The organism is Phenylobacterium montanum (assembly GCF_018135625.1).
In the GTDB taxonomy this organism is placed as follows: Bacteria; Pseudomonadota; Alphaproteobacteria; order Caulobacterales; family Caulobacteraceae; genus Poindextera; species Poindextera montana.
The window spans coordinates 1,892,501-2,002,848 of the sequence record NZ_CP073078.1; the positions used below are offsets into that span (position 1 = coordinate 1,892,501).

The window sequence follows — 110,348 nt, forward strand, 5'->3', positions numbered from 1 at the left end:
GAATGCAGCAGCGCGGCCGCGGCGGCCATGGTTTCGTCTGGCGACGCGGTGAAGACAAGGTCGCCCTTGTCCTTCAAGATCTGGGATACCAGCACTGGCGTTCCTCCCACCTTTGCCGTTGGACGGGAAGCCTCCCTCAGAACCGCTGTATTGGCAATTCCCTATGCCGTGATCAGTTCCGGCCCATCAGGCGGAGCATCGGCCCGAGCAGAAGAAGGCCGGCGAAGTACCCGCCGAGATGGGCTTCCCAGGCCATGGGCGCCCCGCCCGATCCCGGCGCCCAGCCGACGAAAACCAGGCCGAAGATGACGTTGATGATGATCCAGGACAGCGCCATGGACACCACCGGCCGGCTGCGGAACGGCGCCAGATCCCACCCGCCGCTCATCAGCCGCGAGGTCGCGCCCATAAAGCCGGCGAAGGCGCCGGAAGCGCCGACGGCCGCCGCCTCATCGTTCCAGTGCGCTGCGACGAAGGCGAGCCCGGAAATGGCGCCGCACAGAAGATAGAAGGCGAAGAAGCCGGCGACGCCCTTGAGATCGACGCCCATACGGCGCGCGACCGGGCTGGCGAAGGCCAGGCCAAAGCCCGCATTGACCAGGGCGTGGGCCCAGCCGCCATGCAGGAACAGCGAGGTGAACAGCACCTCGTACCGGCCCGCCCGCACGGCCTGGGCGCTTAGCACGTGGCCCTCGACCCATCCGGCCGGGACGAGATGCGCCTGGGCGAAATAGGCGACAAGAATTGCGCCGATCAGGGCGAGGACCGGCCAGGGGGCCTGAAACACCGGCTCTCTGGCTTCACTGGTCAATCCATCCTCCCTGAGCATCGCATCCTGGGCGTCGCATCGCGCGACGGCCCACAACCTTAGGCGCTGCGAATCGCCGACTTCCAACACCGCTTAACCAAATCGCGACACCTTCAACGTTAAGGCTGAGGCGGGATTTACGCATTTGCAGACGATCTAGGCGAACGGCGGCCGGCCTGGAAGTGGGAGCGAGGATTCGAATGGCGACCTTGGACATCGGGCGCGCCGTCCTGGCGTTGATCGCCCTGGCCGCGCCGTCGGCCGGGCTGGCCCAGACCATGTCGACCAATTCCGCGACCTTCAACGCCGGCTGGAACCGCACCACCGGTTCGGAGAACCGCGCCGTCGATCCCAGCATGGCCGACGCCAACGGCAACCTGGTCGTGGTCAACGGCCTGATCCAGGGCGGGTCCTCGTCCAGCGCGTTCTCCAATGCCGGCGGCGCGGCGACGGCCTTCGCCGGGGTCGGCGGATCGGCGTCGGCCTCAGCGTCCGCCTCGGCCATCGGCAACAACCTGAACGTGGTCGTGCAGGGGAACAACAACACCGTGGTCGTCAATTCGACCCAGACCAATACCGGGAACGTCACCGCGACGACCTCGGCCAACGGAAACCCGTGACCGCCATGTCCGCCGCTCCTTTCCGTTTGTCGCTGCTGAGCCGGGCCAAGCTGCCGGCGGTCGTCACCGCCTGCGCCATGGGGCTTTCGGCCTGCGTCTCGCCGGTGGCCGGCCCGGGCGGGCGCTATGCCGCGCCGATCGGCGACGCGCCGGTGACCTCCAACCCGACCCCCTATTCCGCCGCCCTGGTTTGCCTGGGCCAATACGCCCGGGCCAACCACAGGAATTCGCCGCGCATCGCGGTCGGGCGGATCAGCGACTACACCGGCAAGGAAGAGAGCGACGGTTCGGGTCGCAAGCTGACCCAGGGCGCCTCGCTGATGGCCATCTCGGCCCTGGCCAAGTCGGGCGCCAACCTCGTCGAGCGCTACGACACCAGCGTCTCCGAGCTGGAGCTGAAATACGCCAACAACAAGCTGATCACCGACGCGGCCCAGCCGCCGCCGGGCGCGCCAACCGGGCCGAACGACTATCGCCGGATCATGGCCGGTCAGGTGCCGGGCTCCGACTATTACCTCGTGGGCGGGATCACCGAGCTGAACTTCAATATCCGCTCTTCCGGCCTGGACGCCCAGGGCGGGCGGGTGACGACCACCGGCATCAAGGCCGAGCTGACCGGCCAGCTGTTCGTGATGAACATCGGCCTGGATCTCAGACTGGTCGACACCCGCACCCTGCAGGTGGTGGACGTGATCAGCTATCAGAAGCAGATCATCGGCCGCCAGGTGGGCGTGGGCGTGTTCGACGTGCTGGGCGGCAATGTCTACAACGTCTCGGCCGGCGAAGGCGCCCTGGAGCCGATCCAGCTGGGCGTGCGCTCGGTGATCGAGCGGGCGGTGCTGGAGATGATGTCCAACCTCTACGGCGCCCCCGGCCCCGAGGTCTGCCTGCAGAACGGCGATCCCCTGGAAGGGCGGACCACCGGCGTCACCGGCGGCTATATCCCGGCCTACAACAACCTGGACCAGAACAATGCGCAGACCCGCGAAGATCCTCGTCGCTGGGATCACGCTCATGATTCCGATGCTGCCCCCGCTGAGCGGAGTCGCTACTAGCCAGAGCACGCTGGACAATGTCCAGGCTCAGTCCGGTGCAGTCGTTTCCGGCCAGACGCTGAACGTCGTCGACGTCTCGAATTCCACGGTCGGCACGACCACGGCCACCGGCAACGCCGTCTCCGGCGCGGTCGAGACCGGCAGCCTGGCGGTGCAGTCCAGCCAGAGCCTGACAGCCCCGGTCAGCGCCACCACGACCCTGAACGTGACCACCAACGCCGGGGCCCAGACCTCGATCGCGACCGCAGCCACCGGCAATACCGGCGATGTGGGCAGCTATGGCGGCGGCGCCCTGACGGGGACCGTCACGCAGACGATCGGCGCGGGCGGCTCGGTCACCGGCCTGAACGTGATCAACGCCACCAACGCCCAGACCGGCGCAATCTCGGCCAGCGTGCAGGCGATCGGCAACAGCCAGGGGATCGCGGTCAGCGACACCAGCGCGACCATGAGCGTGAACCAGGCCAACGCCGGGGCGACCATGGCCACCGGCGGCGTCAGCCTGATGTACACGCCTGGCGCGGCGGTCTCGAGTGCGACCTCGGTCTCCAACAACATCACCGGGACCGGTACGGGAAACGCCAGCCAGACCCTGACCTTGAGCCAGACCGCTTCGGGCGGGTCGACCGCCGAGCAGGACGCCTATCTGGGCAATGGCCAGTCGATCACCGGGGCGGCGACCGCCACCGGCAACAACACCTCGGTCAGCAACACCAATGGCGGGCTGAGCGTGGTCGAAACCCAGTCGAACACCGGCTATGTGCAGGCCCAGGCCCAGGTCTCGGGCTACGAGTTCGGCTCGGGGGAGGCCGACGCCTATGCGGTCGGCAATTCGGCCCTGGTCGGCAACTACGGGCCGAGCCTGAGCCTGACCAGCACCCAGAACAACACCGGAAACGGCGCCTCGGCAGTCGCCAGCTACAGCGGCGCCAACGGCTACGACGCCTATTCCAGCGCCACGGTGATGGGCAATGCGGTGACCGGCTTCGCCTGCTCGGACTGCAACGGGACCCTGGCGGTGACCAACAGCCAGACCAACAGCGTGGCCCTGAGCGCGACCAGCCAGATCGACGTCGCCGCCTCGAACCGCTCGGTGACGGGAACCGCCACGGCGGTGGGCAACAACGCCACCTTCTATGTCAGCAAGCCAAGCCACTAGATCATGTCGAATTCGACATGATCGACACCGATAAGTGGGAGCGGGTTGCGTGCGGAAAACCGCTTCGCACTTTTCCTCAACCCGCTCCGAGCTTGGCCTGTACTGCGGCCCGCGCCCGATCGACGCGCTGTCGCCTCGGCCTAGATTTGGCCTTGTCCGCGCCTTAAGGGCGTGAACAACGTCACCGCCCCAGTATCCATACGGACCCAGGTTCCCTTCATGATCCGACCCTCGCGCGCCGCCCTTCTGGCGAGCTGCGCCCTGGCCCTCTCGGCCTGCGGCACCTTCCATCACAAGCCGCCGCCGGCCCAGGCGAACGCCAGCGCCGGCGCGGAACGGCCCGCCGGATCGCATCACCTGTTCGCCAAACGCGGCGCGAAGGGCGCCGTTCCTGCGGCCAAGGCCCTCCGCGGCGCCGCGCCCGACAATGTGTGGGCCCAGACCTATGCCGGCCTGCCGCCAGACCCGGACATGCGTTTCGGGACCCTGCCCAACGGCCTGCGCTACGTGGTGATGAAGAACGCCACGCCGGGCGGGCAATCCTCGCTGCGCCTGCGCATCGGCGCCGGCTCGCTGGAGGAGAACGACCAGCAGCAGGGCCTGGCGCACCTTCTGGAGCACATGGCCTTCAACGGCTCGACCCACGTGCCGGCCGGCGAGATGATCAAGATCCTGGAGCGGCACGGCCTGGCCTTCGGCGCCGACACCAACGCCTACACCTCGCAGGAAGAGACGGTCTACAAGCTGGACCTGCCCAAGTCGGACGCCGACACGGTCGACACCAGCCTGATGCTGCTGCGCGAGATCGGTGGCGAGCTGACCCTGGACCAGGGGGTGATGGACAATGAAAAGGGCGTGGTGCTGTCCGAGGAGCGGCTGCGCGACACCCCCGGCTATCGCCTGCTGAAGGAGAGCTTCGGCCAGACGCTGAAGGGCCAGTTGGTGGCGGACCGCTTCCCGATCGGCAAGGTCGAGGCGATCAAGGCCGCGACCCACAACCTTCTGGCCGACTATTACCGCCGCTGGTACCGCCCGGAGAACGCAGTGGTGGTGGCGGTCGGCGACTTCGACGCCGACGCCATGGAAGCCCAGATCAAGGCCAAGTTCGGCGACTGGCGGGGCGTCGGCCCGGCCGGGACCCGTCCGAACCTGGGCGCGCCGGAAAAGCGCGGGCCGGAAACGAAACTGGTCGCCCTGCCCGGCGCCACGCCCCTGGTGCAGCTGGCCTGGACCGCGCCGGTCGATCCGAGCCTGGACAGCGCCGCGCGCCGTCGCCGCGACCTGGTGGACAGCCTGGGCCTGGCGGTGCTGAACCGCCGGCTGGACCGGCTGGTGCGCTCGGAGAACCCGCCTTTTGTCGGCGCGGGCGCGGAACGTTCGGAGCTCTATCACTCGGCCAAGGTCACCTCGATCCGCGCCGCCGCCCGGCCGGGCGAATGGAAGGCCGCCCTGGACTCCATGGTCGCCGAGCAGCGGCGGCTGGTGAAGTTCGGCGTCTCCCAAAGCGAGCTGGCGGCCGAGATCGACGGCCAGCGCGCGGTCCTGAAAGCGTCTGCCGAGGGCGCCAAGACCCGCACCACCCCCTCGATCGCCGACGACATCGTCGCCACCCTGAACTCGCCCGAGGTCGAGACCAGCCCGGCCGAGGACTTGGCCCTGTTCGAGGCGGCGGTGAAGACCATCACCCCGGCGGAGGTCAGCGCGGCCATGGCCAAGGCCTTTGGCGGCGACGGCCCCCTGGTGCTGACCAGCGTGACCGAGGCCAAGGACGGGGACCAGAAGGAACTGGCCGACGCCCTGACGGCGGCCGAAAAGGGGCCGGTGAGCGCGCCGGTGCTGCAGGCCGACCTGACCTGGCCCTATTATAGCTTCGGCCCCGTCGGCGAAGTGGCCGAGCAGACCGAGGTCGCCGACCTGGACACGGTGTTCGTGCGCTTCAAGAACGGCGTGCGCCTGACGGTCAAGCCGACCAAGTTCCGCACCGACCAGATCCTGGTGCAGGCGCGGATCGGCCATGGCCTGCTGGACCTGCCGTCCGACCGCACCACGCCGGCCTGGGCCGCGGCCAGCGCCTTTCCCGAAGGCGGCCTGGGCAAGCTGACCGCCGAGGATGTCGACCAGGCCCTGCGCTCGCGCATCGTCGGGCGCAACTTCGCCATCAGCGACAGCGCCTTTGTCGAGGCCGGGGCCACGCGGCCCGAGGACCTGGACGTCCAGCTGCAGCTCTTGGCCGCCCATGTCGCCGATCCGGGCTGGCGGCCGGAGGCCTTCCAGCGAATGAAGAGCGCGGCGCCGACCATACTGGACCAGCTGTCGGCCACGCCGGCCGGGGTGCTGAACCGCGACCTCGGCGGCCTGCTGCATGGCGGCGACAAGCGCTGGGGCTTCCCCGACGCCGCCGCCATCTCCGCCGAGACGCCCAAGGAGCTGCACGACCTTCTGGCCCAGCCCTTGTCCAGCGGCCCGATCGAGATCGTGGTGGTAGGCGACATCACCGTCGACAAGGCGATCGCCGCCGTGGCCTCGACCTTCGGCGCCCTGCCCCAGCGGGCCGACCTGACCGCGCCGAACCCGGCCCCGGTCAGCTTCCCGGCGGCGGACGCCAAGCCGCTGGTGCGCACCCACAAGGGCCGGGCCGACCAGGCGATCGGCTTCATCGCCTGGCCGACCGACGATTTCCTGAGCGACACCCAGCGCGCCCGCACGCTCAGCATCCTGGGCGAGGTGATGCAGCTGCGCGTCACCGACCAGCTGCGCCGGGCCGAAGGCGCCACCTATTCTCCATCGGCGGGCTCGAGCGTTTCGGATGTCTTCCCGCACTACGGCTACCTGTCGGTGCGGGTGGAAATTCCGCCGGCCAAGCTGGACGGCTTCTTCAAGGACGTGGACGCGATCGCAGCGGACCTGAGGACCAAGCCGGTCAGCGCCGACGAATTGGACCGGGCCAAGGGACCGGCGGTGGAATCGCTGCTGAAACGCCGTCAGACCAACGAATACTGGCTGACCGCCCTCGCTGGCGCCCAGTCCGACCCGCGCAAGCTGGCCGCGATCCGCACGTCAGAAGCGCAGCTGTCACGCGTCTCCGCCGCCGACGTGCAGGCCGCCGCCCAGACCTACCTGCTGGACGGCAAGGCCTGGAAGATGGAGGTCAAGCCGGCGGGTGCGATGTAGATCATTGCCCCCACTTTGCGGGCGAGCCTCATGACCAAGTTTGCCAGGTCTTTGATCTGCATGGTCCTCTTGGGTAGCTGGGCGGTCGTGTCCCAGCCAGCCCTGGGGGCCGCTCCTGCGGAACAGGAAGCAAGCTACAATATACCGATCGCGCTCATGGACTTCGGCGAAGATCACATTGTGATTCGCCTGAACAGCTCGACGCTTTGGGAAGGTGATGTCACGGGTAGAACCGAGGCGGAGCAGCAATTTGGCATGTCAAAGTCGATTACCGCTCGTCTTGCGCCTTGCGACAGCCTTTCTGTCAAAGGAAGGCACGTTACGATCGCGCGCAATTTTTGCGTCACCAGCAAGACAAGGGTCGTCCTCGTGGAAGGGGACTGGCGGCCTAAAGGACGCCGGAACCCCTACATAGAAGTCCGAGACCGCCCCCTGACCCTCGATTAGGCGCTCGCCCCTTCACCCCTTCTTTATGCTGATCGGGATCGGCGGGTCGAGGATCTGGCCGGCCATGGCGGGGTTCTTGGCCTTGCCGGGGGTCGGCAGGGCCAGGATCGCCTTGACCACGTCCATGCCCTGGGTCACCTGGCCGAAGGCGGCGTAGCCCTGGTTGTCGCCGGGGGCGCTGGGGTCGGCGTCCAAGAACGACGACGGGCCGATGCAGATGAAGAAGTCGACCCGGGCGGTGTTCAGGGCGCCGCGGGCCATGGACAGGGTCCCATCGACGTGTTTGAGCCCGGTCAGGGTCGTGCTCTCGTGCTTGATCGGCGGGAACAGCTTGGCGGTGTTGGTCGAAAGCCGCCCCTCGATCAGGCCGGTGTCGGGCGCGCCCTCGGTGCGCGAGGCGCGGAAGAAATTGGCCCCGTCGTGATTGCCCGCCGCGGCGTAGCGCAGGAAGTTGGCGCTGGTGAGGGGCGCCTTTTCGCTCTCCAGCTCGACGACGATGGTCCCGTGGCTGGTCTTCAGCGTCACCTGCGGCTTGGCCGTGTCGGCCAGCGCGGGCGCGGCGATCCAGGCCCCCGCCCCGGCCAGAAGGCCCCGCCGCCCGACCCTCAACGCGCCCATGGCTGTCGCTCCCTCGCCGCTTCCTCAAGCCGACTTTCGCGCGACCGGGGGTTTTGGCAAGGGGCGAAGCGCGCGCCTCAACATGAGCCCCTTTTAACGTGCGCCGAGCTCGGCTGCTGGCCTAGCGTCGCCCCCAGAGTGATTTGCAGGGGCTGACATGCAGCGTTTGGTTTCGATGATTTCTATGGCCGCGATCCTGGCGGCGGCGGGCGGTTCCATGGCGGCGACTCCAGACCCGCATGCGGTGTTGGCCGAGGTGGGCCGGATCACCTCGGCCAACGGCATAGACGAGGCCCGGGCTGTGGAGATCGGCGGCGTCCAGCAGTGGATCACCGTGCGCGGCCGCGACCGGCGCAACCCGATCCTTCTGGTGATCCACGGCGGCCCGGCCTCGCCTGAACTGGCCAACCGCTATCTGTTCGAGGCGCCGTGGACCGACTATTTCACTGTGGTCGAGTGGGACCAGCGCGGGTCGGGCAAGACCTATGAGCTGAACGATCCGGCCAAGGTCGCCCCGACGCTCAGCAAGGCGCGGATCGTCCAGGACGCCGAGGAGCTGACCGCCTATCTGCGTAGGACCTATCACCGGCGGAAGATCTTCGTGATGGGCCATTCCTGGGGCACGGTGGTGGGGCTGAGCCTGGCCGAGCGCCGGCCGGACTGGCTGTACGCCTATGTCGGAGTCGGCCAGATCATCAACATGCAGGCAGGCGAGAAGGCCGGCTACGCCCACACCCTGGCGGCGGCGAAGAAGGCCGGCGACCAGGCGGCGATCCAGGAGCTAACCGCCATCGCGCCTTATCCGGACACGGATGGGACCATCGAGCCGGAGAAGATCGGGACGGAGCGCAAGTGGTCGATCCGCTATGGCGGCCTGACCCACGGGCGGACGAGCTTCGACTACTGGGAGAACGCCGAGCGGATCTCGCCGGACTACAGCGAGCAGGATTTCAAGGCGATCGACCAGGGCAGCGGCTTCAGCCTGCCGAAGCTGTTGCCCGACCTGGCCAAGGTCGATTTCGACCCCATGACCCGGGCCGGCTGCCCGATCTTCATCTTCGCCGGCCGCTATGACGAGACCACCCCGTCCGAGCCGGTGCAGGCCTGGTTCCAGCGCCTGCATGCGCCAAAGAAGCGCTTCGTGTGGTTCGAGAACTCGGCCCACATGCTCTATGCCGAAGAGCCCGGGCGGGTGCTGGTGCATCTGGTCGAGGACGTCCGGCCGCTGGCGGTGAAGGCTGGGGATACGGCGCCGAACTGACGTTCCCAGCGCTTCATGGCGCGGGCCGCTTCCCCTATGGTCCTCCCAACCCTCGAGATTCACCCGGAGCAGACCATGAAATCGGCCGCCCGCGCCACAGCCGCCGTCGTCCTTCTCTTGGCCCTGGCGGCCTGCGTCGCCGGATCGAGCGATTCGGCGCACGCCGCCGACAGCGGCTTTCTGGCCCAGTTCTTCCTGGGCTTCTGGCACGGGCTGATCGGGCCGGTGACCATGGTTGTGGAGATCGTCGGCCGGTTCTTCCCGCACCTTCTGCCCTGGAAGGCGCATCTCTACGAGACCAAGGCGGCGGGCGTGGCCTACGACTTCGGCTTCTACATCGGCCTCGTGGGCAGTCCGGTGATCATCTGGTCGCGGCGGCGGTAGGGGCTGGACAAGAAAAAGGCCCCGGCCAGGAGCCGGGGCCAGTTCAAGGGGACGTCATCCGACTGGATCGACGCCCTCGTTGTCTCACAGGTCCCCTGAACGCGCCCTGAACATGCTGGACAGTCAGTAGACGATTCCGCCCACGCCGCCGTCGAGGCTGAGCGAGGAGGCCGCAGAACTTGTGGTCGCCTCTTCGTGGTAGTCGGTGTAGCGCTCGACGGTGATCATGGTCAGGATCTTCACCCCGGCGCCGAAGCGGCGCAGCAGGGAGCGTTCGTTGCAGTCGCGGGCGGGCTTCTGACGCCGGCATTCGACCTTGCCGCCGGGGGCGTGCCACAGGGCCTCGGCCTTGGCGCAGTTGACCGTCTGGCCATGGTCGAAGCTGATCTTGCCGAGATATTCGGCCCAGACGTACTGCATGTGGGTCCCGGCGATGCAGCGATAGAGCTCACCGTCGTAGGAATCCTCGATGTCACGGTCCGGCATGACTTGAGAGGCGGGGTGCGGGATGTCCTTGTCGTCGATGCAGACCGCCTGGATCACCACCTTGGTGATCTTGGTGCGGGTCGCCTCGTAGGCGCTGCGGTGGGCGCCGCCCTCGACGTTCAGGTTGGGGGCCACACTGACCACGCCGGGGCCGACATAGGCGCCCGCGCCGCCGCCGGCGCCGACGACCACCAGCGCCTGGCCGGAAGCCTGGCCAGAGGCCTGGCCCGACGCGCCGGCCGTGGCGGCGACATTGGCCTGGACATTGGCGTTGACCACCACCGAGGCGGCCACATCCACCGTCACGCCTGGGATATAGACGTTGTGGCCCGGCGGCTGGCAGCAGGGATAGCTGGGCGGGGTGGGCGGGGTCGGCGGCTGGCAGCAGGGCGGCGGCGGGGTGCAGCCGCAGCCATTGCCGGCCACCGCGACGCCGGCGCCCATCACAAGCAGCGCAAAGGCGAGCGCGCCGGCGATCCTGCCGAGCATAGATCTGATCTGCGCCGTCATAGCCCTTGCTCTCCTTGGCCGCCGCGCGCCCCGGTCCGGACGGGGGCGTCCCGCGATGGGACGCTGCGGCCTTGGTCCAATTCTTTCTGCAAGCCCCATGCGGTGTTCCACCACCGTGAAAGGCGGGCGTGCATGTTCCATTCAAATACGGAACTGTTGATAGAGTATTGGCGAGCGCGGCGGATCGGGCCGATGGCGCCGGCGCGGGCCTCGGTCGATCCCTCGGAGTTCACGCCGCTCCTACCGCAGATCTTCATTGTTGGCCGCCGTGGCTTCGGCGACTACGGCTTCCGCCTGGCCGGCGCCTTCCTGGCCGACCTGCACGGGCGCGACCTGCGCGAAGAGAACATCCTGAACCTGTGGGAGCCGGAAGACCGGCATCCGCTGCAGATGGCGCTGGAGACCGTGCGGCGCCGGGTCGAGCCGCTGGTGGTCGACGCCGACGCCTGGCCGGAATACGGCCTGCCGGTGCGCATCGAGCTGATGATGGCCCCCCTGACCGGCCTCTCGGGCGATGTGGACCGGATGATCGGCCTCTACCAGCCGCTCAGCCCCACCGCCGTCCTGATGAACCGCAAGGTGCAGAGCCTGTCGATCCGCAACATCCTCTCCGGCGGGCTGGGTGAACCCCTGCCCCACCTGCGCCTGGCGGCGGTGAACGGCCGGCGGATCGCCTGACCACCGGATTCAGGAACCCTCCCCGCCGCCCCGCCGTTAGACTCCCGCAATCACCCAAGATCAAAACGGCGAAACCTTGCCTGGGGCGGCCAAATCGGCCGACCGACCGCAGGGGCGCCGAGGAGATTCCAAGATGATCGGCGAGACGAGATTCAAGATCCTGAAACTGGCCGGGCTTGCGGCGACCGCCGCCCTGGTCTGTGGGCCGTCCATGGCCCAGCAAACCTATTACGACAGCAACGAATACACCGCTCCGGACTACGAGCAGGCCGCGCCGCCGGACGAGACCGCGCCGCCCGAAGAAAGCGCTCCGCCGCCTGCGAGCGCTGCGCCGGACGACATCACCGTCTATGCGCCCAGGACGCGGGAGCGCGACAACGGCGATACGGTGAGCGCTTCGCGCGTGGTCTATGTCGGCGACCTGGACCTCGGCGCGCGGTGGGGCCGGCATGCGGCCAAGGTCCGCATCGAGCAGACGGCGCGGCAGGTCTGCGACCAGCTGGCGGACGACTACCCCAATTCGAGCGACGATAGCGGCGCCTGCGTGCCCGACGCTGTGACCCACGCCATGGTCCAACTGCGCGACATCGCCTACCGTCAGGACGAGACCCCGCCCTGGTAGGCGTTTGCTTGCGGCTGCGCTTGCCCGCCCCCTCGGCGAGGGTATCATGCTGAACTTCTCCGCCGAGTAGTCTTGGGCCTGGAGCCGGAGGCCTCGGCGGTTGGGTCAGGCGCTCGCCGCCACGGGGTGACGCACGCCTGCTCGGGGGCGAGACATGCGGGCGCCGAACCGCCTTCCCCATCGCGCTGTCTGCGGCTGCATCGCCGCGGCGATCCTGCTCGCCGGAGGCGGCTGGGCAGGCGCCGGCCTGGCGCAGACCTCGGACGGGCCGCCAGCGAAGGCGGCCGGGGAGCCCGGCGCCAAGCCACCCTATGTCCCCGGCGCCCTCGCGCCCGCGCTGCAACAGCCTGGCGGCGGCGCGCCTTGGCAGAACCAGCCCGCCGCGGGACCGGCCGGCCCCGCGGACGCCGGCCCGGCGGCTTCGTCGTCGCCCTATCAATCGCCCTGGCCCAAGCCCTGGTGGGACATACCGGGCGCCAAGCCGCCAGCCGACAGCCCGAACGTCGCTGCAAGCGATCCTGCTACCGTCCCCGGCGCGCCGCAGCCGCCAGCCGGTCACAAGCCGCAGCAGCCAATCGAGAAGCCCGGAGCCGCCGACCCGTCAGGGCCAACCAAAGTGACCGTCGGCAAGGCTCCCGAGCCCCCTTCCCGGCCGCCACAGCCGTCATTCGACTGGCGAAGCGCCCTGCTGATGGCGGCCGGCGCCCTGCTCGCCGCGGCGATCGCCGGCTGGTGGGCGCTGCGGCATTGGCTGCGCCTGGCGCCCATGGGCGACGCCGGGCGCCAGGAGATCCGCTTCGTCGCCGCGCCCGGCCTTCACGTCGTGGTCCAGGCCCGGGCCGGCCAGGCCGACACTCGCCTTCACTTCCACGATCCGCAGGTCTCGTCATGAGCAGCGACCCGGTGACCCTGAAATCCTTCTTTTGCGACGACGACGGCAGGCCGGTGTTCGACTGCTGCGATCCCAAGGCCATGGGCGAGGCCCTGGACGAGGCGGCGCACCTGTTGCCCCACGCCCTGCTGGACGAGGCCCGAACCGGCTATGCCCGGACCGTGGAGCAGCTGTTCCAGGTGCGGCTGGAGGACATCCTGATCTCAGGCTGGAGCAGCGTCTCGGCGCTGAAGGAGTGCATCCGCCAGTCGCGCAAGCGGCCGGACGAGACCCTGCCCTTCTATCTCGCCGACCATACACTGACCTCGACCCACCACCCGAGCCTGGACGTCATGCTGGGACCGACCGAGATCGCCCGCCTGCCGTTCGAGATCGACCTGTCGCTGGAGCTGAAGGCGGTCCAGCTGGGCATCCGCGACGGGCGCATCGACAGCCTGGAGAGCGGCCGCTGCAAGGGAAGCGCGGCCTTCGCCGTGGGCGACAAAACGCTGCTGAAGCACGACACGCCCGAGTTCGCCCTGCCGGGCCGGCTCGATTTCCACGACCACCCGGAGGCCAGGGACGCGCCTACACCACGTAATGGCCGCTGACCGACAGGCTGGCGGCGTGGACGCCGAGCAGCTTGATGGTCTCGCCGGTCGAGAAGTGAATGGTCGAATAGGTCCCGTAGTCGGTGAAGGTGGGGTTCAGGCCCTTGGCCAGATAGGCCGAGATGTCGATCCGATCCGCTGACGTGAAGTCGGTGATGGTCTCCATCTTCTGGCCCGGCCCCATCACGAAGGTGTCCGAGCCGCCGCCGCCGGTCAGGGTGTCGGCGCCGCTGCCGGCGGTGATGACGTTGTTCATCGTATTGCCGACGATGGTCACCGCCACGCCGGTCTTGGCCACGATGTTCTGCACGTTGGCCGGCAGGCTGAAGCTGCAATAGGCATAGACCGTCTCGTTCGGCGTGCCGGCCGCGACCTGCACCACGTCGGTGGAGGAGGAGACGGTGAAGACGTCGTTGCCCCCCGCGCCGCCGACCAGGGTCTGATTGGCGCCCAGCGCGGTCAGGTAGTTGCCGCCGGCGGCGTTGCCGATGGCCGTGGTCCCCGGCGTGGTCAGGCGCAGGCTGTGGACGCCGGTCGGCAGGGCGTAGCTGACCGACGAGATGATCACGTCGTGCTGCTGGCTGGTGGTGTTGATCACCACATCGCCGGTGCTGTTGACATAGAAGGTTTCGACCCCGGTCCCGGCCACCAGGGTGTTGGGTCCGCCGAGGCTGGTCAGGGCGCCGTCCATGGCGTTGCCGGTGGCGGTCAGGCCCGAGCCGAGCACGGTCAGGTTCTGGATGTTGGCCGGCAGGGCGTAGCTGCAGGTGGCGATCACGCTCTCGTTGGGAGTGCCGGCGGCGACGCTGATCTGATCGGCGCTGTTGTAGACGTGATAGGTGTCGCCGCCCGTCCCGCCCACGATGTTCTGCGCCAAGACGTTGAGGGTGACGGTCGTGGGCGTGCCGACGCCCAGGCTGTCGCTGGCGATGTAGGTGAAGCTGTCGGTTCCCACATAGCCCTGGTTGGGGGTGTAGCTGAACGAGCCGTCTGCGTTCAGCGTCAGGGTCCCGTGGCTCGGGCCGCCATTCTGGGCCAGAGTCGCGGTCAGGGTCAGGCCGTTGTTGTCGACATCGTTGGCCAGGACCCCGTGGGCGGCGTTGACCGTGGTCGTGGCGCCGCCCGCGGCGGCGTAGGTGTCGGCCGTGGCCGTGGGCGCCTGGGCGGCGACGGTCAGGGTGACCGTGGTCGGGGTCCCGGCGGTGAGGCTGTCGCTGGCGATATAGGTGAAGCTGTCGGTCCCGGCGAAGCCCGCATTGGGGGTGTAGGTGAAGGAGCCGTCCGCGTTCAGCGTCAGGGTCCCGTGCTGCGGCCCGCCGTTGGTCGCGAGGGTGGCGGCCAGGGACTGGCCGTTGTTGTCCGTATCGTTGGCCAGAACCCCGCTCGCCGCGCCGACGGTCAGGGCGTGGCCGGCCTTGACCGCATAGCCGTCGGCGACCGAGGTCGGGGCGACCGCCGCCGGGGTCGGCGTTGAGGGCGTCGAGGGCGCTGAGGGCGCCGAGGGCGTCGACGGGGTCGGCGTGACCGTCGGGGTCGACCCGGAGCTGTTGGTATAGATGGCGCCGGGCGCGGCGCCGCCGGACAGGTTCAGGCTGGAGAGGCTGTAGGCGCGGACATAGTCCACCTGCATCTGGGCGGTGGTGAAGTCGCTGGAGGGCGAGCCTGCCCAGCTGCCGCCCATGGCCAGGTTGACCAGCATGTACATCGGCTTGTTCATGTCCGACGGGGTGGCCATGGTCGCCACCTCGACCCCGTCGACGTACCAAGCGAGCGTCGTGGGCGTCCAAAGCACGCCGTAGGTGTGGAAGCCGGTGGTGTTGGTCGGGACGTAGGACGAAAAGCCGGTCTGGGTGGTCGCGCCGGCCCCGTTCACATAGTGGGCGGTCTCATAGACGTTCTTGCCGCCGATCTGCTCCATCACGTCCAGCTCGGGCGGCCAGCTGCCGTCGGTGGGCAGGAGCCAGAAGGCCGGCCAGGCGCCCTGCTGCGAGGGCAGCTCGGCCTTCATCTCGAAATAGCCGTAGGTCTGCGAGAACGACTTGGCCGTGGTCAGGAGGCCCGAGGTGTATTTGAAGTTGTTCAGCGCCGCCAGGTCCTGGGTCGGGGTCTTGGAGGCGGTGATGGTCAGGACGCCGTTGGAGATCGAGAACGGGTTCAGGCCCAGGGCCGTGGTCCCATTGCCGGCATAGCCAGCGTCGACATAGATCTCCTGTTCGCCGTTCGGCTGCAGCGTGCGGCTGGTCCAGGCATTGGCGCCGGTCTGGCTGCCGGATTCGTAGTTGGTCTTCCAGGTCCCCGTGCCCGTCGCCGAATTCCACAGGCTGAGGCCGTTGAACTCGTCGTTGAAGGTGGTCGCGGTATTGGCCAGGTTGACGCTGGGGGCGAAGTTCGAGGCGGTCAGCGAGCTCGCCAGGGTGTTGTGGATCAGGATCTGCTGGGTCGGGGAGATGGTCAAAAGGGTGTCGGCGCCCTGCTGGGTCAGGTGCGACTGCAGCTGGCTGAAGCTGGTGAAGGCCGAGCTGGTCAGCTGGATGACGTCGGCGTTCGTCCCGCTGGCCTGGAAGCCGTAGATCACGTCGGTGGTCGCATTGGCGCCGAACTGGAAGAAGTCGCCGCCGGCGCCGTTGTCCACCAGCACGTTAGAGCCGGAGCCGGCCACCAGGGTGTCGCCGGCCGCCGCCGCGATCAAGAGGTCATTGCCGCTGTTGCCCACACCCGTGGCGTGGGCCGCCTCGATGGTCAGGTTGTTGACGTTGGTCGGCAGGACGAAGCTGGTCCAGGCATAGACCGTGTCGGTGACGCTGGTCGACGTCACCACGATCTGGTCGGAGCTGTCGGAGATGTCGAAGGTGCAGTCGGCCGCCCCGCCGACCAGGGTCGCGCCGCCATAGGCGTCGGTGAGCTGGGTCGCGGTCGTGGACGCCGCCGTCAGAGTCTGGGCGGCGCCGGTGGTCTGGATCCAGGCGTGGGCCGCGGCGCTGGTCGCCATCAGCTGGCCGGCGAAGTTGTAGTAGGTCGCCATTCGACTCTATCCCGTCCGCAGGACGAGCAGCCGGTCAAGCAGAGGCGCAGCATTCATCAAGCAGCGCGGGCCGGGCCGGAATCGTCGTCCGGCGCCGACTGCGCGAAGACTTGCGGCTATACCTCTGCAGGACCCATCTTGGCTCGCTCGCCGTTCATCCGACGGCAAGATCACGCAATCAACCTAAATGCGTTGTAAATATTGTTGCCAACTTAAGGATGTCATACTTCGTTTACCAAGCTTGGTCAGAGACTCGGCAAGTTCTGGCAAGGAATCGCCCAAACAACCGCCAACAACGCCCAGGCTATGTTTGAGCGGTCAGGCGTCCGAGGCGGCGGTCAGGGCCTTTACCTGGTCCGCAGACAGGGAAAGACGGGCAGCGCCCAGGATCTCTTCCAGCTGGGCGACGCTGGTGGCGCTGGCGATCGGAGCGGTGATCCCCGGCTGGGCCATCAGCCAGGCCAGGGCGACCTGGGCCGGACTTGCGCCGGTCTCGGCGCCCACGGCGTCGAGGGCGGCCAGGATGCGCAGGCCGCGCGCGTCCAGGTAGCGCTTGGCGCCGCGGCCGCGCGGGCTTTTGCCGAGGTCGGCCTCGGAGCGGTACTTGCCGGTCAGAAAGCCGCTGGCCAGGCCGTAGAAGCAGACCACGCCGACCTCTTCCTTCACGCACAGGTCCTGCAAGGGACCCTCGTAGGCGCTGCGGTCATAGAGATTGTATAGCGGCTGCAGGCTCTCGTAGCGGGGCAGGCTTTTGGCGGCGCTGACCCCCAGGGCCTCGCCGAGGCGCGCGGCGTCGTAGTTGGAGGCGCCGATGGCGCGCACCTTGCCGGCCTTGATCAGGCGCTGATAGGCCTCCAGCGTCTCGTCCAGCGGGGTCTCGGCGTCGTCGCGGTGAGACTGGTAGAGGTCGATATGGTCGGTCTGCAGGCGGCGCAGGCTGTCTTCCACCGCGCGGACCATGTAGGCGGCGGAGAGGCCCTTGTTGTCGCCGCCCATGTCCATGCCGAGCTTGGTGGCCAGGACGATCCTGTCCCGCTTGCCACTGGCCTTGAGCCAGGCGCCGATCACGGTCTCGGACTCGCCGCCCGTATGGCCGGGAACCCAGCGGCTATAGACGTCGGCGGTGTCGACGGCGTCGAAGCCGGCGTCGACGAAGGCGTCGAGGATGGCGAAGGAGGTCTTCTCGTCCGCCGTCCAGCCGAACACGTTGCCGCCCAGCATCAGGGGCGCGATGGAAAGGCCCGAACGGCCGAGTTTGCGCTTTTGCATGGGCGGGTTCCCTCTCGTGCGTGGTTCGAGACGCCCGCTCGCGCGGGCTCCTCACCATGACTATGAACTGTGCATTCCAAAAACCTCGTCATGGTGAGGAGCGGCCCGACAGGGACGCGTCTCGAACCACGCAAGGGCCGTCAGGCCGCGTCCTCGTACACCGGCGCGTCTTCCGACTTGGGCGCGGCGCGGCCGAGGATCAAGTCCGCGGCTTTTTCGGCGACCATGATGGTGGGGGCGTTGGTGTTGCCGCCCACCAGGGTCGGCATGACCGAGGCGTCGATGACCCGCAGGCCCTCGATGCCCATCACCCTCAGCTCGTCGTCGACCACGGCCATGGCGTCGCCGGCCACGCCCATGCGGCAGGTGCCGACGGGGTGGTAGATGGTCTCGGCGGTGCGGCGGATCCAGGCGTCGATCTCGGCGTCGCTGCTCAGGGCCACGTCGGGGGAGACTTGGCGTCCGGCGATGGCCTTCAGGCCGGGCATGTCGGCCAGCTTCTGGGTCATGCGCACGCCTTCGCGCAGGGCGCGGCGGTCCTCGTCGGTGGCCAGGTAGTTGGCGCGGATGGCGGGGTCGTCCAGCGGGTCGGCGGAGCGCAGGCCGATCTCGCCGCGGCTTTCGGGGCGCAGCTGGCAGATGTGCACGGTGAAGCCGTCGCGGTCGACCGGGACCTTGCCGTGGTCGAGCATGATCGCCTGGACGCAGTGCAGCTGCAGGTCCGGGCGGTCGAGGTCGGGGCGGGATTTCAGGAAGGCGCCGGCCTCGAGGAAGTTCTGCCGCCCCGGCCCCTGGCCGCGCAGCATGTAGTTCAGCCCGGTCATCAGCCGCGCCAGTCCCTTGTTGTAGGCATAGGCCGTCTGTTCGCCCGGCGTCTCCCAGGCCAGCACCACGTCCAGGTGGTCCTGCAGGTTCTTGCCGACGCCCTTCAGCTCGTGGGTCACGGCCACGCCGGCCTTGTTCAGCTCATCGGGATCACCGATGCCCGACAGCTGCAGCACATGCGGCGACTGCACCGCGCCGGAGGAGACCAAGACCTCGGCGTCGGCATAGGCGGTCTTCTTCTCCGCGTTCTTGCCCTGCACATACTCGACCCCGACCGCGCGGCCCTTTTCGATCAGGATGCGGGTGGTGCGCGCCAGGGTGGCGCAGGTCAGGTTGGGCCGCACGCCCATCACCGGGTGCAGATAGCCCGCCGCCGCGCTCCAGCGGCGCCCGTCGCGGATGGTCAGCTGATAGGGGCCGAAGCCCTCCTGCTGGAAGCCGTTGAAGTCGGCGGTGCGCTTGTGCCCCGCCTGGACCCCGGCCTCGATGAAGCCGGAGAAGATGCGGCTCTTGGAGCGGCCGTCGGACACGTACAGCGGCCCCTCGCCCCCGTGATAGGGGTCGGCGCCGCCCTCATAGGTCTCGGCGCGTTTGAAATAGGGCAGCACCTCGGCATAGGACCAGCCCTTCAGCCCCATCTGGCGCCACTGGTCGTAGTCGCGCGCGTGGCCGCGGATATAGATCATGCCGTTGATCGAGGACGAGCCGCCCCAGCCCTTGCCCCGCGGCCACCAGAGTTTCCTGTTCTCCAGGTTCGGCTCCGGCTCGGTCCAGAAGCCCCAGTTGTAGGTCCCCTTTTCCGACAGCAGCGCCCCGGCGCCGGCCGGCATGCGCACCAGGATCGAATTGTCCTTGCCGCCGGCTTCGAGCAGCAGCACGCGAACCTTGGGATCGGCCGTGAGCCGGTTGGCCAGCACGCACCCGGCCGAGCCGGCGCCGATGATGATGTAGTCGAAACGCTCCAAGGGTCCCTCGCCTGGTTCTGGCTATTCGTTGGCCGGCAAGGTGGCGCGAGCGTGGGGCGGATGCAAGGGCGTTGGTGACGGGGGCGTCAGGTTTGTTGGGCAGATTTAAGGCGAGGAGCACAGTGCCCCTGACCGGGCGGGCCGCATGTGCAGGACGCCAACGGGCAGCAAGTGACAGCATATCGTGTGGCGGAGCCATCCGAGTTGATATCAGATTTGATCCCAGCGATAATACTCTAGCTCCAGATCGCAGAGCGCCAGCGCTTCTTTATTCGTAGAAAATTCGACAATTAAACCATATATTCGCATTCAAAATTTTTGAATACACCATGAGCGAATTTCTTTGCTATTAAATTGAAAATATTCGGCCTAAATTTTCCTGTAAAAGGATGACTCCCAAATCTATCTAGAATATTTTTAGTTATCAGTTTAGTGGCGTAGTTAAATCCGACACCCTTACTTCCGCCAACGATCGTAATTGTGCCTTGCGTTGGAGAGAAATTTGCCCAAAAATCAAGCTCGTCTCCCATAATTTTATGTGTTATGTCCATACCAACACTATTCATACGAAATTCACTGCAAAACGTGACCTTATTTTCAATAGCCAGCACCAAAATTCTGCCCACATCATCCCCTGGATTGTACAACACTATTCTGGGAACAAAATATACTTTTATATTTCTAGAGATGTTTCCTTGCGCATGCAAGAAGTAGTGAACAATTTTTGGTCCGCGCCTCCAAGAATGTCTAGTCGGATCGCCACAGCACCACTCAATGTACCCTCCCCACGCATTTTCAGCGTCACCAACATACTCTGCGGCCAGCCTCTTTGCCGCAAGCTGGACAGCAAATGCGTTGGCCCTTAGGACAGGATTGGTTAGATTTTGAATGTTAGAACAGAGACTCTGATCATATTTTCGACACTGATCAAGAAGATCACTCGCCCCACTGCCTATCGCGGTGCACGGATTCATGTATTTTAGATTTATAGATTGCCCATTGCTAACCTGGCGGAATCCATCCTCCAGATTGTCTGGTATATTTGCAGCAATGATTGCGACATCTCGCCCCTCATTACGATATTCTTCTGCAGCAACAGCCAAGCGATCTACAACGTGATGTCCACCTGGATCTGAGAGATTAGAAATAAACTGATTGCAAAAAGAGCGTATATCATTTCCGTTACCCGAAAAAGCTAGGGCGTTTGGCCCAGACAATAACAACTTTCTATTCAAATAAACTTTAGAAATAGCGCCCGCATGTTCGGGTATGGTAGTGGCTGGAAGTATAGATACCGCATCATTGGGAACGCCCCTCAACGTAACCAAAGTATCAGCCAGCATAAGGTCGACCGAATTTATAAAAGGTCGAGAGGGATCGGCGGGAAACGATGCGTACAGGCAGCCGGTCAAATGAGCCACCATTCGAAGGCGGTCTCAGTAGAAACATTGTTCTCCATACCTCGCCCTCCAACACGCCGCGACCTCGTCACCATGAGCCTGCACAACGACAGTGCCAATATGGATTTCGAGGGCGTGGGAGGCACCATCAATACGCCCACCCGATCAAAAATGCGCCCTTGCCACCTCCCCCATCCAAGCGCCTGATCCCCGCCGCGTGGCTCGGCTGGGGTCGGGAGCGGCTTTCGGGGGTCTGCGCCTAAAAGAGACAAAGGGAGGCTGGTCATGCGTGGAGGATGGCTTGCGATGGCGGCCGGCGCGGCGATGGCGCTGGCGGCGGGATGGGCGGCGGCGCAAGGAACGCCGGCGCCGGCGGCCTCGGGGACGGCCCAGGCGGCCAAGCCCGCGGCGGCGGCGCCCAAGGGCCCCAGCGCCTCTGGTCCAAGTGATCGGGCGCAGATCCAGGCGCTGCTGAAGGCCTACAACAAGGCCTTCAACGCCAAGGACGCCGACGGGGTGATGGCGGCCTACGCCAAGAAGGGCCTGTTCGTCTTCGACGTCTCCCCGCCGCGCGAGCACGTGGGCTGGGACGACTACAAGAAGGACTGGACCGAGATGTTCGCGGCCTTTCCCGGGCCTTTGACCAATACGATCAGCGAGCAGACCCTGAACATCGTCGGGCCGGTGGCCTGGGGCCACAACGTGCAGGACACCAGCTTCACCGCCAAGGACGGGAGCAAGACCGAGGTCACGGTCCGGGTGACGGACGTGTTCCGCAAGACCGGCGGCGCCTGGCGGATCGTCGAGGAGCACGTCTCGGTGCCGGTGGACCTGGCGACCGGCAAGGCGGATCTGATGTCGAAGCCGTAGGGGGGCGGAGAGCGCGGCGCGCGCCAAATCCGCTCATCCCGGCGAATGCCCATAAGCGCCAAGTTTAGCGGCTTCACCATAGCTCCTCATCCTGAGGCGCCCGCGCAGCGGGCCTCGAAGGACGCAGTGGCGGCCCCGTGATTGCGTCCTTCGAGGCTCGCCGCTTCGCGCCGAGCACCTCAGGATGAGGAAATTTGGGAGCCCGCCCCTACGCCTCGCTGGCGCTGGGGAGGTTGAGGACGCTGCGCGAAACCTCGCCCTTGTGGATGGTCACGCCCAGGAAGGTCATGGTTCCGCCGGCGAAGCTGATGTCGGCGACCGGGACCGCGGGGTCGCGCTGCAACAGGGCGACATCGCGCAGGGTGAGGTGCAGGGCCATGTCGCCCGGGGGCACGCCCTGGGCCGTCGCCTGCTCGATCTCGGCCCGGAAGCGGAAAGCGACGGTCGTGGAGGCGGTGGCGGCGGGGTTGTGGGCCGATTTCATCGAAAGCCTCCTTCGCCGGTCACGTGCACCGCGACGGCCCCGCCGGCGTCCGACATCTCTCGGGCGCGCTTATGGGCGAAGGCCTTGGCGACCTCCTTGTCGATGGTGCGACCGAAGTGGGCCCCGCCGTGTTCGACGACCCAGGCGTCGCCATCCCGCATTACGGTGAAGATAGTTCGTTCGAGTTGAGCTCGCATACGGGTTTTTAGCACGCCCCTGGCCCATCGCGAAAAGTATTTCCAGGATTTTTCTTGCATATCCTGCGATCAACCCCCAATATAACGATATCAAATATCGCTTTGGCTCGCCTGTCGCGCCCGCCGAAAATCTGAAAATTCGGCTTTCCGCTCGCTAAGACCCTCACCGAAAATTTGACTTCCCTCCCTTTTCGGGCGCGGAAAACCCATGTCCGGAAAGGGACAATTATGCAAACCGGCATCGTAAAGTGGTTCAACGGCCAAAAAGGCTTCGGCTTCATTCAGCCCGACCAGGGCGGCGCAGACGTGTTCGTACACATCTCCGCCGTGGAGCGCGCCGGCATCGGCTCGCTCAATGAAGGCCAGAAGCTGTCGTTCGAACTCGAGCGCGACCAGCGTTCCGGCAAGAACTCGGCCGCCCAGCTGCAACTCGTCTGAACTTCAGGCCGCTCGTAAAATCGAGCGGCCTACCGCCTTTGCGTGGTTCGAGACGCGTCCCTGGCGGGCCGCTCCTCACCATGACTGGCTTTTGTGCAACCCACTCGACTTCGTCATGGTGAGGGCTCGCGCAAGCGAGCGTCTCGAACCACGCCCATTAGATCGAGCCGTCCATTTCCGGACGGCCATCCGCCCCGCCTCCCAAGGAAGCGCCGCGGGGCCCAGAACAATCGAAAAAATGAATCATAGATATGTACCCGACGCCGACGGCGTCCTGAAGACCATCGTCCAGAAGCGCCCCGCAGCCAGCCTTCACGAGCTGCACCGATCCCACCCGATCCTGCGCTCCATGTCCCTGGACCACCTGTCCCTGCTGCTGGAGCGAATGGCCCGGCAGCGCAGCCTGGCCTGAAGCGCCCCTCCCCCGCCCGCCGCCCCTTCAAGCTTGGCCGCAGGATTGACCTTGGCCGCGAATTGATGATGAACTTGCCTCCGGGTTGATTTTTCCGGGTCGGGGGCGGCTTTGGGTTTCGGGCGTATTGCGGGCGTTTGCCTGGGTTTTGGATTGTGGCTGGCGGCCGGCGCGGCCGGGGCGGAAGAGAAGCCTGCGCCGCTCCCGCCGCCGCCAAGCCTGGATAACTTCTACGAAGACCCCCTGTTCAGCCACGCCCAGCTGTCGCCGGACGGCCGCTACCTGGCGGTGGTGCAAGGCGGGGACGTGTCGGCCGTGCTCGTCACCGACCTTCAGGGCCACACGACCCAGCCGATCCTGTCGCTTATGCAGAAGGGCAAGACCGTCAAGGGCCTGACGGCCGACTGGATCCGCTGGAAAAGCAACGACCGGCTGATCGTGGGCCTCACCCTGTTCGACATCCGCCGGGCCGGCGACAAGCCCGACGGGGAGATCATCGGCTGGCGCTTCGGCCGCTTCATGATGGCCATGGACCGCGACGGCAAGAACCAGCTGCAGTTGCTCAAGGGCGGCTTCTGGAACAGCGATCGGGGCGGCAATGTCACCCTGCTGGACCGGCTGCACAACGATCCCGACCACGTGCTGGCGATCGCGCCCAAGACCTCGGGCGATCCGGCGGTGTGGAAAGTCAACATCAAGACCGGCGACGCCCAGATGGTCGAGAGCGGCGACGACAACACCGACAGCTGGGACACCGACGCGGCCGGCAACATCGTCACCCGCATGCGCGATTCCGGCAATTCGGTGATCATCGAGGCGCGCGCGCCGGGCGAGACCAAATGGACCCAGGTCGTCAAGCTGAGGCCCAAGGACAAGAAGGAGCTGGCCGATTTCGACATCCTGGGCCCCACCGACAAGCCGAGCCAGCTCTATGTGGCGGTCAAGCCCAAGGACAAGAGCGAAGGCGAGACGCGCCGGCTACGCATCTACGATCTCTCGACGAAGACGCTGAGCGCGCCGGTCTGGCCGGAGCTGAAATACGACGTCGAGAACATCGTCCAGGACGACGAAACCTACGCGCTGAAAGCGGTCTGCTACACGGTCGACGTCTATACCTGCGACTTCAAGGACCCGACCATGCAGGCCTATTTCAAGGGCCTGTCGAAGTTCTTCAAGAACGACCGCAGCATCACCCCGGTCTCGATCTCCAGCGACGGGCGCTGGTGGCTGCTGCTGGTCAGCGGCCCGGACGAGCCGGCCACCTATTACATGTTCGACTGGAACGAGAAGAACATCGACGAGGTCGCCCCGGAGTACAACCACCTCTCGACGGCCGCCCTGGCGGAGAAGCTGCGCTGGTCCTACCCGGCGCGCGACGGGACCGCGATCCCGGCCTATCTGACCCGGCCGAGGTTCGCCCCCAAAACGCCGCTGCCGCTGATCGTCATGCCGCATGGCGGGCCCGAGGCGCGCGACGCCTTCGACTACGACACCTGGTCCCAGTACCTGTCGACCCGCGGCTATCTGGTGTTCCAGCCCAATTTCCGCGGATCGCGCGGGTTCGGGATCACCTGGGCCGAGGCAGGCTATGGCCAGTGGTCCGGCCGCATGGCCGACGACGTCACCGACGGGGTCAAGGCGCTGATCAGCTCGGGTCAGGCCGACCCGAACCGGATCTGCGTGTTCGGCGCCAGCTATGGCGGCTATGCCGCGCTCTGGGCCGGGGCGACGCACCCCGAGCTGTACAAGTGCGTGGTCAGCTGGGCGGGCGATGCCGACCTGATGCTGTCGATGAAGTTCGAGAAGTCGTTCGGCGGCAAGGAGGGCACGCGCTACCAGTACTGGCTGAAGTCGATCGGCGATCCGGAAAAGCAGGCCGACGCCCTGAAGAAGGCCTCGCCGATCAGCTATGCCGAAACCTACAAGCCGCCGGTGCTGCTGATTCACGGCGCCGACGACCAGACGGTGACGCCCGAACAGTCCCGCAACATGGAGCACGCCCTGAAGAAGGCAGGGAAGGACGTGAAGCTGATCGTCTACAAGGACGAGGACCACACCGACTGGGACACCGCGCACGAGAAGGACGCCATCGACCAGGTCGCCAAGTTCATCCAGGCCCATATCGCGCCGATCCCGACGACCCAGGCGGCGACTGCTCCGGCCGCGGCTGCGCAGGCGGCGGCGGCCAAGTGAGGGGCTGAAGAAAACCTTGGGCGGCGCGTAGAAAAACGCGGCGCGGGCGGCGCTTGAAAGCCCACCCCGCCGGCCTATCTGAAGCGCAATTCAAACCCACCGGGAGGCCTTCGACAGGACCAGCGCCAGGCGGCGCCGGCCGCTGCAGGCGTGGTCCTATGCGCATTTCGACCCTGGGCGGCGTCGCAGCCGCGATGATGGCTCTGATCTGGATGGTGGCGGCCAGCTATCGGCCGGCCAGCCTCTATGTCGACGACGGCCCGCGCGCGGCGCCGACCGCCGAAAGCCTGGCGGCGGCCCATCCGCCTGGACGGCTGGTTACACGCGCACGCGCCCTGTGACCCCTGGCGCAGCGGCCGGCCGCCGGCGGGGCTAGAGAACGCGCCGCCTGAACGGGGGCCTGACCGATGCGCCTTTCCACCCTGAGCGCCGTGGCCGCGGCGATGATGCTGCTGATCTGGATGGTCGCCGCGACCTGGCGGCCGCATGGGCTGTACGCCGATACCAGCGCCGGGGCGCCGGGAGCCATGGCGGCGGCGGGACGGCCGTAGGGGCGGAGCACTGGGCCCTATCGGTACCGTTCCGCTCATCCCGGCGAATGCCGGGATGAGCGGGTTGTTTGAGGGCCGATCGCGACTTCCCTCTTGCCTGAATCGCCCAAATATGTTCTTGTTTTGTTCATGTTCATATCCAGCGACCTCGCCGATCCCCAGCCGCTCGATCCCGCCCAGACGCGGGCGCTGCGGCATGGGCTGATTTTGCAGCGGCTGGTCGAGGTGGGCATGACCCTTTTGGGCGCGGTGGAGCGCGAGGCCCTGGCCCGCGCCGAGGCGGTCGAGGCGGCGATGATCGCCGGCCGGACCCTGCCGCCGCCCTCGCCCCAGGACCCGGGGCTGAGCTTTTCCCGCATCTCGCGCGCCGTGCGCCTGACTCTGGCGCTGGAGGCGCGGGTGGCCGAGGGCCAGGTCGCCCAGCCGGTCGCGGCCGAACCGCCCCCGCCGCGCCCGATCTGCGCCGAGGAGGAGGCGCGCATGGAGCGCATCGCCGAGCGCAAGGCCCACGCGCAGGAAGCGGTCGAGAAGCTGATCGATGCGGCCCCGGCGGGCGAGGCCGAGGCCCTGCACAACGCCCTGGCCGAGCGGCTGGAGGACGCCCCCGACGAGGCGGAGTTCGAGCGCGCGCCGGTCAGCCGGCTGATCGAGCGGATCTGCGCCGACCTGGGCGTCGAGCCCGACTGGGACCTGTGGGAAGACGAGCCCTGGGCCCGCAACGAGGCGACCCGCCGCGTGCGCGGCTCGCCCTATGCGCGGCGGCGGACGCGGGTCGAGCCGCGGTCGGCGCCGGCGGGGCGACGGGAAGCGGCGGACGATGGGTGAGGGTTGCAGAGCCATCCGCGCGCCCTTCGAGACAGCCGCTTCGCGGCTTCCTCAGGATGACTAAGGTCATTGGATTGCAAAGATAATCGTCATGGTGAGGAGCGACCCGAAGGGGCGCGTCTCGAACCACGCACGAGTCGAGCGCAATGCAGCCACCCTTCCCCCATCGATGGGGGAAGGGTTCCTCGTGCTGGGCCGATCCTGCCTCCAGCTATGCGGTTTGGCGGGCGATCCATGCCAAAAATGCACGGGCGGCCGGGCAAATCGGTGAGAAAACGCCCGGGAAGCTGGGATAGGATGGCCGAACCGTTTCGCCATCCTCCAGGCCGCACGCCCCATGAACGCTCCCCTGCCCGCCCAAAGCCTCGCCAACCATGCTCAGGACGTGATCGCCGAGCTGGACGACAAGGTGCGCTGGCTGTCGGCCTGGACCATCCACAACGCCAACCACCTGCGCGAGAGCCGCGACGGGCTGAAGGTGGGCGGGCACCAGGCCAGCTCGGCCTCGATGGCCACCATCATGTCGGCGCTCTATTTCTCGGTGCTGCAGCCCGAGGACCGGGTGGCGGTGAAGCCGCACGCCAGCCCCGTGTTCCACGCCATCCAGTACCTCTATGGCCGCCAGAGCCTGGACCAGCTGCAGCGGTTCCGCAGCCTGGGCGGGGCGCAGTCCTATCCCTCGCGCACCAAGGACAAGGACGACGTCGACTTCTCCACCGGCTCGGTCGGGCTGGGCGTGGCCATGACCGCCTTCGCCTCGATCACCCAGGACTACATGATCGCCCACGGGGCCCTGGCGCCGGAAAAGGCCGGGCGGATGATCTCGCTCTTGGGCGACGCCGAGCTGGACGAGGGCAACATCTATGAGTGCGTGATCGAGGGGGCCAAGCACGACCTGAGGAACTGCTGGTGGATCGTCGACTACAACCGCCAGAGCCTGGACGCGACCACCTGGGATTCGATGTTCCTGCGCTTCGCCGACATCTTCCAGGCGGTGGGCTGGGACGTGATCACCCTGAAATATGGGAGGAAGCTGCAGGCCGCCTTCGCCCGCAAGGGCGGGGCCGAGCTGGAGCGCTGGATCGACGAGAGCCCCAACGACCTCTATGCGGCCCTGAGCTTCCAGGGCGGGGCGGCCTGGCGCGCGCGGCTGATGGCCGATATCGGCGACAGGCCGGGGGTGAAGGCGCTGCTGGCGTCCTATGACGACGACGCCCTGGCCGGGCTGATGACCAACCTGGCGGGGCACGACCTGGGGCTTCTGCTCGACACCTTCCATGCGGTGAAGGACGAGCGGCCCAAGTTCTTCATCGTCTACACCATCAAGGGCTTTGGCCTGCCGTTCCAGGGGCACAAGGACAACCATTCGGGCCTGATGACCGTGGCCCAGATGGAGACCTTCCAGAAGCGCAACCGGGTGCCCGAGGGCCGTGAGTGGGACAAGTTCGCCGGCCTGCCGCGCGAGGCGGCCGAGTACGAGGCCTTCCTGGCCGCCGCGCCCTTCGCCGGGCGCAAGACCGAGCGGCCCGAGGCGCCGCGGATCGCCGTGCCGGGGCTAGCCGAATTCCCGCGGCCGAGCGGCAAGCAGTCGACCCAGGTGGCGTTCGGCAAGATCCTCAACGACCTGGCGCGCGCCGGCGGCGAACTGGCCGACGCCATCGTGACGACCTCGCCCGACGTGACCGTCTCCACCAACCTGGGGGGGTTCGTCAACCAGCGCGGCCTGTTCGCGCGCGAGGGCCGGCGCGACCAGTTCAAGGATTCCAACATCGCCTCGCCGCAGAAGTGGATTATGGGACCCAAGGGCCAGCACATCGAGCTGGGCATAGCCGAGAACAACCTGTTCCTGCTGCTGGCGGCGCTGGGCCTGTCGGGCGATCTGTTCGGGCGGCGGGTGATGCCGGTCGGCACGCTCTACGATCCCTTCATCAACCGCGGCCTCGATGCCCTGAACTATGCCTGCTACCAGGACGCCCGGTTCCTTTTGGTCGCGACCCCGTCGGGCCTGACCCTGGCGCCCGAGGGCGGGGCGCACCAGTCGATCCATACGCCCCTGATCGGCATGGCCCAGGACAAGCTGTCGTACTTCGAGCCCGCCTATGTGGACGAGCTGTCGGCGATCATGCGCTGGGCGTTCGGGCACATGCAGGATGCGGACGGCGGCTCGGTTTACCTGCGCCTGTCGACCCGGGCGCTGGAGCAGCCGGCGCGGGAGCTGGACGAGGCCCAGCTGGTCGAGGGCGCCTATTGGGAGGTCGAGCCCGCGGCCGGGGCGGACCTGGCCGTGGTCTATGCCGGGGCGGTGGCGCCCGAGGCGCGGGAGGCGTTCGAGCTGATGCTGGAGGACGTGCCGGGCGCGGGCCTGCTGGCCGTGCCGAGCCCCGACCGGCTGCACCGCGGCTGGACCGCCGGCATGGGCGGGACCGGCTCGCATGTGGAGCGGCTCCTGTCGCGCCTGGCGCCGCACGCCGCCCTGGTCACGGTGATCGACGGCCCGCCGGCGACCCTGTCCTGGCTGGGCGGCGTCTTGGGCCACAAGGTCCGCGCGCTGGGCCTGGAGCGCTTCGGCCAGTCCGGCGACGTGCCCGACCTCTACCGCGCCTATCGCCTGGACGCCGAGGCGATCCTGGACGCCGCGGCGGCGGCTCTTGCCTAGACCATGTACTGGCCGCCGTTGATGGTCAGGGTGGCGCCGGTGATGAAGCCCTGGCCCTCGGCCGCCAGGAAGGCGACGCAGCGCGCCACCTCCTCCGGCTGGCCGAGGCGGCCGACCGGTATGTCGGCCTTGATGTGGGTCAGGACTTCCGCCGGGACATGGGCGACCATGTCGGTGTCGATATAGCCCGGCGCGACGGCGTTGACCGTGATCCCCTTGCGCGCGGTCTCCAGCGCCAGGGCCTTGGTGAAGCCGATCACCCCAGCCTTGGCGGCGGCGTAGTTGGTCTGGCCGAACTGGCCCTTCTGGCCGTTGATCGAGGCGATGTTGACGATCCGCCCATGACCGCGCTCGCGCATGCCGCCGATCACCGGCCGGGTCATGTTGTAGAGGCCGCTGAGGTCGACACGGATCACCTGGTCCCAGGCCGCGTCCTCCATCTTGTGCAGAGCCATATCGTGGGTGACGCCGGCGTTGTTGACCAGGACGTCGATGGGGCCGAGCAGTTCCTCGACCTCCTTGAGGGCCGAACGGCACTCCAGGCTTTCGGCGACGTCGCATTTCAGCGCTAGGATATCCAGCTCCTCGCGGCAGGCCCGGGCCGCCTCGTCGTTGCCGGCATAGAAGGCGGCGACCCGCAGGCCGTCCGCCTTGAGCTGCTGGCAGATCGCGCGGCCGATGCCCCGCGTCCCGCCCGTCACCACCGCGACCCTCGTCATCTCGACCTCCCGTGGACCGGCTTTCGGGGCGGACCATGCCGCCCCCGCGCGGGACCAGGCATTGACCGAGGTCAAGAGCGGGCGGAGAGGCCGGCGAGCTTTGATGCGCATCAACGCGGGTCAGGCGCCCCTGGGGAAGGATGCGGCGCAAACGCCTCCGGGGAGACGCCGCAGCATGGACTTAAAGGACCTGATCCTGTTCCTGGAGGCGGGCGCGCCGTGCGAGGCGCGGATTGGCCTCGCCGTCGGCCTGGCCGAGCAGTTCGGGGCCAGCCTCACCACCCTACTGGCGCCGCTGGAGCCGCCGGTGGCGATCCCGGACGGGTTCGCGATCGGGCCCCTGGGGGTGAGCGAGGTGCTGGAGCGGCGCGAGGCCGAGGCCGCCCAGGCGATGACGCTGGTGCGGGACGCCCTGGACGCAGCCCTGTCGGGCCGCGATATCCGGCACGCGGAGTTAGAGACCCTGGCCGGCGAGACGCCGCAGGGCCTGGGCCAACGCGCGCGCTGCCACGACCTGGCGATCCTGCGCCGCCCACAGGCGCACGACCTCGCCGGCCACGCCCTGGCCGAAGCCGTCGCCCTGGCCAGCGGCGCGCCGTGCCTGCTGGTCCCCGATGCGCCGGCGCCGAGGGTCCCGTTCTCACGCATCATGATCGGCTGGAACGGTTCGCGCGAGGCCAAGCGCGCGCTGCAGGACGCCCTGCCGCTGCTGCAGCGGGCCAGTTTCGTACGCCTGCTGGCCGTGGGCGGCGAGTCGGGGACGCTCCCGGACCGCGCCTCCCGCGAGGACATCACGAAGCTCTTGGCCCTGCACGGCGTGGCGGCCGGGTTCGAGCGGATCGACGCCCGGGGCGAGGACGCCGGCGCGGCCATGTTGGGCGCCTGCGCGGCGCTGAAGGCCGATCTTCTGATCATGGGCGCCTATGGCCACTCGCGCACCAAGGAGCTGGTCCTGGGCGGGGCGACGCGCACCGTGCTGGCGAAAGCTTCGCTGCCGGTTCTGCTGTCGCATTGACGCCGAGCCGCTTTGCCTCCGGCTGCAGGCGGCTCTATGGTCCGCCCAAGGCGGCGAGACCGCCGTTGCAAGACCTGGGGGAGCGTGCTTTGCGCAAGATTCTGACGGCTTCAATCCTGGCCGCGTGCCTCGCCTCGCCCGCCCTCGCCGCCACGCCGGCCGAACAGGCGCGCTGGAAGCACGAGGCGGCGGCGGTGACCATCACCCGCGACGACTGGGGTATCGCCCATGTGCGCGGCAAGACCGACGCCGACGCGGTGTTCGGCATGGTCTACGCCCAGGCCGAGGACGACTTCAACCGCGTGGAGACCAACTTCATCAACGCCCAGGGCCGCCTGGCCGAGGCGGAGGGTGAGAGCGCGGTCTGGCAGGACCTGAGGATGAAGCTGTTCATCGACCCGGCGACGCTGAAGGCCGACTATGCGGCCAGCCCGGCCTGGCTGAAGAAGCTGATGGTCGCCTGGGCCGACGGGCTGAACGACTATCTGGCCACCCATCCGGCTGTAAAGCCGCGGGTGATCCGGCATTTCGAGCCCTGGATGGCGCTGAGCTTCTCGGAAGGCAGCATCGGCGGCGACATCGAGCGGGTCGACCTCGAGAAGCTGGCGGCCTTCTACGGCAAGACCCAGGTCGCGGCGGCCTCAGGGCCGGTGTTCTACCAGGAACCGACGGGGTCGAACGGCATCGCCATCGCGCCGTCGAATACGGTGGATCACCACGCCCTGCTGCTGATCAACCCGCACACCTCGTTCTTCTTCCGCTCCGAGGAGCAGGTGACGAGCGGCGAGGGACTGAACGTCTACGGCGCCTCCACCTGGGGCCAGTTCTTCGTCTATCAGGGCTTCAACGCCCACGCCGGCTGGATGCACACCTCCAGCGGCATCGACAATGTCGACACCTTCGCCGAGACCATCGTCAGGAAGGACGGCAAGCTGTTCTATCGCTACGGCGCTGACCTGAAGCCGGTGACCACCTCGAAGATCACGGTGCCCTATCGCACGGCCGCAGGTTCGATGGCGTCGAAGACCTTCACCGTCTATCGCACCCAGCATGGCCCGATTATCCGCGCCGACGGCGACAAGTGGATCGCCATCGCCCTGATGAACACCCCGATGAAGGCGCTGGAACAGTCCTGGCTGCGCACCAAGGCGAGCGACTACAGGAGCTATATGAAGGTGGCCGAGCTGAAGGCCAATTCCTCGAACAACACCCTGTTCGCCGACGACAAGGGCGAGATCGCCTATCTGCACCCTCAGTTCATCCCGGTGCGCAATGACAAATACGACTACACCCACCCCGTCGACGGCTCGAACCCGGATACCGACTGGAAGGGGCTGCACACGCTCGATCAGGCGCCGCACCTTCTGAATCCGCCGAACGGCTGGGTGTTCAACACCAACAACTGGCCCTATTCGGCGGCCGGGCCGGATAGCCCCAAGATCAGCGACTATCCTCGCTATATGGACACGGCCGGCGAGAACCCGCGCGGCCAGCACGCCACGCGCCTTTTGACCGGCAAGACGGACTTCACCCTCGAAGGCCTGATGCATGCAGCCTACGATTCCTACCAGCCGGCCTTCGCCAAGCTGATCCCCACCTTGCTCAAAGCCTGGGACGAAGCGCCGGCGGACGATCCGCTGAAGGCCAAGCTGGCCGACCAGGTCGCCGCTCTGCGCGCCTGGGACTATCGCTGGGGGGCGGATTCGCCGGCGACCTCGCTGGCGGTGTTTTGGGGCGACGCCCTATGGGCCAACAGCCATGAGGACGCCGAGCGGGAGGATCTGGACGTCTATGACTTCATGGCCAACCGGACCACGGCGGCGCAGAAGCTGAAGGCCCTCGCCGAGGCGTCTGACCGGCTGACCGCCGACTTCGGCTCCTGGAAGACGCCCTGGGGCGAGATCAACCGCTATCAGCGCAACAACGGCGACATCGTGCAGGTGTTCGACGACAAGAAACCCTCGACCCCGGTGCCGTTCACCTCGGCCCAGTGGGGGTCGCTGGCCTCGTTCGGCGCCCACCGCTATCCGGGGACCAAGCGCTACTATGGGACCAAGGGCAACAGCTTCGTCGCCGTGGTCGAGTTCGGGCCCAAGGTCCGCGCCTATGCGGTCACCGCCGGCGGCGAGAGCGGTCATCCGGAGTCGAAGCATTTCGGCGACGAGGCAGTACGCTATGCCGAAGGGAACCTGAGGGAGGTCTATTTCTATCCGGAGCAGCTGAAGGGCCACACGGAGCGGACCTATCAGCCGACCGCGCCGTGAGGGCGGGCGGATAGGCTGGACTCCAGCCTATCCGTATTAAAGCCAAGATTCACCGCCCCTTCCACTGCGGCGCGCGCTTTTGCGAGAAGGCCAGCGGGCCTTCGACGAAGTCCTCGGACTTGAACAGGGCCGAGACCGCCTCATAGCGGATCTGGCCCTTGATGGCGGCTTCCAGGCTGGGTTCGTCCAGGCCCTGCATCACCGCCTGCTTCGAGGCGCGGATCGACATCGGGCTGCATTCGCAGATCAGCTTGGCCCAGCGGCGGGCGGCGTCCATCAGTTCGCCCGGGGCCACGACCTCGTTGACGAAGCCCAGGGCCTCGCCCTCTTTGGCCGAGACCCGGCGGGCGGTCAGGATCATGCCCATGGCGCGCTTCAGCCCGATCTGGCGCGGCAGGCGGTGCAGGCCGCCGGCCAGGGCGGCCAGGCCGACCTTGGGCTCGGGCAGGGCGAAGACCGCGTTCTCCGAGGCGATGATCAGGTCGCAGGCCAGAGCGATCTCGAACCCGCCGCCCATGGCCACGCCGTTAACCGCGGCGATCACAGGCTTCTTCAGGTCGAAGCGCGAGGTCAGGCCCGCAAAGCCCGAAGGCGGCGAGCCCATCTTGCCGCCGCCGGCCTGGTGCTTGAGGTCGTTGCCGGCAGAGAAGGCCCGGTCGCCCGCCCCGGTGACGATCGCCACCCACTGGTCAGGGTCGGCGCCGAAGGCGTCGAACGCCTCGCCAAGCTCGAAATGGGCCGGCGAGTGCAGGGCGTTCATCACGTCCGGGCGGTTCAAGGTGATGATGGTGATCGGCCCTTCGCGATCGACCTTGATGAATTCATAGGCCATGACGTCCTCCTAAAGATCTGATTTCATGAATGGTTGGAAATTCTTACCCGTCACGCGACGCCGCGCAGTTGCTCGCGATAGCGCTTCCAGTTGTGCACGTAGTGCAGGGCCGAGCCGGTCAGGATCGCCGCATGCTGCTCGCTCACCTCGCGGACCACCTTGCCCGGCGCGCCCATCACCACCGAATTGTCGGGGATCTCCTTGTTCTCGGTGATCAGGCAATTGGCGCCGATCAGGCAGTTGCGGCCGATTTTGGCGCCATTGAGAATGATCGAGCCGATCCCGATCAGGCTATTGTCGCCGATGGTGCAACCGTGCAGCATCACCATATGGCCGATGGTCACGTTGGCGCCGATGGTGAGCGGACTGCCGCTGTCGGTGTGCAACACCGACCCGTCCTGAACGTTGCTGTTTTCGCCGACAATGATCGGGTCGTTGTCGCCGCGCAGCGTCGCCCCAAACCAGATACTGGCGTTCTTCTTCAGGATCACCCGCCCCAGCACCACGGCGTTCGGCGCAATCCAGTATTCGTCCGGGTTCGGCAGTTCGGGCGCCACGCCGCCCAAGTCAAAAACATTCATCCGACCACATCCTATATTGCAACCTGGGACTTGATTAACCGTTCATAAAGCCTGTTAGCATTAGCTTCGTGAGGCGATTCGAGTCGGGGTTTTCCAGGCTCGCATCCCCGCCGCGGGATTTCCCGCGGTCTCCTCTGGACGGAGTAAAGGGTGTCGCGTTCTGTGTCCCGGCGGGCCTCGAGCCTGCCCCGCCAGCCAGCCGCAGCAGGGCCGCCAGGCCTGGCGCCCCATCCGTCTCTTTCATTGCCTGCTTCAGCCAAGGGCGGTCCGTTGCGGACGCGCCCTTTTTCTTTGTCTCGACGGAGAGCTCCATGACCAAGCGTCAATTGAAGCGAATGGTGCGTGAAGGTGCGTTCGAAGCCGATCAGTTCGACGATGGCAAGGTGCGCCGTCTGCCGGTCGAACGCGGCTGGACGCCGGCCATGAACGCCTATGGGAGCAGTCATCATGAGGATCGCGAGCAGGGGTATCTGAAGACAATAAAGCCGAAATCGCCCGGGCAGGCGAAGCTGATCGAGGCTATCGACGCCCGGAACCTGATCATGGCCCTAGGTCCCGCAGGGACAGGCAAGACCTATCTGGCGATCGCCAAGGCGGTCGAAGCGCTGGAGGCGGGCAAGGTCGGCCGCATCGTGCTGTCGCGCCCGGCCATCGAGGCCGGCGAGTCGATCGGCTTTTTGCCCGGCGACATGGAGGACAAGCTGGCGCCTTACCTGCGCCCGCTCTACGACGCCCTATCGGATCGGCTGTCAATGAAGCGGGTGCGCGCCCTGATGAGCGAAGGGGCGATCGAGATCGCGCCGGTGGGCTACATGCGCGGCCGCACCCTGAACAACGCCTTCGTGGTCATCGACGAGGCGCAGAACTGCACCTATGTCCAGCTGAAGATGCTGCTGACGCGGCTGGGCTGGAACTCGACCATGGTGGTCACCGGCGACCCTCACCAGTCCGACCTTCTGCCCGGCGTCTCGGGCTTGGCCGATGTGGCTGAAAGGTTCGAGCCCCTGTCCAACATCGCCGTGGTCCGCCTCGGCGACGCCGATATCGTCCGCCACCCGCTGGTGGCCGAGATGCTGGGCGTTCTCTGATCTGCGCCTTCCCGCCCGGCGCCGCGGCGCCGGGCGGGGCTTCCCCTCAGGGCGAAACCGGCGGCAGCACGCCCGCCTGGCTGAAGATGTCCTTCAGTCGGCGTTCGATCTCCAGTCCTGGCGGGGCGCCGGGTCCTTCGATCGCGGCGACGAAGCTGAGGTCGTCGGCTGGCGACTGGACGCGCCCGACCCACCAGCCGACACGGCGCGAGCCATCCTGGATCGAGGCGCAGCTGGTGGCCCGGTCGTTGATCACGGTCTTGCCGCCCTTGGCCTCGCTCCGCGTCTCGTCCCAGGTCAGGGCCTGGACCGCCGCCAGGCTCTCGGGCCGCACCGGCAGCTGGCCGGCGTAGAATCTACGGATGAAGCCCACCTGCTGGGTCGGGGTGATGGTCAGGAACCCGCCGGCCTGCGGCCCCTGCCAGAAGGCGTTCGCCATGCCGGCCGGGTCGTGCGAGCCGTAGTCGAAGGCGCGCAGCCGCTCGACATAGCGGTCATGGCCCACGGCGCCGGCCAGGCGCTGGAACCACCAGCCGATCTGCAGCTTGAAGGCCTGGCTGAGGTCCGCGTCGCGCTGCCACAGGCCCACCGGCTGGGGCGAGCCGTCCCACTTGTAGACCGTGGCCGGGGTCACCGCCCCCTGGTCCAGGCCGATCAGGGCGTTGGCGATGTCAAAGGTGGCGCAGGGCGGCAGCTGGGCCATGCAGATCTGGGCGTCGCCATAATGGTAGCGCTCGATGCCGCTCTTGGTGTCGATCAGCAGGACGCAGGTGTTCAGCCCGCCGATCTGGCTGTCGATCAAGCTGTTGAGCCGGTTCACGTCGATGCCTTGGTGGCCCCCTCCGCCGCCCGGGCGGCCCCCGGCCGGCGCCGGCTTCCGTTGGCAGGCGGTCACGAGGCTGAGCACGGCCAGGGCGACCACACCGATGCGTCTCATCGCGCGCCTCGCGACAGGTGTGTGTCGAGGAAGCCCGCAACCTCGTCCAGGATCGGCGCCTTGCGGCGGAACGGGCGCGAGAATGCCAGGATAGTGTCGGTATGGGTCAGGGTCTGGTGGATGCGCACCTCGGCGTGGCCGCCGGCGGCCTCGATCGCCCGGCCCATGCGCACGCTCTGGCCTGCGGTCACCGCGGTATCGCGCCCGCCATGGACCAGCAGGGCCGCCGGCCCATCCGCCCGGGCGTGATTGACCGGTTGGGTGCCATCCAGGTCCTCGGCGGCGGAGAAGGTCGCGAGCGTTGCGGGCGTTCTCAGCGGCAGGAAGCTGTAAGGGCCAGACAGGCCGACCACAGCGCGCACATGGGCGGGCTCGACCCCCGCCCCATGCAGGTAGCGCGTATCATAGCCGAGCTGAACGGCGATATAGCCACCAGCCGAATGGCCGATGAAGGCCAGGCGTGCCGGGTCTCCACCCAGAGCCGCCGCATGATCGACCGCCCAACGCGCGGCGCCGGCCGCATCCTCGAGAAACGCCGGATAGCGGATCTGTGGAACCAGTCGATAGCCGGCCACCACGGTCAGGAAGCCTCGCGAGGCCAGGGCCCGGCCGACGAACCCGTATTCCTGCCGCCGCCCGGTCTGCCAGCCGCCGCCATGGAAGAAGACTGCCACCGGCGCCGGCTCTGCGGCGGCCACCGGCGCGAACACATCCACCGCCTGCATGCGATCTGGGCCGTAAGCCTCGCCGTGAACGACCCGTTTGGCCGGATCCCGCGGCGTCACAGCATTGAAGGCGCCCACACGCGAAAAGGCCTGGGCCGCTGCCGCGACCTCGGCGCCGAAGCCTTTCGGAGAGTCGGGACGGGTCTCGGCGGTCATTTTCGCTCCACTTCGGAACCTCTAGCCATTTGACAGAGGACGCGGGCGAGGCCAAGTCGCGCGGCATGTCCCAGCTGCGCAGCCTCTTCGTCACCCAGGTCTATCAGGCCAGCCTCGCCGGCGAACGCGGCTTTTCCGAGTTCAACGCCGAATTGGAAGCCGCCTGCCTGATGATGGCCGAGGAGGACGCCGCGGGCCGCGCCTGGTGCCGCCAGAACGCCTATGGCGGCTACACCTCCTACGCCTCGCTGGATGACCTCCCGACTCGGGTCAGCGCCTTTGGCCTCTTGAAGAAAAAGCTCGATCGCCATGCCTCCGTCTACGCCAAGGCCCTGCATCTGGACCTGGGCGCAGGCCGGCTGAGACTCGATAGCCTGTGGGTCAACGTGCTGAAGCCTGGCGCCGCCCATTCCGGCCACATCCACCCGCACAGCGCCCTCTCCGGCACGGTCTATGTGGCCACCCCGCCTGGCGCCAGCGCCCTGAAGCTGGAAGACCCTCGCCTGCCGCTGATGATGGCCGCGCCGCCACGCATGGGCGATGCGCCGGAGGACGCCAGGAGCTTCGTCTATCTGCAGCCCGAGGCCGGGACGATCCTGATGTGGGAAAGCTGGCTGCGCCATGAGGTGCCGGCCAACCAGGCCAAAAGCCGACGGATCAGCATCAGCTTCAACTACGCCTGGGCCTGACCGGCTTCGGCCGCCACGCGCCTCGTGATGGGTTGTGTCCAAAAGATATTTGTTGGCCGACAAATTAATATATGTAAGGTCGATGCCGATCGCCCACGAGCGGCGAATGACCGAAGAGGAAGCGCGCATGGCCATCCCCCAGGACGTGGCGAACACCATCGTGGATCCCAGGGCCTATGCCGACGGGCGCCGGGTCGACGAGGCGTTCAAGTGGCTGAGGGCCAACGCGCCGCTGGACGTGGCCCAGCCCGAAGGCTTCGATCCGTTCTGGGTCGTGACCCGCCACAAGGACATCCTGGAGATCGAACGGCAGAACGAGCTGTTCCACAACGGCGACCGGGCCACCGTGGTCACCACCGTCGAGGCCGACCTCAAGGTGCGGCAGATGACCGGCGGTTCGCCGCACCTGGTGCGCTCGCTGGTCCAGATGGACAACCCGGACCACATGAACTACCGGCGGCTGACCCAGAGCTGGTTCATGCCGCAGAACCTGCGCCAGCTCGAAGGCCGCATCCGCGAGATCGCCCGCAGTTTCGTCGACCGCATGGCGGCGCACGGCGACCGATGCGACTTCGCCCGGGATGTCGCCTTCCTCTATCCGCTGCACGTGATCATGGAGGTGCTGGGGGTTCCGGAGTCCGACGAGCCGCGCATGCTGAAGCTGACCCAGGAGCTGTTCGGCAGCGCCGACCCGGAACTCAACCGCACGGGCGAGGCGGTGATGGACGCCGACGCCGGCGTGGACACCATCCAGTCCGTGGTCATGGACTTCATGAACTATTTCAACGCGATGACCGAGGATCGCCGCGCCCGACCGCGGAACGACCTGGCCAGCGTAATCGCCAACGGCCAGATCGAAGGCGCCCCGCTGGGGCATCTGGAAGCGATGAGCTACTACATCATCGCCGCCACCGCCGGGCACGACACCACCTCGTCCACCACCGCCGCAGCCCTCTGGGCCCTGGCCGAGAATCCCGACCAGCTGAGCAAGCTCAAGGCCGACCCCGCGCTGATCCCCGGCCTGATCGAGGAATCCATTCGCTGGGCGACGCCGGTGAAGCACTTCATGCGCACCGCCACCGCCGACGCCGAGGTCGGAGGCCGCAAGATCGCCAAGGGCGACTGGATCTTCCTCTCCTATCCCTCCGGCAACCGCGACGAGGCGGTGTTCGATGATCCCTTCTCGTTCCGCATCGACCGCTCGCCCAACAAGCATGTCGCCTTCGGCTACGGCGCCCACGTCTGCCTCGGCCAGCACCTGGCCCGGATGGAGATGCGGATTCTCTGGGAGGAACTGTTCGCGCGCCTGGACTCCGTCGAGCTTGACGGCGAGCCGAAGCGGATGGCCGCCGCCTTCGTCTGCGGACCCAAGTCCGTGCCCGTGCGCTTCAAAATGAACTAAGACTCCGGCGGGTCGGTCGCCGCAGCCAGCCCCGCAAAGCGTCAAAACCAAGGCGGCGATGGGAGGATCCATGGAGACGACACGCCTGCCGGCCGGTCCGGATGCGCTGGACGCGGACTGGCTGACAGGAGCCCTGCGCGAGTCGGGCGCGCTGCCGGCCGGCCGGGTCACCGAAATCGCCATCACCCCGGTCGGAAACGGGCTTGTCGCCGACAGCTTTCGCCTGACTTTGGCCTATGAAGGGGCCGCCCAGGACGCGCCGGCCAGCATCGTCGGGAAGTTCCCGGCCCGCGATGCGGTGAGCCGGCAGTCGGGATCGGCCCACCGCCTCTATCTGCGCGAGGTTTCCTTCTACCGCAGCCTGGCGGCGAGCCTGGCCATCTTCACGCCCCACGCCTATTTCGCCGAGATCGACCCCGCCACCGACGATTTCGTGCTGCTGATGGAAGATCTCGGCCCTGCCCGCCAGGGCGACCAGCTGCATGGCTGCACCCTGGCCGACGCCAAGACAGCCATGGCGGAAGCGGCCGCCATGCACGCGCCGCGCTGGGCCGATCCGACCCTTCTCCACCTCGACTGGTTGGTCCCATCGCCCGATCTGGCGCAGCAGGTGGAAACGGCGCTGCCGGCGATCACCGGCATGTTCAAGGCCCGCTACGAAGGCGTCCTCGAGCCGGAGTTCGTCGATTTGGTCGACCGCCTGCCGGCCGCCCTCGCCCGCCAGCGCGGGGACACGAGTTCGCCGGTCACCGTCCAGCACGGCGACTATCGCCTGGACAACATCCTGTTCGACGTTCAGGGCGGCCGACGCCCGATGGCCACGCTCGACTGGCAGACCGTAACGCTCGGGCCGGCCGTTCAGGACGTGGCCTATTTCCTCTCGGCCGCGCTGGATCCGCACGAGCGACGCCAACACGAGACGGAGCTCGTGCGCTTCTATCATGGCGAACTGATCCGTCGGGGCGTTCAGGGCTTCTCGTGGGAGGACTGCTGGCGCGACTATCGGCGCTACAGCCTGCACGGCATCCTGATGGGGGTGTTCTCGGCCCTGTCGGTCGAGCGCACCGAGCGCGGCGACGCCCTGTTCCTGAAGATGACCCGCGGCGCCTGCGCTCAGGCGCTAGACCACCAGAGCTTCGCCTTCTGGGAAGGTTGAGGCCCCAAGCGGCGTGACCACGGAAAGGGACCCCATGAGCGCGGCCTACAAGACCTGGCAGTGCCGGACCTGCGGCTACATCTACGACGAGGAAGCCGGCGACCTGGGCGAAGGGCTGGCGCCGGGCACGCGCTGGGCCGACATACCGGACAGCTGGGTCTGCCCCCTCTGCGGCACGTCCAAGAGCGAGTTCGACATGATCGAACTCTGATTTCGCACCGCCCTAGCCGCTCTGCAAAATCCTGGTTATCGTCGATAACAAGACAAAGAGGAGCGATCCATGGACGGCGGTGCGAGCATCAGTGGCTTTTCGCGTGAGGGCCTGGCCAAGATCGGCCCGGCGTTGCAGGGCGTTGTGGACAACGGCTTCCTGTCCGGGGCGGTGACGCTCGTGTGGCGCAACGGCGAGATCGCCGATGTGACCTGCGTCGGACAGCGCGACCTTTCCACCGGCGCGCCCATGACGCGCGACACCCTGTTCCGCATCGCCTCGATGACCAAGCCGGTGACCTCGGCTGTGATCATGATGCTGATGGAGGAAGGCAAGCTCAGGCTGGACGACCCCATCACCAAATGGGCCCCCGAGTTTTCCGACATGAAGGTGTTGAAGGACGCCGAAGGGCCGCTGGACCAGACCTATCCGGCCCCGCGCGACATCACTATCGAAGACCTGCTGACCCATCGCTCGGGCCTCGCCTACGGCTTCACCTCCATGGGCCCGATCGCCCAGGCCTACCAGGAGGCCCTGGGCGATGTCCTGAACACCGGCCAGCATCCCGACGCCTGGATGGAGGCCCTGGCCGGCCTGCCCCTCTCCTACGCGCCAGGCGAGCGGTTCCACTACAGCCACGCCACCGACGTCCTCGGCTTCATCGCTGGCCGCATCGAGGGCAAGGGCATTCGCGAGGTGCTGTTCGAGCGGGTGTTCGATCCCCTGGGCATGGTCGACACCGACTTCTACATCCCGCCGGAGAAGCGCGACCGGGCGGCGGTGGTCTATCGCATCGACGAGGCCACCAGCAGCCTGCAACCGGTCCGCTTCGCCCAGTACGATGCGCCGCCCCCGTTCTGCGGCGGCGGCGGCGGACTGATCTCGACGGCCGACGACTATCTGAAATTCGCCCTGGCGCTGCTGGGTGATGGCGAACACCAGGGGGTGCGCCTTCTGAGCCCTCAGTCGGTCGCGCTGATGCGCACCAACCGCCTGAGCGACGCCCAGCGCGAAATCCCGTTCATGGGCATCCCCTTCTGGGGCGGCCAGGGCTTTGGCCTGGGGCTTTCGGTGATCACCGACGCCGAGAAGCAGGCCTGGATGGGCGTCGGCACCAACGGCGCATTCAGCTGGCCGGGCGCCTTCGGAACCTGGTGGCGAGCCGATCCGGCCGAGAACATGGTCATGCTCTACCTGATCCAGAACTCGATGCCGCTGGAGCCCGGCTCGGCCAGCCAGCTGGCCACCGGCCAGCGCCTGGCGGCGGCCGCCGCCCTGCCGATGTTCCAGAACCTGGTCTATACCGCGCTGGGGCGGTAGCTCACTTGCCGATCTGAGGCTTGAAGCCCACCTGAACCGGGGGCTTCGGCTTCTCCGCCTTGGGCTTGCGGACTTCCTTGTTGCTGCGCTTCTGACCCTTGGCCATCTGACACCTATCTTCAGGGCCGGGCTTCGCTGCGCCTGATGCTGGAATTGGGGACGAGTGTCGAAGCGGCAGCCCGCCGCTACGCATAGGGACGGCGCAGAGCTATACACGCCGCGGGTCCCGTTCGCCAGGAACCTTGACCCCTCGTCCGCCGCGGGGCTAGCCCTTGCAGCCATGGCCTGGAGCAAATCACCGCAGAGCCTGATCGACCTCTTCACCGAGAGCCTGCCGCACGACTTGCGCATCCAGACGCGCAAGATGTTCGGCTATCCGGCCGCGTTCGTGAACGGCAACATGTTCGCCGGCCTGTTCCAGGACCAGATGTTCGTCCGGCTGGCCCCGGAGGACCGCGCCGCCTTGGACGCCGAGCACGGCGCGGTGGATTTCGAGCCGCTGCCCGGCCGGCCGATGCGGCGCTACGCGTGCCTGCCCGAGGCGATCATGGAGGACGAGGCGGCGGTGGCGATCATGCTGGCCAAGGCCCTCGGCCACGTCGCCCGGCTCCCGCCCAAGGAGAAGAAGGCGACGAGGGGGACGAGGGGGAGGGAAATTCGCCGCCCCGCCAGCTAGGCTCCCGATCATGGCGAACCCCAGAGGCCGAGGCCGGCCACCGCATGAGGATGTCCTGACCCCCGCGGAATGGCGCGTGGTCGAAGCTGTGCGCCATGGCATGGCCGCCACCGAGATCGCCCGCCGCCAGGGGGTGAGCCCGGACGCCGTCAAGTATCACCTGGCCAATGCGCTCTCGAAACTCGGCCTGAGCCGCCGCGCCGAGTTGCGCGCCTTCAACGGCGTTCGTCGCGACAGCGCCCTCTTCCATAAGGACCTCGACATGACCCAGCCCGTCAGCCTCGGCCCCGTCGGCCAGATCGCCCGCAGCGTCAAGGACGTGGCCGCCGCCCGCCAATGGTACGGCGAGGTGCTGGGCCTGCCCCATCTCTATTCCTTCGGCAATCTCGCCTTCTTCGACATGGGCGGGGTGCGCCTGTTCCTGTCCGAGGGCGACGGCGCAGCCCAGGAATCCATCCTCTATTTCCAGGTGGACGATGTGCGCACGGCCCACGCCGCCCTGGCCGCCCGCGGCGCCGAGTTCACCCACGCCCCGCACATGATCCATCGCCACGAGGACGGGACCGAGGAGTGGATGGCCTTCTTCAACGACAACGAAGGCCGCCCGCTGGCGATCATGGCGCGGGTGAAGGGGTGAGGCCGAGCAGCGCTCCTCATCGGGCCTCGCGGCTGTGGAAGATGCGGGCGACGAACACGCTATCAGCCTCGACTCTGTACTGGACAACGTAAGCCGCCGCGCCAAACGGGATCACAAGTTCGCGCCAGCCTTGCCGCACGCCTGGCCGACCGCGTTCCGGCAGCTCTCCGAGCGACAAGACCGCATTGCCCAGGGCTTCGCTGGCGCGGCGCGCCGCCCGTTCGCTGCCCTGAGCCAGAAAATCGGCAAGCCGCTGCAAATCCTGCCGCGCGGATGGCGAAAGCCTTACGGGAAGGCTCACTTGGATTCGATGCGAAAACGCCCGGCCACAGTGTCCTGAAACTCGCGCAGACAATCCGCCGCCTCGAGATACTGGCCGGTCTGTTTGTATTCCGCAAAGCGCCGATAGGCTTCAGCCCAATGCTCGTCGAGGCCGTCCTCGATGAGCGCTGCGGCATATTCATCGACCGATCGACCATGCGCCGCAGCCGCCCGCCTGAGGCGTTCGCCGAGCGCTTCGTCGAGTTCCAGTTTTAGTCCGCCGTCGGCCATGAGGGCATGCTCCCGCGGGCCGCGGCCCTCGTCAACTATCCAGGAAGCTCCGCAGCTTCCGCGACCGGCTCGGGTGCTTCAGCTTGCGCAGGGCCTTGGCCTCGATCTGGCGGATTCGTTCGCGGGTGACGCTGAACTGCTGGCCGACCTCTTCCAGTGTGTGGTCGGTGTTCATGCCGATGCCGAAGCGCATGCGCAGCACGCGTTCTTCCCGCGGGGTCAGCGAGGCCAGCACGCGGGTGGTGGTCTCGCGCAGGTTCGACTGGATCGCCGCGTCGATCGGCAGCACCGCGTTCTTGTCCTCGATGAAGTCGCCCAGGTGGCTGTCTTCCTCGTCCCCGATCGGGGTCTCCAGGCTGATCGGCTCCTTGGCGATCTTCAAGACCTTGCGCACCTTTTCCAGCGGCATGGCCAGCTTTTCGGCCAGTTCTTCCGGGGTCGGCTCGCGGCCGATCTCGTGCAGCATCTGGCGGCTGGTGCGGACGATCTTGTTGATCGTCTCGATCATGTGCACCGGGATGCGGATGGTGCGCGCCTGGTCGGCGATCGAGCGGGTGATGGCCTGGCGGATCCACCAGGTCGCGTAGGTCGAGAACTTGTAGCCGCGGCGGTATTCGAACTTATCCACCGCCTTCATCAGGCCGATATTGCCTTCCTGGATCAGGTCCAGGAACTGCAGACCGCGGTTGGTGTACTTCTTGGCGATGGAGATGACGAGGCGCAGGTTGGCCTCGACCATTTCCTTCTTGGCCTGGCGGGCTTCGCGCTCGCCCTTCTGCACCGTCTGGACGATGCGACGATAGTCGTCGATCGGCAGGCCGGTCTCGGTGGCCAGGGCCGCGACTTCCTGGCGGATGTCGCCGATCTGGCCGGCGTCGTTCTCGACGAACTTGGTCCAGCGCACGCCCAGCTGCTTGACCGAGTCGGCCCATTGCGGATTCAGTTCGGAGCCGAAATAGGCGCGCAGGAACTCGGCCCGGCTGATGCCGTAACTGTCGGCCAGGCGCAGCAGCCGGCCCTCCAGCCCCATCAGGCGGCGGTTGATCGCATAGAGCTGGTCGACCAGGGCCTCGATGCGATTGTTGTTCAGCTTCAGGGTCTTCAGGTGCTGGACGATGGTCGAGGTCGCCGCCTCATAGGCTTCGCGCTCGGCCTCGGTCAGGTCCTCGCCCTTCAGGCGGTGGCGCACCAGGCGTTCCTGCAGACCGCGGAAGGCCTCGAACTCCGAGGCGATGGCGTCCAGGGTGGCCATCACCCCTTCGCGCAGCTCGGCCTCCATGGCGCTGACCGTCGGGCCGGCGCCGTCGTCGAAGTCGTCTTCTTCGCCTTCGCCCTTGGGCTCGCCCTCGCCCTCGGCGCCCTCTTCGGCCTCCTCGACCTCTTCAGCCTCTTCCGCGGGCGCGGCCAGGGCCGCGGCGGCCGAGCCGCCGTAGGTCTGTTCGAGGTCGATCACCTCGCGCAGCAGGATGCGCCCGCCGCTCAATTCCTCGCGCCAGACCATGATGGCTTCGAAGGTCAGGGCGCTTTCGCACAGGCCCCGGATCATGGTGTCGCGGCCGGCCTCGATGCGCTTGGCGATGGCGATCTCGCCTTCGCGGCTCAGAAGCTCGACCGAACCCATCTCGCGCAGGTACATGCGCACCGGATCGTCGGTGCGGTCATAGGCGCTCTGCTTGTCCGCGGCCTCGGCGACCGCGGTCTCTTCGCGCACAGCGACCTCGCCGCCTTCCGCGGTCTCGGCGTCCTCTTCCGCCTCGACCACGTTGACGCCCATCTCGCTCAGCATGGCGAGGGTGTCTTCGATGGCTTCGGAGGTGACTTCCTCGGACGGCAGAACCTTGTTCAGCTCGTCCATGGTGACATAGCCGCGGGCCTTGGCCTGCTTGATGAACTTCTTGACCGCCGTATCCGTCAGATCGAGAAGCGGACCATCGGTGGTGGTTTCTTGCGGCTCCGCCGTTTCGCTCATTTAAATCTCCGGTGCCGACGCTGCGGGCGAACACCGCGCGATCGGGGAAAATTCTGTCTCTTCAAGACGCCGGCCAGTCCTCATGGATTAAGACTCTCCGGTCGCCCAAACCGTTCCCGAACCGATCGCGCGCTTTAGGGCGTCGCGCTCGGCCTTCATCCGCTCGATGGCCTCCATGCCAGAACGGCCGTCAAGATCGCTCTTGGCGGCTTGTATGGCGTCATCGAGCGCCGACATCCGAGTCAAAGCCTCGAACGCCTGCGACCATTGGGACCTGGCGACGGTGGGCAGAATGTCCGGGTTCAGGAAAGGCGCGCCGGACAATGCGGCCGCCTTGTCGATCTCGCCCAGCAACGCGCCGAATCCACCAGACGCCAGATGGCGTGCGAGCACGTCTCTGTCAAGGACATCGGCGTCGAGACGCACACGAATGATCTCACCCGCGAGGGCCTTCAGGCCTGGATCGCCAAAGCCTTGCTGCTCAAGCGTCTCCAGGTGCGGCTCGAGGCGCGCCGGGTCGGCCAGGGCCCCGCTGGCCACCGCTGCGGCCACCGGATCGATCGCCCGCTTCAGCCTCTGGCCGGCGGCCTTGCCCTCGGCGGTCAGGGGGGCGTCTTCATAGGCCGGGCGGCGGGGATCGCGCCAGCGCTGCGGCGACTTGCCGCCCCCTGGCCGGCCCACCCGCCGCTCGCCGCGGGTCGGCGCGCCCACAGCCTCGTCCAGGCGCTGGAACAGGTCGTCGCGATAGGCGGCCGACAGGTCCGGGTCCTGGATCGCCTGGGCGGCGGCGCGCAGCCGCGCCTTCAGCCCCGCCTTGCGCTCCGGCGTGTCCAGCGGCTCCAGGTCCCGCTCGCGCACGAACAGGCGATGGACGAAGGGCTCGGTCTGGGCCAGCTGCGTCTTCAGCGCCACAGCTCCCTGCTCGCGCAGCACGTCGTCGGGATCCTTGCCGCCAGAGACCATCGAGAAGCGGAACGAACGCCCGGCTTTCAGCAGCGGCAAGGCCCGGTCCATGGCCCGCGAGGCCGCCCGCTGGCCGGCGTTGTCGCCGTCGAAGCACAGGGTCGGTTCGGGATGCAGCCGCCACAGCGCCTCCATCTGCTCCTCGGTCAAGGCCGTGCCCAAGGGCGCCACCGACGCGATCCCGGCCCTCTGGCAGGCGATCGCGTCCATATAGCCCTCGACCACCACCAGCGGCGCGCCCGGCTCGGCGGCGGCCAGCAATTTCCGCGCCTCGGCCAGGCCATAGAGAGTCGCGCCCTTGTGAAACAGCGCCGTCTCCGGCCCGTTCAGGTACTTGGCGCGGGCCTGGGGATCCATGGCCCGCCCCCCGAACGAGACGATCCGGCCGCGGGCGTCGCCGATCGGGAAGATGATTCGCTCGCGGAAGCGGTCGTAGGGCGCCCCGCCCTCGTCCGGCGCGATCAGAAGCCCCGCCTCGACCAGCTCCTGCGGCCGCGCGCCCTTGGCGATCAAAAAGTCCTTCAGCGCCGTGCGTCCGCCCGGCGCAAAGCCCAAGCGAAACCGCGCCCACTCGCTCTCCGGCAGGCCGCGCTTCAGCAGATAGGCCCGCGCTTCGGCGCCCACCGGCCGGCGCAGTTCGGCCTCGAACCACTTGCCGGCCTGCTCCAGCCAGTCGGACAGGTCCGCCCGCTCGCGCGCCTTCTCCGCCGCCCGCTCGTCCTGCACCGGCATCGGCACGCCGGCCTCGGCCGCCAGCCGCTCGACCGCCTCCATGAAGGTCAGCCGCTCGGTCTCCTGCAGAAAGCTGATCAGGTCGCCGTGCTTGCCGGAGGAGAAATCGTGATAGAAGCCCTTGTCGTCATTGACGAAAAACGACGGCGACTTCTCCTTGTTGAAGGGCGACAGCCCAACATACTCCCGCCCCTGCCGGCGCAGCTTCACCGTGCGCCCGATCACGTCGGACAGGCGCAGGCGCGATTTGATCTCGTCGAGGAAGCGGTCGTCTATGCGCACGCGGCGAAGGGGTCCGGGGACTCATGATGGCGAAGGTTGGCCATAATGAACCCTCAGCCCATCGAGTTGAAAGACTAAGTGTGCACATGCCGCAGCTTGTCCGGGTTCCGCAGGACATAGATCGCCGCCAGCCGCCCATCCTCCGATGGCTCGAACGCAAACGTCATCACCCCGTCGTCGGCCTCGGCGATCACGCCCAGAAAGCCGTTGATCCTCGCCAGGCGGATCTTGTCCGGCATGGCGCCGCCAGCGCGCCAGATCAGGCCGCGGAACAGGGTCAGCACGTCCTCGCGCCCGACCATGGGGCGCAGAGCCGCTTTGCGCTTGCCGCCGCCGTCGCTGATCATGATGGCGTCCTCGGCCAGAAGGTCCGACAGGGCGGCCACGTCGTTGCGCCGGGCGGCGTCCATGAAGGCCAGGGCGAGGCGCGACACCGCCTCCTGGCTGACGTCGAACCTGGGCCTCGCCTGGCGGACATTGGCGCGAGCGCGGCTGGCCAGTTGGCGGCAGGCGGCCTCGCTGCGCTCCAGGGTGCGGGCGATGGCGGAAAAGTCCTGGTCGAACACGTCGTGTAGCAGGAACACGGCCCGCTCCAAGGGCGATAGCCGCTCCAGAGCCAAAAGGAAGGCCACCGAGACGTCCTCGGCCCGCTCCAGCGGGTCCTCGGCGATCTCCTCGATCAGGGGCTCGGGCAGCCAGGGCCCCTTGTAGGCCTCGCGGCGCACCCGGGCTGCGCGCAGGCGGTCCAGGCACAGGCGCGTGGTGGTGCGCACCAGCCAGGCGGCCGGGTCGGCCACCGCCTCGGCCTCGGCCCCGTCCCAGCGCAGCCAGGCGTCCTGGACCACGTCCTCGGCCTCGGCCACCGATCCCAGCATGCGGTAGGCTAGGCGGGTCAGGCGCGGGCGCTGCCCCTCGAAGGCTGACAGCGCGGTTTCAGAGGCGCTCATGCGGCGAGCTCCAGGGGCTTGGCCACCGGGGCCGCGGCGCCGGCGACGATCACGCGCGAGCAGGCTTTGCCGTGGCCCAGGGCGTATTTCAGCGTCGGGTACATGCGCGCCGTGGTCAGGGCCAGGGACAGGGCCACCAGCCCCTTGTGCCCCCATTTCCGCACCACCGCCTCCCGCATCACGTCCGCCTCGTCCAGCCGCTTGTCCAGCACCGCCCGGGCGAAGCCGTAGCCCAGGGCGGCGTTCTCGCCCATGGCGGCCACGTCGCCGGCCAGGATGGCGCGCAGCACCTCCGGCTTAACCCCGCCGGCGACCGCCATGTCGATGCCGATCTGGGTGCAAGGGCCGCAGTCTTCAACCAGGGTCCCGACCACGCCCGCGGCGGCGAGGGCCTCCATGGGCGCGTCCTTGCGCGGGGTCAGGGCGGTGACGATGGAGAACTTGAGAAAGGTCCAGGGGCTCGCGGCCAAGAGCTCGCGCATGTAGCTGGCGTCATAACCCCAGGTCTTTTCGAAGCCGTCGATCTGGCGGGAGAAGATGGCCTTCAGCATGGCTTGCTCCTTTGCTCAGGCGGACTTGGTCTTGGGAAAGGCGGCCAGGGTGGTGGCGATCAGGGCCGGCAGGAACACCCCGGGGAAATCGCGCAACAGGTCGTGGCCGCAGACGGGGCTCAGCGCCGCGTCGTGCACATGGATCAGGGCGTGCAGATCCAGGAAGACCGCCGCGGCCACCAGCGCCGGCCAGCCCTGAGCCGGTCGCGCCGCGAACCAGCCCAGGCCTAAGGCCACCGTCAGATAGGTCGCCCCGATGTCGCGCACGAAATGCGGGTTGAACGGCCCGGTCGCGGTCACGCCCGGCACGGCGCCGTACCACCACAGCGAGGCGAACAGCATGGCCAGGGCGTTGGCGGCAAGAAGGACAGCGAGCAGTCCGGAAAGGGCGCGTTTCATGTGGGCTCTGATCCTCGTTTGCAGCAAGGACGTGCGGGCACGGCGGGTTGTGACATGCCGGCGAAAGAAATTTTGCGGCGGGGTTGACCCTCCCCGCCCCTCCCCCTAAACACGCGGCCGTTTGCGCGGCGGGCAGGGGGCGACTCCGGCCCGCCTTTTTGCAAAGATGGTTCCCGTTCCTCTTGGAGATTCCGCCATGGCCGCCCAGCTGACGCCCGGTGCGACGGGGGTGCTCGCCCTCGCCGACGGAACCATCTTCCAAGGGATCGGCGCCGGCGCGGTCGGCGAGGCCCTGGGCGAGGTCTGCTTCAACACCGCCATGACCGGCTACCAGGAGATCCTCACCGACCCCTCCTACATGGCCCAGATCGTCGCCTTCACCTTCCCGCACGTGGGCAATGTCGGGGTCAATTTCGAGGACGTCGAACAGTTCGGCGAGGGCGCCCGCACCGCCGCCCGGGGCGCGATCTTCCGCGACCTGCCGACGCCGGAGGCCAACTGGCGGGCCGAGGCCGATTTCGACAGCTGGCTGAAGCAGCGCGGCGTGGTGGCGCTGGGTGGGATCGACACCCGCGCGCTGACCGTCGCCATCCGCGAGAAGGGCATGCCGCACGGGGTCATCGCCCATAGCCCGGAGGGCAAGTTCGACCTGGACGCCCTGGTGGCGCAGGCGCGCGCCTGGACCGGTCTTGTGGGCCTCGACCTCGCCAAGGACGCCACCTGCCTGCAGCCGTTCGAGTTCGGCGAGGGCCTGTGGCGCTGGGGCGACGGCTACGATACGGCGCCGCAGAAGAAGTACGAGGTCGTGGTCGTCGACTACGGCGTCAAGCGCAACATCCTTCGAAGCCTGAACAGCATCGGCGCCCACGTCACCGTGGTGCCGGCCACGACCACCGCCGCCGAGATCCTGGCGCGCAAGCCCGACGGGGTCCTCTTGTCCAACGGCCCGGGCGACCCGGCCGCCACCGGCGAATATGCCGTCCCTGAGATCAAGGCCCTGGTCGATAGCGGCACGCCCGTGTTCGGCATCTGCCTCGGCCACCAGATGCTGGCCCTGGCCCTCGGCGCCCAGACCAGGAAGATGGAGCAGGGCCACCACGGGGCCAACCACCCGGTCAAGGACCTGACCACCGGCAAGGTCGAGATCGTCTCGATGAACCACGGCTTCACTGTCGACCGCGACAGCCTGCCCGAAGCCGTGACCGAAACCCACGTCTCCCTGTTCGACGGCACAAACGCCGGCATCGCGGTCAAGGACAAGCCCGTGTTCGGCGTCCAGCACCACCCGGAAGCCTCGCCCGGCCCGACCGACAGCCTCTATGTGTTCGAGCGCTTCGCCGGGATGATGGATCAGGCGAAGTAACAGGCGGGGGCGTCAGAGCCCGCTCGGCTTGCAGCCGGTCTTCAGGAAGTCTTCGATCTGGACCAACTGGTGCTCCATCATGGCCGGGGTCATGGTGACGTACTGGTGGCCCATCTCTGGGATTTCGTCGTAGCGGACAGGCTTGCCCGCGGCCCGCAGGCTGGCGGCGAACTTGCGCGACTGTTCGACCTCGACCGTCTGATCCCGGTCGCCATGGTACAGGAACACAGGAATCTGCGCCTCCTTGGCGTGGGCCAGGGCGTCTAGTCCCTTGATCGTGTCGTGCTGGAAGGCGCGCTGCAGACGATTGTCGAATGTTGCCTTCTCAAGCGCAGCCAAGTCGCCGGCTCCGGCGCCCGAAATAGCGCACTGATAGAGACCGTTCGGTCGCACGGCCGCCGCAAGCGCCGCGTAGCCGCCGTAGGAATAGCCGAACATCGCCACCCGCTTGGGATCGGCGATGCCCTGGGCGATCAACCACTTGACCCCGTCGTCCTTGTCGTCCTGCATCTTCTGGCCCCACTCGCCGTCGCCGGCGCGCCAGAGCTTCTGCCCCCAGCCGAACGAGCCGCGAAACTGCGGCCGCAACACGGCGTAGCCGCGGGACGCGAAATATTGGGTCCAGCCGCTGATGTCCCAGTCCAGTTCATCACGCGCCCAAGGTCCGCCATGGGGCTCGATCAGGGTCGGATAGGGTCCCGGTCCATAGACCGCTTTGGGCGGTGTGGTCAGGAAAGCCGGTATCATCAGGCCGTCTCGCGCCTTGTATTCAACCAGCCGATCCTCGCCGAGCTTCGCCGGATCGATCCAGGGGCGAGAACGCCCAAGCTGCGACAGCTTGGTCCCATCGGTCAGCAGATAGAATTCCGGCGGCTGCCGCGGCCCAGACTTTTCGACGATCATGAACTTGCGATCGGCGGACCAGCTGGTGATTTCGATGTCAAAATCGGGCGAAGTCGATATTTCGGCCTCGGTCCCGCTGCCCGGATCGATCCAGGTCTCAGCGACGTTTTGCACGCCGAGCGACTGTTGGAGCCCCTTTGTAATGGCGTCCAGGCGGTCATCGACCCAATAGCGCCGGCCTCGATCCGCCTGCAGGCTGAATCCCAGAATCTCGCCATAGTCGGCCGAAGCGATCGACTGAGCCACATCGCCGCCGACATCGAACAGCTTGTGGCCAAACGCCGGCCCAAGGATCTTCTTCTGCTTGACGTCGTAGTCGTAGATCCCCTGCTTCTCGCCGCCGTTCGAGGTGATGATTTCGACGATGTTCGGATCGGTGGTGAAGGCGGCCAGATTGGCGCCGCGCCGGTCCTTCAGGTGGTCGCGGAAATGCTCTTCCCAGGCGCCCGTCGTCGGGTTCTTTATCCACTGGGCGAAATAGGGCCCGTCCTTGTCGTAGTCGAACTCGCGTTTGGCCCGCAGTTCGCCGTTCAGATCGGCCTGGTAGCCAAAGACCTTTTCAGATCCGCGGGCGAGCCGCTCTGCGACGCCCGAATAGATGTCGACCCTGTAGATGTCTCCCCGCCCCTCTATGCGTTCGTCCTCGACCAGCACGTGCCGGGGATCGCGAGAAAGGACGGAAACAAGGCTGGCGTCAGTGAGGCGATCGACAAACTCATCGACTTCGGACTGACCAACCCGCGATTCCGGCAGCAATGCCGCCCAGTCCTTGCCGTTGAGGTCGGTCACATACTGCTTGATGACGTGGGAGCGTCTGACGCCGAATGTCAGCGGCTGGATCGCCGAGACCAAAAGGCGGTCGTTCTTCAGGAAGCTCACGCCCAGGAACCGCATGTGGGCCGCGCCCAGATTGACCGGCTTGGCGTTAGGCTGGTCGGTCCGCCACACCGATATGATCGGTGTGACGCCGTCCGGCGAGGTCAGGGCGACGATGTGCTGACCATCCGGCGAGATGGACACGTCCCAGATCACCGGCTCGCGTGTGAAATCGCTGGCGGACGGCGGCCCGGCCGGTACGGTCTTAGCAACCGGGGCGGGATCGGCGGCTATTACCAGCCCCGGAAGGGCGCCAGCGCCCGACACCAGCAGAGCCACGGCCAGACCATGCCTCTTAAACCTTTCAAGCCAACGCACGCTTGCTCCCCGCCCCTGCGGCCCGACAGGACGGGCCGTCAGTATGGACAATCAAAACGCTGTAGACGGCGGGCGGCGCCGCTCGAAAGCGGCAGGCGCCCCTTCGACCTCAGAAGTCCTTGCTCAGCGAGAAGTAGAACGAGCGGCCATAGAGGTTGAGATTGCCATATCCGTTCGCGAACTCGCCCACACGCGAGGCGAAGGCTGCGTCAGGGTTGTTGCTGATCACGGGCGGATAGTCATTGAAAAGGTTGCGGATGACGAAAGTCGCCCTCCACTTGTCGCCCTGATACTCGACCCCCAGAGAATGGTAGAGCTGATCTTTCTGGAATTCCAAATACCGCCCTCCCGGGGTTTCGCCTGTGATGGGGTATTCGTTCTGTTCACCCAGATATCTCATCGACCAGTCGAAGGTCCAATCTTTGTGTCGGAAGAGCAGCTGCAAGTTTCCATTCCAGCGAGGCTCGCCGAACGTGCCCGTATAGTTGGTGACCGGACTGCCGGGGAATAGTTCCTGCTTGTCCTCGATGGCGTATGTCGTTTTGAGGTCCAGGGTGAATTCGCCGATGTCGAACTTCTTGCGATAGACCAAGTCGGCGTCGATACCCGACACCAGCTGCTGCGCCACGTTCAAGTAGGAGTCATCGATGAGCGCAATGTTGTTGTTGGAGTCACGCGGCGAGATCAGCGTGCAGTATGGCGAGCCATTTCGGAACTGGCTACTGTCGTAGCAGAGGTTCAGAATGTTGTCGGGCCCCAGGGTGGTGATCTCGTTGTCGACCTCGATATGGAAATAGCTGACACTCACCTGTAGATCGGCGAAGGAAGGTTGCCAGACCGGCCCCACGGTGAGGTTCTTGGAGGTTTCTGACTTCAGGCGCCCTTGTGCGCCTTGGGTGAAAACCTCCGGCGTCGAACTGTAGCCGAGGAAATTGCCAGGCAGCCCCTCCGAGGCGCAGTTCTTATACAAGTTCGAAGTCGGCGCAGCGTTCACACCGTACTGGGCGCAAGGGTCGAGCGCGCCCGTGAAGCTGGTCTGCGCCGCTAGATAGTTCTCGTAAAGCGCAGGCCCGCGGAACGAGGTGCCATAAGTGGCGCGAGCGCGAAGCGAGGGGATGATCTGCCAGTTCAGATTGAGCTTGTAGGTCAGATCACTGCCGCCTGAACGGTAGTTGGTGTACCGGGTGGAGACGTTGAGGGTCAGGCTGTCGACCAGCGGCTTGCCCTTGAGTAGGGGCGCCTCGCCTTCGAGATACAGCTCGACCACGCCGTTGTCGCCCCGGGTAACCCCGGCGCTCGACAGGTTGAAGTAGTCGTGGGCGACTGCATACTTGCCCGGATAGTCGTCCAGGCTGTCGTAGCGATACTCGATGCCGATCACGCCCTGGACCGGGCCGGCCGGCAGGTTGAAGATCGGACCATCCGCCGTGGCGTCGAACACGACCTGGTCGTAGCTGGTGTGGCCCTTGTCGACGGTCCGCATGTAGGCCAGGGCGGGGTCCCTAGTGAGTTGCGCAGAGCTTTCGAAGAAGTTCAGCGGATAGCACTTTTCGGCCGGGTTCGAGACGTTGACGGCGCAGGTATAGCTGAGCCCATCCACCGGATTGAACCGCACCAGCGCCGGGTCGGTGCCCGACGGCGCCACGACGACGTTGAGCGCGTTCTCGAACCGATGCGCGAGCACCGTATCTGTCGTGTAGTGCGCGCGCGACAGGCCGTAGGTCAGGCTGGTGTCCCACTTCCATCCCTTGAGGAACGAGCCAAAATCGCCGCGAAGGCCAAACAGGGCGCGGCCGGCCCAGACGTCCTGGGTCTGCTGGGTCACCGGCATGGTCAGGATCGGCTGCACGAAATCCGGGCCATTTTCCGCCGAGGTGAACGGATTGAACGGGTTCTGCGACACGGCGACGATGTCATTGTCCGTGGCCGGGAACAGCTGCGGCAGGAAGGCGGCCTGCTGGGAGCGACGATTGGTGAGCAGATCTTCGAAATAGAACTCGACATTGTGCGGAAGGTCCGCGGCGCCAATCAGGGTGAAGGCGGCGCGGCGTGACGGCGACGCCGCGTCAACATCTGCCGTACGCGGATCGGTAGCGATGTTGGTGAGCCGGGGAACCGTCCCGAAGTGGCTTTGGCTGAACGGCGAATAGGGAAACTGGGCGCCCTGCGAGGGGTCATAGACCCATACACCGCCGGTGCTGAAGTCCGACACGTTGTTGGTCTGGGTGTTGGCGCAATAGGGCGAACCATCCGCATAGCTGCGGCCGAAGTTGTAGGGACCGCCAGTCGGCAGCCGCTGCAGTTCCAGCGGGCAGGCGCCGCCGGGCAAATCACGGATGCGAATGGCGTTCTCCTGAAAATATTGCAGGCCGAACAACACGTGGTAGTTGTCACGCACCCGGCCGCCGGACACCGCCACCTCGAACTGCTTACCCGCACCTTCTTGCGGGATGCTGTCATTGGTTTCGATGTTCAGGCCATCGAACTTGTTGCGAGTGATGATGTTGACCACACCCCCGATGGCGTCCGAGCCGTAGATCGAGGAGGCGCCGTCCTTCAGAACTTCGTAGCGTTCAACTAGCGCGTCCGGAATGACATTCAGGTCAACGTCGGCGACTGTACCGCTGACCCCAGCCGGGTTGAGGCGGCGACCGTTCAAGAGGACAAGGGTCCGTTGTCCCCCAAGGCCGCGCAGCGACAGCGAACTGATGCCGGGGCCGCCATTTACGACGTACCCGCCGAACTGGTTGTTGATCTGGGTGTAACCCGCGGCTGCGGTACTGCCCTGAAGGACGCTGATGGAGTCGATCAGGCCCTCGAGACGCGCGTCATGGTTGGTGATCACCTGCACCGGCGCCGGTGTGTTGAAGGTGGTGTGATGCAGACGCGAGCCGGTCACCACGACCTCGTTCGAAGCGGGCTTGGATGGCGGCGTTGGCGTCGAGGGCGGGTTCTGGGTGGTGTTGGCGGTTTGCGCCGCGACCGACGAGGCCACGAAAACAGCGCACAGCATCGTGCTCGCCAGCAGCGAGCTCTTTACAATCGACATCCAAAGCCCCTCTCAAATCGCCCTTCTCGGCCTGTGCGACCTTTGGTCGCCGCCGATCCTTGGAATCGACGCTAGACACCCGTTTTGAGTTTATCCAGTCCCGAACTGCAAATTACCGTCACATGGCGAACACCTTGTTGCCCCATTCCCACAGCCATGCCCCTGGCGCAGCGAAAGCGGCCATTAAATTGCGCGATTGAAACACGTCACGGCAAATTCCACCTTTGTCGCCTCCGTGCTTGCGCTCCGCCCCCCTCCCCTCTAAACGACCCCCTTAACCTGCAATTCGTCGGTGAGGGACGCGCGGCTAGCGCGGCCTCGCCCTTGCGCGCGAGACGACCATGCCCAAACGCACCGACATCAAATCGATCCTGATCATCGGCGCCGGCCCCATCGTTATCGGCCAGGCCTGCGAGTTCGACTATTCGGGGGTCCAGGCCTGCAAGGCGCTGCGCGCCGAGGGCTATCGCATCGTGCTGGTCAATTCGAACCCGGCCACGATCATGACCGACCCGGATGTGGCCGACGCGACCTATATCGAGCCGATCACCCCGGAGATGGTCGCCAAGATTATCGACAAGGAGCGTCCCGACGCCCTGCTCCCGACCATGGGCGGCCAGACCGCGCTGAACACCGCCCTCGCCCTGGAAAGCCAGGGTATCCTGGCCAAGTACGGCGTCGAGATGATCGGGGCCAAGGCCGATGTTATCGACAAGGCCGAGGACCGGCAGAAATTCCGCGACGCCATGGACAAGCTGGGCCTTGAGAGCCCCCGCTCCCGCGTCGCCCATACCTTGGAAGAGGCCCATGGGGGCCTCGATTTCGTCGGCCTGCCGGCGATCATCCGCCCGTCCTTCACCCTGGCCGGCACCGGCGGCGGCATCGCCTACAATGTCGAGGAGTTCCGCGAGATCGTCGAGCGGGGCCTGGACCTCTCTCCCACCACCGAGGTGCTGATCGAGGAGAGCGTGCTGGGCTGGAAGGAGTACGAGATGGAGGTCGTCCGCGACAAGGCGGACAACTGCATCATCGTCTGCTCGATCGAGAACATCGACCCCATGGGCGTGCACACGGGCGACTCGATCACCGTCGCCCCGGCCCTGACCCTGACGGACAAGGAATACCAGCGCATGCGCGCCGCCTCGATCGCGGTGCTGCGCGAAATCGGGGTGGAGACCGGCGGCTCCAACGTGCAGTTCGCGGTCAATCCGGCCGACGGGCGCATGGTGGTGATCGAGATGAACCCGCGGGTCTCGCGCTCGTCCGCCCTGGCGTCGAAGGCCACCGGCTTCCCGATCGCCAAGGTCGCTGCGCGCCTGGCGGTCGGGTACACGCTCGACGAGCTGATGAACGACATCACCGGCGCCACCCCGGCCTCGTTCGAGCCGACCATCGACTATGTGGTCACCAAGATCCCGCGCTTCGCCTTCGAGAAGTACCCGGGCGCCGAGCCGTACCTGACCACCTCGATGAAGTCGGTGGGCGAGGTGATGGCCATCGGCCGCACCTTCGCCGAGAGCCTGCAGAAGGCCTTGCGCGGCCTCGAGACCGGGCTGTCTGGCCTCGACGAGGTTGAAATCCCGGGCGCCAACGATCCCGAGACCGGCAAGTCGGCCGTGACCCGCGCCCTCGGGCAGCCGACCCCGGACCGCCTCCTGGTCATCGCCCAGGCCTTTCGCCACGGCCTGACGGTCGAGGAGGTGCAGGCGGCCTGTTCCTATGAGCCCTGGTTCCTGCGTCAGATCCAGGCGCTGATCGCCGCCGAAGCCCGCCTGCGCGACCACGGCCTGCCCGCCGAGCCCGCGGCCCTGCGCCGCCTGAAGGCCCAGGGCTTCTCCGACGCGCGCCTGGCCAAACTGACCGCCCAGACCGAGGCCCAGGTCCGCGCCGCCCGCCAGGCCGCCGGCGTCCGGCCCGTGTTCAAGCGCATCGACACTTGCGCCGGCGAGTTCCGCGCCTCCACCCCCTACATGTACTCGACCTATGAGACCGGCGCCCTCGGCCAGGCCCCGGCCTGCGAGAGCGAGCCCTCAGATCGCAAGAAGGCCATTATCCTCGGCGGCGGCCCGAACCGGATCGGCCAGGGCATCGAGTTCGACTACTGCTGCTGCCACGCGGCCTTCGCCCTGGATGCGATCGGCATCGAGTCGATCATGGTCAACTGCAACCCCGAGACCGTCTCGACCGACTATGACACCTCCGACCGGCTCTATTTCGAGCCCCTGACCGCCGAGGACGTGCTGGAGCTGATCGCGGTCGAGCAGTCGAACGGCGAGTTGGCCGGCGTGATCGTCCAGTTCGGCGGCCAGACCCCGCTGAAGCTGGCCCAGGCGCTGGAAGACGCCGGCGTGCCGATCCTGGGCACCAGCCCCGACGCCATCGACCTGGCCGAAGACCGCGAGCGCTTCCAGCAGCTGCTGCATCGCCTGAACATCGCCCAACCGATCAACGCCATCGCCCGCAGCGCCGAGGAGGCCTTCGAAGGCGCCCGCCGCGTCGGCTTCCCGGTGGTGATCCGTCCCTCCTATGTGCTGGGCGGCCGGGCCATGGAGATCGTCCGCGACGAGGAGCAGCTGGATCGCTACATCCGCACCGCCGTCCAGGTCTCGGGCGACAGCCCGGTCTTGATCGACCAGTACCTGTCGCGCGCCACCGAGGTCGATGTCGACGCCCTGTGCGACGGCGAGACCGTGTTCGTCGCTGGCGTGATGGAGCATATCGAGGAGGCCGGGGTGCACTCGGGCGACAGCGCCTGCTCCCTGCCGCCCTTCTCCCTGCGCCCCGAGACCATCGAAGAGCTGAAGCGGCAGACCGAGGCCATGGCCTTCGCCCTCAAGGTGCGGGGCCTGATGAACGTGCAGTTCGCCATCGAGGAGCCGCACTCGGACGCACCGCGCATCTTCGTGCTGGAGGTCAATCCCCGGGCCTCGCGCACCGTGCCCTTCGTCGCCAAGACCATCGGCCAGCCGGTCGCCGCCATCGCCGCCAAGGTCATGGCCGGCGTGCCCCTGGCCAGCTTCGGCCTGGCGCAGAAGACCTACGACCACATCGCGGTCAAGGAAGCGGTGTTCCCCTTCGCCCGCTTCCCCGGCGTCGACACCGTGCTGGGACCGGAAATGCGCTCTACCGGCGAGGTCATGGGCCTGGACTGGCGCCGCCCCGGCGAGGACGTCGCCGAGGCCTATGCCCGCGCGTTCAACAAGAGCCAGCTGGCCGGCGGCACGGTCCTGCCCAAGGGCGGCGTGGCCTTCGTCTCGGTCCGCGCCTCGGATAAGCCGTTCGTGGTCGAGCCGGTGAAGATGCTGATCGAGGCCGGCTTCAAGATCATCGCCACCGCCGGCACCTGCGCCTACCTGAACGAGCAGGGCCTGGCCGTCGAGATGATCAAGAAGGTGCTGGAAGGCCGGCCGAACATCGTCGACGCCATGAAGAATGGCGAGGTGCAGCTGGTGATCAACACCACCGAGGGCAAGCAGTCGCTGGAGGACAGCTTCTCCCTGCGCCGCACCGCCCTGATGGCCAAGATCCCCTACTACACCACCGCCGCCGGCGCCCTGGCCGCCGCCCAGGCCATCGCCAGCAAGGGCGAGCTGGAGGTGCGCTCGCTGCAGAGCTACGGCTGAGGGGCGAGGGTTTTCACGAAGTCCACCGTGTTGAGCGGAAGGGTCTCGTGAGGATAGACGCGCACCTCAGTCCAGCCGCGTGAGGCGTAGAATCCCCGGGCCTTGAGATTGGGCTCCAGGCAGCGCAGCCGGGCCGTCGTAAGCCCGCGCCCGGCTATCTCGGTCTCGAGCGCCGCGAGGAGCGCGGTTCCAGCGCCTTTGCCTTGAGAGGCAGGGTGAATCCAGAGGTCGCTGACGATGTCGGCTTCCGTGAGCCCGACGCCGATGATGGCGCCTGAAGAGCATGCCACCCAGGCGTTCGCCCAGTCATCGTCGCCCGCCCTCAGCGGCTCCGACGTCCACAACCCGCCGTAGGTCGCTTCCAGCGAGGCTTCGACGCACTGCCTGATCGTGGGGACGTCGGTGGGGGTGGCGTTTCGGATGATCACAATGGGATCCCACGGCCAACGCCCCCAGCCAGGGTAGCTCGGCTGAAAGCCTGCAAGCGGTGGTTAGCCGCCAGCGCGCCCTTGCGCCATCTTATCGATGATATCGACGATCTCCGCCACCGAGATGGTGAACACGCCCCCCTTGGCGGATTTCCAATCTGCGATTCCGGGCCTGACGTCAGGAAAAGTCGCATCGCTTTTCACGAGCACGGTGACGCTCTTGTCGAGTGTGTCCTTTGACACCGGCACGTGCGCGATCTCGCTGAGACGGTGATCGCTTCCAAGATGAACCCCGACAATGCTGACATGGTAGATAGGGCCGCTTTTCGTCAGGACCGGGTCGCTCTCGACAACCTGTATCTTCAGTAGCGAAGCAGGGTCGCTCGGTCTGGCGTGATACTGCCAGATTTGGCCAGCGGCGTAGGCTGGGCGCGCGGACTGCGCGAGCGCCGAATCGAAGATCAGGCCGATTCCCAATAGGCCAGCCATAGCCACTATAACCGCCCGCATATTCCGTCGCCCCCTGAAGCCCACCAGACGATACACACAACAATCGCGGCCGTAATCCAAGCAGGACGACCCAGCGGGATGCCCGCACCTGTGACCGCTCGCGCCCCTTCAGAGGCCTGCGAGTGCAATTGACCGTAGCTGAACCTGGCTCCTGCCTCGGTCCGCCGGCCACAGGCTCGAGTCTGCCTTTACATCTTCGCCTTTACGTATATACAACTACTTCTTTACGGAGCCCGCCGATGCTCAACATCCGCAATCCCCGCGCCGCAGCGCTCGCCCGGGCCCTAGCGGAGAAGCGCAGGATCACCATGACCGACGCGGTGATCGAGGCGCTGTCCAACGAATTGGCGCGAGAGGCCGAAACGACGCCGCTGAAGTCCCGGCTCGGCGCCATCATCGACGACTTCATTCGCCCCGAACGAATTGTCGGCCGAGACCTGACCAAGGACGAGATCGACGCCATGTGGGGCGACTGATGCTCATCGACACCTCCGCCTTGATGGCGATCATCCTCAAGGAGCCTGAGGCGGACAGCTTCATCGAACGGCTGCAGGGAGCCCAGCACCGCTACACCTCGCCGCTGGTCGTGCTCGAAGCAGTGATGCGCCTGTCGTCCCTGCTGGACGCTGGCGTGCCGGAGATCAAAACCTTCGTCGGCAAGGTTCTCGCCGAAGCGGGCGTTGAAGTCGTTCCGATCAACGCCCGGATGGCCGACCTCGCGGTCGAGGCTTTCGATCGCTTCGGCAAGGGCCGTCACCCCGCACGGCTGAACCTGGCCGACTGCATGTCCTATGCGGCGGCCAAGGCTTACCGGACCCCGCTGCTTTATAAGGGCGAGGATTTCAGCAAGACCGACCTAGCCTAGCCCCCGCTCAACCAGCGATCTTCGGACTCCGACACCCGCGCGCCCTGGAGCGCGGCCGCCTCGCTCCCTACCTTGGAGGCAAGACCCAGGGAAGGCGCGCATGGACGGCGATATCCGCACAGGAACCGTGACCCAGGTGCTGGCGCCCGCAGCGTGGAGCGAGGACGACTGGCGGCGGGTTTCGGTGGGCGTCTATCGCAGCACCGCCGGGGTCTTCCCGACCCCTGGCTCGCCGCATCACAAGCTGGGGGTGCACCTCGGCCCACCGGTGAACGTGTCATGCCGCTGCCGGGAACAGGTCGCCAATGGCCCGCGCCGGCATGGCGACACTGACCTGATCCCCGCAGGCATTGACGGTGTCTGGATCGACGAGGCTCCCGCCAGCTTTTTGCGCCTCGGGCTCTCGCACCGACTGCTGCGCGAGACCGCCGGCGAAATGGACCTGGACCCCGACCGGATCGCCCTGACGCCGCGCCTGCAACTGCGCGATCCGCAGGTCCAGCATATCGCCTGGGCGCTGAAGGCTGAGGCCGAGACCGGCGAGACCGGCGGGCGGCTCTATGCCGAGAGCCTGTCCGTCGCCCTTTCGGCCCACCTGGTGCGCCGGTACGCCGAGCCCCTGCCCACTCCGAGGCCGCAGCAGGGTCTGAGCGAGCGTCAGCGGCGGCGCGTGCTCGACTATATCGACGCCCATCTCGACGAGGACCTGTCGCTGGCGCGGCTGGCGGAGATCGCCGGAGTCAGCGTCTCGCACTTCAAGCCCCTGTTCCGCCGCACGGTCGGGGCGCCGCCGCATCAGTATGTGATCCAGCGCCGGGTCGACCGCGCCCGCCTGCTGCTGGCGAACGGCCACGCCAGCATCAGCGAGGCGGCGTTCGAGGCCGGCTTCACCCACCCGAGCCACATGGCGCGCTGGATGCGCCGGCTTCTGGGCGTCACCCCCGCGGCGCTGGTTCGTCATGGCGCCTGACGCGCGCCATCATCCGTTTGTGCTCAGCCGCGGCGGCGCGTGCGCGACAGTTCGGCCGCCGCCAGACCATCATGGCCCCGGATCGCGCCAAGTGAGGGCGCGCACAAACGCCGGAGACCGAACCATGCCCAATCGGGGCCGAGTCGAAGCCTTCATCGCCCGCGTGGAGCGGGGCGACTATGTCGGCGCGATCGAGGACTACTACGCCGAGCACGCCACCATGCAGGACAATGACGGCCCCGTCCGCGGCGGCCGCGAGGCCCTGGTCGCGCACGAAAAGATCGTCATGGCCGCCATGCCCAAGATCGCCACCCGCCCGGTCGAGCGCTGGCTGGTGGACGGCGACCGTGTGGCGATCAACTGGGTGTTCGACTTCACCTTCCCCGACGGGCGCACCGGCGTCCTCGACGAGATCGCCCTGCAGGAATGGGAGGGCGACCGCATCGTGCGCGAACGCTTCTACTTCGATCCAGCCTGGCGACCAGCATAGGAGAGCCGCCGATGACCATAGCCCGGGATCAGGCCGAAAAGGCCGAGCGCTTCAGCGCCCTTCACCGCGAGGGCTGCTTCATCCTGCCCAACGCCTGGGACTTCGCCAGCGCCGCCTTGATCGCCGAGGCCGGGTTTGCGGCCCTGGCCACCACTTCTTCGGGCGTCGCCTTCGCCAACGGCCTGCCGGACGGCGAGCACATCGGCCGCGACCGCATGATCGCCATCGGCGGCGAGATCGCCCGCCGCATCCCTGTGCCGGTGACCATCGACCTCGAGGCCGGCTATGGCCCCGAGCCCGAGGACGTGGCGACCTCGGTGCGCGCCGCCATCGCCGCCGGCGCGGTGGGCTGCAATATCGAAGACCACGACTCGCGGACCGGAACCTTGTTTGACTTCGACAAGGCGGTGGCGCGGGTTAAGGCCGGCGTTGAGGCCGCGCGCCAGGCGGGCCTCGCGAACTTTGTCCTGAACGCCCGCACCGACCCGTTCCTGCTGGGGATCGGCGATCCGGAGACCTGCTTTGCGGAATCGGTCCGCCGCGCCAACGCCTTCCTGGAGGTGGGCGCGGGCTCGGCCTTCGTGCCGAGCGCTGCGGGGCTGGAGATGAACCGCCGGCTGGCCGAGGCGGTCCACGGCCCGCTGAACGTGATGGCCTCCGCAGCCGCGGGCGCGCCGCCTCTGGAGACCCTGAAGCCCCTGGGCGTGCGCCGGATCAGCCTCGGCGGCGGGCTGATGCAGCTGGCCTACGCCGCCGCCGCCCGCACCCTGGCCGATCTCGCCGGCAGCGCCAGTGCGGAGCCCGTCACCCATGGCAGCCTGATGGCCTTGATGAAGAAATACGCCTGACCCATATCGCAACTAGAACCGGGCCGGCCACCAAGAGCCGGCCCATTTTCTTGGAGGGAACCGCGCCTCATGCAGGTCACCGACATCGCCTACGAAGCCGACGGCGCCCATCTGGTCGGCCGCCTGTTCCTGGACGAAGGCCGCGACGGCCGGCGGCCGGGCGTTCTGGTCGCGCCCGAGGGCCTTGGCCTTTCCGACCACACCTTCGACATCGCCCGGCGCCTGGCTGAGGCGGGCTATGCCGCCTTCGCCATGGACTACTACGGCGACGGCGCCGCCCTTTCGATGGAGGAGGTCATGCCGCGGCTGGGCGTGTTCATGGCCGATCCCCTGAAGATTCGCGCCCGGGCGGCCAAGGCCCTGTCGGTGCTGGCGAGCCAGCCCCAGACCGATCCAGATCGGCTGGCGGCGATCGGCTTCTGCTTTGGCGGCACGACGGCGCTGGAGTTGGCGCGCAGCGGCGCCGACATCAAGGCGGCGGTCGGCTTTCATTCCGGCCTGGGCACAGCCCGCCCGGACGACGCCAAGGACATCAAGGCCAAGGTTCTGGTCTGCATCGGCGCCGACGATCCGCTCGTGCCCCCTGACCAGCGCCTGGCCTTCGAAAAGGAGATGAACGCGGGCGGCGTGGACTGGCGTTTCAACCTCTATGGCGGCGCCGGCCACAGCTTCTCCAACCCTATGGTGGATCAGCTGGGCCGACCCGGCTTCGCCTATCATGAGCCGACCTGGCGCCGCGCGTGGCGGGCCATGATCGACCTGTTCGACGAAGCCTTCGCGTAGGCGACCGGCGGTTCAGTCGCGGTCCCAGTGGCGGCGATAGCCATCCCGGTCGTAGCCGCGGTGATAGACGACAACCCGCTCGTAGCCATAGGGCCGGGCATAGCCATAGCCGCCGTAGTAGGCCGGCTGGGCGTAGTAGGCCCGGTCATAGCGGCCATAGTCGGCGCCTTCACAGACGCCTGAGCTCTTGGCCGAGGCGCGGCCGATATTGTCGCCGATCGCCGCGCCCGCCAGGGCGCCGATGATGGCCCCGCCGGTGCGCCCGCCGCCGTGGGCGACATTGCCGCCGATCAAGGCTCCGGCCAGGGCGCCCAGGACGCCGCCGCCGGTCCCATTGTCGTGCTGGGCCTGCTGGCAGGGATTGCGATAGCTGTCGGCATAGCCATAGCCGCCGTAGCCGTAGTCCTGGGCGAAGCTGGGCGTCGCCAGCGCGCCGGCGGCGACGGCCGCCAGGGCGGCCATGGAAGCGATCTTGGCGGTCGCGGTCTTCATGACGGTCTCCGATATTCCTTCTCGGCGGCGTCCCGGGCCTGTCCCTCGCCGCCGTCGTGAGGCGCATCAAAGCCCAGCCTGGCTGAACGCGATCTGAGGCCGTCGTTATGCTTCGTTCATCAACGCGGGCTGGTTCAGCTTTGCTACATCCCCTTGATATCGGAAGATGATCTGACTATCCTCTCAGCCCCCGGACGACTGCGCCCACGACCGGACCTCCACCTCCCCTCAGGGCGAATCGAGCTAAACTCCGTATGGAAAAAGTGCCGATGACCGGCGGGGGCTACCAGGCTCTCGACGATGAATTGAAGCGTTTGAAGACGCAGGAGCGGCCGAGCGTCATCGCCGCGATCGCCGAAGCCCGTTCGCACGGGGACCTTTCGGAAAACGCCGAGTACCACGCCGCCAAGGAGCGCCAGGGCTGGATCGAAGGCCGCATCGCCGAGATCGAGGACAAGATCGCGCGCGCTCAGGTGATCGATGTCTCCAAGCTGTCCGGCAGCCAGGTGAAGTTCGGGGCCACGGTCAGCGTGGTCGACGAGGACACCGAGGAAGAGGCCCGCTACCAGATCGTCGGCGAGCACGAGGCCGACGTGAAGTCGGGCAAGATCTCCATCGCCTCGCCCCTTTCCCGCGCCATGATCGGCAAGGAAGTGGGCGACGTGATCGAGGTCAACACGCCCGGCGGCGTCAAGGCCTACGAGATCGCCAAGGTCGAGTGGCTCTGAGCCCCTCGTAGCCTGAAGAGCCTTGCAATCCGACCGCAGCCCCCGGCCACCTCGCCGGGGGCTGCGGCGTCATGCCGGTTCCGGCCTGACCTGCATGGGTCTAGACTTGGGTCGCGTCCCATTAACCAACGCGGCCTAGGCTTGCGGCCATGCGCATCGCCGTGATCATCCAGGCCCGCATGGGCTCGACCCGCCTGCCGGGCAAGGTCCTGATGGACCTCGGCGGGCGCACGGTGCTGGCCCGCGTGCTGGAGCGGGCCAAGGCCATCCCCGGCGCCGATGTGGTGGTCTGCGCCATTCCCGAGGGCCCAGACGACGATCCCGTGGCCGAGGAGGCCGCTCGCGCCGGCGCCGTGGTCACCCGCGGCTCGCGCGACGACGTGCTGGACCGCTACTGGCGCGCGGCCCAGGCGGTCAAGGCGGACGCGGTCATGCGCGTCACCAGCGACTGCCCGCTGATCGACCCCAAGGTCTGCGGCGACCTGATCGCCCTCTTCCAGCGATCCGGCGCCGACTATGCCTGCATCAACGACCCGGCGAGCTGGCCGCACGGGCTGGAGTGCGAGATCTTCTCCTTTGCCTGGCTGGACAAGGCCGCACGCGAGGCGAAGAAGCCGTCCGAGCGCGAGCACGTCTCGCCCTTCATCCGCACCCACCCGGACGCGCGGCGGGTCAACATGCTAGGGCCTGGCCCCGAGACCGTCCGCCACCGCTGGACCCTGGACCATGCGGACGATCTTACTTTCTTACGCGCCCTCTGGGCCCGCCTGCCCGAGGGACGGGCGGCCTGGGACTGGCATGTCGCCTTCGCCATCGTCGAGGCCGACCCGGCCCTGGCCGCCATCAACGCCGGCCACGACCGGCTCGAGGGCCTGAACAAGTCCCTGGCCCAGGACGCCCGCGAGGGGTTCGCCCGATGAGCGTCACGCTGCGCCCCGTCACCGCCGCCGACAGCGACCGCCTGCTGGCCTGGCGCAACAGCCCAGCCGTCTCGGCCTATATGTATACCGACCATCTGATCGGCCCCGAGGAGCACGCCCGCTGGCTGGCCGGCGCCCTGACGGCCTCCGACCGCCGCTACTGGATCATCGAGGACGATGGCGCGCCGGTGGGCTTGGCCAATCTGGTCAATATCGACCTGACGCGCCGCCGCTGCGAATGGGCCTACTACCTGGGCGAAGCCAGCGTGCGCGGGCGCGGCGTCGGGGCGGCGGTGGAGCTTCTGGTCCTCGACTACGTTTTCGGGACGCTGAAACTGAACAAGCTCTGGTGCGAAGTGCTGCTGGAAAACGAGGGCGTGTGGAAGCTGCACCAGTCGTTCGGCTTCGAGCGCGAAGCCCTCTATCGCCAGCACGTTTTCAAGGCCGGCCGCTTCCAGGATGTGGTCGGCCTGGGCCTTCTGGCCGCCGACTGGGAAAAGGCGCGCCCCGCCTGCGCCGAGCGCCTGGCGCAGAAGGGCTATGGCCCATCCGAACTGACCCTGATCGCCGAGGAACGCGGATGAGCCGCCCCTTCGCCATAGCCGGCCGCGCCATCGGCCCCGACCAGCCGCCCTATGTGATCGCCGAGATGAGCGGCAACCACAATGGCGACATCGACCGCGCGCTGGCGTTGATCGAGGCCGCCGCCGAGGCCGGCGCCGATGCGGTCAAGCTGCAGACCTACACCGCCGACACCATCACCATCGACCATGACGGTCCGGGCTTCGTCATTCAGGGCGGCCTGTGGGAAGGGCGGCGGCTTTACGAGCTCTACGAGGAAGCCCACACCCCCTGGGACTGGCACCCGCGCCTGTTCGAGCGCGCGGCGAAACTCGGCATCACCGCCTTCTCCTCGCCCTTCGACCCCACCGCGGTGAAGTTCCTCGACGAGCTCGGCGCCCCGGCCTTCAAGGTCGCCTCCTTCGAGTTGGTGGACACGCCCCTGATCGCCTGCATGGCGCAGACCGGCAAACCCCTGATCATGTCCACGGGCCTGGCCTCGCCCGAGGACATCGCCGAGGCGGTCGGCGCCGCGCGCTTCGCCGGCGCCCAGGACCTCGTGCTGCTGCACTGCACCAGCGGCTATCCGACCCCCGCGTCGCAGATGCATCTCAGAACCATGGCCGACCTCGGGACCCGCTACGGGACCCTGGTGGGCCTCTCGGACCACAGCATGGGCACGGCGGTCTCGGTGGCGGCCGTCGCCCTGGGCGCCTGCGTGATCGAAAAGCACTTCACCCTGGCCCGAGCCGACGGCGGCCCCGACAGCGCCTTCTCGCTGGAGCCGGACGAACTGGCCCGCCTGGTCAGGGACTGCCGCGACGCCTGGGAGGCCCTGGGCGGCGTGCACTACGAAGAGGTCGAGGCGGAAAAGGCCAGCCGCGAACATCGCCGCTCGCTCTATGTCGTCGCCGACGTGGCCGCGGGCGAGGTGCTGACCGAGGCCCACGTGAGGTCGATCCGGCCCGGCCACGGCCTGGCGCCGAAACATCTGTACGACGTGCTCGGCAAACCGGCCGCACGGGACCTGAAGCGCGGCGAGCCGCTCGCTTGGGAGATGGTGGGGTAGGCCCTACCGCCCGCCCAGCATCTTCGCCGCCACCTTCTCCGCCCCCGTACCATCGCACAGCAGGGCCGCGTGGAAGCTCAGCTCGGTCAGGCGCTTGGCGTCGCTGCACAGGGCCTTGAACACCGAGGCCAGCCGCGAATCGAACAGGGGGTCGGCGGCGTCCAGGGCGACGGTGGCGCCGGCGGCCTCCATGGCCTGGGCGTTGGCGCGCTGATTTTCGGCCAGGATCGCGGTGATCGAGGGCAGGCCCAGGCAGCAGCGCTCCCAGGTCGAGGAACCGCCCGCCCCCACCGCCAGGTCCGCCGCGGCGGTCAGGGCCGACATGGCGCGGGTGTCCACGTGCACCTCCAGCCGCCGGTCGGCCTCGGCCAGCTTCAGCACCCTGTCCAGCCCCGCAGCGCTTCCACCCAGCACCACATCGACCTGGCGCTCGCCGAGCACCGGCTGGATCGCCTCAAGCACCCGCGCCGTGATCCCGTCCACATCGGTCAGACCCATGGCCACCAGGACCCGGGAGACATCAGGCTGGCTGGCCCGCCGCATCAGCGAGACGTCGCGCAGGTCGCGAAAGGCGGGGCGGATCAGGGTGTAGTCTGGGCCGGCCAGCACCACCGCGCCCGGATAGTCCTCTCCAGACCGCCCAAGGTTTGAATCCAGCACCAGATCGGCATCGTGGGGCCGCTTGAGATCGTCCATGGCCAATAGGCGCCCCGCCAGCCCTCGCAGCCGCGCCTCCTGCCCGGCGGCGAGCCCATAGTGGTCGACCACCACCCAGGAGGCGTCCCAGTCGGCTATGGCCAAGAGGCCATCCCGCGTCAGCGTCTCGGCCTCCTCGCCCGTGCCGCGCAGGCGCTCGATCTCCGGCCCGGCGAAGGCGGCCAGGAACGGCGACACCTCGGGGCTGGCGACAAAGGCGCAGGACGCCCCGCGCTGCTTCAGCGCCCCAGCCAGAGTCAGGCAGCGCATGACGTGGCCGCCGCCCACGCTGGGGCCGGCGTTGCACAGGAACAGGACGCGCTGGGGGGTGGAGGTCATTGCCGAATGGCGGCGGGCCGGTTAGCGGTGGGCGGAATCATCATTACATAGTCTGCCTCAGCTTCCAGCCGCTGTCGGCGGCCTTCACCTGCCAGACGATCTTCGAAAGCTTTTCCATGTCCGTCACGCCTCGCAACGTCCGCTGCGCCATCATCGGGTCCGGTCCCGCCGGCTACACCGCCGCCATCTACGCCGCCCGCGCCATGCTGGAGCCGGTCTTGATCGCGGGCATCCAGCCGGGCGGGCAACTGACCATCACCACCGATGTCGAGAACTATCCCGGCTTTTCCGACGTGATCCAAGGCCCCTGGCTGATGGACCAGATGAAGGCCCAGGCCGAGCACGTGGGGACCGAGTTCGTCGCCGACATCGTGCTGAAAGCGGATCTGTCGACCCGTCCGTTCCGCCTGGAGTGCGACAGCGGCGCGGTGTTTCTGGCCGAGACCCTGATCATCGCCACCGGCGCCCAGGCCAAGTGGCTGGGCCTGCCCACCGAGCAGACCTTCCAGGGCTTCGGCGTCTCGGCCTGCGCCACCTGCGACGGCTTCTTCTATCGGGGCAAGAACGTAGTCGTCGTTGGTGGCGGCAACACTGCGGTCGAGGAGGCGCTGTTCCTGACCAACTTCGCCGCCAAGGTGACGGTGGTGCACCGCCGCGACGAGTTCCGCGCCGAGCGCATCCTGCAGCAACGCCTGTTCGCCCATCCGAAGATCGAGGTGGTGTGGGACAGCGCCATCGACGAGATCCTGGGGACCAAGGAGCCCCTGGGCGTCACCGGCGTCCGCCTGAAGAACGTGGGCACCGGCGCCCTCAGCGAGATCGCCTGCGACGGGGTGTTCGTCGCCATCGGCCACGCCCCCTCCTCCGAGCTGTTCGCTGGCCAGCTGGAGACCAACGCCGGCGGCTATCTGAAAGTGGTTCCGGGCACGGCGGCGACCGCCATCCCCGGCGTCTGGGCCGCGGGCGACGTCACCGACGACGTCTATCGACAGGCGGTGACCGCCGCCGGCATGGGCTGCATGGCCGCGCTGGAGGCCGTGCGCTTCCTGGCCGAAGAGGACCACAAGAAGGCCCACCACCCGATCAGCCACCAGGAAGCCCAGGAAATCGGAACCTGGTAAGAGATTGCGAGGCCTGAGCCGCTGTCGCTATCAAGTGAACTGCAGGCCCCGCAAAAAATCGTGATGCCCGGCGACGCTGCGTCGCCCCTTCCAATCCCTTTCCATCCGGACTATATGTCTTGCACCTTATGCTCAAACCTAGCATAAGGTGAGGAACGCCGATGACCCTCGAGGGGCGCGGCGTTTTTACGGGACCCCGAAATGCTCAATTTGAGCATAAGGAGGACGGCATGGCGGACGGATTTGCGGCCCTGGGCTTCACCCCCGAGATTGAGCGGGCGACCCTGCCTATCTGGGAAAAGGTCAAGAGCCGCGTCACCCCGCTGGAATGGCGGCTTCAGGCGCCCCTGATCGCTTCGATCAACGAGCTGAAAAAGCAGAAGAACGCGGTGATCCTGGCGCACAACTACATGACGCCGGAGATCTTCCACGGGGTCGGCGACTTCGTCGGCGACAGCCTGGGCCTGGCCCGCGAGGCGGCCAAGTGCGACGCCAAGATCATCGTCCAGGCCGGCGTGCACTTCATGGCCGAGACCTCCAAGGTGCTGTGCCCCGACAAGACCGTGCTGATCCCGGACCTGATGGCGGGCTGCTCGCTGGCCTCCTCGATCACCGGCGCCGACGTGCGCCTGATCAAGCAGCGCTATCCGGGCCTGCCGGTCGTGACCTACGTCAACACCACCGCCGACGTGAAGGCCGAGACCGACATCTGCTGCACCAGCGCCAACGCCGTGCAGGTCGTGGAGCACATCGCCCGCGAGTGGGGCGTGGACCGGGTGATCCTGATCCCCGACGAGTTCCTCGCCCGCAACGTCGCCCGCCAGACCGAGGTCGGTATCATCGCCTGGAAGGGCCGCTGCGAGGTGCATGAGCGCTTCGACCGCAACGACATCATCGAGCTGCGCGCCGCCTATCCGGGCGCCGAGATCCTAGCCCACCCCGAATGCCCCACCGAGGTCCTGGAAGAGGCCGACTTCGCCGGCTCGACCGCAGCGATGAACGACTATGTGATCCAGAGAAAGCCGCGCCAGGTGGTGCTGATCACCGAATGCTCCATGGCCGACAACGTCGCGTGCGACGCGCCTGAGACCGAATTCGTGCGCCCCTGCAACCTCTGCCCGCACATGAAGCGGATCAGCCTGGAGAACATCCACGACGCCCTGCTCTACGACCGCTTCGTGGTCGAGATCGACCCCGCCGTGGCCGAGCGCGCGCGCCTGGCGGTGCAGCGGATGATCGACATGCCCCCGCCGGCGGTCCCGGCCCGCTATGACCTGGTCAAGGCGCGCCACCACGTCGACGTCGAGCTGATCTAGGCCCATCCCCGTGTCCGCCCCGGACCCCACAGCGCCCTCCGCCTCGGATGTCGAGCGGCTCGGCCCATGGGGGGCGCTGGCCGCCGATGCGGAGTCCACGCCCTCGCCGGACCCGGCCCCGGCCCCACAGTCGCCGCGGTCGCTGGCGTCAGAGCTGGGCTGGGGCCTGGTCTCGACCGCGGCCCTGGCCTTATTCCTGGGGCTGCAATGGGGCTGGGTGAGGGCCGCCGCCGGTGTGCTGGGCGTGTTTGTGCACGAGTTCGGCCACCTCGCGGCGATCAACGGCCTGGGTTGCGGGCCGGGCCGTATCCAGATCATTCCCTTCTTCGGCGGGGCGGCCAGCATGCGCCGCGCCCCGGACACCGAGTTCAAGAGCGTGCTGATCGCCCTCGCCGGGCCGATCGCCGGCCTTGCCGCCGCCATCCCCTTCTGGGGCCTCTATGTCGTGACCCGCGACGCCCGCTGGCTGCAAGGCGTGGTGTTCATCGGCGGCCTGAACCTGCTGAATCTTCTGCCGGCGCCGCCGCTCGATGGGGCCAAGGCTCTGGGGCCGGCCCTGGCCTGGATCCATCCCACCGTCGAGCGCGGGGCGATGATGTTCCTGGGCGGCATCGGTGTCTATCTGGCGGTGCGCTTCGGCCAACCCCTGATCGCCGCCTTCGTTGGTATCGGCGCCGCCCAGGCGGTGCTGGGCCGCGTCCCGCGGGCGCCGGCCAAGCGGATGAGCATCCTGCAGTGGCTTGCGGCCCTCGTCCTGTGGGCAGGCGCCTTCGTCCTCTGCGCGACGGTCACCTACGCCGCCTGGCCGCGGCAAGCTTGAGTTCGGAGTGGCATCTTGGTTGAGCATGAGACTTTCGATGGCGTGCTGATCGTGGGCGCGGGCCTGGCCGGCCTCTCCGCCGCCCTGGCCGCCGCCCCACGCAAGGCCCTGGTCCTGAGCGCGGCGCCGCTGCTGCAAGGCTGTTCTTCGGCCTGGGCCCAGGGCGGCATGGCCGCGGCCCTCAGCGCAGACGACGCGCCGGACCTGCACGCCGCCGACACCGTCGCCGCCGGCGCTGGCCTGGTCGACCCGGCCGTGGCCGAACTCCTGACCCGCGAAGGTCCCGCCGCCGTCCGCCGCCTGGCCGAATACGGCGCGCCCTTCGACCGCGACGCGGAGGGCCGCTTCGCCCAGAGCCTCGAGGCCGCCCACAGCCGCCCGCGCGTGGCCCGGGTCAAGGGAGACCAGGCCGGCCGGGCGATCATGGAGGCGGTCTGCGCCAAGGCCCTGGCGGAGCCGCACATCGAGGTCCGGCCCGAGGCCCGGGTCCGAGCCCTCCTGACCGACGCCGAGGGTCGGGTGCGCGGCGTGCTGGCCGAAGTCGGCGGACGCCTGATCCAGATCACCGCGTCGGCGACCGTCCTCGCCACCGGCGGCCTTGGCGGCCTCTACGCCGTCACCACCAATCCGGTCGCGGTGCGCGGCGAGGGCCTGGCCCTGGCGGCCCTGGCCGGGGCGCAGATCGCCGACCCCGAGTTCGTCCAGTTCCATCCCACAGCCATCGCCATCCACGCCGACCCCGCTCCGCTGGCGACCGAGGCCCTGCGCGGCGAGGGCGCTGTGCTGGTCGACGCCGAGGGCCGGCCGTTCATGGCCGCCTATCACCCCATGGCCGACCTCGCTCCGCGCGACGTGGTCGCCCGCGCCATCCATCGCCAGATCGCCGAAGACAAGGGCGCCTTCCTCGACGCCCGCCAGGCCATCGGCGCTCACTTCCCCGACGAATTCCCGGCCGTTTTCGCCGCCTGCATGGGCGGCGGCATCGACCCACGCGAACAGCCGATCCCGGTGGCCCCCGCCGTGCACTATCACATGGGCGGGGTGGTCACCGACACAGCAGGCCGCACCAGCCTGGAAGGCCTGTACGCCGCAGGCGAATGCGCCTCGACCGGGGTGCATGGCGCCAACCGCCTCGCCTCCAACTCGCTCTTGGAAGCGGCCGTATTCGGGACCCGCGCCGGCCAGGCCGCGCGTGAGGTCGCGGGGCCGCGCACCAGCCCGCTCGCCGCCCGACCTGCCCCCGACCTGCCGCCCATGGCCCTGCGCCGCCTGCGCGAAGCCATGAGCCGCGACGCCGGGGTGGTGCGCGACGCAGAAGGCCTCGGCGGGCTGATCGGCCTGATCGACGATCTGGAAAGCCGCCATGGCGCGGCCTTGCCCCTGGTCACCGCGCGCCTGGTGGCCGAGCAGGCCCTGGCCCGCCAGGAAAGCCGCGGCGCCCACTTCCGCGCCGATTTCCCCAACGCCGCGGCCGAACCCCGCCGCACCTTCCTGACCCTCGCCTCCGGCTCGGCCGCGGGCGAGGCCGCCTGATTTTTCGAAAGCCTCGGAATGCTGTCTCCCCTGCCCGATCTCCTGATCGATCCTGTCGTACGCGCCGCCCTGACCGAGGACCTCGGTCGCGCCGGCGACGTCACCGCCCAGGCCTGCCTGCCCGAGGGCAAGCCGCTGATGGCCGCCTTCGCCGCGCGCAAGGAGGGCCGCGTCGCCGGCCTCGCCTGCGCCCGCCTGGCCGTGGCGGCGATGGATCCGGCCGCCCGCTTCGAGGTCCTGATCCCCGACGGCGCCGACGCCCCCGCCGGGGCCGAACTCGCCCGGATCAGCGGCGACGCCCGCGCCATCCTTTCGGCCGAGCGCGTAGCCCTGAACTTGATGGGCCGGCTCAGCGGGATCGCCACGCTTACCCGCGCCTATGTGCGCGCCGTCGAGGGGACCCGCGCCCGCATCGTCTGCACCCGCAAGACCACGCCGGGCTTGCGCGCCCTGGAGAAATACGCCGTGCGCTGCGGCGGCGGGGTGAACCACCGCTTCGGCCTGGATGACGCCATCCTGATCAAGGACAACCATGTCGCCGCATGCGGCGGGGTCGCCCAGGCCCTTGAGCGCGCCCGCGCCGCCGCCAGCCACCTGATGAAGATCGAGGTCGAGGTCGACAGCCTGGACCAACTGGACCAGGCCCTGCCCTTCCGCCCCGACGTGATCATGCTGGACAATTTCAGCCTGGACGACCTGAAGGCCGCCGTCGCCCGCGTGGCCGGCGCCGTGCCCCTGGAGGCCTCCGGAGGGGTCAACCTGGAGACGGTCCGCGCCATCGCCGAGACCGGCGTCGACGCCATCTCGGTCGGCGCCCTGACCCACTCGGCCCCCGTGCTGGACATCGGCCTGGACGCGGTCTGAGGAAACCCGGGCTCAGCAGACCCGCTGGCGCTCCGCAGCGCCCTGCCGGTCGGACCAGTGCAGCATCACGCCGCAGACCGGCCGTGCGACAAGGCCTCCAGCGGCGCCCGACAGCGGCGCTTCGCCAATCAGATGCTCGCCGCTGCGGCCCGTCCAGACGCCGCCTTCGAAACCGCCGAGGCGCCCATGCCTTCGCCAATGGTCATGGTCGCGGTCATGGTCCGACTCCCGCCGGGCCTGGGGCGGCGGCGCCTCGTAGTGGGGCGCAGGCCCGAGTTTGATCCCCGTAGCTGGCGGCGCTGGCGGTGGCGGCCCGCCGCCATGATGCGCCGAGCGCCCGCCTGCGGGGTGCGCTACGACGGCGACCGCCAGGGCCGCCGCTAGGATCTGAGCTGAAGCGGCCATGGCGCGCTCCCTTGATCGCTTGGCGAGGCCAGACACGCTGATCTCGACGGGCCGAGCGGTCAATCGCGCAGTTGGCCTATGGCCGCCATGCTGGCCACTTCCGCCCGCAGCCGGCGGCGCCGCCGATCCACCCGCCAGCTGTCCCAGGTTCCGTCGGGGTCGCCCAGATGGGAGCGGGCGATGAAGCTAGAAAGGGGCCCAAGCGACCGCGGCGCGATCTGCTGCAGCCGCTCGCCGTGGCGCAGAGCCTCGATTCCGTCCACCAGCCCGCCCTCCTTCTGGATCGCTGCGGCCACATCGCCGGAAGTGCGGCCGAGGAAGTGGCCGATCAGGTGATTGCGCAGGTTGCGGATCGCCTCGGCCGTCTCCGGCCGGTCGCCCTCCACGGCGAGTTCGACCTCGGTGTCGAAGCCCCCAGAGCGGTTGTTCAGGTTGGCCGAGCCGATCCGCACCAACCGGTCGTCGACTATGGTCAGCTTGGAATGGACAATGATCGGCTTGCCGCCGACAGTCCGGGGCCGGAAGGCGCGGAAGCGGTCGTAGCGGTCCGCGGCCCGCAGGCGCCTCAGGATCAGGGCGCGGGCGCGGTCCATGGTCAGCCGGTCGAAGTAGCTGGGCGAGGCCTCGGTGGAGACCAGCACGATCTCGGGCCCGTCCGGCTCGGCCAGCCGCCGCGCCAGGGCCTCCTCCACCACCGGCGACGTGAAGTACTGGTTTTCCAGATAGAGGCTCCGCTGCGCTTCCGCGATCGAACGCAGGGTCAGGGCCCGCCACTCGCGCACCGCCGGACGGCCATGCCAGGCGGGTTCGGTGCGGGCGATAGCGACGGAGACATCGGTCAGATGCGGCCGGACCGCTTTCGGCCAGGGGCCGGAAAAGGCTTCATCGGGCGGGGCCAGCACTTCCCCGCAAGCTCTGCGCCAGCGCTCGCGGGCGAGGTCGCCGAGCGCCTTGGCCGCCGCCCCGTCGACCATTATCGCCACCTCGTGCCGCGGGACGTGGTAGGCGTAGTTCGGATCGAGCCGCCGGCTGTCGCGGTCCAGGTGCGCCTGGCTGTCCCAGCGGTCGGGCGCGAAATCGCCCGAAGCGCAGATGGCGACGGCGTCGTCGACCACCACCACCTTCTGGTGATGGCAGGCGCCGAAGGGCACGGCGTCGTCGAGGCGGAAACGCACCCTCGTGCCCGCGAACCATTCATGCGCGCGGTGCGGAAAGAATTCCTGCGAGGCCGAGATCGGCAGGGCCGAGCGCCAAATCAGCACCCGGACCTCGACCGTCGGCCGCTGCTGCGAAAGCCGGATCAGGACATTGCCGATCTCGTCCGGCTCGTTGGGCTTCTCGGTCCCATCCGGCTGCAGCCGCGTTCGGGGGTCGAAGCCCCAGCCCAGGATGGTCACCGAGCGCCTGGCCCGCGCCAGGGCCTCTCGCACAGCGTCGAAATAGGCCAGGGTGTCGATCAGGAAGGCGACACGGCCTGCTCGCTCGATGCGCCAGCAGGTTTCGCCAGGTTCCAGCAGCCCCATCAGCCTTCACCTCATGCGGAGCCCTGCTCCGCTTGCGCAACCATGTCCGCCGCCAGCTTGACTATAGAAAGCACGGCGATCGAGGCCGTTCCATCCTCGATCCCCAAATGCAGGTCTGGCCAGGGTTCGGCCACCGCCTCGCGGCCGACCGCATGAGGCGCGTGGCCGATGCGGCAATGGGCGGTGGCTTCGGGGTTGACGGCGTTCAGCGCCAGCGCCGCCGCCAGGGCCGGCGCGCCGTCCAGCAGAACGGGCACGCGCTGGATGCGTGCGGCCAGGATCGCGCCCGCTAGCGCCGCAGTTTCCCGCCCGCCCAGATGGCGCAGCAGCTGCAAGGGATTGTCGCCTGCTTCGTCCAGCGCCCGCTTCACGGACGGCCGCTCGCCGCCCTCGCCGGCCAGGGCCGCGGCAAGGTCGTGGGCAGCCTCGTCGGCCCCGGGGCCGAATCCGGCCAGAATCAGAAGGTCGGGCTGCTTGGCCAGGGCCTCCATGCCGAAGGCCATGGTGGCCGCGCATTCGCGCTCGCTCATCGCCGCCTTGACCGCTGTGTCGGCCACCGGCCGCTCAAGGGCCAGGTCGAACACGTCCAGCCCCGCGCCCAGGTGGCGCACCGCCCGACTGACCGGCGCCTCGCCGGCCGCGATCGCCTCCAGCCGCGTCCGCGCCTCGGCGGCGTCGCCACCTGCATGGGCGCCGGCATAGAGCGAGAGGATCGGCCGCATCACGCGTGGCGCGCCCCGCCAGCGCGCGATCCAGGCCGCAAGCCCGGCCATGGGGCCAAGATCAGCCCCCGCGGTCCGCGCAGCCTCGGCCGCCGCATCGTCCGGCGGCGGGAACTGGTGGAACAGGGCGCGGATGTCGTCGAACGGCTGGCTCATGTGCTCGCCTTACCGCTCCCGGCGCGGCTCGGAAAGGCTCGCCTGCCGGCGAGCCCGGTCGGTAGGCTCGAAAAAGCGAAATGACACGGCGGGAGAGCCCGTGGCCGAGGGGTTGCTGAGCGACCTTCGCGTGCTGGACTGCGCCAGTTTCATCGGCCGGCGCAAACTGACCATGCCGACGGCCTTGACCGCCGCGAGGGAAGCCATCGCAGACCACGACGCATGACCAGCACGCCCAGCCTCGACGCCATCCGCCTGGACGCGGAGGCCCTGAACGCCTTCCTGGCCCGCGCCTTTCCCCACGGCGGCGGCGCCGGCCTGCCGCGTGTGACCCTGGCCGAGCCGGGCCGGGTGCAGGTGGTTCGCCCCTATGACCCGTCCAGCCTGCGCCCCGGCGGGGTGATCTCCGGCCCGACCCTGATGGCGACCGCCGACACCGCCGCCTACGCCCTGATCCTGGCCCATATCGGCGAGGTGCCCATGGCCGTCACCACCTCGCTGACCATGCATTTCCTCAGGCCGACCAAGCCCGGCGACTTGACCGCCGAGGGGCGGCTCTTACGGCTCGGCCGGCGTATCGCCACCTGCGATATCCGCCTCTGGACCGAGGGACCTGAGCGCATCGCCGCCCAGGCCACGGTGGCCTACGCCATTCCCGATGTCGCTTGACGCCTCTTGCGCGCCGAGAAAACCGAGGCCAAGTCTAGCCCCATGGACGCCAGGATCCCGCCCCGCCCGATCGCCACCCCCTGCATCAAGGTCTGCATGGTCGACGGCCAGAGCGGCCTCTGCCTCGGCTGCCACCGCACCCTGCCCGAGATCGCCCGCTGGGCCGGCTTCAGCGACGACGAGCGCACGGCCATCCTGGCCGAGCTTCCCGCCCGCCGAGACCGCATTGCCCCGGAAAAGCTGGGCCTAGTCTGAAGCCGCCTCAAGGACCGGCGAAAGCGTCGGCATCCAGGCATGGCGCCGTTAGGCTTTCGCTGGTACGAGCGGGGCATTGATCGATCATTTTTCGAAGTCCGACGAGGACACGGGACGACGCAATATGGATGACGCCAGCCACCAATTTCCGGTGGATCCGATCTCGCTCGATGCGCTCGACCAGGCAGTCGGCCGTGCGACCGACGCCCTTCTGAAGTTGCAGAAGCCGGACGGCCACTGGGTGTTCGAGCTGGAAGCCGACTGCACCATCCCGGCCGAATATATCCTGCTGCGCCAGCATCTGGCCGAGCCGGACGACCTGGAGCTGGAGCGCAAGATCGGCGTCTATCTGCGCCGCATCCAGGGCGAGCACGGCGGCTGGCCGCTGTTCCACGGCGGCGCGCTGGACGTCAGCGCGACGGTCAAGGCCTATTTCGCCCTGAAGATGATCGGCGACAGCCCCGACGCTCCGCACATGAAGCGGGCGCGCGAGGCCCTGCTGGCCCGCGGCGGCGCTGGCGCCTGCAACGTCTTCACCCGCTTCCTGCTGGCCTTCTATGGCGTGGTCACCTGGAAGGCGGTGCCGGAAATGCCGGTGCAGATCATGCTCCTGCCCCGCTGGTTCCCGGTGCACCTGGACAAGATCTCCTACTGGGCGCGCACGGTGATCGTGCCGCTCCTGGTGCTGCGGGCGCTGAAGCCTCTGGCGCGCAATCCGCGCGGGGTGACCATCGACGAGCTGTTCCTCGACGACCCCAAGAAGCTGCGCGGCATCCACAAGAGCGGCCACCAGAAGGAGCCCTGGGCCAGCTTCTTCTTCGCCCTCGACAAGGTGCTGCAGGTCGTCGAACCGCACTTCCCAAAGGCCACCCGCAGGAAGGCGATCGACAAGGCTGTGGCCTTCGTCGACGAGCGGCTGAACGGCGAGGACGGCCTGGGCGCCATCTTCCCGGCCATGGCCAACAGCGTAATGATGTACGACGTCCTGGGCTACCCCGAGGACCATCCCAACCGCGCCATCGCCCGCAAATCCGTGGAAAAGCTGCTCGTCATCAAGGACGAGGAAGCCTACTGCCAGCCCTGCCTTTCGCCGGTGTGGGACACGGCCCTGGCCAGCCACGCCCTGTTCGAGGCCAAGACGCCCGAGGCCGATCAGGCCGCCCTGGATGGCCTGAAGTGGCTGAAACCGCTGCAGGTGCTGGACGTGGTCGGCGACTGGGCCGTGCAGCGCCCGGATGTCCGCCCCGGTGGCTGGGCCTTCCAGTACAACAACGCCCACTATCCCGACCTGGACGACACCGCCGTGGTGGCCATGGCCATGGACCGGGCGCGTCACCACAACGGCGCTGCGGAAGTCTATGACGAGGCCATCTCGCGCGCCGAGGAGTGGGTGGTGGGCCTGCAGAGCAAGAACGGCGGCTGGGCCGCTTTCGACGCCGACAACACCTATCACTACCTGAACAACATCCCCTTCGCCGACCACGGCGCGCTTTTGGACCCGCCGACCGTGGACGTGGCCGCGCGCTGCGTCTCGATGCTGGCCCAATTGGGCGAAAAGGATAGCCCGCGGATGAAGGCGGCCATCGCCTATCTGGAGCGCGAGCAGGAGCAGGACGGCAGCTGGTTCGGCCGCTGGGGCGTCAACTATGTCTATGGAACCTGGTCGGCCCTCTGCGCCCTGAACGCAGCGGGCGTCGACAGCAAGGGGCCTGTGGTGCGCAAGGCGGTCGATTGGCTGCTAAAAATCCAGAACCCCGACGGCGGCTGGGGCGAGGACTGCGACAGCTACAAACTGGACTACAAGGGCTATGAGCCCCACGCCTCCTCGTCCTCCCAGACCGCCTGGGCCTTGTTGGGCCTGATGGCCGCCGGCGAGACCGACCATCCGGCGGTGGCGCGCGGCATAGCCTGGTTGCAGGCTAATCAGGACGAGCGCGGCGTCTGGCCGGAGGACCACTATACGGGCGGCGGGTTCCCGCGGGTCTTCTACCTGCGCTACCATGGTTATTCGAAGTTCTTCCCCCTGTGGGCCATGGCCCGCTATCGCAACCTGAAGCGCAGCAACACGCGCCAGGTCGCCTTCGGCATGTGATGAGCGGGTCACCGCGCCTTTTCGCCGTGGTCGGCATGATCCGCGAGGCGCGGATCATCGCCGGCGAGGGCGTGAAGGTGGTGATCGGCGGCGGCAGCTCCGCACAGCTGGAGCGCAAGCTCGACGGTCTGCTCAATGCGCTCGGCTACGGCGCCCCGGACCTGATGCTGCTCAGCTTCGGCGTCTGCGGCGCCCTGGCCCCCGACCTGAAGGCCGGCGACCTGGTCCTGGGCTCGGCGGTGATCGGCGCGGGCCGATCGTGGCCGACCGATCCTCAGCGCACCGAGGCGCTGCACGCTAGGCTCGCGTCTGCGCGTATCGCCGCGGTCGCGGCCGGCGACGAGGCTGTAGGATCGGTCGAGGCCAAGCGGGCCCTGTTCGAAGCGACGCGCGCCGTGGCGGTCGACATGGAGTCGCACATCGTCGCCCGCCTCGCCGAGCGCCACGGCTTGCCTTTCGCCGTCGTGCGGGCGGTGTCCGACGCCGCCGACCACGCCCTGCCGCCGGCGGCGCTCGTGGGCATGAAGGCTGACGGCTCGGTCGACATCGCGGCGGTTCTTGGCGCGCTCGCACGCCGGCCGGGGCAGTTTCCCGCGCTCATGCGCACCGCGCGCGAAGCCGGGGCCGGCTTCAAGGCGCTGGAAGGGGCCGCAGCGGCAATCCGATCTGGTTTTCCTTGAAGCTGAAGAAGAACCGGGCGCGCCGGAAAGCAGCTATCGCGCCAGGGCCGCCTGCACCGGGGCGATGTCGCCGTCATTGGGTTCCGGCTTCACACCCAAGAGCTTGGCCATGAGCGGATAGACATCGACGTTGGGGAATGGCGGTAGCACCGCGCCGGCCTTGAAATCCGGCCCGCTAGCGATGAACAGCGCGCCCATCTCCGGCGCCTGGTTGTCATAGCCGTGCTCGCCCTTCAGCGGGAAATGATGGCGAGCGGCCTCTGCGCGGCTCTCGACCAGCCAGCCGACGTCGGCCATGCACACCACGTCCGGCACGCGCGGATTGGTCCCGTAGTGCAGACGCTTTGGAACCTCGCCCTTCTTCCAGCAGGTCAGGTGCGGATGCGCGCCCAGGAGCCTGGCCTCGGCGGCGCGCCCGGCCGGCGTGTCCGGGATATCGATCCCCGCGACCGCATCGGTGAACACCACGTGCATGGCCGAAGCGTCGGCCAGATCGTCCAGATAGACCGTATTGTCGCGCGAGACAGCCGCCATGCCGTGGTCGGCGACCACGATGATGTCAGTCGGCATGTTGCGCGCCTTGAGGCCTGCGACCAGCCGGCCGATATAGCCATCCACAGAGGCGATGGCGGTGTTCACCTGCGGCGAATCCGGGCCGAACAGATGGCCGCCGGAATCCACCGCCTCGAAATAGAGGGTGATGAAGCCGGGTCGCTGGGCCGGCGGCAAATCGAGCCAGGCCAGCACCTGGTCTACGCGCCGGTCGCCGCCCTTGGCGGCGTTGTAGGCGTCCCAATAGTCGGGACGGACGCCGCGGATGGCGGTCTCGGAGCCCGGCCAGAATTCGGTGGCGGTGACGATCCCCTGGCTCCTGGCGGTGTCCCACAGCGGCGTGCCGCCGGCCCACCAGACCTCATCCTTGCTGGACATGTGGAACACCCCGCCAGGCGCGGCCGGGTCCTCGAAGGTGTTGGCCACCACCCCGTGGTGGTCGGGGTAGAGGCCGGTGACCAGGGTGTAGTGATTGGGGAAGGTGATCGAGGGGAAGGACGGCAGCATCCGCTCGGCCCGCACCCCGCCGGCCGCAAGCGCGGTGAGGTTGGGCGAGACGCCGCGGTTCAGATAGTCCCAGCGAAAGCCGTCGATCGAGATCAGGATCAGCGGCGCGCGTGACGGCGCATCGGCCGCCTGCGCGCCCTCACCGAAAGCGCCCAGAGCGAAGACAAGGACCGCCAGGAACCGGAGGCGCTGCAGGACAGCAAGAACCAACAACGCGCCTCCCGGATCAGGTCGGGACCTCAGACTTCCTCGACGTTGACCACCTTTTTCGACGCCCGGGGGTTCTTGGCGCGGATCTCGGCCAGCTTCTTTTCCACATGGCCGGAGAAGAAGTCCTTGGCCGGGCGCTGGTTGTCGATCGAGATGTCCTTGGCCATCGGGCCGTCGGTGCGCACGCCGCGCAGGGTGACGCCCAAGGCCTTCAGCGGGTGCTTGGCGATGTCCTGCACCGCCGAGGCCTCGAAGCCGGAATGGACCATGCAGTCGGCGCACTTTTCGTAGTTGCCGACGCCATAGGCGTCCCAGTCGGTCTCTTCCATCAGCTCCTTGAAGGTCTTGGCGTAGCCTTCGCCGAGCAGGTAGCAGGGCCGCTGCCAGCCGAACACGGTGCGGGTCGGATTGCCCCAGGGCGTGCAGCCATAGGCTTCGTTGCCGGCCAGGAAGTTCAGGAACATGGTCGACTGGGTGAAGGCCCAGGCCTTGCCGCCCTTGCCGCGGGAAAGGATGTCGCGGAACAGCTGCTTGGTCTTGGTCCGGTTCAGGAAGTGCTCCTGGTCCGGCGCGCGCTCATAGGCGTAGCCCGGCGAGACGGTGATGCCGTCCAGGCCCAGGGCCATCATCTCATCGAAGAACTGGGCCACCCGCGCGGGGTCGGCGCCCTGGAACAGGGTGCAGTTGATCGAGACCTGAAAGCCCTTGGACTTGGCCAGCTGGATCGCCTCGACCGCGGTCTCATAGACCCCGTCCTGGCAGACCGACTTGTCGTGCATGACCTTGTCGCCGTCCAGGTGGATGGACCAGGTGAAGCCCGGGCTCGGCTCGTACTGGTCGATCTTCTTCTTCAGCAGGAGGGCGTTGGTGCACAGGATCACGAACTTCTTGCGCGCCAGGAAGCCCTTCACGATCCGCGGCAGGTCGTTGTGCAGCAGGGGCTCGCCGCCGGCGATGGAGACCACCGGCGCGCCGCACTCGTCGATCGCCTGCATGCATTGGTCGAAGGTCAGGCGCTGGTTCAGGATTTCGTCCGGGTAGTCGATCTTACCGCAGCCGGCGCAGGCCAGGTTGCACCGGTAGAGCGGCTCCAGCATCAGCACCAGCGGATAGCGCTTGACGCCCGTCAGATGCTTCTTGGCGATGTAGGCGCCGATCCGAGCCGCCTGCCCAAGAGGGATGGCCATCCGTCAAAGTCCTTCGAAAATCACAAACTGTCCAAATAGGGCGATGGAGCCCTGAAAGCTAGGCAGCTGCTTCCTTTGCGCGCGAGCGCAGGATTGCAGGCACCCGGAACTCGATATTCTCCTCGACCCCGTCCAGGTGCTGAAGCTCGACCGGCCCCAGCCGGCGCAAAGCTTCGATCACCTCGATGATCAGTTCCTCAGGCGCCGAGGCGCCGGCGGTCAGGCCCACAGCCTTGACCCCTTCCAGCCATTTCGGGTCGAGATCGTCGCTGTCGGCGATCAGGTAGCTGGGCAGGCCCTCTTCGCGGCCGATCTCACACAGGCGGTTGGAGTTGGAGCTCTTGGTCGAGCCCACCACCAGCAGCATGTCCGCCACCTTGCACAGGTCGCGCACCGCCGTCTGGCGATGCTGGGTGGCGTAGCAGATGTCCGAGATGTCCGGCCCGACGATATTGGTGAAGCGGGCTCTGAGGGCGTCGATCACGTCGCGGGTGTCGTCGACGCTGAGCGTGGTCTGGGTGACGTAGCTGATCGGTTCGTCGGCGGCGAGGTCCAGGGCGGCCACGTCCTCGGTGGTCGAGACCAGATGCACCGGAGCGTCGACCTGGCCCATGGTGCCCTCGACCTCCGGGTGGCCGGCATGGCCGATCAGGATCAGGGTGCGGCCCTTGGAGACATAGCGGCGGGCCTGGGCGTGAACCTTGGAAACCAGCGGGCAGGTCGCATCCAGCACCGGCAGGCCGCGCTCGCGCGCATGCTCGACCACCGACTGGGCGACGCCGTGGGCGCTGAACACGGTGGTGGCGCCGTCCGGAATCTCGTCGACTTCCTCGACGAACACCGCGCCCTTGGCCTTCAGGTTCTCGACCACATGCCGGTTGTGCACGATCTCGTGGCGCACATAGACCGGCGCGCCGAACTTCTCGATCGCCTTCTCGACAATATCGATGGCCCGCACGACGCCCGCGCAGAAGCCGCGAGGCTGGGCCAGGATTACTCGCATCACATCTCTCCGGTTCGACGGGACGCGATCATTGGGGGGGCTCGCGCCGCCCATCATCGGGGCCGCGAGATCCGCATTTCGTCCTAGTCCTCTACGCATGTAGCGCTATTCGCCCCTTTACGCACCTGTTCAAACTCAAAGCGACGCTCGCACGCGAATCGAATGCATCGCCCAGGCGGGGCTGTCTGCGAGCCGCAATCATGTATGGCCAGACTTCGTCGCGGCAATTCGCCATGAGAATCACACGCAAAATATCCGAACTGATTGTTGCGCAGGCGCCACATTTTGCGCGCGAGGCTTGCCATGGGCCCAGAGCCTCGCCATTAGGCGCTTCGCGTCAGTTTGGAGGCCCTCCGCCGTGTCCAGCGATCCCAAATCCCAGGCGGCCCTGAAGACGGCCCTGACCGAGGCCGCCCGCCTGACCGACGCCGCGCTCGAAAGCCTTCTGCCCCTGCCCGCCGGCTACCATGCTCGGGCTCAGGAGGCGATGCGCTACGCCGTGTTCGCCGGCGGCAAGCGGCTGCGGCCCTTCCTGGTCCTGGCCTCCAGCGCCCTGTTCGACGTGCCGCAGGGGCGCGCCTTGCGGGTCGGCGCCGCGATCGAGGCCCTGCACACCTATTCCCTGGTGCATGACGACCTGCCCTGCATGGACGACGACGACCTGCGCCGCGGCCAGCCTACGACCCACAAGAAGTTCGACGAGGCCACCGCGGTCCTCGCGGGCGACGCGCTCTTGACCCTGGCCTTTGAGATCCTGGCCGATCCCGCCACCCACCCCTCGGCCGAGGTCCGTTGCCAGCTCGTGGCGCTCCTGGCCCGCGCCGGCGGCTCGGAAGGCATGATCGGCGGCCAGATGATGGACATCGACGCCCCGAACCAGAGCCACGGCCCGGACGAGGTGATCCTGCTGCAGCGGATGAAGACCGGCGCCCTGTTCGAATTCGCCTGCGAGGCCGGGGCGATCCTGGGCCAGCGCGGGCCCGAGGACCGCGAGCGCCTCAGGGGCTACGCCCGCGACTTCGGCCTCGCTTTCCAGATCACCGACGACCTGATCGACGAGACCAGCACCGCCGAGGCCGCCGGCAAGGCGGTGGGCAAGGACAAGGACCAGGGCAAGGCGACCCTGGTCTCGATCTATGGCGTCGACGGCGCACGCGACCAGGCCGAGGCCCTGGCCAGGTCGGCGCAAGACGCGGTGGCCATCTATGGCCCCGCCGCCGCCCCGCTGGAGGCCCTGCCGTGGTATCTGATCGGCCGCGAAAGCTGAGGGCGACTGGAACACTTTGAGCCTGATCGCCCCCGTCCTCGGCTGGCTCTGCCTCGCCCTCGGCCTCGTGGGCGCCCTCTACGCCCTGGTCGCCGCCGAGATGGTGGTCCGCTTCGCCCGCCGCCCGCCACCGCAGCCGGCATCGCCGCCGGTGTCGATCCTCAAGCCCCTCAGCGGCTCGGAACCCGGCCTCCAACAGGCCTTGGACAGCTTCTGCGGCCAGGCCTATGCCGGCCCGGTGCAGATCGTGTTCGGCCTGCAGGACCCCGCCGATCCGGCGCTGGAGGTCGTCCAGCGACTCCAGGCCGCCTACCCGGACCTCGACATCACGGTCGTCATCGACAACGCCGAGCACGGCGCCAACCGCAAGATCTCCAACGTCATCAACCTCGCCCGGGCGGCGAAGCACGACCTCCTCGTCCTCAGCGACAGCGACATGCTTGTCCCGCCGGACTATCTGGACCAGGTCACGGGCGCCCTGGCCGAGCCGGGCGTCGGCCTGGTCACCTGCCTCTATCGCGGCGCCCCCCGGCCCGGCCTGTGGCCCACCCTCGCGGCCATGGCCCTCAGCTACCAATTCCTGCCCAACGCCGCCCTCGGCGCCGGGTTCGGCCTCGCCGAGCCCAGCATGGGCTCGACCCTGGCCCTGACGCGCGAAACCCTGGCCCGAATCGGCGGCTTCGAAGCCTTCAGGGACCACTTGGCCGACGATTTCGAGATCGGCCGCGCCGTGCGCGCCCTGTCCCTGCGAATCGCACGACCGCCCTTGATCCTGGGCCATTCCAGCTATGAGCCGTCGCTGACCGCCCTGATGGGCCACGAGATTCGCTGGGGCCGCACCATCCGGCTCATCGAAGTCGCCGGCTATTTCGGCTCGATCGTCACCTACGCCATCCCCTGGGGCCTCATCGGCGCCACACTCTTACGTTTTTCACCCCTGTCTCTGGCCCTCGGGCTTGCGATCCTGCTATCTCGCCTCATTCTTAAGCGGCGCATCGATGCAGCGACCGGAGCCAGGGCTGGCGCCTTTTGGCTGTTGCCGCTACGAGACGCGCTGTCGTTCGTCGTGTTCCTGGTGAGCCTGACGGGCGCCTCGGTCTCTTGGCGGGGGCGTCGATATCGTGTGGGGCCGGACGGTGTCCTGGCGCCCCTCTAAGGAAGAAGAGTTGATGCGCACGCTTTTCATGCAGGCCCCCTCCTTCGACGGCTTCGATGGCGGCGCCGGCTCCCGCTACCAGGCCAAGCGGGAGATCAAGTCGTTCTGGTACCCGACCTGGCTGGCCCAGCCGGCCGCGCTGGTCGAGAACTCCAAGCTGGTCGACGCCCCGCCGCACAAGCAGACCCTGAACGACGTCCTGCCTATGGCCAAGGACCACGACCTTCTGGTTCTGCACACCTCGGTCCCCTCCTTCGCCTCGGACGTGAAGACCATCGAGGCGATGAAGGCGGTCAACCCGAACCTCAAGGCCGGCCTGATCGGGGCCAAGGTCGCGGTCGACGCCGAGGGCAGCATGCTCAAGGCGCCGGCGGTGGACTTCGTCGCCCGCAACGAGTTCGACTTCACCATCAAGGAAGTGGCCGACGGCGTTTCCTGGTCGGACATCAAGGGCCTGAGCTATCGCAACAGCCAGGGCGTGATCGTGCACAACGACGAACGCGCGATCCTGGAGGACATGGACAGCCTGCCCTTCGTCACCCCGGTCTATAAGCGCGACCTGGTGATGGAGAACTACTTCATCGGCTATCTGAAGCACCCCTACATCTCGATCTATACCGGCCGCGGCTGCAAATCGCGCTGCACCTTCTGCCTGTGGCCGCAGACCGTGGGCGGGCACCGCTATCGCACCCGCAGCGTCGGCCACGTGATCGAAGAGATCAAATGGGCGATGAAGGCGTTCCCGCAGACCAAGGAATTCTTCTTCGACGACGACACCTTCACGGACGACCTGCCGCGCGCCGAGGCCATCGCCAAGGAGCTGGGCAAGCTGGGCGTGACCTGGTCGTGCAACGCCAAGGCCAATGTGCCGCGCGAGACCCTGAAGAAGTTGAAGGACGGCGGCCTTCGCCTGCTGCTGGTCGGCTACGAGAGCGGCAACCAGCAGATCCTGCACAACATCAAGAAGGGCATGCGGGTCGAGGTGGCCGAGAAGTTCACCAAGGACTGCCACGAGCTGGGCATCGCCATCCACGGCACCTTCATCCTGGGCCTGCCGGGCGAGACCAAGGAGACCATTCAGGAAACCATTCGCTGGGCGGCCAAGATCAACCCGCACACCATCCAGGTCTCGCTGGCCGCGCCCTATCCGGGCACCTTCCTCTACAATCAGGCGACCCAGAATGGCTGGCTGGACGCGGAGAACGCCGAACTGGTCGACGACCATGGCATCCAGATCGCGCCGCTGCACTACCCGCACCTCAGCCACGACGAGATCTTCACCTCGGTCGAGACCTTCTACAAAAGCTTCTACTTCCGCGCCGGCAAGATTGGCTCGATCGTGGGCGAAATGGTCATGAGCCCGGACATGATGAAGCGCCGCCTGCGCGAAGGGGTCGAGTTCTTCGACTTCCTGCGCGAGCGCAAGAAGGCGGCGGCTTAGTTTCCTTCTCCCCTTGCGGGAGAAGGAGGGGCCCGCGGCAAAGCCGTGGGAGGATGAGGGGTCGCACCGGCTCATGCCGCTTCGCCCCTCGTTTCACTCATGGCGGACTAATGGCCCACCCCGACAAAGCTGAGACGACATGACCGAGGGGCCGGCGCGACCCCTCATCCTCCCATTCGCTGCGCGAACGGGCCCCTCCTTCCCCCGCAAGGGGGGAAGGGTTTGATGAAACACCTCGTCATCACCTCCGACGACTTCGGCGCCTCGCTGGAGGTGAACGAGGCGGTCGAGCAGGCGCACACCCAAGGCGCCCTGACCGCCGCCAGCCTGATGGTCGCCGCCCCCGGCGCTGCGGACGCTGTGGAGCGCGCCCGCCGCCTGCCGAATCTGGGCGTCGGCCTGCATGTGGTGCTGGTCGAGGGCAGGCCGGCCCTGCCGCCCGAGCAGGTCCCGGCTCTGGTGGACTCTACAGGCCATTTCCGCACCGACATGGTTGGGGCCGGGGTCAACCTGTTCTTCAACCCCGCCGCCAGAGCCCAGCTGCTGGCCGAGGTCACCGCCCAGTTCGAGGCCTTCGCCGCCACCGGCCTGCGCCTCGACCACGTCAACGCCCACAAGCACTTTCACCTGCACCCGACCATAGCCGGCGCCATCCTGAAGGTCGGCAAGAGGTTCGGCATGCGCGCCGCGCGCCTGCCGATCGAGCCGCGCGCGGTGCTGGCGAAGGTCGAGCCGGGCGCCTATCCGGCCAACACCGTGGTCGATCTGTGGGCCGGCCTCGCCCGCGACCGCTTCCGCCGGGCGGGCGTCCAGGTCCCGGACAGCGTGTTCGGCCTGGCCTGGTCCGGCGCCGTGACCGCCGAGCGGCTGGCCGGGATGATAGCCCACCTTCCCGAGGGCCTGAGCGAGATCTATCTGCATCCGGCGACCGGTTCCTACTCCGGCTCCGCACCTGGCTATCGCTACGCCGACGAGCTGGCGGCGCTGCTGTCCCCCGCGGCGATCGGCGCCGCGGCGGACGAGACAATCCGGCGCGGCCGCTTTATGGATTTCCTGGATTCCACCAGCCCTCGCGAGCCCGTCGCATGAAGCTCGGCGTCCTTATCGCCATCGTCCTCGGCCTGATCCTGGCGACGGCGGTCATCGGCTATTTCGGCGTGGGCCAGGTGCTGCATGCCCTGGCCGCCATCGGCTGGCACAGCTTCGCCGCTCTCCTGGCCTACTCCGTCCTGCCGATCCTGATCCTGGGCAGCGCCTGGTTCGTGCTAGCCGACCAGCCGCCGGCCAAGTTCGGCGTGTTCGTCTGGGCGCGAATGGTGCGCGACGCGGCGGCCGAGCATCTGCCGCTGTCGCAGTTCGGCGGCTTCGTCATCGGCGCCCGGGCGGCGATCCTGCACGGGGTCGGCGCCACCGAATCGTTCGCCACCACGGTCGTCGACGCCACCTGCGAGCTTCTGGCCCAGATCGCCTTCATCGGCATTGGCATCACCGTCCTGGTCATCCGGCTGGGGCACAAGTCGGCGCACGACGGTCTGGTCTGGGCCTCGGTCGTGGGCCTGGTGCTGCTGGCCGTGGGCGCCGGCGCCTTCATCGTGCTGCAGAGGAAGAGCGGCCGTCTCCTGGAAAAGCTGGCCGAGCGCTTCCTGCCCTCCTCGGTCGCCCACGCCTCGGCCGTGGCCCAGGCGATGAACGCCCTCTATGAGCGGCCGGGCCGCATCGCCGCCGCCTCGGCCCTGCACCTGGCCGCCTGGACCGCCAGCGCCACCGGCTCGTGGATCGCCCTGCGCCTCACGGGCGTCGAGCTGGGCCTGGCCGAGGTCCTGGCCATCGAGAGCCTCTTGGGCGCCGTGCGCAGCGCCGCCTTCGCCGCCCCCATGGCCATCGGCGTGCAGGAAGCTGGCTACGCCCTGGTCGGCCCCCTGTTCGGCCTGCAGCCCGACATGGCGCTCGCCCTCTCCCTGATCAAGCGCGCCCGCGACCTCGCCATCGGCCTGCCGGCCCTGCTGATCTGGCAGGGCTTCGAGGCCAAGAAGCTGATCGGCACGGCGCTGGAGGGGGCTTGAAAATCCGCTCATACCGGCGAATGCCGGGACCCAGATCGTAAAGCGCCAGGCCTGCAGATGTCCCTCATTGCTAGCGCCCCCAATCCTGCGCCATAGGATCTGGGTCCCGGCATTCGCCGGGATGAGCGGTTGAACAGCAGTAGCCCCATGAAAATCAACGGCGCCCCTACCCGCACCCTCTGGCCCGCCGCCGACGGCTCGGGCGATGTGGAGATCTTCGACCAGACCCTCCTGCCCCACCGGGTCGAGGTCGTGCGCCTGAAGACCCTCGACCACGCCGCCCGGGCCATCAAGGACATGCAGGTCCGCGGCGCGCCCCTGATCGGCGCCACCGCCGCCTATGGCCTGGCCCTGGTCACGCGCGGCGACCACACCAAGGCCGACCTGGAGGAGGCCGGCCGCACGCTGAAGGCCACCCGCCCCACCGCCGTCAACCTGGCCTGGGCGGTGGACCGCATGCTGGCCAAGGTGCTGCACGCCCCGCCTACCGACCGCCGCGAGATCGCCTATGCCGAGGCCGCCGCCATCTGCGACGAGGACGTGGAGACCTGCAGAGCCATCGGCCGCCATGGCTTGGCCCTGATCGAGGCGGCGCGCGAGAAGAAGGGCGGCGGGCGGGTCAACGTCCTGACCCATTGCAACGCCGGCTGGCTGGCCTGCGTCGACTGGGGCACGGCCATCGCCCCGATCTATGCGGCGCAACAGGCCGGGATCGACGTTCATGTCTGGGTCGACGAGACCCGGCCGCGCAACCAGGGCGCCAGCCTGACCGCCTTCGAGCTTGGCCAGCAGGGCGTGGCCCACACCATCATCGCCGACAACACCGGCGGCCACCTGATGCAGCACGGCCAGGTCGACCTCTGCATCGTCGGCACGGACCGCACCACCCGCACCGGCGACGTGGCCAACAAGATCGGCACCTATCTCAAGGCCCTGGCGGCCCAGGACAATGGCGTGCCCTTTTATGTCGCCCTGCCTGGCTCGACCATCGACTGGACCCTGACCGACGGGATCGCCCAAATCCCCATCGAACAGCGCGACCCTACCGAACTGACCCGCATCACCGGCCGCCTGCCGGACGGGAGCCTGGCCGCCGTCGACATCGCCGCCCCCGGCAGCCCCGCCGCTAACTACGGCTTCGACGTGACCCCGGCGCGGCTGGTGACGGGGTTGATCACCGAGCGGGGGGTGTGTGCGGCGAGTGAGGCGGGGTTGGTGGGGTTGTATCCGGAGCGGGGGCGGTGAGAGACTATGGCCGGGCAAGGTGACGCGCCAGAGAAGCTGATCATCCTGCACGCGACCCATTGGAAGACATACGATGATCTCTACGGCGCGTTGCTGAAGGCACTCGGCGCTCCCGAGTGGCACGGCCACAGCATCAATGCCTGCGTGGACTCGATCGTCTACGGCGACATGAACGCTGTCGAACCGCCTTTCACGGTGCGGATCATCGGATTTTCACGTTTATCGAGCGACCTCAGAAGCGAGATCGAACTGCTGAAGTCGGAGACCGGTCGCCCAGTCGCCGACGTCCTCTGGGAATTTGTTCTGTAGCCACCCCTACCGCGCGTGCATCCCCCCATCGATCACCAGCTCCGTCCCCGTCACGTAGCGGCTCTCGTCCGAGGCCAGGTAGAGGACCCCGTTGGCGATGTCGGCCGGGAAGCCCTTGACGCCCAGGGGGGTGGCCATGGCCGAGACGGCGTCGAGGTCGATGCGGTTGGCGCCCGTGCCCATGGCGGCCGTGGTGGCCGAGATGCCGTCCCAGATCGGGGTCTCGATGATGCCGGGGTGCACGGAATTGACCCGCACCCCGTCCCTCAGGCCTGCGCATTCCAGGGCCACGGCCTTACTGAACAGCCGCACCGCGCCCTTGGTGGCGCAATAGGCGGCCAGGTTCGGCGCCCCGTTCAGCCCCGCCAGCGAGGAGATGTTGATGATCGAGCCGCCGCCGCCGCGGCGCATCAGCGGCAGGGCGTGCTTGGTGCCTAAGAACACCCCCTCGACATTGATCGCCTGCTGCTTGCGCCAGTCCTCCAGGGTCATCTCGGTGATCGGCCCGCCGATGCCGATGCCGGCGTTGTTGACCAGGATGTCCAGGCGGCCGAACTGCTCGTCGACGGCGGCGATGGTGTCGCGCCAGACGTCCTCGCTGGTCACGTTCTGCTCGCGGAACACGGCCTGGCCGCCGGCGGCCTTGATGCCGTCCACCACCTCCAGGCCCATCGGGACCTGCACGTCGGTGACCACCACGATCGCGCCCTCGGCCGCCAGCACCTCGGCGCAGCCGCGCCCGATGCCGCTGGCTCCGCCCGTGACCAAGGCGACCTTGCCGCTGACCCGACCCATGGTTTCGCTCCCGTTTCGCTCGGCCGGACGAGGCTCCGGCTCGGATTGGTTATCGGCGGTCACCTAAGCTGATTGGGCGGGGGTTGGCTACCTCTTTTCCGCTCATCCCCGCGAAGGCGGGGACCCAGGGGCCGCGTCCACAAGCTGGTGGATGAATCTGGATCCCCGCCTTCGCGGGGATGAGCGGCTGAAGTTACTCCGCCAAAATCCCCGCCAGCACGTCCAGGTCCACGTTGCCGCCGCTGAGCACTGCCACGGCCTTGGTCAGGTCGCCGCCGCGCTTGAGCGCGCCCGCCGTCGAGACCGCCCCGCTGGGCTCGGCCAGAAGCTTGGCGCCGGTGGCGATCAGGCGCATGGCGGCCTTGATCTCGGCTTCGGTGACCGTGACGATCTCGTCGACATAGGTCCTGATATGCGGCCAGGTCAGGTCGCCCACCTGCTGCACCCGCAGGCCGTCGGCGATGGTGCGGGCGGTCTCCTCGGCGGTCAGGCCGACGATGTGGCCGGCCTTGAACGACTGCCAGGCGTCGTTGGCCAGTTCCGGCTCGACCCCGATCACCTTGACCCCCGGCCGGGCTTGCTTGATCGCCGCCGAGACCCCGCCCAACAGGCCGCCGCCGGAAACGGGGGTATAGACCACCAGGGCGTCGGGCGCTTGATCCAGGATCTCCAGGCCGATGGTCCCGGTCCCCTGCATGATGGTCAGAAGATCGTAGGGCGGGACTAGGGCGTAGCCGTGCTCGGCCTGGATCGCCTTGGCGTGCAGCATCCGCTCGTGGCTGGAGCCGCCCACTGTGATCACCTCGGCGCCCCAGCGGCGGGTGCCCTCCAGCTTGGCCTTGGGGGCGTTGTTGGGCATGACGATGACGGCCTTAACGCCCAGCCGGTTGGCGGCATAGGAGACGGCCTGGGCGTGGTTGCCGCTGGAAAAGGCGATCACGCCGCGGGCGCGCTCCTCGTCGCTCAGCGACAGGATGGCGTTGAAGGCGCCCCGGATCTTGAACGCCCCGATCGGGTGCAGGCTCTCGGCCTTCAGCCGCAGGCCCTCCGGCGTGATGGCGACCAGCGGGGTCGGGTTCACATAGGGCGCGATGCGGGTCCGGGCGGCCTCGAAGTCGGCCAGGGGGATCAGGGTCTCGGTCATGGGACTGCTCTGTTGAACTCGGACTGGATTCCCCCCAACCCGCTCATCCCGGCGAATGCCGGGACCCAGATCGTATGGCGCCTATTTGGCAAGGTGTTCAGGACAACCGGCTCGGCCGGCGCTTTGTGATCTGGGTCCCGGCATTCGCCGGGATGAGCGGATTTCAGGGGGATGGTTTCATAGGTGGATCTGAAGGTTAGAGGGCATTTCGCCGCCGGGCGTCGACGGGCCAGAGCTCTATCCGGCCGTCCTCGTCGGCCACATAGAGAGCGTCGTAGAGATTGACCGTCGGGTCGCAGTGGCCGGGCTGCAGCCAGACCACGTCGCCGGACCGGGGCGCATCGGCGGGCCAGGGAAAGGCCGGGTCGGCGTCGAGGGCGCCGATCGGGTCGGGCCCGCCGGCCGCCTTCATCGCCTCCGGCGCCGAGGGATGGAAGATCGCGCCATGCTCGTCGCCCATGGAGCGCCAGCGCGATCCCGGGGCGGCGCCGGCGAGGACACGCGCGGCGGGGCCGTCGACGCTGAAGGCCTTGAGGCCCGCATCGATGCTGACGTGGGTCTTGTGCCGCGCCGAGACCACGCTGGCGGCCACGAACAGGGCCGGGCGGAACGGCCATTCGCCCCCGTCCGGCGCGCCGCAGTCGCCGTATTCCACGTCCATGAAGGCGTAGGAGCCGGCCTGGATCTCGTTGAACACGCCCGACGCCAGGTCGGTGACATAGGTCCCGGTGCCCCCGCCGGTGACGATGCCGGGCGCGAGCCCCGCCTCGGTCAGCTCGGTCACGACCGCCTTCAGCCGGACGAGCGCCGCCTCGTCCGCCGCGCGCCGCTGGGCGATGTCGGGCAGGTGCTGCAGGTGGCCGAGATAGGCCTGGATGCCCGCGAAGCTGAGGCCCGGCGCCGCGCTCGCCGCCCGCGCCAGGGCCACAGCCTGATCCGGCGCCGCGCCGGCGCGGTGCAGGCCGAGGTCGAGGTCGATCACCACCCGGATGGTTATGCCCGCCGCGACCGCCGCCGCGGACAGCCGCTCGATCTGGCCCGCGTCGTCGGCGACGCAGGCGATGTCCGTCCCGCCCTTGGCCAGGGTCGCCAGCCGCGCCGGTCCCCAGGGCGGAATGGGCGCGGTGACCAGCAGGTCCTTGATTCCCGCCGCGGCGTAGGTCTCGGCCTCGCCCACCGTCTGGCAGCACAGGCCCTTGGCCCCCAGATCGACCTGCAGCCGGCCGAGGGTCGAGCACTTGTGCATCTTGCCGTGGGCGCGCAGGGCCACGCCGGCGGCGTCGCAAAAGCCCTGCATCGCCTTCAGATTGGCCAGCAGCGCCTCGCGCCGCACAACCAGGGCCGGGGTCATGGGCGGGCGGGCGAGGGTGAAGAAGTCGTCGGCCATGCTTCAGCCCCCCTCGGCCGGGGTGACGTGGAAATGGCCGTGCAGGTTGGCGATCGGCTTGGCCCGCGCCTCCTGCCAGGCCTCGACATAGACGTTGGCCACGCGGCGACCGACGCGCTTGATTTCGGCCCGGGCATAGGTCTCCACCGGCCGGCCGCTGCGCAGATAGCCGATGGTGATGTCGATCGGCTTGGGCTGGCGGGCCAGACCCTCGCTGAGCGACAGCTGGGCCAGGGCGGTCATCTCCATCAAGGCCCCCAGCACCCCGCCGTGCAGGGCCGGCAGGGTGACGTTGCCGATCAGGCGCGGGGCGTAGGGCAGGATCACCGTCATTTCGTCCCCGGCCAGCTCGGCGCGCAGGCCGAGGAAGCGGGCATAGGGGATGCGGGCCAGGGTGGCGCGCAAACGTTCGGCAGCCTCCTCGCTCATGCCGGGTCTCCCGCCTTCTGCGCATAGACCGGCGGCAGGCCGGTCAGCATGAAGGCCGCCTGGGCCGTCGCCACCGGATCCTCCAGATCACGGTCGTAGGCGGTGGCGCGGACGAAGGCGATCGAGTGGGTGATGCGGTAGCAGTGGGCGCGGGCGAAAATGTCCAGGCCCGGCTCGGCCGCTCGCATGTAGTCGATGCGCAGGTCCAGGGTCGCGATGCCCTGGGGTGCGCCCAGGGCCGCCATCACCGACTGGCCGCAGGCGTGGTCCAGTAGGGTGGTGACCACTCCGCCGGCGATCACCCCGGTGTCGGGGTCGCCGATCAGGTCGGGGCCGTAGGGAACCGTCAGGACGGCGACGTCGGGCTCGAGAGCTATGGTGGTCATGCCCAGCGCCACGGCCTGGGGACATTCCCGGGACATGCGCTCGGCCACGGCTTGCAGGATTTCTGGCGATGCGGACATGGCTCAGTTAGAGCGCCCCGGCGGCTCAGGCGCAACCGAAGGATTGTCACCCCGCCCCGCCGAATTGTCCCTCCGGCCTAGCGCGCCTTGTAGGCCTGTTCGACCGCAGCCTTCAGATCGCCGCGCACGTTGCGATGCGCGATGCTGAGCCCCACCAGCACCACCCGGTCCGAACGCAGCATGCGCGGCTCCAGCCGATAGCCGATGTCATAGACGGCCTTGTCGATGCGGGTGTCGCCGTCGGCCAGATAGGTGGTGGTGACCCCAACAGGCAGGCGGCGATCGCCCGCGTCACCGCCCCCCTTGCCCGCCGCCTTGCGCAGGCCCTCTTCGAACCAGCTGGCCTCGATGCGGGCCGAGCCGGCGGTCTCGACCGGCTGAGCCCGGATTTCAGTCGGGAAGATGAACTGCTGGCTCTGGATCGGCTGGTCGGCGTGGACCGGCGTCAGGCGGATGCGCTCCCCGTTCGCGTCGGCGGCCGCCACCAGCACGAAGGCGGGGGCGATCGCCGCGCGCTGGTCGGCGGCCTGGCGCGCCTGGTCGGTCGCCTTGCGCTCCTGGTGGCTGTCCCAGAAATTGAGGATGGCGATGATCACCGCGATCACCCCCACCACCTCGCTGACCCGGATCCACGTCCACCAGGATTTGCGGCCGGAAGAGGCGTTTTCGCTCACGGTCGGTCTCGGGTCTCGCATCAGGCGCTGCAGCTCTCATCTAGCGCGCCGCGCGCCGCCTCGCCAGGGTTGAACAGGAGCGTTGAACCGGAGATTGACAAGCCGGGATTGACGCCCAATCTCAGCACAGCGGGGCTAGGATTTGTGAGGTCACCATGTCCGTGTTCAAAGGCGTCCTGCCGGCCGGGCTGATCGCCGCCGGCGCCCTGGTTTTCGGCGGCGCTGCGATGGCCGACGCGCCCGCGGCCCCGGCCCAGCCGTCGAACCATCTCGACAAGTGCTTCTACATCCGCGACTGGCAGAACTGGACCGCGGCCAGCGACCGGAACGACGTGATGTACCTGCGCGTGCGCACCCACGACGTCTACAAGATCGAGCTCAGCGGCGGCACCAATCTGCTGCACTGGCCCGATGTGCACATCGTCAACGAGGTCCGGGGACCGGACAGCGTCTGCTATCCCATCGACCTCGACATGTCGGTGTCGGACGGCCATGGCTTCCGCGAGCACCTGTTCGTCAAGTCGATCGCCAAGCTGTCGCCGGAAGAGGTCGCCGCCATCCCCAAGAAGGACCGGCCGTAGGGCGAAGCGCGACGGTTCATCTCGGCGCTTGGCTGACGTAGGGTCCGGCGGTCGACAAGGGGCGCTCCCGCCCCTCGCCCTCGGACCCGCGCCACCACGATGAAGCTCGCCGGCCTCAAGGTTCTCGATCTGTCGATGTTCCTGCCGGGGCCGATGGTCACGCTGATGCTGGCCGACCACGGCGCCGACGTGATCAAGATCGAGCCGATGGGCGCCGGCGAGCCGACCCGCGAGATCGGCGAGGTCAAGAACGGCCTTTCCGTCTATTTCCGCAACACCCAGCGCGGCAAGCGCTCGATCCAGCTGAACCTGAAGGACGAGGACCAGCGCGCCCTGTTTCTGCGCCTGGCGGCCGAGGCCGACGTGATCGTCGAGGCCTACCGGCCCGGCGTCGCCGACCGGCTGGGCGTGGGCTATGCGGCGGTCAGCGCGATCAATCCGGCGATCGTCTATGCTTCGCTGAGCGCCTTCGGCCAGGAAGGGCGGCACAGGGACAACCCCGCCCACGACCTCGCCGTGCAGGCCCTGGCCGGGACCCTGCCCCTGGGCGCCGACAGCGCCGGCCGGCCGGTGATGCCGGGCGCCCTGATCGCCGACGCCTTCTCTTCGCTGACGGCGCTCTCCGGCATCCTGATGGCGCTCTATCGGCGCGCCACGACCGGCCGGGGCGATTTCGTGGACATCTCGATGTTCGACAGCGTGATCGCCTGGACCCCGCATGCCACCGGCCCGGTGTTCGCCAGGGGCGAGGCGCCGGAGCTGATGCGCTCGCGCTTCTGGGGCGGGGCGGCCATGTACGGTCTCTACCAGACCCTGGACGAACGCTGGATCGCCCTGGGCGGCTCGGAGATCAAGTTCGCCGAGAACCTCCTGGCCAAGCTCGGGCGCCTCGATCTGCTGCCCCTCGCGCGCCAGCCGCCCGGCGATGGCCAGGAGCCGCTGCGCGCTTTCTTCCGCCAGACCTTCGCCACCAAAACGCAAGCCCACTGGGTAGAGTGGTTCGAGGGCCTGGACGTCTGTTTCGCACCCGTGCGCACCCTGGCCGAGGCCTTCGCCGACCCCTTCCTGGCCGAGCGTGGAATGCTGAGCCACGACGCGGACGGCTCAGAGGTGATCGGAACCCCGATCCGCTTCCGCAACGAGCCCGGTGCGCCGAACCCCAGGGCGCCGCAAATGAACGAGCACGCCGAGGAGATCGCCCGCCACGGCTGGGCGCGCGGCCGAGAGGACTGAAGATGAGCACCACCGAAGACGAACTGACCGCAATCCGCGATTCCGTCGCCGCCCTCTGCGCCCGCTTCCCCGGCGAGTATTGGCGCGAACTGGATCGCGAGCGCGCCTACCCCACCGCCTTCGTCAGGGCCATGACCGAGGAAGGCTTCCTGGGCGCCCTGATCCCCGAAGAATACGGCGGCAGCGGCCTTGGCCTCAGAGCAGCCACCGCGATCCTGCAAGAAGTGCACAAGTCCGGCTGCAACGCCGGCGCCTGTCACGCCCAGATGTACACCATGGGCACCATTCTCAAGCACGGCACGGCTGAGCAGAAGGACCGCTGGCTGCCCGGCATCGCCTCGGGCGCGATCCGCCTGCAGGCCTTCGGCGTCACCGAGCCGACCTCGGGCTCCGAGACCTTGGCCCTCTCCACCACCGCCGTGCGCGACGGCGACCGCTATGTCGTCAATGGCCAGAAGATCTGGACCAGCCGGGCCGAGCACTCCGACTTCATGATCCTGTTGGCCCGCACGACCCCGAAGGACCAGGTGGCCAAGAAGGGCGACGGACTTTCGGTGTTCATGCTCGACATGAGTGCTGCGCTCAAGGCCGGGACCCTGACCATCCGCCCGATCCGCACCATGATGAACCACTCGACCACCGAGGTGTTCTTCGACGGCGTCGAGGTCTCGGCCGACAACCTGATCGGCGAGGAAGGCAAGGGTTTCAAATACATCCTCGACGGCATGAACGCCGAGCGGACCCTGATCGCCGCCGAGTGCCTGGGCGATGCGCAATGGTTCATCGACAAGGCCAGCAAGTACGTCACCGACCGCAAGGTGTTCGGCCGCCCGATCGGCGCCAACCAGGGGGTCCAGTTCCCGATCGCCCGCGCCTACGCCCAGTACCGCGCCGCCGCCCTGATGGTCGAGCGCGCCGCCGAACGCTTCGACGCCGGCCTGACCGCAGGCGAGGAAGCCAATATCGCCAAGATGCTGGCTTCCGAGGCCTCCTGGGCCGCCGCCGAGGCGTGCGTCCAGGCGCACGGCGGCTTCGCCTTCGCCGAGGAGTTCGACATCGAACGCAAGTTCCGCGAAACGCGCCTCTACCAGGTGGCCCCGATCTCGACCAACCTGGTGCTGGCGTTTCTAGCCCAGAATGCGCTGGGGATGCCGCGGTCGTACTAGCCACCCCCAGCACCGCAGGTCCTCATGCTGAGGCGCCCGCGACAGCGGGCCTCGAAGCACGCAACCGGTCCGCCGCCGCGTGCTTCGAGGCCCATCGCTTGCGCGCCGGGCGGCATGAGGAAAGGGGTGGCTCTCCGATTAGTCCCTACGGCTTCAAAAACTTCGCCAAATCCGGCTGCCCCGTCCCCGCCGTCGCGCCGCCGTCGGCGATCATGATCGCGCCGGTGACGTAGGAAGCGTCGTCCGAGGCCAGGAAGGCGACCACCTTGGCCATCTCCTCCGGCGTGCCGGCGCGGCCCATGGGGATGCCTTCCAGCCACACGTCCAGCACCCCGGACATCTGCTTGGCCACCGCGGTCAGGGGCGTGTCGATCAGGCCGGGGCAGAGGGCGTTGACCCTGATTCCCTCGCGGGCATGGTCGATGGCGAGCGCCCGGGTGTAGTTGATCACCGCCCCCTTGGCCGCGTTGTAGGCGGTGAAGCCGTAGTCGCCGGCAAGGCCCGAGATCGAGGCGGTGTTGACGATCACCCCGCCCCCGGCCGCGCGCATCAAGGGGATCGCCGCGCGGCAGGCGTAGAACACCGAGCTGAGATCGACCGCGATCACCTTCTCCCAGACCTCGGGGTCCAGGTCCGGGGTCTTGCCGAAACAGCCGATGCCAGCGTTGTTGAACAGGATGTCCAGCCGACCGTAGCGGTCGTGGGAATCCTTGACCGCGGCCTCGAGCGCCACGCGATCGCTGACGTCGCAGCGGATGAAGTGAGTGCGCCCCTCGTCCAGTTCGTCGGTCAGGGCGTGGCCCAGGCCTTCGTTCATGTCCACGACCACCACCTTGGCGCCCTCGGCGGCGAACAGGCGCACGGTGGCGGCCCCGATGCCCGAGGCGCCGCCGGTGACCACCGCGACCTTGTCCTGAAAACGCATGGCTGGGCCCTTCCTCAGCGGGATTTGCTTGTGAACGCCGCTATGCGGTCGGCCATGTCCGGGCCGACGCCTTCGCCGCGATAGACCTCGTGCGCCAGGCCGGCCGCCAGCGGCAGGCCGTCGGTGCGGGTGACCAGGCGCTTGTTGGCCCGGTGGCTGAACCAGGAATTGGCCAGGATCTGGCGGGCCAGGGCCTCGAGTTCGACCTCGAAGGCCTCGTCGGGCACACAGAAATTGGCCAGGCCCATGGCCAACGCCTCCTGTCCCGAATAGGTGCGGCAGGTGAACATCATCTCGCGCGCCTTGTAGGTCCCGACCCGGCGCGGAAGGCGTTGGCTGAGGCCCCAGACCGGGGTCAGGGCCCAGCGGGCGTGGGTGTCGCCGAACTTGGCCCCCTCGGCGGCGAAGATCAGGTCGCCAGCCAGGGCCAGCTCCAGGGCGCCGGTGTAGCAATGGCCGTGCACGGCGCTGATCACCGGCTGGGGCAGGCCCGCCAGCCGCTCGATGATATCGGCCTGGAAGTTGCGCCTCGGCAGCTTCTCGCCGGTGGCGATGTCGCCGAGGTCGTGACCGGCGGAGAAGCAGCGCCCGGCGCCGCGCACCACCACCAGGCCGATGTGGTCGGTCTCGCCCTCCAGGGCGGCGACATGGGCCTCCAGGGCGGCGAACAGCTCGACGTTCAGCGCGTTCAGCTTGTCCGGCCGATTCAGGGTCAGGACCGCAAGCCCGTCCCTGTCCTCACGCAGCACCAGATCGCTCATCCCACCTCCCCGCGGCCCTCTAGAAGGTGACCGGCAGTTCCTTGATCCCGTTGATGAAGTTCGACCGCAGCCGCCTGGGCGGCCCAGCCGGCTTGAGGTTCGGCAGGCGGGCGAACAGCTCTTCATAGGCCACGCGCAGCTGCAGTTCGGCCAGGCGCTGGCCCAGGCACACATGCTCGCCGAAGCCGAAGCCCAGGTGCTTGGGCGCACCGGGTTTGGCCGTACGGCCGATGTCGAAGCGGAAAGGCTCGTCGAACACCGCCTCGTCACGATTGGCCGAGGGGTACCACATGACCACCTTGTCGCCTTGGCGGATCAGCTGGCCGCCGATCTCGACGTCCCGCATGGCGGTGCGGCGCATGTGCAGCACCGGGCTGACCCAGCGCACGATCTCCTGCGCCATGTGCGGCAAGAGGCTGGGGTCGGCCACGGCCCGCTCGCGCTGCTCCGGGTTCTCATCCAGCGCGATCAGCCCGCCGGAGATCGAGTTGCGGGTGGTCTCATTGCCCGCCACCACCAGCAGGATGAAGGTCGAGAGGTAGCGGGGAATGCTCATCTCGGTCCCCTCCTGGGCTGCCTTGACCAGCATGGAGATCAGGTCGCCCCCGGCGCTCTCGGCGCGCAGCTGCCACAGGCCCATGGAATAGCCGGCCATCTGCTGGATGCAGGCCTGCATGTATTCCGGGCTCGCACGGCACTCAGGGTCGTCCTCGCCGACCACGGCGTTCGACCATTCGAACAGCTTGTCGCCGTCGGCCTCGGAGACGCCGAACAGCTCGGCCAGGGTCTGGATGGCGTAAGGGGCGGAAAAGCCGGAGACGAAGTCGATCGGGCCGCCCTCGCGCGCCTTCCTGGCGATCATGGCCCCGATCAGGTTGACCGCGCGGGCGCGGATGCCCGCCTCCATGTCTCTGAGGCGCGGCGGGGTGAAGCCGCCCATGACCATGCGCCGGTAGTCGACATGCCGCGGCGGGTCCATCGAGATCATCGAGGCCTCAATGTCCTGGGCCGGGAATTCGTTTTCGTTGAAGATCCGGTGCCCGCCGCTCTCTCGCGCCGAGGAGAAGGTCGCCGGATCGGTGGACGCGGCCACCACGTCGGCGTGCCGCGTCAGGGCCCAGAAGCCGGCCCCGCCGTCGGTCTCGGGGTTCCAGTAGACCGGCTGATTGGCGCGCAGCCAGGTGAAGGTCTCATGGGGCACTCCCGGCACATAGAGGTCCGGATCCTTCAGATCGATCGGCTTCAACGAGCCATGAGCCTGGGCCGTCATCCGCGGCGCCTCCCTATGTTTTTGCGAGACTAGGCTCCCGGCGCAGGCGGTGACAATTGCGCCGCAACGGAAAGCGCACCGATTTGAGCGAGCGCTTGCGGCGGCCGCCCTGCCGGGTCGATGATCGCCTGAAACGACAAGGCCGGAGACGCCCCATGTTCGCCGAGACCCGCTTCGACACCATCGCCTGCGACGCGCCCGCCGCCGGAGTCGCCCGCATCACCCTGAACCGTCCTCAGGCGATGAACGCCTACACCTTCCAGATGTGCCGCGAGCTTTCGGCCGCCATCGCCCTGTTCGCCGACGATGACGACCTGAAGGTGCTGATCCTGACCGGCGCCGGCGAGCGCGCCTTCTGCACCGGCGGCGACATCTCCGGCGCCGACCCCGAGCATTCGCGCCATGTCGCCACCTCGCCCATGGGCCACGGGCGCGAGATGCGCGACGGCATGCAGGCGGTGGTGCTGGCCCTGCGCCGCCTGGACAAGCCGAGCTTGGCGGTGATCCGCGGCTATGCCGTGGCGGGGGGCCTGGCTCTCGCCCTAGCCTGCGACTTCCGCTTCGCCGGCGAGACTGCCCGGCTGGGCGACACCAGCAACAAGGCGGGCCTGTTGCCCGACGAGGGCGGCGCCTGGCTGTTTCCCCGCGCCATGGGCCTGGACAAGGCCCTGCGCATGAGCCTGCTGCATGAGATCTACGACGCCGAGCGGGCAGAGCGGCTGGGCCTGGTCACCGAGGTCTTCCCCGACGCCGAGCTGGAAGCCCAGGCCCTGGCCTTTTGCGGACATCTGGCCCTGAAGGCGCCCCTGGCCGTGCGCCTGACCAAGATGATGATGGCCAAGGCCATGGAGACCAGCCTGGAAGCCTCCCTGGTCGACGCCCAGATGGCGGTGATGGTCACCAATCCCAGCGAAGACGTGCGCGAAGGCGTCGCCGCGTTCCGGGAAAAGCGGGCGCCGCGGTTCAAGGGGCGCTGAAAGCCTCGAATTTCGTCAGAGCTCCGAGAAGTCCGGACCTGAAAGACGCAGACCATTGATCGGCGAACGCCGACAGACTAGGGGGTAGCCGCCCTTCGCTTCACGTTACGGAAAGCCGCCACGCATGACCGCCCTGCAAACCTCCCTCGGCGAGAGCCGCAGCGGCGTCAGGCTTCTGGGACGGCTCCTGGGCGACGTGATCCGCGAGCAGGAGGGGCAACAAGTCTTCAGCCTGATCGAGGACATTCGCCAACGCTCGGTGGGCGAGCACCGCCAGGGCGAGGCCGACCCTGAGCTGGAGAACATCCTGCACGGCATGACCCTGGACCAGGCGCGCCTGTTGATCCGCGGCTTCGCCATCTTCTCCCAGCTGGCCAATATCGCCGACGACCACAATTCCCGCCGCCAGACCAGCCTGACCGACCCGTTCGCCGAGCTGGGCGCCAGCCGCGCCGTCACCGCCGACGAGGCGATCGGCTTCTTGAACCGCGCCGTCCTGACCCCCGTCCTTACCGCCCACCCCACCGAGGTGCGCCGCAAGAGCATTCTCGACCGCGAACTGGCCATAGCCGAGTTGCTGCAGCAGACCGACGGTCGCATGCGCTCCACCGACCGCGCCGACGTGGAAGCGGACCTGAAGCGCGAGATCCGCACCCTGTGGCAGACCCGGATGCTGCGCCAGGTGCGGCTGAACGTGACCGACGAGATCGAGAACGCCCTCTCGATCTTCCGCCTGACCTTCCTTAAGCAGCTGCCGCTCTTGAAGCGCCGCCTGGCCCGGCTCCTGGGCGCAACGGGGCCGCTGGCGCCCTGCGTCCAGGTCGGCTCCTGGGTCGGCGGCGACCGCGACGGCAACCCCTTCGTCAACGCCGACACCCTGACCTTCGCCGTCACCCACCAGGGCGAGCTGATCCTGGACCACCTCCTGGAAGAACTGCACGCCCTGGGCTCGGAGCTGTCGCTGTCGGCCGACTTCGCCACCATCAGCGCCGACCTCGCCGACCTCGCCAAGGCCAGCGGCGACCACAACGACAACCGCGACGACGAGCCTTACCGCCGCGCCCTGGTCGGCTGCTACGCGCGCCTGGCGGCGACGCGGACGGCGGTGCTGGGCCGCGCGCCGGCGAGGTCATCGAGCCTACCGGCCAGGCCCTATTCAGCGCCGGCCGAACTGATGGGCGACCTGGACGTGGTCGCCCGCTCGCTCAGCCTGGGCGGCGGCGCCGACCTGGCCCAGGGGCGGCTGGCGGACTTGCGTGAGGCGGTGGCCAGCTTCGGCTTCCACCTGGCCGTGATGGACCTGCGCCAGAATTCCGACGTGCACGAGCGCGTGGTGGCCGAGCTCCTGGGCAAGGCCGGCGTCACCGCCGACTATGCCGCCCTGCCCGAGGCGCAGCGCGTCGCCCTGCTGGCGCAGGAGTTGGCCAGCCCGCGCATGCTGCGCTCGCCCTACGGCGCCTATTCCGAGGAGACCGCCAAGGAACTGGGCGTGGTCGACGCCGCGGCCGCTCTGCGCGCCCGCTTCGGCGAGGGCGCCATCGCCAACTATGTGATCTCCAAGGCCGCCAGCGTCTCGGACATGCTGGAGGTGGCGATCCTCCTGAAGGAAGCCGGCCTCTACCGTCCGGGCGATCCGCCGACCTGCGGCCTTCGCATCGTGCCCCTGTTCGAGACCATCGAGGACCTGAGGTCCGGCGCCGCCATCATGGCCGCCTATTTCGACCTGCCGCTGGTCCGCGCCATGCTGGCCGGCCAGGGCGACCTGCAAGAGGTGATGATCGGCTATTCCGACAGCAACAAGGACGGCGGCTACGTCACCTCCAACTGGGAGATCCGGACCGCCATCAACAGCCTGTCGGCCCTCTTCGCCCAACGGGGCATCGGCCTTCGCACCTTCCACGGCCGGGGCGGCGCGGTGGGCCGCGGCGGGGGCCCCAGCTTCGAGGCCATCCAGGCCCTGCCGCCCGCGGCGCTTGACCGCGGCATCCGCATCACCGAACAGGGCGAGGTAGTGGCTTCCAAATACGGCCACCCCCTGGCCGGCCTGCTCAGCCTGGAGACCATCGTCGCCGGCGCCCTGCTCGGCCGCTACGCCGACCACCCGGACGCCGCCGACGGCGCCCAGGCCGAACTGCTCTCGGCGCTCAGCGCCAAGGCCTTCGCCGCCTATCGCGACCTGGTCTATGAGACCCCGGGCTTCGAGACCTATTTCCGCCAGTCGACCCCCCTTGTCGAGATCGCCGACCTGAAGATCGGCAGCCGCCCCGCCTCACGCACGGCCTCGACGCGGATCGAGGACCTGCGGGCTATCCCCTGGGTGTTCTCCTGGTCGCAATCGCGGGTGATGCTGCCGGGCTGGTTCGGCTTCGGCTCTGCGGTGCAGGCGGTCAGCGCGGAGGATCCGGCCGCCCTGGACAAGCTGCGCGCCCTCTACGCCGCCTCGCCCTTTTTCCGCTCGGTGGTCGCCAATCTGGAAATGGTCATGGCCAAGTCCAGCCTGCCGATCGCCGCGCGCTACGCCGCCCTGGTCGAGGACCAGGCCCTGGCCGGCCGGGTATTCGCCCGCATCAGCGAGGAGTGGCGGCGAACCCGCGAGGCGGTGCTGAGCCTTACCGGCGAGGCCGACCTGTTGGACCACAACCCGCGCCTGGCCCAGTCGATCAAGGTGCGCCTGCCCTATATCGATCCCTTGAACGTGCTGCAGGTCGAGCTCTTGCGCCGCCACCGGGCGGGCGAGGTCGAGGACGGGCTGCGCCGCGGTATCCACATGTCGATCAACGGCGTGTCGGCGGGCCTGCGCAACAGCGGCTGAGCGCCAGACTCAGGCCGTGATGTCGACCGCGTGCGCCGCGGCGGCTTCGCCGGCGGAGGCTTGCGGCGCGAACGGCAGTTGCACGATCACTCGGCCGGTGTCCTTCTCCACGATCATGAACACCCCGCCAGCCGCCGAGGCGGTGGGGACGTAGACGGCCTGCAGATGCTGCCCCGTCACCGTGAATGGGGGGGCGGCGGCGTGATGGCCCTCGGTGGTGATGGACGAGATCGTCATGGTTCATATAACACCGTTCGCTGCGCTATTCAGCGCGCAAAGGCTTAATCATGTCTTTAAGTAGGCATGATCGGCAAAAATAATCGCGGAAGTAGGTGTTCTCAGGACCGAACGGGCGGGCTCAGCCCGCGGCGGCCACCGCATGGTGGGCTTGGCCGGACACGGCGCGGGCGATGGCTTCGATCAGAGCCTCGGCGCGGATCGGCTTGGACAAGTGCTCGTCGGCCCCGGCCGCCAGGCTGGCGCGGACGTGCTCGTCCAGGGCGTTGGCGGTCAGCATGATCACCGGGGTTCGCGGCTGGCCGGTCTCGCGCTCCAGAGCACGCAAGGCCTCGGTGGCGGAAAGCCCGTCCATTTCCGGCATCTGCATGTCCATCAGGACGAGGTCGAAGCGCTGGCTTTCCAGGCGGCGCATGGCCTGCAGCCCGTTTTCGACGATCACCAGATCGACCCCGAACATGTCGAGGACCACCTGGATGACCTTCTGATTTGTGGGATGATCCTCGGCCAGAAGGATGCGCCGGCCCGCGAGGCTGACCTCCTCCTCGGCCGCCTCGTCGGTCTCGACCGGCGCCGGCAGGCTGCGGGCCAGGGGCAGCACCACCTCGAAGGTGGAGCCCTCGCCCGGCGCGGACACGACGTCTATGCGGCCGCCCATCAGCTCGGCCAGGGAGCGGCTGATGGCAAGGCCCAGGCCGGTGCCGCCGAAACGCCGGCGGATCGAGGTGTCGGCCTGCTCGAAGCGTCGGAACAGCCGCGCGCGCACGCTCTCGTCGAAGCCGATGCCGGTGTCGGCGACAAGGAAACGCAGGCCTTCGCCGCAGGCCGCGACGCTGAGAGCCACCGAGCCGCGTTCGGTAAACTTCACCGCATTGCTGAGCAGGTTGGACAGCACCTGAGTAAGGCGCACGGAATCGCCGCCGTAGTAGCCCGAGACGCCGGGATCGACGCTCCAGCGGAAGTCGAGCCCCTTGGCCTCGGCGGCGGCGCGATGAAGCTCGGCGATGCGCGCGACCACGTCGTCCAGCGAGAACACTTCTTCGGCCAGAGCGATCTCGCCGGCCTCGATCTTGGAGAAATCGAGGATGTCGGTCAGCACCTGCTCCAGGAGCCGCCCGGAGGAGACGATCAACTCAGCCAGCTCCCGGTCGCGCAGCGTACGCTGGCTCTTGGCCAGGGTCTCGGAGATCGCGATCACGCCGTTCAGCGGGGTGCGCAACTCGTGGCTCATATTGGCCAGGAAGCGCGACTTTTCCGCATTGGCCCGCTCCAGGGCGGAGGTTCGCTCGCGCACCCGCTCCTCCAGCGACGCCAGCACCGCCTCGACCTTGCCGCGCTCCTCGCGCAGGGCCCGGGCCAGCACCCCAATCTCGTCCTGACGGCGTTCGACCGCGCGCACCTCGGGCCGGTCACGATCGGCCGCGTCGGAGGCGGCCGAACTCGCCGCCAGGGTCTCGAGGGGACCCACGATGGCCATGCGGGCCTGGCGCACCACGAGCAGGGTTTGGAAGGCGGCCGCGATCAGGCCGATCAGCAGCACCCACGAGGCCGACCAGGCCGCCGAGGTGGTCACCGCCGACTTGGGATAGATTTCCAGCAGGTACCAGTTCGGTCCCGACAGCCGCCCATAGGCCACGATCTGACCGCCGTCAGGACTGGTGATCACCCCGGTCTTGCGCCCGTCCCGATGGATCGCCGCGGCGATCGCCTTCAGCTTCAGCGCCTTTTCGTAAGCAGCGACCTCCTCCGGAGACGCGGCGCCTTCGCTGGCGAAGCGAGGCGAGGCGATCACCTGGCCGTCGTCCATCACCACCAGGCTGGTGGCGCCGGGCAAGCCGTTCTTGACCGCGTCGCGGAAGAAACCGGAGAGGTCGATGGAAGAGCCGAACGAGCCGACATAGCGCCCATGCAGATAGACCGGCGTCAGGCAGGCCGAGGCCAGGCGCTCGCCGTGGGTGTCCTGGATTAGCCGCTGCAGGGTGGTGCAGCGCGTGAGTTGGTCCGGGTCCTCGGCCGGGCTGGTCAGGGTGGCCATCTGCTCGTGGCTGACGTCCAGGTTCGGCGGGGCGTCGTGGCGATAGAACATCAGCCGGTCCGGCCGGTCCGGGCCGAATACGACCAGCCGCGTTCCGGGCGTGAAGAAATAGAAGTTGTCGTAGGTGTCGTGGGCGGCGCGGCCAAAGTCCGACACCAGTTCGAAGGCGGCGGCCATGGCGCGGCGCTCGTCGTCCGTCATGGCGTCGGGATGGCCCAGGTAGGCCCCCATGCCGTAGGTATATTCGCCGGCGGCGTTCATCGAGCCGTCGAACAAGGGGGCCGGGCTGCGCCGTGTGCCGTCGCCAAAGCGCGGATAGT

109 protein-coding genes (2 of these 109 running past the window's edge) are annotated in these 110,348 nt (G+C 67.8%); 63 read left to right on the forward strand and 46 right to left on the reverse strand.

The window, feature by feature from the left end:
- Together KCG34_RS08420 and KCG34_RS08425 are read right to left on the reverse strand one after the other, a co-directional pair.
- A protein-coding gene (locus KCG34_RS08420) for a CBS domain-containing protein (RefSeq protein ID WP_211939924.1) crosses the window boundary here: on the reverse strand, positions 1 to 95 show its beginning. 334 nt of this gene lie to the left of the window's left edge; 95 of the gene's 429 nt are visible here — the first part of the coding sequence; it begins with the start codon at positions 93 to 95; its stop codon lies off the left edge, out of view.
- 77 nt (positions 96 to 172) lie between these two features.
- Positions 173 to 811 (reverse strand): rhomboid family intramembrane serine protease, encoded by a 639-nt coding sequence (locus KCG34_RS08425; RefSeq protein WP_211939925.1) that lies wholly within the window; start codon positions 809 to 811, stop codon positions 173 to 175.
- A 197-nt stretch (positions 812 to 1,008) separates the two neighbouring features.
- Here KCG34_RS08425 and hfaA point away from each other — a divergent pair, with 197 nt between their 5' ends.
- The 5 genes from hfaA (at position 1,009) to KCG34_RS08450 (ending at position 7,260) form a co-directional block, all read left to right on the forward strand.
- On the forward strand, positions 1,009 to 1,428 hold the full coding sequence (gene hfaA / locus KCG34_RS08430; protein WP_211939926.1) for a holdfast anchoring protein HfaA: 420 nt from the start codon (positions 1,009 to 1,011) through the stop codon (positions 1,426 to 1,428).
- 77 nt (positions 1,429 to 1,505) lie between these two features.
- On the forward strand, positions 1,506 to 2,483 hold the full coding sequence (gene hfaB, locus KCG34_RS08435) for a holdfast anchoring protein HfaB (RefSeq protein WP_211940753.1): 978 nt from the start codon (positions 1,506 to 1,508) through the stop codon (positions 2,481 to 2,483).
- Positions 2,443 to 3,642: a holdfast anchor protein HfaD gene (gene hfaD, locus KCG34_RS08440; protein ID WP_211939927.1), complete on the forward strand. Its 1,200-nt coding sequence runs from the start codon at positions 2,443 to 2,445 to the stop codon at positions 3,640 to 3,642. The genes hfaB and hfaD overlap by 41 nt, the downstream gene beginning before the upstream one ends.
- A 219-nt stretch (positions 3,643 to 3,861) precedes the next feature.
- On the forward strand, positions 3,862 to 6,813 hold the full coding sequence (locus KCG34_RS08445) for a M16 family metallopeptidase (protein ID WP_211939928.1): 2,952 nt from the start codon (positions 3,862 to 3,864) through the stop codon (positions 6,811 to 6,813).
- A gap of 30 nt (positions 6,814 to 6,843) precedes the next feature.
- Positions 6,844 to 7,260 carry a hypothetical protein gene (locus KCG34_RS08450; RefSeq protein WP_211939929.1) on the forward strand — a complete coding sequence of 139 codons (417 nt, stop codon included), beginning with the start codon at positions 6,844 to 6,846 and terminating at the stop codon, positions 7,258 to 7,260.
- Between the two features lie 12 nt (positions 7,261 to 7,272).
- Here KCG34_RS08450 and KCG34_RS08455 read toward each other — a convergent pair whose 3' ends face one another.
- Positions 7,273 to 7,878 carry a peptidylprolyl isomerase gene (locus KCG34_RS08455; protein WP_211939930.1) on the reverse strand — a complete coding sequence of 202 codons (606 nt, stop codon included), beginning with the start codon at positions 7,876 to 7,878 and terminating at the stop codon, positions 7,273 to 7,275.
- A gap of 157 nt (positions 7,879 to 8,035) precedes the next feature.
- On the opposite strand from KCG34_RS08455, the gene KCG34_RS08460 reads away from it, so the two are divergent.
- The gene (locus KCG34_RS08460; protein WP_211939931.1) at positions 8,036 to 9,139 is read left to right on the forward strand and encodes an alpha/beta fold hydrolase; all 1,104 of its coding nucleotides are present in this window, start codon (positions 8,036 to 8,038) and stop codon (positions 9,137 to 9,139) included.
- A gap of 75 nt (positions 9,140 to 9,214) precedes the next feature.
- Entirely contained in the window at positions 9,215 to 9,523 is a 309-nt protein-coding gene (locus KCG34_RS08465) for a hypothetical protein (protein WP_211939932.1), read from the forward strand.
- 123 nt (positions 9,524 to 9,646) lie between these two features.
- On the opposite strand, the gene KCG34_RS08470 is transcribed toward KCG34_RS08465, so the two are convergent.
- Positions 9,647 to 10,519, reverse strand: coding sequence for a hypothetical protein (locus tag KCG34_RS08470; RefSeq protein WP_211939933.1), 873 nt, complete (start codon positions 10,517 to 10,519; stop codon positions 9,647 to 9,649).
- 192 nt (positions 10,520 to 10,711) lie between these two features.
- Between KCG34_RS08470 and KCG34_RS08475 the strand changes: the two genes are divergently transcribed.
- The 4 genes from KCG34_RS08475 to KCG34_RS08490 all read left to right on the forward strand — a co-directional run bounded on the left by KCG34_RS08475 (position 10,712) and on the right by KCG34_RS08490 (position 13,301).
- On the forward strand, positions 10,712 to 11,197 hold the full coding sequence (locus KCG34_RS08475) for a PAS domain-containing protein (RefSeq protein WP_249138266.1): 486 nt from the start codon (positions 10,712 to 10,714) through the stop codon (positions 11,195 to 11,197).
- Between the two features lie 133 nt (positions 11,198 to 11,330).
- Complete coding sequence (locus KCG34_RS08480) at positions 11,331 to 11,819, forward strand: UrcA family protein (RefSeq protein WP_211939935.1); 489 nt, start codon at positions 11,331 to 11,333, stop codon at positions 11,817 to 11,819.
- 154 nt (positions 11,820 to 11,973) lie between these two features.
- A complete protein-coding gene (locus KCG34_RS08485; protein WP_211939936.1) occupies positions 11,974 to 12,711 on the forward strand; it encodes a hypothetical protein in 738 nt (245 codons plus the stop codon).
- Positions 12,708 to 13,301, forward strand: coding sequence for a hypothetical protein (locus tag KCG34_RS08490; protein ID WP_211939937.1), 594 nt, complete (start codon positions 12,708 to 12,710; stop codon positions 13,299 to 13,301). Before KCG34_RS08485 ends, KCG34_RS08490 begins: the two co-directional genes overlap by 4 nt.
- Here the strand turns inward: KCG34_RS08490 and KCG34_RS08495 are convergent.
- From KCG34_RS08495 to KCG34_RS08510, 4 genes are all read right to left on the reverse strand, one after another.
- The gene (locus KCG34_RS08495; protein WP_211939938.1) at positions 13,279 to 16,323 is read right to left on the reverse strand and encodes a cadherin-like domain-containing protein; all 3,045 of its coding nucleotides are present in this window, start codon (positions 16,321 to 16,323) and stop codon (positions 13,279 to 13,281) included. The two genes, KCG34_RS08490 and KCG34_RS08495, sit on opposite strands and share 23 nt — an antisense overlap.
- 318 nt (positions 16,324 to 16,641) lie before the next feature.
- On the reverse strand, positions 16,642 to 17,592 hold the full coding sequence (locus KCG34_RS08500) for an aldo/keto reductase (protein WP_211939939.1): 951 nt from the start codon (positions 17,590 to 17,592) through the stop codon (positions 16,642 to 16,644).
- Positions 17,593 to 17,732: 140 nt separating this feature from the next.
- The gene (locus tag KCG34_RS08505) at positions 17,733 to 19,382 is read right to left on the reverse strand and encodes a choline dehydrogenase (protein ID WP_211939940.1); all 1,650 of its coding nucleotides are present in this window, start codon (positions 19,380 to 19,382) and stop codon (positions 17,733 to 17,735) included.
- Positions 19,383 to 19,672: 290 nt separating this feature from the next.
- Positions 19,673 to 20,806: a hypothetical protein gene (locus KCG34_RS08510; protein WP_211939941.1), complete on the reverse strand. Its 1,134-nt coding sequence runs from the start codon at positions 20,804 to 20,806 to the stop codon at positions 19,673 to 19,675.
- A 261-nt stretch (positions 20,807 to 21,067) separates the two neighbouring features.
- On the opposite strand from KCG34_RS08510, the gene KCG34_RS08515 reads away from it, so the two are divergent.
- Positions 21,068 to 21,652: a YybH family protein gene (locus KCG34_RS08515; protein WP_211939942.1), complete on the forward strand. Its 585-nt coding sequence runs from the start codon at positions 21,068 to 21,070 to the stop codon at positions 21,650 to 21,652.
- A gap of 208 nt (positions 21,653 to 21,860) precedes the next feature.
- On the opposite strand, the gene KCG34_RS08520 is transcribed toward KCG34_RS08515, so the two are convergent.
- Entirely contained in the window at positions 21,861 to 22,136 is a 276-nt protein-coding gene (locus tag KCG34_RS08520) for a hypothetical protein (protein ID WP_211939943.1), read from the reverse strand.
- The gene (locus tag KCG34_RS08525) at positions 22,133 to 22,333 is read right to left on the reverse strand and encodes a hypothetical protein (RefSeq protein WP_211939944.1); all 201 of its coding nucleotides are present in this window, start codon (positions 22,331 to 22,333) and stop codon (positions 22,133 to 22,135) included. The genes KCG34_RS08520 and KCG34_RS08525 overlap by 4 nt, the downstream gene beginning before the upstream one ends.
- Before the next feature lie 228 nt (positions 22,334 to 22,561).
- On the opposite strand from KCG34_RS08525, the gene KCG34_RS08530 reads away from it, so the two are divergent.
- The 7 genes from KCG34_RS08530 (at position 22,562) to KCG34_RS08560 (ending at position 29,408) form a co-directional block, all read left to right on the forward strand.
- Positions 22,562 to 22,771: a cold-shock protein gene (locus KCG34_RS08530; RefSeq protein WP_211939945.1), complete on the forward strand. Its 210-nt coding sequence runs from the start codon at positions 22,562 to 22,564 to the stop codon at positions 22,769 to 22,771.
- Between the two features lie 238 nt (positions 22,772 to 23,009).
- Positions 23,010 to 23,183 (forward strand): hypothetical protein, encoded by a 174-nt coding sequence (locus KCG34_RS08535; protein WP_211939946.1) that lies wholly within the window; start codon positions 23,010 to 23,012, stop codon positions 23,181 to 23,183.
- Positions 23,184 to 23,336: 153 nt separating this feature from the next.
- Positions 23,337 to 25,376 carry an alpha/beta hydrolase family protein gene (locus tag KCG34_RS08540; protein WP_211939947.1) on the forward strand — a complete coding sequence of 680 codons (2,040 nt, stop codon included), beginning with the start codon at positions 23,337 to 23,339 and terminating at the stop codon, positions 25,374 to 25,376.
- 158 nt (positions 25,377 to 25,534) lie between these two features.
- Positions 25,535 to 25,717: a hypothetical protein gene (locus KCG34_RS08545; RefSeq protein WP_211939948.1), complete on the forward strand. Its 183-nt coding sequence runs from the start codon at positions 25,535 to 25,537 to the stop codon at positions 25,715 to 25,717.
- A 66-nt stretch (positions 25,718 to 25,783) separates the two neighbouring features.
- Entirely contained in the window at positions 25,784 to 25,927 is a 144-nt protein-coding gene (locus KCG34_RS08550) for a hypothetical protein (protein WP_211939949.1), read from the forward strand.
- 129 nt (positions 25,928 to 26,056) lie between these two features.
- Positions 26,057 to 26,752, forward strand: a complete 696-nt coding sequence (locus tag KCG34_RS08555; RefSeq protein ID WP_211939950.1) for a hypothetical protein — start codon at positions 26,057 to 26,059, stop codon at positions 26,750 to 26,752.
- Positions 26,753 to 27,089: 337 nt separating this feature from the next.
- Positions 27,090 to 29,408, forward strand: coding sequence for a thiamine pyrophosphate-binding protein (locus tag KCG34_RS08560; RefSeq protein WP_211939951.1), 2,319 nt, complete (start codon positions 27,090 to 27,092; stop codon positions 29,406 to 29,408).
- On the opposite strand, the gene phbB is transcribed toward KCG34_RS08560, so the two are convergent.
- The gene (gene phbB, locus KCG34_RS08565; RefSeq protein ID WP_211939952.1) at positions 29,405 to 30,127 is read right to left on the reverse strand and encodes an acetoacetyl-CoA reductase; all 723 of its coding nucleotides are present in this window, start codon (positions 30,125 to 30,127) and stop codon (positions 29,405 to 29,407) included. The genes KCG34_RS08560 and phbB overlap by 4 nt on opposite strands.
- Positions 30,128 to 30,302: 175 nt before the next feature.
- Between phbB and KCG34_RS08570 the strand changes: the two genes are divergently transcribed.
- Together KCG34_RS08570 and KCG34_RS08575 are read left to right on the forward strand one after the other, a co-directional pair.
- Positions 30,303 to 31,142 carry a universal stress protein gene (locus KCG34_RS08570; protein ID WP_211939953.1) on the forward strand — a complete coding sequence of 280 codons (840 nt, stop codon included), beginning with the start codon at positions 30,303 to 30,305 and terminating at the stop codon, positions 31,140 to 31,142.
- A gap of 89 nt (positions 31,143 to 31,231) precedes the next feature.
- Positions 31,232 to 33,406 carry a penicillin acylase family protein gene (locus KCG34_RS08575; protein WP_211939954.1) on the forward strand — a complete coding sequence of 725 codons (2,175 nt, stop codon included), beginning with the start codon at positions 31,232 to 31,234 and terminating at the stop codon, positions 33,404 to 33,406.
- A 49-nt stretch (positions 33,407 to 33,455) separates the two neighbouring features.
- Here the strand turns inward: KCG34_RS08575 and KCG34_RS08580 are convergent, their stop codons facing one another.
- Positions 33,456 to 34,238 (reverse strand): enoyl-CoA hydratase-related protein, encoded by a 783-nt coding sequence (locus tag KCG34_RS08580; RefSeq protein ID WP_211939955.1) that lies wholly within the window; start codon positions 34,236 to 34,238, stop codon positions 33,456 to 33,458.
- A gap of 50 nt (positions 34,239 to 34,288) precedes the next feature.
- On the reverse strand, positions 34,289 to 34,819 hold the full coding sequence (locus KCG34_RS08585; RefSeq protein WP_211939956.1) for a gamma carbonic anhydrase family protein: 531 nt from the start codon (positions 34,817 to 34,819) through the stop codon (positions 34,289 to 34,291).
- Positions 34,820 to 35,130: 311 nt separating this feature from the next.
- Here KCG34_RS08585 and KCG34_RS08590 point away from each other — a divergent pair, with 311 nt between their 5' ends.
- A complete protein-coding gene (locus tag KCG34_RS08590) occupies positions 35,131 to 35,907 on the forward strand; it encodes a PhoH family protein (RefSeq protein WP_211939957.1) in 777 nt (258 codons plus the stop codon).
- A gap of 46 nt (positions 35,908 to 35,953) precedes the next feature.
- On the opposite strand, the gene KCG34_RS08595 is transcribed toward KCG34_RS08590, so the two are convergent.
- Together KCG34_RS08595 and KCG34_RS08600 are read right to left on the reverse strand one after the other, a co-directional pair.
- Positions 35,954 to 36,844 (reverse strand): penicillin-binding transpeptidase domain-containing protein, encoded by an 891-nt coding sequence (locus KCG34_RS08595; protein WP_211939958.1) that lies wholly within the window; start codon positions 36,842 to 36,844, stop codon positions 35,954 to 35,956.
- Positions 36,841 to 37,725 (reverse strand): alpha/beta hydrolase, encoded by an 885-nt coding sequence (locus KCG34_RS08600; RefSeq protein WP_211939959.1) that lies wholly within the window; start codon positions 37,723 to 37,725, stop codon positions 36,841 to 36,843. The genes KCG34_RS08595 and KCG34_RS08600 overlap by 4 nt, the downstream gene beginning before the upstream one ends.
- 65 nt (positions 37,726 to 37,790) lie before the next feature.
- Here KCG34_RS08600 and KCG34_RS08605 point away from each other — a divergent pair, with 65 nt between their 5' ends.
- The 5 genes from KCG34_RS08605 (at position 37,791) to KCG34_RS08625 (ending at position 42,503) form a co-directional block, all read left to right on the forward strand.
- Positions 37,791 to 38,414, forward strand: a complete 624-nt coding sequence (locus tag KCG34_RS08605; protein ID WP_211940754.1) for a TIGR02466 family protein — start codon at positions 37,791 to 37,793, stop codon at positions 38,412 to 38,414.
- Between the two features lie 127 nt (positions 38,415 to 38,541).
- Positions 38,542 to 39,816, forward strand: coding sequence for a cytochrome P450 (locus tag KCG34_RS08610; protein WP_211940755.1), 1,275 nt, complete (start codon positions 38,542 to 38,544; stop codon positions 39,814 to 39,816).
- Between the two features lie 70 nt (positions 39,817 to 39,886).
- Positions 39,887 to 40,972: a phosphotransferase gene (locus KCG34_RS08615; RefSeq protein ID WP_211939960.1), complete on the forward strand. Its 1,086-nt coding sequence runs from the start codon at positions 39,887 to 39,889 to the stop codon at positions 40,970 to 40,972.
- A gap of 34 nt (positions 40,973 to 41,006) precedes the next feature.
- Complete coding sequence (locus KCG34_RS08620) at positions 41,007 to 41,183, forward strand: rubredoxin (protein WP_211939961.1); 177 nt, start codon at positions 41,007 to 41,009, stop codon at positions 41,181 to 41,183.
- Positions 41,184 to 41,252: 69 nt separating this feature from the next.
- Positions 41,253 to 42,503, forward strand: coding sequence for a serine hydrolase domain-containing protein (locus KCG34_RS08625; protein ID WP_211939962.1), 1,251 nt, complete (start codon positions 41,253 to 41,255; stop codon positions 42,501 to 42,503).
- 1 nt (position 42,504) lies between these two features.
- Here the strand turns inward: KCG34_RS08625 and KCG34_RS25830 are convergent, their stop codons facing one another.
- The gene (locus KCG34_RS25830; RefSeq protein ID WP_249138267.1) at positions 42,505 to 42,609 is read right to left on the reverse strand and encodes a hypothetical protein; all 105 of its coding nucleotides are present in this window, start codon (positions 42,607 to 42,609) and stop codon (positions 42,505 to 42,507) included.
- A gap of 174 nt (positions 42,610 to 42,783) precedes the next feature.
- Here KCG34_RS25830 and KCG34_RS08630 point away from each other — a divergent pair, with 174 nt between their 5' ends.
- Both KCG34_RS08630 and KCG34_RS08635 read left to right on the forward strand, forming a co-directional pair.
- Positions 42,784 to 43,179, forward strand: coding sequence for a TfoX/Sxy family protein (locus KCG34_RS08630; RefSeq protein ID WP_211939963.1), 396 nt, complete (start codon positions 42,784 to 42,786; stop codon positions 43,177 to 43,179).
- Positions 43,180 to 43,189: 10 nt separating this feature from the next.
- Entirely contained in the window at positions 43,190 to 43,816 is a 627-nt protein-coding gene (locus KCG34_RS08635; protein WP_211939964.1) for a LuxR C-terminal-related transcriptional regulator, read from the forward strand.
- A 16-nt stretch (positions 43,817 to 43,832) separates the two neighbouring features.
- Here the strand turns inward: KCG34_RS08635 and KCG34_RS08640 are convergent, their stop codons facing one another.
- The 7 genes from KCG34_RS08640 to KCG34_RS08670 all read right to left on the reverse strand — a co-directional run bounded on the left by KCG34_RS08640 (position 43,833) and on the right by KCG34_RS08670 (position 50,211).
- A complete protein-coding gene (locus tag KCG34_RS08640; RefSeq protein WP_211939965.1) occupies positions 43,833 to 44,075 on the reverse strand; it encodes a type II toxin-antitoxin system RelE/ParE family toxin in 243 nt (80 codons plus the stop codon).
- 38 nt (positions 44,076 to 44,113) lie between these two features.
- Positions 44,114 to 44,368 (reverse strand): hypothetical protein, encoded by a 255-nt coding sequence (locus KCG34_RS08645; protein ID WP_211939966.1) that lies wholly within the window; start codon positions 44,366 to 44,368, stop codon positions 44,114 to 44,116.
- 31 nt (positions 44,369 to 44,399) lie between these two features.
- A complete protein-coding gene (gene rpoD / locus KCG34_RS08650; protein ID WP_211939967.1) occupies positions 44,400 to 46,337 on the reverse strand; it encodes an RNA polymerase sigma factor RpoD in 1,938 nt (645 codons plus the stop codon).
- Positions 46,338 to 46,424: 87 nt separating this feature from the next.
- Positions 46,425 to 48,314 (reverse strand): DNA primase, encoded by a 1,890-nt coding sequence (gene dnaG, locus KCG34_RS08655; protein ID WP_211939968.1) that lies wholly within the window; start codon positions 48,312 to 48,314, stop codon positions 46,425 to 46,427.
- 74 nt (positions 48,315 to 48,388) lie between these two features.
- Complete coding sequence (locus KCG34_RS08660) at positions 48,389 to 49,261, reverse strand: sigma-70 family RNA polymerase sigma factor (RefSeq protein WP_211939969.1); 873 nt, start codon at positions 49,259 to 49,261, stop codon at positions 48,389 to 48,391.
- Complete coding sequence (locus tag KCG34_RS08665) at positions 49,258 to 49,812, reverse strand: hypothetical protein (RefSeq protein WP_211939970.1); 555 nt, start codon at positions 49,810 to 49,812, stop codon at positions 49,258 to 49,260. The genes KCG34_RS08660 and KCG34_RS08665 overlap by 4 nt, the downstream gene beginning before the upstream one ends.
- A gap of 15 nt (positions 49,813 to 49,827) precedes the next feature.
- Positions 49,828 to 50,211, reverse strand: a complete 384-nt coding sequence (locus KCG34_RS08670; RefSeq protein WP_211939971.1) for a hypothetical protein — start codon at positions 50,209 to 50,211, stop codon at positions 49,828 to 49,830.
- Between the two features lie 196 nt (positions 50,212 to 50,407).
- On the opposite strand from KCG34_RS08670, the gene carA reads away from it, so the two are divergent.
- Positions 50,408 to 51,574 carry a glutamine-hydrolyzing carbamoyl-phosphate synthase small subunit gene (gene carA, locus KCG34_RS08675; protein WP_211939972.1) on the forward strand — a complete coding sequence of 389 codons (1,167 nt, stop codon included), beginning with the start codon at positions 50,408 to 50,410 and terminating at the stop codon, positions 51,572 to 51,574.
- Positions 51,575 to 51,586: 12 nt separating this feature from the next.
- Here carA and KCG34_RS08680 read toward each other — a convergent pair whose 3' ends face one another.
- Together KCG34_RS08680 and KCG34_RS08685 are read right to left on the reverse strand one after the other, a co-directional pair.
- On the reverse strand, positions 51,587 to 53,632 hold the full coding sequence (locus KCG34_RS08680) for a S9 family peptidase (RefSeq protein WP_211939973.1): 2,046 nt from the start codon (positions 53,630 to 53,632) through the stop codon (positions 51,587 to 51,589).
- A gap of 148 nt (positions 53,633 to 53,780) precedes the next feature.
- On the reverse strand, positions 53,781 to 56,720 hold the full coding sequence (locus tag KCG34_RS08685; protein ID WP_211939974.1) for a TonB-dependent receptor domain-containing protein: 2,940 nt from the start codon (positions 56,718 to 56,720) through the stop codon (positions 53,781 to 53,783).
- A 341-nt stretch (positions 56,721 to 57,061) separates the two neighbouring features.
- Here KCG34_RS08685 and carB point away from each other — a divergent pair, with 341 nt between their 5' ends.
- Positions 57,062 to 60,343, forward strand: coding sequence for a carbamoyl-phosphate synthase large subunit (carB, locus tag KCG34_RS08690; protein WP_211939975.1), 3,282 nt, complete (start codon positions 57,062 to 57,064; stop codon positions 60,341 to 60,343).
- Here carB and KCG34_RS08695 read toward each other — a convergent pair.
- Positions 60,334 to 60,771: a GNAT family N-acetyltransferase gene (locus tag KCG34_RS08695; RefSeq protein ID WP_211939976.1), complete on the reverse strand. Its 438-nt coding sequence runs from the start codon at positions 60,769 to 60,771 to the stop codon at positions 60,334 to 60,336. The genes carB and KCG34_RS08695 overlap by 10 nt on opposite strands.
- A gap of 63 nt (positions 60,772 to 60,834) precedes the next feature.
- Positions 60,835 to 61,248, reverse strand: a complete 414-nt coding sequence (locus KCG34_RS08700) for a hypothetical protein (protein ID WP_211939977.1) — start codon at positions 61,246 to 61,248, stop codon at positions 60,835 to 60,837.
- A gap of 272 nt (positions 61,249 to 61,520) precedes the next feature.
- Here KCG34_RS08700 and KCG34_RS08705 point away from each other — a divergent pair, with 272 nt between their 5' ends.
- The 6 genes from KCG34_RS08705 to KCG34_RS08730 all read left to right on the forward strand — a co-directional run bounded on the left by KCG34_RS08705 (position 61,521) and on the right by KCG34_RS08730 (position 65,237).
- A complete protein-coding gene (locus tag KCG34_RS08705; protein ID WP_211939978.1) occupies positions 61,521 to 61,757 on the forward strand; it encodes a type II toxin-antitoxin system VapB family antitoxin in 237 nt (78 codons plus the stop codon).
- Positions 61,757 to 62,146 carry a type II toxin-antitoxin system VapC family toxin gene (locus KCG34_RS08710; protein ID WP_211939979.1) on the forward strand — a complete coding sequence of 130 codons (390 nt, stop codon included), beginning with the start codon at positions 61,757 to 61,759 and terminating at the stop codon, positions 62,144 to 62,146. Before KCG34_RS08705 ends, KCG34_RS08710 begins: the two co-directional genes overlap by 1 nt.
- Positions 62,147 to 62,246: 100 nt before the next feature.
- Positions 62,247 to 63,116, forward strand: a complete 870-nt coding sequence (locus KCG34_RS08715) for a helix-turn-helix domain-containing protein (protein ID WP_211939980.1) — start codon at positions 62,247 to 62,249, stop codon at positions 63,114 to 63,116.
- Positions 63,117 to 63,240: 124 nt separating this feature from the next.
- Positions 63,241 to 63,606: a nuclear transport factor 2 family protein gene (locus KCG34_RS08720; protein ID WP_211939981.1), complete on the forward strand. Its 366-nt coding sequence runs from the start codon at positions 63,241 to 63,243 to the stop codon at positions 63,604 to 63,606.
- An 11-nt stretch (positions 63,607 to 63,617) separates the two neighbouring features.
- Positions 63,618 to 64,454: an isocitrate lyase/PEP mutase family protein gene (locus KCG34_RS08725; protein ID WP_211939982.1), complete on the forward strand. Its 837-nt coding sequence runs from the start codon at positions 63,618 to 63,620 to the stop codon at positions 64,452 to 64,454.
- 69 nt (positions 64,455 to 64,523) lie between these two features.
- Positions 64,524 to 65,237, forward strand: a complete 714-nt coding sequence (locus KCG34_RS08730) for a dienelactone hydrolase family protein (protein WP_211939983.1) — start codon at positions 64,524 to 64,526, stop codon at positions 65,235 to 65,237.
- 12 nt (positions 65,238 to 65,249) lie between these two features.
- On the opposite strand, the gene KCG34_RS08735 is transcribed toward KCG34_RS08730, so the two are convergent.
- Positions 65,250 to 65,729, reverse strand: coding sequence for a glycine zipper 2TM domain-containing protein (locus tag KCG34_RS08735; protein WP_211939984.1), 480 nt, complete (start codon positions 65,727 to 65,729; stop codon positions 65,250 to 65,252).
- Between the two features lie 254 nt (positions 65,730 to 65,983).
- On the opposite strand from KCG34_RS08735, the gene greA reads away from it, so the two are divergent.
- The 4 genes from greA to pseI all read left to right on the forward strand — a co-directional run bounded on the left by greA (position 65,984) and on the right by pseI (position 69,007).
- Positions 65,984 to 66,457 carry a transcription elongation factor GreA gene (gene greA / locus KCG34_RS08740; RefSeq protein ID WP_211939985.1) on the forward strand — a complete coding sequence of 158 codons (474 nt, stop codon included), beginning with the start codon at positions 65,984 to 65,986 and terminating at the stop codon, positions 66,455 to 66,457.
- Positions 66,458 to 66,606: 149 nt separating this feature from the next.
- Positions 66,607 to 67,377 (forward strand): cytidylyltransferase domain-containing protein, encoded by a 771-nt coding sequence (locus KCG34_RS08745; protein ID WP_211939986.1) that lies wholly within the window; start codon positions 66,607 to 66,609, stop codon positions 67,375 to 67,377.
- Positions 67,374 to 67,961, forward strand: a complete 588-nt coding sequence (gene pseH / locus KCG34_RS08750) for a UDP-4-amino-4,6-dideoxy-N-acetyl-beta-L-altrosamine N-acetyltransferase (protein ID WP_211939987.1) — start codon at positions 67,374 to 67,376, stop codon at positions 67,959 to 67,961. Before KCG34_RS08745 ends, pseH begins: the two co-directional genes overlap by 4 nt.
- Positions 67,958 to 69,007: a pseudaminic acid synthase gene (gene pseI, locus KCG34_RS08755; protein WP_211939988.1), complete on the forward strand. Its 1,050-nt coding sequence runs from the start codon at positions 67,958 to 67,960 to the stop codon at positions 69,005 to 69,007. The genes pseH and pseI overlap by 4 nt, the downstream gene beginning before the upstream one ends.
- A 3-nt stretch (positions 69,008 to 69,010) precedes the next feature.
- Here pseI and pseG read toward each other — a convergent pair whose 3' ends face one another.
- A complete protein-coding gene (gene pseG, locus KCG34_RS08760) occupies positions 69,011 to 70,042 on the reverse strand; it encodes a UDP-2,4-diacetamido-2,4,6-trideoxy-beta-L-altropyranose hydrolase (RefSeq protein ID WP_211939989.1) in 1,032 nt (343 codons plus the stop codon).
- 116 nt (positions 70,043 to 70,158) lie between these two features.
- Here pseG and trxB point away from each other — a divergent pair, with 116 nt between their 5' ends.
- The 5 genes from trxB to nadC all read left to right on the forward strand — a co-directional run bounded on the left by trxB (position 70,159) and on the right by nadC (position 75,696).
- Entirely contained in the window at positions 70,159 to 71,163 is a 1,005-nt protein-coding gene (trxB, locus tag KCG34_RS08765; protein WP_211939990.1) for a thioredoxin-disulfide reductase, read from the forward strand.
- A gap of 230 nt (positions 71,164 to 71,393) precedes the next feature.
- Positions 71,394 to 72,479: a quinolinate synthase NadA gene (gene nadA, locus KCG34_RS08770; protein ID WP_211939991.1), complete on the forward strand. Its 1,086-nt coding sequence runs from the start codon at positions 71,394 to 71,396 to the stop codon at positions 72,477 to 72,479.
- Between the two features lie 10 nt (positions 72,480 to 72,489).
- On the forward strand, positions 72,490 to 73,299 hold the full coding sequence (locus KCG34_RS08775; RefSeq protein ID WP_211939992.1) for a zinc metalloprotease: 810 nt from the start codon (positions 72,490 to 72,492) through the stop codon (positions 73,297 to 73,299).
- Positions 73,300 to 73,314: 15 nt separating this feature from the next.
- Positions 73,315 to 74,832, forward strand: a complete 1,518-nt coding sequence (locus tag KCG34_RS08780) for an L-aspartate oxidase (protein ID WP_211939993.1) — start codon at positions 73,315 to 73,317, stop codon at positions 74,830 to 74,832.
- Positions 74,833 to 74,850: 18 nt separating this feature from the next.
- A complete protein-coding gene (gene nadC, locus KCG34_RS08785; protein ID WP_211939994.1) occupies positions 74,851 to 75,696 on the forward strand; it encodes a carboxylating nicotinate-nucleotide diphosphorylase in 846 nt (281 codons plus the stop codon).
- A gap of 12 nt (positions 75,697 to 75,708) precedes the next feature.
- Here nadC and KCG34_RS08790 read toward each other — a convergent pair whose 3' ends face one another.
- From KCG34_RS08790 to KCG34_RS08800, 3 genes are read right to left on the reverse strand one after another with little or no spacing between them, the layout of a single operon-like run.
- A complete protein-coding gene (locus tag KCG34_RS08790) occupies positions 75,709 to 76,101 on the reverse strand; it encodes a hypothetical protein (protein WP_211939995.1) in 393 nt (130 codons plus the stop codon).
- A 59-nt stretch (positions 76,102 to 76,160) separates the two neighbouring features.
- Positions 76,161 to 77,624, reverse strand: a complete 1,464-nt coding sequence (locus KCG34_RS08795; protein ID WP_211939996.1) for a phospholipase D-like domain-containing protein — start codon at positions 77,622 to 77,624, stop codon at positions 76,161 to 76,163.
- A gap of 11 nt (positions 77,625 to 77,635) precedes the next feature.
- On the reverse strand, positions 77,636 to 78,502 hold the full coding sequence (locus KCG34_RS08800; RefSeq protein ID WP_249138268.1) for a nicotinate-nucleotide--dimethylbenzimidazole phosphoribosyltransferase: 867 nt from the start codon (positions 78,500 to 78,502) through the stop codon (positions 77,636 to 77,638).
- 100 nt (positions 78,503 to 78,602) lie between these two features.
- Here KCG34_RS08800 and KCG34_RS26005 point away from each other — a divergent pair, with 100 nt between their 5' ends.
- The 5 genes from KCG34_RS26005 (at position 78,603) to KCG34_RS08820 (ending at position 82,198) form a co-directional block, all read left to right on the forward strand.
- A complete protein-coding gene (locus KCG34_RS26005) occupies positions 78,603 to 78,728 on the forward strand; it encodes a hypothetical protein (RefSeq protein WP_256440763.1) in 126 nt (41 codons plus the stop codon).
- A complete protein-coding gene (locus KCG34_RS08805; RefSeq protein ID WP_211939997.1) occupies positions 78,725 to 79,171 on the forward strand; it encodes a PaaI family thioesterase in 447 nt (148 codons plus the stop codon). The genes KCG34_RS26005 and KCG34_RS08805 overlap by 4 nt, the downstream gene beginning before the upstream one ends.
- A 42-nt stretch (positions 79,172 to 79,213) precedes the next feature.
- Positions 79,214 to 79,426 (forward strand): DUF1289 domain-containing protein, encoded by a 213-nt coding sequence (locus KCG34_RS08810; RefSeq protein WP_211939998.1) that lies wholly within the window; start codon positions 79,214 to 79,216, stop codon positions 79,424 to 79,426.
- A 76-nt stretch (positions 79,427 to 79,502) separates the two neighbouring features.
- Entirely contained in the window at positions 79,503 to 81,518 is a 2,016-nt protein-coding gene (shc, locus tag KCG34_RS08815) for a squalene--hopene cyclase (protein WP_211939999.1), read from the forward strand.
- The gene (locus KCG34_RS08820) at positions 81,518 to 82,198 is read left to right on the forward strand and encodes a phosphorylase family protein (protein WP_211940000.1); all 681 of its coding nucleotides are present in this window, start codon (positions 81,518 to 81,520) and stop codon (positions 82,196 to 82,198) included. The genes shc and KCG34_RS08820 overlap by 1 nt, the downstream gene beginning before the upstream one ends.
- A 33-nt stretch (positions 82,199 to 82,231) precedes the next feature.
- Here KCG34_RS08820 and KCG34_RS08825 read toward each other — a convergent pair whose 3' ends face one another.
- From KCG34_RS08825 to ispH, 3 genes are read right to left on the reverse strand one after another with little or no spacing between them, the layout of a single operon-like run.
- Positions 82,232 to 83,467, reverse strand: a complete 1,236-nt coding sequence (locus tag KCG34_RS08825; RefSeq protein WP_249138269.1) for an alkaline phosphatase family protein — start codon at positions 83,465 to 83,467, stop codon at positions 82,232 to 82,234.
- A gap of 29 nt (positions 83,468 to 83,496) precedes the next feature.
- Positions 83,497 to 84,654 carry an adenosyl-hopene transferase HpnH gene (gene hpnH / locus KCG34_RS08830; RefSeq protein WP_211940002.1) on the reverse strand — a complete coding sequence of 386 codons (1,158 nt, stop codon included), beginning with the start codon at positions 84,652 to 84,654 and terminating at the stop codon, positions 83,497 to 83,499.
- 58 nt (positions 84,655 to 84,712) lie between these two features.
- Entirely contained in the window at positions 84,713 to 85,711 is a 999-nt protein-coding gene (gene ispH, locus KCG34_RS08835) for a 4-hydroxy-3-methylbut-2-enyl diphosphate reductase (protein ID WP_211940757.1), read from the reverse strand.
- A gap of 304 nt (positions 85,712 to 86,015) precedes the next feature.
- Here ispH and KCG34_RS08840 point away from each other — a divergent pair, with 304 nt between their 5' ends.
- The 7 genes from KCG34_RS08840 (at position 86,016) to KCG34_RS08870 (ending at position 93,138) form a co-directional block, all read left to right on the forward strand.
- Complete coding sequence (locus tag KCG34_RS08840; RefSeq protein ID WP_211940003.1) at positions 86,016 to 86,924, forward strand: polyprenyl synthetase family protein; 909 nt, start codon at positions 86,016 to 86,018, stop codon at positions 86,922 to 86,924.
- A 16-nt stretch (positions 86,925 to 86,940) separates the two neighbouring features.
- Positions 86,941 to 88,080: a bacteriohopanetetrol glucosamine biosynthesis glycosyltransferase HpnI gene (hpnI, locus tag KCG34_RS08845; protein ID WP_211940004.1), complete on the forward strand. Its 1,140-nt coding sequence runs from the start codon at positions 86,941 to 86,943 to the stop codon at positions 88,078 to 88,080.
- Positions 88,081 to 88,093: 13 nt separating this feature from the next.
- Entirely contained in the window at positions 88,094 to 89,521 is a 1,428-nt protein-coding gene (hpnJ, locus tag KCG34_RS08850; RefSeq protein WP_211940005.1) for a hopanoid biosynthesis associated radical SAM protein HpnJ, read from the forward strand.
- Positions 89,522 to 89,746: 225 nt separating this feature from the next.
- On the forward strand, positions 89,747 to 90,610 hold the full coding sequence (hpnK, locus tag KCG34_RS08855) for a hopanoid biosynthesis-associated protein HpnK (protein WP_211940006.1): 864 nt from the start codon (positions 89,747 to 89,749) through the stop codon (positions 90,608 to 90,610).
- Positions 90,607 to 91,584, forward strand: coding sequence for a lysylphosphatidylglycerol synthase domain-containing protein (locus tag KCG34_RS08860; RefSeq protein ID WP_211940007.1), 978 nt, complete (start codon positions 90,607 to 90,609; stop codon positions 91,582 to 91,584). The genes hpnK and KCG34_RS08860 overlap by 4 nt, the downstream gene beginning before the upstream one ends.
- Positions 91,585 to 91,731: 147 nt before the next feature.
- Positions 91,732 to 92,829, forward strand: coding sequence for an S-methyl-5-thioribose-1-phosphate isomerase (gene mtnA, locus KCG34_RS08865; RefSeq protein WP_211940008.1), 1,098 nt, complete (start codon positions 91,732 to 91,734; stop codon positions 92,827 to 92,829).
- A gap of 6 nt (positions 92,830 to 92,835) precedes the next feature.
- Positions 92,836 to 93,138, forward strand: coding sequence for a barstar family protein (locus KCG34_RS08870; protein ID WP_211940009.1), 303 nt, complete (start codon positions 92,836 to 92,838; stop codon positions 93,136 to 93,138).
- Between the two features lie 6 nt (positions 93,139 to 93,144).
- Here KCG34_RS08870 and KCG34_RS08875 read toward each other — a convergent pair whose 3' ends face one another.
- The 6 genes from KCG34_RS08875 to KCG34_RS08900 form a co-directional block, all read right to left on the reverse strand.
- Positions 93,145 to 93,933, reverse strand: a complete 789-nt coding sequence (locus KCG34_RS08875; protein WP_211940010.1) for an SDR family NAD(P)-dependent oxidoreductase — start codon at positions 93,931 to 93,933, stop codon at positions 93,145 to 93,147.
- 193 nt (positions 93,934 to 94,126) lie between these two features.
- On the reverse strand, positions 94,127 to 95,077 hold the full coding sequence (locus KCG34_RS08880) for a threonine ammonia-lyase (RefSeq protein WP_211940011.1): 951 nt from the start codon (positions 95,075 to 95,077) through the stop codon (positions 94,127 to 94,129).
- 196 nt (positions 95,078 to 95,273) lie between these two features.
- Positions 95,274 to 96,464, reverse strand: coding sequence for an alanine racemase (locus tag KCG34_RS08885; protein WP_211940012.1), 1,191 nt, complete (start codon positions 96,462 to 96,464; stop codon positions 95,274 to 95,276).
- A gap of 3 nt (positions 96,465 to 96,467) precedes the next feature.
- A complete protein-coding gene (locus KCG34_RS08890; RefSeq protein WP_211940013.1) occupies positions 96,468 to 96,893 on the reverse strand; it encodes a PaaI family thioesterase in 426 nt (141 codons plus the stop codon).
- Complete coding sequence (locus KCG34_RS08895; protein ID WP_211940014.1) at positions 96,890 to 97,357, reverse strand: PaaI family thioesterase; 468 nt, start codon at positions 97,355 to 97,357, stop codon at positions 96,890 to 96,892. The genes KCG34_RS08890 and KCG34_RS08895 overlap by 4 nt, the downstream gene beginning before the upstream one ends.
- 77 nt (positions 97,358 to 97,434) lie before the next feature.
- A complete protein-coding gene (locus KCG34_RS08900) occupies positions 97,435 to 98,031 on the reverse strand; it encodes a hypothetical protein (protein ID WP_211940015.1) in 597 nt (198 codons plus the stop codon).
- A 155-nt stretch (positions 98,032 to 98,186) separates the two neighbouring features.
- Here KCG34_RS08900 and KCG34_RS08905 point away from each other — a divergent pair, with 155 nt between their 5' ends.
- The 3 genes from KCG34_RS08905 to KCG34_RS08915 all read left to right on the forward strand — a co-directional run bounded on the left by KCG34_RS08905 (position 98,187) and on the right by KCG34_RS08915 (position 101,011).
- Entirely contained in the window at positions 98,187 to 98,612 is a 426-nt protein-coding gene (locus KCG34_RS08905) for a hypothetical protein (protein WP_211940016.1), read from the forward strand.
- 99 nt (positions 98,613 to 98,711) lie between these two features.
- A complete protein-coding gene (locus KCG34_RS08910) occupies positions 98,712 to 99,845 on the forward strand; it encodes a CaiB/BaiF CoA transferase family protein (RefSeq protein ID WP_211940017.1) in 1,134 nt (377 codons plus the stop codon).
- Between the two features lie 2 nt (positions 99,846 to 99,847).
- Positions 99,848 to 101,011: an acyl-CoA dehydrogenase family protein gene (locus KCG34_RS08915; protein ID WP_211940018.1), complete on the forward strand. Its 1,164-nt coding sequence runs from the start codon at positions 99,848 to 99,850 to the stop codon at positions 101,009 to 101,011.
- 145 nt (positions 101,012 to 101,156) lie between these two features.
- Here the strand turns inward: KCG34_RS08915 and budC are convergent, their stop codons facing one another.
- The 3 genes from budC to KCG34_RS08930 are packed head-to-tail and all read right to left on the reverse strand — an operon-like array spanning position 101,157 to position 103,967.
- The gene (budC, locus tag KCG34_RS08920) at positions 101,157 to 101,936 is read right to left on the reverse strand and encodes a meso-2,3-butanediol dehydrogenase (protein WP_211940019.1); all 780 of its coding nucleotides are present in this window, start codon (positions 101,934 to 101,936) and stop codon (positions 101,157 to 101,159) included.
- A gap of 14 nt (positions 101,937 to 101,950) precedes the next feature.
- Complete coding sequence (locus tag KCG34_RS08925; protein WP_211940020.1) at positions 101,951 to 102,697, reverse strand: enoyl-CoA hydratase/isomerase family protein; 747 nt, start codon at positions 102,695 to 102,697, stop codon at positions 101,951 to 101,953.
- A gap of 19 nt (positions 102,698 to 102,716) precedes the next feature.
- Positions 102,717 to 103,967, reverse strand: a complete 1,251-nt coding sequence (locus KCG34_RS08930; protein WP_211940021.1) for a cytochrome P450 — start codon at positions 103,965 to 103,967, stop codon at positions 102,717 to 102,719.
- Between the two features lie 155 nt (positions 103,968 to 104,122).
- Here KCG34_RS08930 and KCG34_RS08935 point away from each other — a divergent pair, with 155 nt between their 5' ends.
- Positions 104,123 to 104,944 (forward strand): enoyl-CoA hydratase/isomerase family protein, encoded by an 822-nt coding sequence (locus tag KCG34_RS08935; RefSeq protein WP_211940022.1) that lies wholly within the window; start codon positions 104,123 to 104,125, stop codon positions 104,942 to 104,944.
- A 124-nt stretch (positions 104,945 to 105,068) separates the two neighbouring features.
- Complete coding sequence (ppc, locus tag KCG34_RS08940; RefSeq protein WP_211940023.1) at positions 105,069 to 107,756, forward strand: phosphoenolpyruvate carboxylase; 2,688 nt, start codon at positions 105,069 to 105,071, stop codon at positions 107,754 to 107,756.
- A gap of 9 nt (positions 107,757 to 107,765) precedes the next feature.
- On the opposite strand, the gene KCG34_RS08945 is transcribed toward ppc, so the two are convergent.
- Positions 107,766 to 107,993 (reverse strand): hypothetical protein, encoded by a 228-nt coding sequence (locus KCG34_RS08945; RefSeq protein ID WP_211940024.1) that lies wholly within the window; start codon positions 107,991 to 107,993, stop codon positions 107,766 to 107,768.
- Positions 107,994 to 108,114: 121 nt separating this feature from the next.
- On the reverse strand, positions 108,115 to 110,348 hold the 3' portion of the coding sequence (locus KCG34_RS08950; RefSeq protein WP_249138271.1) for an ATP-binding protein. The gene runs 271 nt beyond the window's last position; 2,234 of the gene's 2,505 nt are visible here — the last part of the coding sequence; its start codon lies beyond the right edge, outside the window; the stop codon is at positions 108,115 to 108,117.

Coding starts and splice junctions, on each gene's coding strand:
- hpnH (WP_211940002.1), bottom strand. CDS start 84,654: ATGGCCATCCCTCTTGGGCAGGCGGCTCGGATCGGCGCCTACATCGCC.
- KCG34_RS08480 (WP_211939935.1), top strand. CDS start 11,331: ATGATCGGCGAGACGAGATTCAAGATCCTGAAACTGGCCGGGCTTGCG.
- KCG34_RS08705 (WP_211939978.1), top strand. CDS start 61,521: ATGCTCAACATCCGCAATCCCCGCGCCGCAGCGCTCGCCCGGGCCCTA.
- greA (WP_211939985.1), top strand. CDS start 65,984: ATGGAAAAAGTGCCGATGACCGGCGGGGGCTACCAGGCTCTCGACGAT.
- KCG34_RS08720 (WP_211939981.1), top strand. CDS start 63,241: ATGCCCAATCGGGGCCGAGTCGAAGCCTTCATCGCCCGCGTGGAGCGG.
- hfaD (WP_211939927.1), top strand. CDS start 2,443: ATGATTCCGATGCTGCCCCCGCTGAGCGGAGTCGCTACTAGCCAGAGC.
- nadA (WP_211939991.1), top strand. CDS start 71,394: ATGGCGGACGGATTTGCGGCCCTGGGCTTCACCCCCGAGATTGAGCGG.
- KCG34_RS08495 (WP_211939938.1), bottom strand. CDS start 16,323: ATGGCGACCTACTACAACTTCGCCGGCCAGCTGATGGCGACCAGCGCC.
- KCG34_RS08660 (WP_211939969.1), bottom strand. CDS start 49,261: ATGAGCGCCTCTGAAACCGCGCTGTCAGCCTTCGAGGGGCAGCGCCCG.
- KCG34_RS08880 (WP_211940011.1), bottom strand. CDS start 95,077: ATGACCGAGACCCTGATCCCCCTGGCCGACTTCGAGGCCGCCCGGACC.
- KCG34_RS08885 (WP_211940012.1), bottom strand. CDS start 96,464: ATGGCCGACGACTTCTTCACCCTCGCCCGCCCGCCCATGACCCCGGCC.
- KCG34_RS08710 (WP_211939979.1), top strand. CDS start 61,757: ATGCTCATCGACACCTCCGCCTTGATGGCGATCATCCTCAAGGAGCCT.
- pseH (WP_211939987.1), top strand. CDS start 67,374: ATGAGCGTCACGCTGCGCCCCGTCACCGCCGCCGACAGCGACCGCCTG.
- KCG34_RS08470 (WP_211939933.1), bottom strand. CDS start 10,519: ATGACGGCGCAGATCAGATCTATGCTCGGCAGGATCGCCGGCGCGCTC.
- KCG34_RS08870 (WP_211940009.1), top strand. CDS start 92,836: ATGGCCGGGCAAGGTGACGCGCCAGAGAAGCTGATCATCCTGCACGCG.
- KCG34_RS08615 (WP_211939960.1), top strand. CDS start 39,887: ATGGAGACGACACGCCTGCCGGCCGGTCCGGATGCGCTGGACGCGGAC.
- KCG34_RS08610 (WP_211940755.1), top strand. CDS start 38,542: ATGGCCATCCCCCAGGACGTGGCGAACACCATCGTGGATCCCAGGGCC.
- hfaB (WP_211940753.1), top strand. CDS start 1,506: ATGGGGCTTTCGGCCTGCGTCTCGCCGGTGGCCGGCCCGGGCGGGCGC.
- KCG34_RS08860 (WP_211940007.1), top strand. CDS start 90,607: ATGAAGCTCGGCGTCCTTATCGCCATCGTCCTCGGCCTGATCCTGGCG.
- KCG34_RS08550 (WP_211939949.1), top strand. CDS start 25,784: ATGCGCCTTTCCACCCTGAGCGCCGTGGCCGCGGCGATGATGCTGCTG.
- KCG34_RS08800 (WP_249138268.1), bottom strand. CDS start 78,502: ATGAGCCAGCCGTTCGACGACATCCGCGCCCTGTTCCACCAGTTCCCG.
- KCG34_RS08555 (WP_211939950.1), top strand. CDS start 26,057: ATGTTCATATCCAGCGACCTCGCCGATCCCCAGCCGCTCGATCCCGCC.
- carB (WP_211939975.1), top strand. CDS start 57,062: ATGCCCAAACGCACCGACATCAAATCGATCCTGATCATCGGCGCCGGC.
- KCG34_RS08465 (WP_211939932.1), top strand. CDS start 9,215: ATGAAATCGGCCGCCCGCGCCACAGCCGCCGTCGTCCTTCTCTTGGCC.
- KCG34_RS08915 (WP_211940018.1), top strand. CDS start 99,848: ATGAGCACCACCGAAGACGAACTGACCGCAATCCGCGATTCCGTCGCC.
- hpnJ (WP_211940005.1), top strand. CDS start 88,094: ATGCGCACGCTTTTCATGCAGGCCCCCTCCTTCGACGGCTTCGATGGC.
- mtnA (WP_211940008.1), top strand. CDS start 91,732: ATGAAAATCAACGGCGCCCCTACCCGCACCCTCTGGCCCGCCGCCGAC.
- KCG34_RS08535 (WP_211939946.1), top strand. CDS start 23,010: ATGAATCATAGATATGTACCCGACGCCGACGGCGTCCTGAAGACCATC.
- KCG34_RS08620 (WP_211939961.1), top strand. CDS start 41,007: ATGAGCGCGGCCTACAAGACCTGGCAGTGCCGGACCTGCGGCTACATC.
- phbB (WP_211939952.1), bottom strand. CDS start 30,127: ATGACGAGGGTCGCGGTGGTGACGGGCGGGACGCGGGGCATCGGCCGC.
- KCG34_RS08530 (WP_211939945.1), top strand. CDS start 22,562: ATGCAAACCGGCATCGTAAAGTGGTTCAACGGCCAAAAAGGCTTCGGC.
- KCG34_RS08930 (WP_211940021.1), bottom strand. CDS start 103,967: ATGACGGCCCAGGCTCATGGCTCGTTGAAGCCGATCGATCTGAAGGAT.
- KCG34_RS08595 (WP_211939958.1), bottom strand. CDS start 36,844: ATGAGACGCATCGGTGTGGTCGCCCTGGCCGTGCTCAGCCTCGTGACC.
- KCG34_RS08725 (WP_211939982.1), top strand. CDS start 63,618: ATGACCATAGCCCGGGATCAGGCCGAAAAGGCCGAGCGCTTCAGCGCC.
- KCG34_RS08670 (WP_211939971.1), bottom strand. CDS start 50,211: ATGAAACGCGCCCTTTCCGGACTGCTCGCTGTCCTTCTTGCCGCCAAC.
- KCG34_RS08805 (WP_211939997.1), top strand. CDS start 78,725: ATGACCAGCACGCCCAGCCTCGACGCCATCCGCCTGGACGCGGAGGCC.
- ispH (WP_211940757.1), bottom strand. CDS start 85,711: ATGGGCGGCGCGAGCCCCCCCAATGATCGCGTCCCGTCGAACCGGAGA.
- KCG34_RS08875 (WP_211940010.1), bottom strand. CDS start 93,933: ATGGGTCGGGTCAGCGGCAAGGTCGCCTTGGTCACGGGCGGAGCCAGC.
- KCG34_RS08645 (WP_211939966.1), bottom strand. CDS start 44,368: ATGGCCGACGGCGGACTAAAACTGGAACTCGACGAAGCGCTCGGCGAA.
- KCG34_RS08890 (WP_211940013.1), bottom strand. CDS start 96,893: ATGAGCGAGGAGGCTGCCGAACGTTTGCGCGCCACCCTGGCCCGCATC.
- KCG34_RS08560 (WP_211939951.1), top strand. CDS start 27,090: ATGAACGCTCCCCTGCCCGCCCAAAGCCTCGCCAACCATGCTCAGGAC.
- KCG34_RS08905 (WP_211940016.1), top strand. CDS start 98,187: ATGTCCGTGTTCAAAGGCGTCCTGCCGGCCGGGCTGATCGCCGCCGGC.
- KCG34_RS08445 (WP_211939928.1), top strand. CDS start 3,862: ATGATCCGACCCTCGCGCGCCGCCCTTCTGGCGAGCTGCGCCCTGGCC.
- KCG34_RS25830 (WP_249138267.1), bottom strand. CDS start 42,609: ATGGCCAAGGGTCAGAAGCGCAGCAACAAGGAAGTCCGCAAGCCCAAG.
- KCG34_RS08450 (WP_211939929.1), top strand. CDS start 6,844: ATGACCAAGTTTGCCAGGTCTTTGATCTGCATGGTCCTCTTGGGTAGC.
- KCG34_RS08910 (WP_211940017.1), top strand. CDS start 98,712: ATGAAGCTCGCCGGCCTCAAGGTTCTCGATCTGTCGATGTTCCTGCCG.
- KCG34_RS08630 (WP_211939963.1), top strand. CDS start 42,784: ATGGCCTGGAGCAAATCACCGCAGAGCCTGATCGACCTCTTCACCGAG.
- KCG34_RS08605 (WP_211940754.1), top strand. CDS start 37,791: ATGTCCCAGCTGCGCAGCCTCTTCGTCACCCAGGTCTATCAGGCCAGC.
- KCG34_RS08600 (WP_211939959.1), bottom strand. CDS start 37,725: ATGACCGCCGAGACCCGTCCCGACTCTCCGAAAGGCTTCGGCGCCGAG.
- KCG34_RS08895 (WP_211940014.1), bottom strand. CDS start 97,357: ATGTCCGCATCGCCAGAAATCCTGCAAGCCGTGGCCGAGCGCATGTCC.
- carA (WP_211939972.1), top strand. CDS start 50,408: ATGGCCGCCCAGCTGACGCCCGGTGCGACGGGGGTGCTCGCCCTCGCC.
- pseI (WP_211939988.1), top strand. CDS start 67,958: ATGAGCCGCCCCTTCGCCATAGCCGGCCGCGCCATCGGCCCCGACCAG.
- KCG34_RS08580 (WP_211939955.1), bottom strand. CDS start 34,238: ATGGCCTATGAATTCATCAAGGTCGATCGCGAAGGGCCGATCACCATC.
- KCG34_RS08545 (WP_211939948.1), top strand. CDS start 25,535: ATGCGCATTTCGACCCTGGGCGGCGTCGCAGCCGCGATGATGGCTCTG.
- KCG34_RS08635 (WP_211939964.1), top strand. CDS start 43,190: ATGGCGAACCCCAGAGGCCGAGGCCGGCCACCGCATGAGGATGTCCTG.
- KCG34_RS08510 (WP_211939941.1), bottom strand. CDS start 20,806: ATGGTGGCTCATTTGACCGGCTGCCTGTACGCATCGTTTCCCGCCGAT.
- KCG34_RS08490 (WP_211939937.1), top strand. CDS start 12,708: ATGAGCAGCGACCCGGTGACCCTGAAATCCTTCTTTTGCGACGACGAC.
- KCG34_RS08925 (WP_211940020.1), bottom strand. CDS start 102,697: ATGAGCGATCTGGTGCTGCGTGAGGACAGGGACGGGCTTGCGGTCCTG.
- KCG34_RS08500 (WP_211939939.1), bottom strand. CDS start 17,592: ATGCAAAAGCGCAAACTCGGCCGTTCGGGCCTTTCCATCGCGCCCCTG.
- KCG34_RS08795 (WP_211939996.1), bottom strand. CDS start 77,624: ATGGGGCTGCTGGAACCTGGCGAAACCTGCTGGCGCATCGAGCGAGCA.
- KCG34_RS08820 (WP_211940000.1), top strand. CDS start 81,518: ATGAGCGGGTCACCGCGCCTTTTCGCCGTGGTCGGCATGATCCGCGAG.
- KCG34_RS08730 (WP_211939983.1), top strand. CDS start 64,524: ATGCAGGTCACCGACATCGCCTACGAAGCCGACGGCGCCCATCTGGTC.
- KCG34_RS08585 (WP_211939956.1), bottom strand. CDS start 34,819: ATGAATGTTTTTGACTTGGGCGGCGTGGCGCCCGAACTGCCGAACCCG.
- nadC (WP_211939994.1), top strand. CDS start 74,851: ATGCTGTCTCCCCTGCCCGATCTCCTGATCGATCCTGTCGTACGCGCC.
- KCG34_RS08625 (WP_211939962.1), top strand. CDS start 41,253: ATGGACGGCGGTGCGAGCATCAGTGGCTTTTCGCGTGAGGGCCTGGCC.
- KCG34_RS08685 (WP_211939974.1), bottom strand. CDS start 56,720: ATGTCGATTGTAAAGAGCTCGCTGCTGGCGAGCACGATGCTGTGCGCT.
- KCG34_RS08945 (WP_211940024.1), bottom strand. CDS start 107,993: ATGACGATCTCGTCCATCACCACCGAGGGCCATCACGCCGCCGCCCCC.
- KCG34_RS08520 (WP_211939943.1), bottom strand. CDS start 22,136: ATGAAATCGGCCCACAACCCCGCCGCCACCGCCTCCACGACCGTCGCT.
- hpnK (WP_211940006.1), top strand. CDS start 89,747: ATGAAACACCTCGTCATCACCTCCGACGACTTCGGCGCCTCGCTGGAG.
- KCG34_RS08525 (WP_211939944.1), bottom strand. CDS start 22,333: ATGCGAGCTCAACTCGAACGAACTATCTTCACCGTAATGCGGGATGGC.
- budC (WP_211940019.1), bottom strand. CDS start 101,936: ATGCGTTTTCAGGACAAGGTCGCGGTGGTCACCGGCGGCGCCTCGGGC.
- rpoD (WP_211939967.1), bottom strand. CDS start 46,337: ATGAGCGAAACGGCGGAGCCGCAAGAAACCACCACCGATGGTCCGCTT.
- KCG34_RS08515 (WP_211939942.1), top strand. CDS start 21,068: ATGCGTGGAGGATGGCTTGCGATGGCGGCCGGCGCGGCGATGGCGCTG.
- KCG34_RS08590 (WP_211939957.1), top strand. CDS start 35,131: ATGACCAAGCGTCAATTGAAGCGAATGGTGCGTGAAGGTGCGTTCGAA.
- pseG (WP_211939989.1), bottom strand. CDS start 70,042: ATGACCTCCACCCCCCAGCGCGTCCTGTTCCTGTGCAACGCCGGCCCC.
- KCG34_RS08460 (WP_211939931.1), top strand. CDS start 8,036: ATGCAGCGTTTGGTTTCGATGATTTCTATGGCCGCGATCCTGGCGGCG.
- KCG34_RS08715 (WP_211939980.1), top strand. CDS start 62,247: ATGGACGGCGATATCCGCACAGGAACCGTGACCCAGGTGCTGGCGCCC.
- KCG34_RS08475 (WP_249138266.1), top strand. CDS start 10,712: ATGGCGCCGGCGCGGGCCTCGGTCGATCCCTCGGAGTTCACGCCGCTC.
- KCG34_RS08790 (WP_211939995.1), bottom strand. CDS start 76,101: ATGGCCGCTTCAGCTCAGATCCTAGCGGCGGCCCTGGCGGTCGCCGTC.
- KCG34_RS08735 (WP_211939984.1), bottom strand. CDS start 65,729: ATGAAGACCGCGACCGCCAAGATCGCTTCCATGGCCGCCCTGGCGGCC.
- KCG34_RS08665 (WP_211939970.1), bottom strand. CDS start 49,812: ATGCTGAAGGCCATCTTCTCCCGCCAGATCGACGGCTTCGAAAAGACC.
- KCG34_RS08935 (WP_211940022.1), top strand. CDS start 104,123: ATGTTCGCCGAGACCCGCTTCGACACCATCGCCTGCGACGCGCCCGCC.
- trxB (WP_211939990.1), top strand. CDS start 70,159: ATGTCCGTCACGCCTCGCAACGTCCGCTGCGCCATCATCGGGTCCGGT.
- hfaA (WP_211939926.1), top strand. CDS start 1,009: ATGGCGACCTTGGACATCGGGCGCGCCGTCCTGGCGTTGATCGCCCTG.
- ppc (WP_211940023.1), top strand. CDS start 105,069: ATGACCGCCCTGCAAACCTCCCTCGGCGAGAGCCGCAGCGGCGTCAGG.
- KCG34_RS08745 (WP_211939986.1), top strand. CDS start 66,607: ATGCGCATCGCCGTGATCATCCAGGCCCGCATGGGCTCGACCCGCCTG.
- KCG34_RS08485 (WP_211939936.1), top strand. CDS start 11,974: ATGCGGGCGCCGAACCGCCTTCCCCATCGCGCTGTCTGCGGCTGCATC.
- KCG34_RS08810 (WP_211939998.1), top strand. CDS start 79,214: ATGGACGCCAGGATCCCGCCCCGCCCGATCGCCACCCCCTGCATCAAG.
- KCG34_RS08455 (WP_211939930.1), bottom strand. CDS start 7,878: ATGGGCGCGTTGAGGGTCGGGCGGCGGGGCCTTCTGGCCGGGGCGGGG.
- KCG34_RS08570 (WP_211939953.1), top strand. CDS start 30,303: ATGGACTTAAAGGACCTGATCCTGTTCCTGGAGGCGGGCGCGCCGTGC.